At 71.2% G+C, this 94,290-nt stretch carries 100 protein-coding genes, 1 rRNA gene and 3 pseudogenes; 55 read left to right on the forward strand and 49 right to left on the reverse strand.

Translation table 11 applies throughout. The annotated features are described in order from the left end of the window. Positions 1 to 6 precede the first annotated feature (6 nt). Positions 7 to 123 (forward strand): 5S ribosomal RNA (gene rrf, locus G3I77_RS37070). Between the two features lie 49 nt (positions 124 to 172). On the opposite strand, the gene G3I77_RS37075 is transcribed toward rrf, so the two are convergent. From G3I77_RS37075 to G3I77_RS37090, 4 genes are read right to left on the reverse strand one after another with little or no spacing between them, the layout of a single operon-like run. After that, positions 173 to 844: a response regulator transcription factor gene (locus G3I77_RS37075; protein WP_248511095.1), complete on the reverse strand. Its 672-nt coding sequence runs from the start codon at positions 842 to 844 to the stop codon at positions 173 to 175. Then, positions 841 to 2,085, reverse strand: coding sequence for a sensor histidine kinase (locus tag G3I77_RS37080; RefSeq protein ID WP_248511096.1), 1,245 nt, complete (start codon positions 2,083 to 2,085; stop codon positions 841 to 843). The genes G3I77_RS37075 and G3I77_RS37080 overlap by 4 nt, the downstream gene beginning before the upstream one ends. A gap of 23 nt (positions 2,086 to 2,108) precedes the next feature. Then, on the reverse strand, positions 2,109 to 2,888 hold the full coding sequence (locus G3I77_RS37085; RefSeq protein ID WP_248511097.1) for an ABC transporter permease: 780 nt from the start codon (positions 2,886 to 2,888) through the stop codon (positions 2,109 to 2,111). Further along, entirely contained in the window at positions 2,885 to 3,805 is a 921-nt protein-coding gene (locus G3I77_RS37090; protein ID WP_248511098.1) for an ABC transporter ATP-binding protein, read from the reverse strand. The genes G3I77_RS37085 and G3I77_RS37090 overlap by 4 nt, the downstream gene beginning before the upstream one ends. A gap of 93 nt (positions 3,806 to 3,898) precedes the next feature. Between G3I77_RS37090 and G3I77_RS37095 the strand changes: the two genes are divergently transcribed. Continuing rightward, positions 3,899 to 4,441, forward strand: a complete 543-nt coding sequence (locus tag G3I77_RS37095) for a GNAT family N-acetyltransferase (RefSeq protein WP_248511099.1) — start codon at positions 3,899 to 3,901, stop codon at positions 4,439 to 4,441. Positions 4,442 to 4,465: 24 nt separating this feature from the next. On the opposite strand, the gene G3I77_RS37100 is transcribed toward G3I77_RS37095, so the two are convergent. The 10 genes and pseudogenes from G3I77_RS37100 to G3I77_RS40990 form a co-directional block, all read right to left on the reverse strand. Further along, a complete protein-coding gene (locus G3I77_RS37100) occupies positions 4,466 to 6,004 on the reverse strand; it encodes a TraM recognition domain-containing protein (RefSeq protein WP_248511100.1) in 1,539 nt (512 codons plus the stop codon). Between the two features lie 16 nt (positions 6,005 to 6,020). Next, positions 6,021 to 7,430 (reverse strand): ATP-binding protein, encoded by a 1,410-nt coding sequence (locus G3I77_RS37105; protein ID WP_248511101.1) that lies wholly within the window; start codon positions 7,428 to 7,430, stop codon positions 6,021 to 6,023. Between the two features lie 6 nt (positions 7,431 to 7,436). After that, positions 7,437 to 8,993: an SCO6880 family protein gene (locus tag G3I77_RS37110; protein WP_248511103.1), complete on the reverse strand. Its 1,557-nt coding sequence runs from the start codon at positions 8,991 to 8,993 to the stop codon at positions 7,437 to 7,439. Then, positions 8,990 to 10,318 carry a hypothetical protein gene (locus tag G3I77_RS37115; protein ID WP_248511104.1) on the reverse strand — a complete coding sequence of 443 codons (1,329 nt, stop codon included), beginning with the start codon at positions 10,316 to 10,318 and terminating at the stop codon, positions 8,990 to 8,992. Before G3I77_RS37115 ends, G3I77_RS37110 begins: the two co-directional genes overlap by 4 nt. Continuing rightward, positions 10,308 to 11,138, reverse strand: coding sequence for a hypothetical protein (locus tag G3I77_RS37120; RefSeq protein WP_248511106.1), 831 nt, complete (start codon positions 11,136 to 11,138; stop codon positions 10,308 to 10,310). The genes G3I77_RS37115 and G3I77_RS37120 overlap by 11 nt, the downstream gene beginning before the upstream one ends. Positions 11,139 to 11,353: 215 nt before the next feature. Continuing rightward, positions 11,354 to 11,662 carry a hypothetical protein gene (locus G3I77_RS37125; protein WP_248511108.1) on the reverse strand — a complete coding sequence of 103 codons (309 nt, stop codon included), beginning with the start codon at positions 11,660 to 11,662 and terminating at the stop codon, positions 11,354 to 11,356. A 479-nt stretch (positions 11,663 to 12,141) separates the two neighbouring features. After that, positions 12,142 to 12,387 (reverse strand): annotated as a pseudogene (locus G3I77_RS37130) (peptidase S8); the annotation flags it as partial. A 353-nt stretch (positions 12,388 to 12,740) separates the two neighbouring features. Beyond that, positions 12,741 to 12,977, reverse strand: coding sequence for a DUF397 domain-containing protein (locus G3I77_RS37135; RefSeq protein ID WP_248511110.1), 237 nt, complete (start codon positions 12,975 to 12,977; stop codon positions 12,741 to 12,743). Next, complete coding sequence (locus G3I77_RS37140; protein WP_248511112.1) at positions 12,970 to 13,158, reverse strand: DUF397 domain-containing protein; 189 nt, start codon at positions 13,156 to 13,158, stop codon at positions 12,970 to 12,972. Before G3I77_RS37140 ends, G3I77_RS37135 begins: the two co-directional genes overlap by 8 nt. Before the next feature lie 9 nt (positions 13,159 to 13,167). Next, positions 13,168 to 13,377: a hypothetical protein gene (locus G3I77_RS40990; protein ID WP_308311443.1), complete on the reverse strand. Its 210-nt coding sequence runs from the start codon at positions 13,375 to 13,377 to the stop codon at positions 13,168 to 13,170. A gap of 255 nt (positions 13,378 to 13,632) precedes the next feature. Between G3I77_RS40990 and G3I77_RS37150 the strand changes: the two genes are divergently transcribed. Beyond that, complete coding sequence (locus G3I77_RS37150) at positions 13,633 to 14,640, forward strand: bifunctional lytic transglycosylase/C40 family peptidase (RefSeq protein WP_248511270.1); 1,008 nt, start codon at positions 13,633 to 13,635, stop codon at positions 14,638 to 14,640. A gap of 246 nt (positions 14,641 to 14,886) precedes the next feature. Next, positions 14,887 to 15,585 carry a phosphatase PAP2 family protein gene (locus tag G3I77_RS37155; RefSeq protein WP_248511113.1) on the forward strand — a complete coding sequence of 233 codons (699 nt, stop codon included), beginning with the start codon at positions 14,887 to 14,889 and terminating at the stop codon, positions 15,583 to 15,585. A gap of 36 nt (positions 15,586 to 15,621) precedes the next feature. On the opposite strand, the gene G3I77_RS37160 is transcribed toward G3I77_RS37155, so the two are convergent. Together G3I77_RS37160 and G3I77_RS37165 are read right to left on the reverse strand one after the other, a co-directional pair. After that, positions 15,622 to 17,181: an FAD-binding oxidoreductase gene (locus G3I77_RS37160; protein WP_248511115.1), complete on the reverse strand. Its 1,560-nt coding sequence runs from the start codon at positions 17,179 to 17,181 to the stop codon at positions 15,622 to 15,624. A gap of 95 nt (positions 17,182 to 17,276) precedes the next feature. Beyond that, the gene (locus G3I77_RS37165; RefSeq protein WP_248511117.1) at positions 17,277 to 17,447 is read right to left on the reverse strand and encodes a hypothetical protein; all 171 of its coding nucleotides are present in this window, start codon (positions 17,445 to 17,447) and stop codon (positions 17,277 to 17,279) included. Positions 17,448 to 17,585: 138 nt separating this feature from the next. On the opposite strand from G3I77_RS37165, the gene G3I77_RS37170 reads away from it, so the two are divergent. Next, positions 17,586 to 18,437: a hypothetical protein gene (locus G3I77_RS37170; RefSeq protein ID WP_248511119.1), complete on the forward strand. Its 852-nt coding sequence runs from the start codon at positions 17,586 to 17,588 to the stop codon at positions 18,435 to 18,437. A gap of 91 nt (positions 18,438 to 18,528) precedes the next feature. Continuing rightward, positions 18,529 to 18,696: a hypothetical protein gene (locus G3I77_RS37175; protein WP_248511281.1), complete on the forward strand. Its 168-nt coding sequence runs from the start codon at positions 18,529 to 18,531 to the stop codon at positions 18,694 to 18,696. Between the two features lie 32 nt (positions 18,697 to 18,728). Here G3I77_RS37175 and G3I77_RS37180 read toward each other — a convergent pair whose 3' ends face one another. Then, a complete protein-coding gene (locus G3I77_RS37180; RefSeq protein WP_248511121.1) occupies positions 18,729 to 19,106 on the reverse strand; it encodes a metal-sensitive transcriptional regulator in 378 nt (125 codons plus the stop codon). Between the two features lie 204 nt (positions 19,107 to 19,310). On the opposite strand from G3I77_RS37180, the gene G3I77_RS37185 reads away from it, so the two are divergent. Both G3I77_RS37185 and G3I77_RS37190 read left to right on the forward strand, forming a co-directional pair. Continuing rightward, the gene (locus G3I77_RS37185; RefSeq protein ID WP_248511123.1) at positions 19,311 to 19,931 is read left to right on the forward strand and encodes a DUF47 family protein; all 621 of its coding nucleotides are present in this window, start codon (positions 19,311 to 19,313) and stop codon (positions 19,929 to 19,931) included. 7 nt (positions 19,932 to 19,938) lie between these two features. Next, on the forward strand, positions 19,939 to 20,937 hold the full coding sequence (locus tag G3I77_RS37190; protein WP_248511124.1) for an inorganic phosphate transporter: 999 nt from the start codon (positions 19,939 to 19,941) through the stop codon (positions 20,935 to 20,937). Positions 20,938 to 21,048: 111 nt separating this feature from the next. On the opposite strand, the gene pstB is transcribed toward G3I77_RS37190, so the two are convergent. The 7 genes from pstB to G3I77_RS37225 all read right to left on the reverse strand — a co-directional run bounded on the left by pstB (position 21,049) and on the right by G3I77_RS37225 (position 29,167). Beyond that, entirely contained in the window at positions 21,049 to 21,825 is a 777-nt protein-coding gene (gene pstB / locus G3I77_RS37195; RefSeq protein ID WP_248511126.1) for a phosphate ABC transporter ATP-binding protein PstB, read from the reverse strand. Positions 21,826 to 21,869: 44 nt separating this feature from the next. Then, a complete protein-coding gene (pstA, locus tag G3I77_RS37200) occupies positions 21,870 to 22,928 on the reverse strand; it encodes a phosphate ABC transporter permease PstA (protein WP_248511127.1) in 1,059 nt (352 codons plus the stop codon). After that, the gene (gene pstC / locus G3I77_RS37205) at positions 22,925 to 23,926 is read right to left on the reverse strand and encodes a phosphate ABC transporter permease subunit PstC (RefSeq protein WP_248511128.1); all 1,002 of its coding nucleotides are present in this window, start codon (positions 23,924 to 23,926) and stop codon (positions 22,925 to 22,927) included. Before pstC ends, pstA begins: the two co-directional genes overlap by 4 nt. Positions 23,927 to 24,029: 103 nt before the next feature. Further along, complete coding sequence (gene pstS / locus G3I77_RS37210) at positions 24,030 to 25,154, reverse strand: phosphate ABC transporter substrate-binding protein PstS (RefSeq protein ID WP_248511129.1); 1,125 nt, start codon at positions 25,152 to 25,154, stop codon at positions 24,030 to 24,032. 257 nt (positions 25,155 to 25,411) lie between these two features. Next, a complete protein-coding gene (locus tag G3I77_RS37215) occupies positions 25,412 to 25,891 on the reverse strand; it encodes an NUDIX hydrolase (protein WP_248511134.1) in 480 nt (159 codons plus the stop codon). Continuing rightward, positions 25,888 to 26,955 (reverse strand): CHAD domain-containing protein, encoded by a 1,068-nt coding sequence (locus G3I77_RS37220; RefSeq protein WP_248511136.1) that lies wholly within the window; start codon positions 26,953 to 26,955, stop codon positions 25,888 to 25,890. The genes G3I77_RS37215 and G3I77_RS37220 overlap by 4 nt, the downstream gene beginning before the upstream one ends. Then, entirely contained in the window at positions 26,936 to 29,167 is a 2,232-nt protein-coding gene (locus G3I77_RS37225) for an RNA degradosome polyphosphate kinase (RefSeq protein WP_248511138.1), read from the reverse strand. Before G3I77_RS37225 ends, G3I77_RS37220 begins: the two co-directional genes overlap by 20 nt. A 571-nt stretch (positions 29,168 to 29,738) precedes the next feature. On the opposite strand from G3I77_RS37225, the gene G3I77_RS37230 reads away from it, so the two are divergent. The 6 genes from G3I77_RS37230 to G3I77_RS37255 all read left to right on the forward strand — a co-directional run bounded on the left by G3I77_RS37230 (position 29,739) and on the right by G3I77_RS37255 (position 35,229). Then, positions 29,739 to 30,287, forward strand: a complete 549-nt coding sequence (locus G3I77_RS37230) for an RNA polymerase sigma factor (protein WP_248511139.1) — start codon at positions 29,739 to 29,741, stop codon at positions 30,285 to 30,287. After that, entirely contained in the window at positions 30,284 to 31,120 is an 837-nt protein-coding gene (locus G3I77_RS37235) for a zf-HC2 domain-containing protein (protein ID WP_248511140.1), read from the forward strand. Before G3I77_RS37230 ends, G3I77_RS37235 begins: the two co-directional genes overlap by 4 nt. After that, positions 31,117 to 31,977, forward strand: coding sequence for an ABC transporter ATP-binding protein (locus tag G3I77_RS37240; RefSeq protein WP_248511141.1), 861 nt, complete (start codon positions 31,117 to 31,119; stop codon positions 31,975 to 31,977). Before G3I77_RS37235 ends, G3I77_RS37240 begins: the two co-directional genes overlap by 4 nt. Continuing rightward, on the forward strand, positions 31,974 to 33,494 hold the full coding sequence (locus G3I77_RS37245; RefSeq protein WP_248511144.1) for an ABC transporter permease: 1,521 nt from the start codon (positions 31,974 to 31,976) through the stop codon (positions 33,492 to 33,494). The genes G3I77_RS37240 and G3I77_RS37245 overlap by 4 nt, the downstream gene beginning before the upstream one ends. Then, positions 33,485 to 34,111: an ABC transporter gene (locus G3I77_RS37250; protein ID WP_308311444.1), complete on the forward strand. Its 627-nt coding sequence runs from the start codon at positions 33,485 to 33,487 to the stop codon at positions 34,109 to 34,111. The genes G3I77_RS37245 and G3I77_RS37250 overlap by 10 nt, the downstream gene beginning before the upstream one ends. A gap of 110 nt (positions 34,112 to 34,221) precedes the next feature. Continuing rightward, positions 34,222 to 35,229: a LysR family transcriptional regulator gene (locus G3I77_RS37255; RefSeq protein ID WP_248511146.1), complete on the forward strand. Its 1,008-nt coding sequence runs from the start codon at positions 34,222 to 34,224 to the stop codon at positions 35,227 to 35,229. Here G3I77_RS37255 and G3I77_RS37260 read toward each other — a convergent pair. Next, a complete protein-coding gene (locus tag G3I77_RS37260; protein ID WP_248511148.1) occupies positions 35,201 to 35,719 on the reverse strand; it encodes a GNAT family N-acetyltransferase in 519 nt (172 codons plus the stop codon). The two genes, G3I77_RS37255 and G3I77_RS37260, sit on opposite strands and share 29 nt — an antisense overlap. Before the next feature lie 3 nt (positions 35,720 to 35,722). Then, entirely contained in the window at positions 35,723 to 36,649 is a 927-nt protein-coding gene (gene mshD, locus G3I77_RS37265) for a mycothiol synthase (protein WP_248511150.1), read from the reverse strand. A gap of 146 nt (positions 36,650 to 36,795) precedes the next feature. Between mshD and G3I77_RS37270 the strand changes: the two genes are divergently transcribed. The 3 genes from G3I77_RS37270 to G3I77_RS37280 all read left to right on the forward strand — a co-directional run bounded on the left by G3I77_RS37270 (position 36,796) and on the right by G3I77_RS37280 (position 41,239). Next, positions 36,796 to 38,613 carry a bifunctional UDP-sugar hydrolase/5'-nucleotidase gene (locus tag G3I77_RS37270; RefSeq protein WP_248511152.1) on the forward strand — a complete coding sequence of 606 codons (1,818 nt, stop codon included), beginning with the start codon at positions 36,796 to 36,798 and terminating at the stop codon, positions 38,611 to 38,613. A 58-nt stretch (positions 38,614 to 38,671) separates the two neighbouring features. After that, positions 38,672 to 39,883 carry a DUF2993 domain-containing protein gene (locus tag G3I77_RS37275; protein ID WP_248511160.1) on the forward strand — a complete coding sequence of 404 codons (1,212 nt, stop codon included), beginning with the start codon at positions 38,672 to 38,674 and terminating at the stop codon, positions 39,881 to 39,883. Between the two features lie 321 nt (positions 39,884 to 40,204). Continuing rightward, on the forward strand, positions 40,205 to 41,239 hold the full coding sequence (locus tag G3I77_RS37280) for a cellulase family glycosylhydrolase (RefSeq protein ID WP_248511162.1): 1,035 nt from the start codon (positions 40,205 to 40,207) through the stop codon (positions 41,237 to 41,239). Between the two features lie 75 nt (positions 41,240 to 41,314). Here G3I77_RS37280 and G3I77_RS37285 read toward each other — a convergent pair whose 3' ends face one another. The 4 genes from G3I77_RS37285 to G3I77_RS37300 all read right to left on the reverse strand — a co-directional run bounded on the left by G3I77_RS37285 (position 41,315) and on the right by G3I77_RS37300 (position 44,921). Further along, the gene (locus G3I77_RS37285) at positions 41,315 to 43,396 is read right to left on the reverse strand and encodes a pectinesterase family protein (protein ID WP_248511171.1); all 2,082 of its coding nucleotides are present in this window, start codon (positions 43,394 to 43,396) and stop codon (positions 41,315 to 41,317) included. A 78-nt stretch (positions 43,397 to 43,474) separates the two neighbouring features. Further along, entirely contained in the window at positions 43,475 to 44,323 is an 849-nt protein-coding gene (locus G3I77_RS37290) for a hypothetical protein (protein WP_248511173.1), read from the reverse strand. A 125-nt stretch (positions 44,324 to 44,448) separates the two neighbouring features. Beyond that, complete coding sequence (locus G3I77_RS37295) at positions 44,449 to 44,712, reverse strand: hypothetical protein (RefSeq protein ID WP_248511175.1); 264 nt, start codon at positions 44,710 to 44,712, stop codon at positions 44,449 to 44,451. Continuing rightward, entirely contained in the window at positions 44,709 to 44,921 is a 213-nt protein-coding gene (locus tag G3I77_RS37300; RefSeq protein WP_248511177.1) for a hypothetical protein, read from the reverse strand. Before G3I77_RS37300 ends, G3I77_RS37295 begins: the two co-directional genes overlap by 4 nt. Positions 44,922 to 45,076: 155 nt before the next feature. Here G3I77_RS37300 and G3I77_RS37305 point away from each other — a divergent pair, with 155 nt between their 5' ends. Both G3I77_RS37305 and G3I77_RS37310 read left to right on the forward strand, forming a co-directional pair. Continuing rightward, positions 45,077 to 45,889 carry a helix-turn-helix transcriptional regulator gene (locus tag G3I77_RS37305; protein WP_248511274.1) on the forward strand — a complete coding sequence of 271 codons (813 nt, stop codon included), beginning with the start codon at positions 45,077 to 45,079 and terminating at the stop codon, positions 45,887 to 45,889. Next, a complete protein-coding gene (locus tag G3I77_RS37310; RefSeq protein WP_248511179.1) occupies positions 45,886 to 46,083 on the forward strand; it encodes a DUF397 domain-containing protein in 198 nt (65 codons plus the stop codon). The genes G3I77_RS37305 and G3I77_RS37310 overlap by 4 nt, the downstream gene beginning before the upstream one ends. Here the strand turns inward: G3I77_RS37310 and G3I77_RS37315 are convergent. From G3I77_RS37315 to G3I77_RS37340, 6 genes are all read right to left on the reverse strand, one after another. Then, positions 46,073 to 47,542, reverse strand: a complete 1,470-nt coding sequence (locus G3I77_RS37315; protein WP_248511181.1) for a HAMP domain-containing sensor histidine kinase — start codon at positions 47,540 to 47,542, stop codon at positions 46,073 to 46,075. The genes G3I77_RS37310 and G3I77_RS37315 overlap by 11 nt on opposite strands. After that, complete coding sequence (locus tag G3I77_RS37320; protein ID WP_248511183.1) at positions 47,539 to 48,276, reverse strand: response regulator transcription factor; 738 nt, start codon at positions 48,274 to 48,276, stop codon at positions 47,539 to 47,541. The genes G3I77_RS37315 and G3I77_RS37320 overlap by 4 nt, the downstream gene beginning before the upstream one ends. A gap of 120 nt (positions 48,277 to 48,396) precedes the next feature. Further along, the gene (locus tag G3I77_RS37325; RefSeq protein WP_248511185.1) at positions 48,397 to 48,582 is read right to left on the reverse strand and encodes a hypothetical protein; all 186 of its coding nucleotides are present in this window, start codon (positions 48,580 to 48,582) and stop codon (positions 48,397 to 48,399) included. 19 nt (positions 48,583 to 48,601) lie between these two features. Further along, a complete protein-coding gene (locus G3I77_RS37330; RefSeq protein ID WP_248511188.1) occupies positions 48,602 to 49,600 on the reverse strand; it encodes a S1C family serine protease in 999 nt (332 codons plus the stop codon). 97 nt (positions 49,601 to 49,697) lie between these two features. Beyond that, positions 49,698 to 50,720: a LacI family DNA-binding transcriptional regulator gene (locus G3I77_RS37335; protein ID WP_248511190.1), complete on the reverse strand. Its 1,023-nt coding sequence runs from the start codon at positions 50,718 to 50,720 to the stop codon at positions 49,698 to 49,700. Positions 50,721 to 50,848: 128 nt separating this feature from the next. After that, positions 50,849 to 51,628 carry a response regulator transcription factor gene (locus G3I77_RS37340; RefSeq protein ID WP_248511192.1) on the reverse strand — a complete coding sequence of 260 codons (780 nt, stop codon included), beginning with the start codon at positions 51,626 to 51,628 and terminating at the stop codon, positions 50,849 to 50,851. A gap of 171 nt (positions 51,629 to 51,799) precedes the next feature. Here G3I77_RS37340 and G3I77_RS37345 point away from each other — a divergent pair, with 171 nt between their 5' ends. The 8 genes from G3I77_RS37345 (at position 51,800) to G3I77_RS37375 (ending at position 57,043) form a co-directional block, all read left to right on the forward strand. Continuing rightward, positions 51,800 to 52,651 carry an alpha/beta hydrolase gene (locus G3I77_RS37345; protein WP_248511194.1) on the forward strand — a complete coding sequence of 284 codons (852 nt, stop codon included), beginning with the start codon at positions 51,800 to 51,802 and terminating at the stop codon, positions 52,649 to 52,651. 38 nt (positions 52,652 to 52,689) lie between these two features. Continuing rightward, the gene (locus tag G3I77_RS37350) at positions 52,690 to 52,944 is read left to right on the forward strand and encodes a MoaD/ThiS family protein (RefSeq protein WP_248511195.1); all 255 of its coding nucleotides are present in this window, start codon (positions 52,690 to 52,692) and stop codon (positions 52,942 to 52,944) included. A 2-nt stretch (positions 52,945 to 52,946) separates the two neighbouring features. Then, positions 52,947 to 54,026 (forward strand): hypothetical protein, encoded by a 1,080-nt coding sequence (locus G3I77_RS37355; protein WP_248511196.1) that lies wholly within the window; start codon positions 52,947 to 52,949, stop codon positions 54,024 to 54,026. Positions 54,027 to 54,176: 150 nt separating this feature from the next. Next, positions 54,177 to 54,914 carry a DUF2993 domain-containing protein gene (locus G3I77_RS37360; RefSeq protein ID WP_248511197.1) on the forward strand — a complete coding sequence of 246 codons (738 nt, stop codon included), beginning with the start codon at positions 54,177 to 54,179 and terminating at the stop codon, positions 54,912 to 54,914. 226 nt (positions 54,915 to 55,140) lie between these two features. Continuing rightward, positions 55,141 to 55,221, forward strand: a complete 81-nt coding sequence (locus G3I77_RS41335) for a putative leader peptide (protein WP_350310325.1) — start codon at positions 55,141 to 55,143, stop codon at positions 55,219 to 55,221. Between the two features lie 137 nt (positions 55,222 to 55,358). After that, a complete protein-coding gene (locus tag G3I77_RS37365) occupies positions 55,359 to 56,204 on the forward strand; it encodes a sulfurtransferase (RefSeq protein ID WP_248511198.1) in 846 nt (281 codons plus the stop codon). Between the two features lie 39 nt (positions 56,205 to 56,243). After that, a complete protein-coding gene (locus G3I77_RS37370) occupies positions 56,244 to 56,531 on the forward strand; it encodes a DUF1416 domain-containing protein (RefSeq protein ID WP_003991226.1) in 288 nt (95 codons plus the stop codon). A 251-nt stretch (positions 56,532 to 56,782) separates the two neighbouring features. Continuing rightward, complete coding sequence (locus G3I77_RS37375) at positions 56,783 to 57,043, forward strand: DUF3099 domain-containing protein (protein WP_248511200.1); 261 nt, start codon at positions 56,783 to 56,785, stop codon at positions 57,041 to 57,043. Between the two features lie 40 nt (positions 57,044 to 57,083). On the opposite strand, the gene G3I77_RS37380 is transcribed toward G3I77_RS37375, so the two are convergent. Continuing rightward, positions 57,084 to 57,446: a DsrE family protein gene (locus G3I77_RS37380; protein WP_248511202.1), complete on the reverse strand. Its 363-nt coding sequence runs from the start codon at positions 57,444 to 57,446 to the stop codon at positions 57,084 to 57,086. Positions 57,447 to 57,548: 102 nt separating this feature from the next. Between G3I77_RS37380 and G3I77_RS37385 the strand changes: the two genes are divergently transcribed. From G3I77_RS37385 to G3I77_RS37410, 6 genes are all read left to right on the forward strand, one after another. Continuing rightward, positions 57,549 to 58,301: a hypothetical protein gene (locus G3I77_RS37385; protein WP_248511204.1), complete on the forward strand. Its 753-nt coding sequence runs from the start codon at positions 57,549 to 57,551 to the stop codon at positions 58,299 to 58,301. Beyond that, complete coding sequence (locus G3I77_RS37390; protein WP_248511206.1) at positions 58,298 to 59,152, forward strand: hypothetical protein; 855 nt, start codon at positions 58,298 to 58,300, stop codon at positions 59,150 to 59,152. The genes G3I77_RS37385 and G3I77_RS37390 overlap by 4 nt, the downstream gene beginning before the upstream one ends. After that, complete coding sequence (locus G3I77_RS37395) at positions 59,149 to 60,003, forward strand: hypothetical protein (protein WP_248511208.1); 855 nt, start codon at positions 59,149 to 59,151, stop codon at positions 60,001 to 60,003. Before G3I77_RS37390 ends, G3I77_RS37395 begins: the two co-directional genes overlap by 4 nt. A gap of 220 nt (positions 60,004 to 60,223) precedes the next feature. After that, positions 60,224 to 60,799 carry an FABP family protein gene (locus G3I77_RS37400; protein WP_142162408.1) on the forward strand — a complete coding sequence of 192 codons (576 nt, stop codon included), beginning with the start codon at positions 60,224 to 60,226 and terminating at the stop codon, positions 60,797 to 60,799. A 51-nt stretch (positions 60,800 to 60,850) separates the two neighbouring features. Then, positions 60,851 to 61,288, forward strand: a complete 438-nt coding sequence (locus G3I77_RS37405) for a Fur family transcriptional regulator (protein WP_190900358.1) — start codon at positions 60,851 to 60,853, stop codon at positions 61,286 to 61,288. Between the two features lie 10 nt (positions 61,289 to 61,298). Continuing rightward, a complete protein-coding gene (locus G3I77_RS37410) occupies positions 61,299 to 62,264 on the forward strand; it encodes a folate-binding protein YgfZ (RefSeq protein ID WP_248511210.1) in 966 nt (321 codons plus the stop codon). 19 nt (positions 62,265 to 62,283) lie between these two features. Here the strand turns inward: G3I77_RS37410 and dtd are convergent, their stop codons facing one another. After that, positions 62,284 to 62,709 carry a D-aminoacyl-tRNA deacylase gene (gene dtd, locus G3I77_RS37415; protein ID WP_102909323.1) on the reverse strand — a complete coding sequence of 142 codons (426 nt, stop codon included), beginning with the start codon at positions 62,707 to 62,709 and terminating at the stop codon, positions 62,284 to 62,286. A gap of 212 nt (positions 62,710 to 62,921) precedes the next feature. Here dtd and G3I77_RS37420 point away from each other — a divergent pair, with 212 nt between their 5' ends. The 3 genes from G3I77_RS37420 to G3I77_RS37430 all read left to right on the forward strand — a co-directional run bounded on the left by G3I77_RS37420 (position 62,922) and on the right by G3I77_RS37430 (position 66,062). Next, the gene (locus G3I77_RS37420; RefSeq protein ID WP_248511211.1) at positions 62,922 to 63,554 is read left to right on the forward strand and encodes an aerial mycelium formation protein; all 633 of its coding nucleotides are present in this window, start codon (positions 62,922 to 62,924) and stop codon (positions 63,552 to 63,554) included. Positions 63,555 to 63,633: 79 nt separating this feature from the next. Next, entirely contained in the window at positions 63,634 to 64,896 is a 1,263-nt protein-coding gene (locus G3I77_RS37425) for a GNAT family N-acetyltransferase (protein ID WP_248511212.1), read from the forward strand. A 248-nt stretch (positions 64,897 to 65,144) separates the two neighbouring features. Beyond that, positions 65,145 to 66,062, forward strand: coding sequence for a FadR/GntR family transcriptional regulator (locus G3I77_RS37430; protein WP_248511213.1), 918 nt, complete (start codon positions 65,145 to 65,147; stop codon positions 66,060 to 66,062). Between the two features lie 35 nt (positions 66,063 to 66,097). Here G3I77_RS37430 and G3I77_RS37435 read toward each other — a convergent pair whose 3' ends face one another. Continuing rightward, complete coding sequence (locus tag G3I77_RS37435; RefSeq protein WP_031143363.1) at positions 66,098 to 66,286, reverse strand: hypothetical protein; 189 nt, start codon at positions 66,284 to 66,286, stop codon at positions 66,098 to 66,100. 147 nt (positions 66,287 to 66,433) lie between these two features. On the opposite strand from G3I77_RS37435, the gene G3I77_RS37440 reads away from it, so the two are divergent. The 6 genes from G3I77_RS37440 (at position 66,434) to G3I77_RS37465 (ending at position 73,875) form a co-directional block, all read left to right on the forward strand. Then, the gene (locus G3I77_RS37440) at positions 66,434 to 67,324 is read left to right on the forward strand and encodes a winged helix-turn-helix domain-containing protein (protein ID WP_248511214.1); all 891 of its coding nucleotides are present in this window, start codon (positions 66,434 to 66,436) and stop codon (positions 67,322 to 67,324) included. A gap of 29 nt (positions 67,325 to 67,353) precedes the next feature. Beyond that, positions 67,354 to 68,085: an HAD family hydrolase gene (locus G3I77_RS37445; protein WP_248511215.1), complete on the forward strand. Its 732-nt coding sequence runs from the start codon at positions 67,354 to 67,356 to the stop codon at positions 68,083 to 68,085. Between the two features lie 241 nt (positions 68,086 to 68,326). Then, positions 68,327 to 70,516, forward strand: coding sequence for an aminoglycoside phosphotransferase family protein (locus G3I77_RS37450; RefSeq protein WP_248511216.1), 2,190 nt, complete (start codon positions 68,327 to 68,329; stop codon positions 70,514 to 70,516). Between the two features lie 20 nt (positions 70,517 to 70,536). Next, positions 70,537 to 71,148, forward strand: a complete 612-nt coding sequence (locus tag G3I77_RS37455) for a TetR family transcriptional regulator (protein ID WP_248511218.1) — start codon at positions 70,537 to 70,539, stop codon at positions 71,146 to 71,148. 52 nt (positions 71,149 to 71,200) lie between these two features. Then, complete coding sequence (locus G3I77_RS37460; RefSeq protein WP_248511220.1) at positions 71,201 to 73,216, forward strand: AAA family ATPase; 2,016 nt, start codon at positions 71,201 to 71,203, stop codon at positions 73,214 to 73,216. 35 nt (positions 73,217 to 73,251) lie between these two features. Next, on the forward strand, positions 73,252 to 73,875 hold the full coding sequence (locus G3I77_RS37465) for an RraA family protein (protein ID WP_248511222.1): 624 nt from the start codon (positions 73,252 to 73,254) through the stop codon (positions 73,873 to 73,875). A 47-nt stretch (positions 73,876 to 73,922) separates the two neighbouring features. On the opposite strand, the gene G3I77_RS37470 is transcribed toward G3I77_RS37465, so the two are convergent. The 3 genes and pseudogenes from G3I77_RS37470 to G3I77_RS37480 form a co-directional block, all read right to left on the reverse strand. After that, positions 73,923 to 75,104: a GDSL-type esterase/lipase family protein gene (locus tag G3I77_RS37470; RefSeq protein WP_248511224.1), complete on the reverse strand. Its 1,182-nt coding sequence runs from the start codon at positions 75,102 to 75,104 to the stop codon at positions 73,923 to 73,925. A 5-nt stretch (positions 75,105 to 75,109) separates the two neighbouring features. Next, a complete protein-coding gene (locus G3I77_RS37475; RefSeq protein ID WP_248511226.1) occupies positions 75,110 to 75,697 on the reverse strand; it encodes a TetR/AcrR family transcriptional regulator in 588 nt (195 codons plus the stop codon). 60 nt (positions 75,698 to 75,757) lie between these two features. Next, positions 75,758 to 76,144: pseudogene (locus tag G3I77_RS37480) on the reverse strand (DUF2269 domain-containing protein); the annotation flags it as partial. 110 nt (positions 76,145 to 76,254) lie between these two features. Between G3I77_RS37480 and G3I77_RS37485 the strand changes: the two are divergent. After that, a complete protein-coding gene (locus G3I77_RS37485) occupies positions 76,255 to 76,908 on the forward strand; it encodes a class I SAM-dependent methyltransferase (protein WP_248511228.1) in 654 nt (217 codons plus the stop codon). 12 nt (positions 76,909 to 76,920) lie between these two features. Here the strand turns inward: G3I77_RS37485 and G3I77_RS37490 are convergent, their stop codons facing one another. Continuing rightward, positions 76,921 to 77,631, reverse strand: a complete 711-nt coding sequence (locus G3I77_RS37490) for a hypothetical protein (RefSeq protein WP_248511230.1) — start codon at positions 77,629 to 77,631, stop codon at positions 76,921 to 76,923. A gap of 107 nt (positions 77,632 to 77,738) precedes the next feature. Here G3I77_RS37490 and G3I77_RS37495 point away from each other — a divergent pair, with 107 nt between their 5' ends. From G3I77_RS37495 to G3I77_RS37505, 3 genes are all read left to right on the forward strand, one after another. After that, entirely contained in the window at positions 77,739 to 78,122 is a 384-nt protein-coding gene (locus G3I77_RS37495) for a VOC family protein (RefSeq protein ID WP_248511276.1), read from the forward strand. Between the two features lie 127 nt (positions 78,123 to 78,249). Continuing rightward, the gene (locus G3I77_RS37500) at positions 78,250 to 78,810 is read left to right on the forward strand and encodes a GNAT family N-acetyltransferase (RefSeq protein ID WP_248511232.1); all 561 of its coding nucleotides are present in this window, start codon (positions 78,250 to 78,252) and stop codon (positions 78,808 to 78,810) included. A gap of 77 nt (positions 78,811 to 78,887) precedes the next feature. After that, positions 78,888 to 79,052, forward strand: coding sequence for a hypothetical protein (locus G3I77_RS37505; protein ID WP_248511234.1), 165 nt, complete (start codon positions 78,888 to 78,890; stop codon positions 79,050 to 79,052). Between the two features lie 370 nt (positions 79,053 to 79,422). Here the strand turns inward: G3I77_RS37505 and G3I77_RS37510 are convergent, their stop codons facing one another. After that, complete coding sequence (locus tag G3I77_RS37510) at positions 79,423 to 81,354, reverse strand: protein-arginine deiminase domain-containing protein (RefSeq protein WP_248511236.1); 1,932 nt, start codon at positions 81,352 to 81,354, stop codon at positions 79,423 to 79,425. Between the two features lie 375 nt (positions 81,355 to 81,729). Here G3I77_RS37510 and G3I77_RS37515 point away from each other — a divergent pair. The 4 genes and pseudogenes from G3I77_RS37515 to G3I77_RS37530 all read left to right on the forward strand — a co-directional run. Then, positions 81,730 to 82,529, forward strand: a pseudogene (locus G3I77_RS37515) (transposase); the annotation flags it as partial. Between the two features lie 280 nt (positions 82,530 to 82,809). Further along, positions 82,810 to 83,460 (forward strand): helix-turn-helix domain-containing protein, encoded by a 651-nt coding sequence (locus G3I77_RS37520; RefSeq protein ID WP_248511238.1) that lies wholly within the window; start codon positions 82,810 to 82,812, stop codon positions 83,458 to 83,460. A gap of 87 nt (positions 83,461 to 83,547) precedes the next feature. Next, positions 83,548 to 84,210, forward strand: coding sequence for a hypothetical protein (locus G3I77_RS37525; RefSeq protein ID WP_248511241.1), 663 nt, complete (start codon positions 83,548 to 83,550; stop codon positions 84,208 to 84,210). 111 nt (positions 84,211 to 84,321) lie between these two features. Further along, positions 84,322 to 84,654 carry a DUF2516 family protein gene (locus tag G3I77_RS37530; RefSeq protein ID WP_248511278.1) on the forward strand — a complete coding sequence of 111 codons (333 nt, stop codon included), beginning with the start codon at positions 84,322 to 84,324 and terminating at the stop codon, positions 84,652 to 84,654. Positions 84,655 to 84,697: 43 nt separating this feature from the next. Here G3I77_RS37530 and G3I77_RS37535 read toward each other — a convergent pair whose 3' ends face one another. The 3 genes from G3I77_RS37535 to G3I77_RS37545 all read right to left on the reverse strand — a co-directional run bounded on the left by G3I77_RS37535 (position 84,698) and on the right by G3I77_RS37545 (position 88,482). Beyond that, the gene (locus G3I77_RS37535; protein WP_248511243.1) at positions 84,698 to 86,044 is read right to left on the reverse strand and encodes a PP2C family protein-serine/threonine phosphatase; all 1,347 of its coding nucleotides are present in this window, start codon (positions 86,042 to 86,044) and stop codon (positions 84,698 to 84,700) included. 303 nt (positions 86,045 to 86,347) lie between these two features. Beyond that, positions 86,348 to 87,436 carry a C40 family peptidase gene (locus tag G3I77_RS37540; protein WP_248511252.1) on the reverse strand — a complete coding sequence of 363 codons (1,089 nt, stop codon included), beginning with the start codon at positions 87,434 to 87,436 and terminating at the stop codon, positions 86,348 to 86,350. Positions 87,437 to 87,663: 227 nt separating this feature from the next. Continuing rightward, positions 87,664 to 88,482, reverse strand: a complete 819-nt coding sequence (locus G3I77_RS37545) for a class I SAM-dependent methyltransferase (protein WP_248511254.1) — start codon at positions 88,480 to 88,482, stop codon at positions 87,664 to 87,666. A 359-nt stretch (positions 88,483 to 88,841) separates the two neighbouring features. On the opposite strand from G3I77_RS37545, the gene mshA reads away from it, so the two are divergent. Next, entirely contained in the window at positions 88,842 to 90,179 is a 1,338-nt protein-coding gene (mshA, locus tag G3I77_RS37550) for a D-inositol-3-phosphate glycosyltransferase (protein WP_248511256.1), read from the forward strand. After that, positions 90,172 to 90,681 (forward strand): YbjN domain-containing protein, encoded by a 510-nt coding sequence (locus G3I77_RS37555; RefSeq protein ID WP_248511258.1) that lies wholly within the window; start codon positions 90,172 to 90,174, stop codon positions 90,679 to 90,681. The genes mshA and G3I77_RS37555 overlap by 8 nt, the downstream gene beginning before the upstream one ends. Here G3I77_RS37555 and G3I77_RS37560 read toward each other — a convergent pair. Further along, the gene (locus tag G3I77_RS37560; protein WP_248511260.1) at positions 90,678 to 91,526 is read right to left on the reverse strand and encodes an AraC family transcriptional regulator; all 849 of its coding nucleotides are present in this window, start codon (positions 91,524 to 91,526) and stop codon (positions 90,678 to 90,680) included. The two genes, G3I77_RS37555 and G3I77_RS37560, sit on opposite strands and share 4 nt — an antisense overlap. Positions 91,527 to 91,575: 49 nt before the next feature. On the opposite strand from G3I77_RS37560, the gene G3I77_RS37565 reads away from it, so the two are divergent. Both G3I77_RS37565 and G3I77_RS37570 read left to right on the forward strand, forming a co-directional pair. Beyond that, complete coding sequence (locus G3I77_RS37565) at positions 91,576 to 92,001, forward strand: DUF2000 domain-containing protein (RefSeq protein WP_248511262.1); 426 nt, start codon at positions 91,576 to 91,578, stop codon at positions 91,999 to 92,001. A 114-nt stretch (positions 92,002 to 92,115) separates the two neighbouring features. Continuing rightward, positions 92,116 to 92,823, forward strand: coding sequence for a hypothetical protein (locus G3I77_RS37570; protein ID WP_248511264.1), 708 nt, complete (start codon positions 92,116 to 92,118; stop codon positions 92,821 to 92,823). Between the two features lie 46 nt (positions 92,824 to 92,869). Here the strand turns inward: G3I77_RS37570 and G3I77_RS37575 are convergent, their stop codons facing one another. Continuing rightward, positions 92,870 to 93,289: a nuclear transport factor 2 family protein gene (locus tag G3I77_RS37575; RefSeq protein WP_248511266.1), complete on the reverse strand. Its 420-nt coding sequence runs from the start codon at positions 93,287 to 93,289 to the stop codon at positions 92,870 to 92,872. 288 nt (positions 93,290 to 93,577) lie between these two features. On the opposite strand from G3I77_RS37575, the gene G3I77_RS37580 reads away from it, so the two are divergent. Next, entirely contained in the window at positions 93,578 to 93,913 is a 336-nt protein-coding gene (locus G3I77_RS37580; RefSeq protein ID WP_248511268.1) for a DUF6233 domain-containing protein, read from the forward strand. The last annotated feature ends 377 nt before the right edge of the window (positions 93,914 to 94,290 follow it).

The following is a 94,290-nucleotide window of genomic DNA, read 5'->3' on the forward strand; positions in this document are numbered from 1 at the left end:
TAGTGTTTCGGTGGTTATAGCGTAGGGGAAACGCCCGGTTACATTCCGAACCCGGAAGCTAAGCCTTACAGCGCCGATGGTACTGCAGGGGGGACCCTGTGGGAGAGTAGGACGCCGCCGAACAATCTTTGGGAAAACCCCCGTATCTTCGGATACGGGGGTTTTCTGCGTTTCAGGACGTCTCTACCAGCTTGGTGTCATACGCCAGGATGACCGCTTGAATGCGGTCGCGGGAGCCGGTCTTGGCGAGGATACGGCCCACGTGGGTCTTCACCGTCGACTCGGCCAGGTGGAGACGCGTGGCTATCTCCGTGTTGGTCCAGCCCTTGCCTATGACCGTGAGGATCTCGCGTTCCCGGTCCGTCAGGGAAGCGAGACGCGGGTCCTCCGGGGGTGCGGCCTCCGACGAGGGAGTGGTCGGCAGGTGGTGGACGTAGGCGTCCAGGAGGCGGCGGGTCAGACTGGGGGCGACCACCGCGTCGCCCGTGGCCACCGCGCGGATACCGGCGAGGAGTTCCTCGGGCTGGGCGTCCTTGACGAGGAAGCCGGAGGCCCCCGCGCGGAGGCCGGCGTAGGCGTACTCGTCCAGATCGAAGGTGGTGACGATCAGGATGCGGGTGCGGTCGCCGGCCGTGGTGATGCGGCGGGTCGCCTCGATACCGTCGAGGCCCGGCATGCGGATGTCCATGAGGACGACATCCGGGTGGAGCTCGGCCGCCCTGCGGACCGCTTCGCTGCCGTTCGCCGCCTCGCCCACGACCGTCATGTCGTCCTGGCTTTCCAGCAGCATGCGGGAGCCGAAGCGCTGAAGGGGCTGGTCGTCGGCGATGAGGACGGTGGTCACTGCGGGAATTCCTCCGGGAGATGAAGGCGGACGCGCCAGCCCTGCTCCGGGTCGGGGCGAGGGCCGGCCTCAAGTGTGCCGCCGTACAGGGCCGTTCGCTCGCGCATTCCGGGTAGTCCGCGGCCGCCCCGGGAAGTCCCGTCGGTGCGGCCGCCGTTGCCGGTGTCCGTGATCGTGACGGTGACGGCGGCCTGCTCCTCGTAGGAGAGCGCTATCTCCGCGGTGGCGTCGGGGCCGCCGTGTTTGAGGGTGTTGGTGAGGGCTTCCTGGATGACGCGGTAGACGGTGAGTTGGCGGCCCGGGGCGAGGGTGGCGCTGCCGTGGGTGGTGGTGCTGACGGGGAGGCCTGCGGAGCGTACGCCGTCGAGGAGCTGGTCGAGGTCGGTGAGGCCGGGCTGGGGGGTCAGGTCGGGCTGTTGTTTCTCCTCCTCGCGCAGGACGTCGAGGAGGCGGCGGAGTTCGGTGAGGGCCTGGCGGCTGGTGGTGGCGATGGCGTCGAGGGCCTGGGCGGCGCGTTCGGGGGACTTGGTGGCCGCGTATCGGCCGCCGTCGGCCAGGCCGGTGATGACGGAGAGGTTGTGGCCGATGATGTCGTGCATCTCGCGGGCGATGCGGGCGCGTTCGGCGGCGGTGGCGAGCTGGGCCTGCTGGTCCCGTTCGGTCTCCAGGCGGCGGGCGCGGTCCTCCAGGGCCTCGGTGTAGTCGCGGCGGGTGCGGACCGTGGCGCCGATGAGCGCGGCCACGGCGGTGGACATCAGCTGCGAGCCGATCTGCTGGTCCCAGGTGCCCTCGCCGTGCCGGAGGACCGACACGAGGACCGGGGCGATCACCAGGGCCGTCGCCCACCACAGGTTGCGCAGGGGGCGGCGCAGGGCGAGGTGGTAGACGAGGACCAGTTGGAGCAGGGCCGCCTGGAGGGCGGCGCCGGTCCAGGCGTTGACGAGGGCGAAGGGGGCCATGGCGGCCAGGACCGCTCCGGGGTGGGTGCGGCGCCGGAGCAGAGGAGCCGAGAGGCCGAGACTCAGAGTGAGGAGCAGCCAGCCGGGGACGTCGAGGTGGTGGGCGTTGTTGCGCCAGCCGCCGCCGGCGTAGTCGATCAGGGCGGCCGTGACCCAGAAGCCGGTGAAGTGCAGGTCCCACAGCAGTGGGTGGCGTCGGTCGAAGGCGCGCACCTTGTGGGTGAGGCGCTGGGCGTACTCGGTGAGGGGCTCCGGCGCCCGGTCTTCCGTCACGGGGTCCATCGTGCGGGATGCGATACCGGGCGTCATACGTCTTTACGGCGCAGGACCACCGCGGCCGTCGTGAGGAGGGCCGCCGTCCACAGGAACATGGCCAGCAGGGCGGCGCCCGGGGTCACCGCGCCGGGCAGGGGCTGGGCGGTGGTGAGGGCCTCAAGGGCCTTGCCGGGGAAGTAGCGGACGGCGTCGTCGACGAAGGCGTACGGGAGCATGGCCAGGATCTCCGGGAGGATCATGACGAGGCCGATGAAGACGCCGATGGCCATGGGGACCGAGCGGAGCAGGGCGCCGATGCCGAGGGCGAGGACGGCGAGGAGGGTGAGGCCGGCCGCGTTGCCCGCGAGGGCGCGCAGGACGCCGGGGTCGCCGAGGGAGGCGGACAGGTCCGTGCCGGCGAGGAACGACTGGGCGAGGGGGAAGGTGAGGAGGTTCGTCGCCAGGGTGAGGGGGAGGGCGACCGCGGCCAGGACGGCGGCCTTGGACCAGAGGACGGGCAGGCGGCGTGGGACGGCTGTCATCGTGGCGCGGATCTGGCCCGTGGAGTACTCGCCGGCGGTGGCCAGGATGCCCAGTACCCCGAGGTTGATCTGGGCGAACTGGGTGCCCAGGAGGACGAAGACGACCGTGTCCATGATGCCTTCGCCCGTGCCGTCGTAGGCGGCGCCGAGGCCCGCGCCCATGGCGGCGGTGAGGGCGCTGGTGACGGCGAGGGTGATCCAGGTGGAGCGCAGGGTCCAGAACTTGTGCCACTCGGAGCGCAGGACGCGGGCCGGGGTGACGCGGTAGGGCAGGGTCGCCGTGGTCATGCCGCTGCTCCTCGCAGGGTCGCCGGGTACTCCACCGCGTCGCGGGTGAGGTCCATGAAGGCCTCCTCCAGGGAGGCGGCGGAGGGGGTCAGTTCGTAGAGGGGGATGCCGTGGGCGGCTGCCGTGCGGCCGATGTGTTCGGCGTCCGTGCCGCAGACCTGGAGGGTGCCGGGGGTGTCGGTGGTGATGTCGACGCCGGGGGCGGTGAGGAGGCGTACGAGGTCGGAGGCCTGCGGGGTGACGACCTTGGTGGTGCCCGCGCCGGAGTGGTGGACGAAGTCGGTGACCGTGGTGTCGGCGAGGAGGCGGCCGCGGCCGATGATGACCAGGTGGTCGGCGGTGAGGGCCATCTCACTCATCAGGTGGGAGGAGACCAGGACCGTACGGCCTTCGGCGGCGAGGGACCTGAGCAGGTTGCGGATCCACAGGACGCCTTCCGGGTCGAGGCCGTTGACCGGCTCGTCGAGGACGAGCGCGGCCGGGTCGCCGAGGAGGGCGGCGGCGATGCCGAGGCGCTGTCCCATGCCGAGGGAGAAGCCCTTGACGCGGCGGTGGGCCACGTCGGTCAGACCGGTGAGGCCGAGGACCTGCTCGACCCGGGCGCGGGGGATGCCGTGGGTGTGGGCGAGGGCGCGCAGATGGTGGTGGGCGGTGCGGCCGGGGTGGACCGAACGGGCCTCCAGCAGGGCGCCGACCTCGGTGAGGGGCGCGGGGTGGGCGGCGTAGGAGCGGCCGGCCACGGTGGCGTGGCCGCGGGTGGGGGCGTCGAGGCCGAGGAGCATGCGCAGGGTCGTGGACTTGCCGGCGCCGTTCGGGCCGAGGAAGCCGGTGACGGTGCCGGGGCGGACGGTGAAGGACAGGTCCGTGACGACCGTCCGGTCGCCGTAGCGTTTGGTGAGTTCGTGTGCCGTCAGCATGCTTCGATGCTCGTGCGTGCCGGGGCGGCGGGCGTCGGACCGGCGGGGTAATCGGGGTGAGGGGTGTCGTACCCGGGTACTACCGTTGCCCGCATGAGCTATGTGATCCGGTCCGTCCGTGCCGGCGAGTGGGCCGCGGCGAAGGAGCTGCGGCTCGCGGCGCTGCGGGACCCGGTGGCGCACCTCGCCTTCCTGGAGACGTACGAGGAGGCCGCGGCCAGGCCGGACGCCTTCTGGCAGGAGCGGACCGCGGGGGCCGCCGAAGGGGCGGACAAGGCGCAGCAGATCATCGCCGAGGGGCCGGACGGGCGGTGGGTGGGGACGCTGACCGTGCTCGTGGAGGAACCCGGGACGACCGACTGGGCCGGGTTTCCGGTGGAGCGCAAGCAGGGGCATGTGGTCGCCGTGTTCGTACGGCCCGAGGAGCGCGGGAGCGGGCTGACCGAGGTGCTGTTCGACGCGGCCCTGGAGTGGTCGTGGGGGCAGGGCCTGGAGCGGGTGCGGCTCATCGTGCACGAGGAGAACGGGCGGGCGCAGCGGTTCTACCGGCGGGTGGGGTTCCTGCCGAGCGGGGTGACGGTGCCGCTGGGGGACGCCGGGGAGCGGGAGTTGGAGTTCGTCCTCGAGCGGGAGTGAGGGGCTTCGGCCGGGGGGGGCCGGTCAGACCGGCAGTTCGTCGTGCGGCCAGCGGGAGCGGCCCTGTTCGCGGGACCGGAGCAGGGCCAGGGTCGGCATGCCCCGGTCCGCTCCGGTGGCCAGCAGCTCCGGGAGGTGGGGAAGCGGGGCCACGGCCGCGACGTCGTCCAGGACGAGCGTCATTGGTGGGTCGAGGCGACCGGAGGATGACCGTTCGGCCATGTGCCGGCCGCGCTCGACCACGCTGGAGACGAGGGCCGTCAGGAAGGGCATCGCGCCCGGGTTCGTCCTGGGGTCCTCGATGGATTCCCCCACCACATAAAGCGTGCCCCCTTCGTGGATGAAGGAATCCAGGGCGAGGGCATCAGTTCGGTTGGGAGTGCAGGCCTCGCGGATGTTGACCGTGGAGAGGGCCGCGAGGGCGCGGGTGGTCAACTGCTGGGCCATGTCGCGACGTTCGGGGTGGGCTGTGAGGGCGCCTTCGAGCTCGCCCGCGGAGCCGGGGGCGGCCTTGGGACTCGTGCGGAGGATGCGTACGGCGTCCTGGATCTGGGTGCCCTGGGACCAGCGGTGGACGTGGCGGATGGTGCGGCCGTCGATCGCCGCGGCGTGCAGGTAGCTCCGTAGGAGGGTGGCGGCGGTGTCGCTGACCGCCTGGTCGAGTTTGGCGGTGGGGCGTACGGGGGTGAGGAGGGCGGTGGCTCTGCTCGTCGCTGTTTCTCTGTCCTCGCAGCCGGTGGTGGGGGACCAGTGGAGGCGGGACGGGGTGTCGCAGAGGTGGGTGGGGTCGTAGAGGTGGGTGGGGCCCAGTTTGGCTCTGGCGTCCTTGGTTTCCTGCCAGAGGGTGGGGTTCGAGGTGACGATGAGGGCTGGGCCTTCCGCGTCCCGTACGGCTTGGGCGGCGGTGGTCTGGCGGGTTTCCCTCGGGGCGACGAGGATCTTTTCCCACCCGCCGGCCCGTTCCTGGGCGAACAGGGAAGCCGGGGACACGGGGACGGTCGCCGAAGGGGCCGGGGCCGGGGTTGCCGTCGGGTATGCGGGGTCGGTGGAGCCTGGTCCGGGCTCCGGGGAGTGCGAGCGGGGCGTCGGCACCTCGTGCTGCACCGCCGTGGACACGGGCTCCTGTGCCGGTGTCGGCACCTCGTGCCGCGTCGGGGTCGGCCGTTGCTCCGCCGCGGCCATGCGCTCCGCCCGGCGCCTCGCCCGGACCGCCCGCCACCGGGCCAGCGTGCCCATCACGAACACCGTCAGGACGACCAGGGTCATCAGCTGGCCGATGAGCAGGCCCCAGAACAGGCCGTAGCCGGAGAGTTCGCCGGGGGGCGTGTCGGGCCAGGCGCCGGGGATGTCGTGCGGCTGGGCGACGAGGCCGCGCATGGCCGACGGCGTACGCGTGAAGGTGACGCCGGACGGCCAGGAGCCGTGGGCGAACCAGGCGGCGAGGCCGGTGGCCGTCCACACCAGCAGGGTCATGCCGAGGAGGAACGCGAGTATGCTGACCAGCAGGCCGTCGGGGATGCCTCCCTGGCCGTCCCGCTGGGTGTGACGGTCGTCCGGTCTCACGCGTCCTCCCCTGTGCCTACGCCACCGTCGATTCGGAGTCGCCCAGGTGGTGCTCCACGAAGGCCGCGGCCCGTTCCTCCGCCTCGAGTTCGGCGGCGTGCAGGGCGTCGTCCGCGAGGTCGGCGGAGGACTGGGTCATCGCGCGGTCGGTGAAGACCAAGGGGCGTTCGGTCTCCGTGACCAGGTGTTTGACGACCTGGACATTGCCGTTGACGTCCCAGACGGCGATGCCGGGGGTGAGGGTCGGGATGATCTCCACCGCCCAGCGGGGCAGGCCCAGGACGCGTCCGGTGGCCCGTGCTTCGTCCGCCTTCTGCGCGTAGATCGTTCTCGTCGACGCCATCTTCAGGATCGCGGCCGCTTCCTTCGCGGCCGCGCCGTCCACGACGTCCGACAGGTGGTGGACCACCGCCACGAACGACAGGCCCAGGCGTCGGCCGAACTTCAGCAGGCGCTGGAACAGCTGGGCGACGAAGGGGCTGTTGATGATGTGCCAGGCCTCCTCGACCAGGAAGATGCGCTTCACCCGGTCGGGGCGGATCCAGGTGTGCTCCAGCCACACGCCGACGATCGCCATGAGGATGGGCATGGCGATGGAGTTGCGGTCGATGTGGGACAGGTCGAAGACGATGAGCGGCGCGTCGAGGTCGATGCCGACCGTGGTGGGGCCGTCGAACATGCCGCGCAGGTCACCGTCGACCAGGCGGTCCAGGACCAGGGCGACGTCGAGGCCCCAGGCGCGTACGTCGTCTATGGCGACGTTCATCGCCTCGGCCGACTCGGGCTCGGGGTGGCGCAGTTGCTCGACGATGTCGGTCAGGACCGGCTGGCGGTCGACGATGGTCTCGTTGACGTAGGCGTGGGCGACCTTGAGGGCGAAGCCGGAGCGCTCGTCCAGGCCGTGGCCCAGCGCGACCTCGATGATCGTGCGGAGCAGCGCGAGCTGGCCCGTGGTCGTGATCGCGGGGTCGAGCGGGTTGAGGCGGATGCCCATGTCCAGGGCCGCCATCGGGTCCAGGCGGATGGGAGTTATGCCCAGCTCCTGGGCGACGAGGTTCCATTCGCCGACGCCGTCCTCGCCCTGGGCGTCCAGGACGACGACCTGGCGGTCCTTGAAGCGGAGCTGGCGCAGGACGTACGTCTTCTCCAGCGCCGACTTGCCGTTGCCGGACTCGCCGAGGACCAGCCAGTGGGGGGCGGGGAGCTGCTGGCCGTAGAGCTGGAAGGGGTCGTAGATGTAGCCCTTCCCGGAGTACACCTCGCGGCCGATGATGACGCCGGAGTCGCCGAGGCCGGGGGCGGCGGTCGGGAGATAGACCGCCTGGGCCTGGCCCGTGGACGTGCGCACCGGGAGCCTGGTCGTCTCGACCTTCCCGAAGAGGAAGGAGGTGAAGGCGTCGGTGAGGACGGACAGCGGGTCCCGCATCAGGTCCTACCTCCGAATGCCGGTGGCGAAGGGAAGGGTGTTCACGAAGGCGCGGTGGTGCTCGCGGTCGCACCATTCCAGCTTGAGGTACGACTTTCCGGCCGAGGCCCTTATCGTCCGCTTGTCGCGGGCGAGGGCGTCGGGGGAGCGGGAGGAGACGGTGATGTAGCCGACGAGGTTGACGCCGGCGGCGCCGCTGGCGAGGTCCTCGCCGCGCTGGTCGAGCCGGGAGTTGGCGGCGACGTCGCGCGGGTCGACGGTCCGGTTCATCTTGGCGGCGCGGGACGCCTCGGCCTCGTCGTTGGTCTTCTCCGTCAGCATGCGCTCGATGGCGACCTCGGTGGGTTCGAGGTCCATCGTGACGGCGACCGTGCGGATGACGTCCGGGGTGTGGACGAGCAGCGGGGCGAGGAAGTTGACGCCGACCGGGGTCATCGGCCACTCCTTCACCCAGGCCGTGGCGTGGCACCAGGGGGCGCGGGTGGAGGACTCGCGGGTCTTGGCCTGGAGGTAGGTGGGCTCCATGGCGTCCAGTTCGGCCGGCCAGGCGTTGCGCTTGGTCATCGCCTGGATGTGGTCGATGGGGTGGTCCGGGTCGTACATGGAGTGGATCAGCGAGGCCAGCCGTCCCTGACCGAGCGGCTGCCGGACGCGGATGTCGGCCTCCTGCAGGCGCGAGCAGATGTCCGTGAGCTCGCGGGCCATGACGACGGCGAGTCCGGCGTCCCGGTCGACCTTGCCGCCGTGGGCGCGGGCGGCGCGGGCCATGGCGTTGGCCTCGGCGGCGAGGTCGCGCGTGTAGTGCATGCAGGCGACGAGGTAGGCGCGGTGCTGCTCGCTGCTGGTGGACACCATCGACTGGAGCTGGTCGTAGGACTCCTGGAGCCACGGCAGGGCCTTCTCGTCGCCGCGGACGGCGACGTCCTTGTTGTGGGCGTCCGGGTCGGCCGGGAGGGTGCGGGCCAGCATCTGGAGGCGGGTGACGAAACCGTCGCCGTTGGCCACGTGCTTGAGCAGCGTGCCGAAGCGGTCGACGAGGGCCTCCTGGTCCTCGCTGTCGCGCAGGCCGACGCCGGGGCCCTCGATCTCGATGGCGGCGGTGACGGTCTTGCGGTCGGCGTGCAGGAGCACGGCGATCTCGTCGGGGCCGAAGGGGGCGGCCAGCCAGGTGATGCGGCCGATGCCGGGGGGCGGGCCGATCTCCACCTCGCGGCCGTCCAGCCGGGTGCCCGCCTCGATGACGGCGGAGCGGTAGGCGGTGCCCTGCTTCAGGGTCCGCTTGTAGCTGCGGTTGATCTCGAACCACTTGTAGAACGTGCGGTGCTTGTACGGCACGTACACCGCGGCCAGCGCCAGCATCGGGAACCCGGCGAGCAGCACGATGCGCAGCGACAGCGTCGGGACGAGGAGCCCGCACATCATGCCGAGGAACGCGCCCACGACGATCAGGGCGATCTCGCCGGTCTCGCGGTTGCGGCCGATGATCGCGTTCGGCCGGGCGCGGCCGATCAGATACGTCCGGCGGGGCGTGACCGGATGGGACACGTGGGACTCGGTCGTCAACGCCCTTCACCTCCCGTGCGGTTGGTACTGCTGTTGCGGGTGTTGCTGGCGTGGGGAGTGTTGACGGGGCTGCTCGAACGGGGGGCGGGTGCGGCGGAGGGGACAGATCCGCCGCCGCCGTTCGAGGTGCGCGCGCTGTGCGCGGCGACTCCGCCGGAGGCGGGGTTGCTGGGGCGGGGGGCGGAGGACTGGCTGCCTCCGCCGTTGTTGTCGGCGCGGGTGCTGTGGGTCTTGATGCCCTGCGCGACGAGGGAGGCGGGGGAGCTGATGACGGCCGCGGCCTTGCCTTCGGCGCCCTGCATGAGGCGGTTGTTGCGGGAGCCGGCGATCTCGTCGCCGAAGCCGGGGACGAAGCGGTAGATCATCGCGCTGGCGAAGATGGCGAGCAGGATGATGGCGAGGCCGGAGACGACGGCAGAGAAGGCGTTCGGGCCGTCGTCGGCGGAGAGTGCGCCGGCGAGGCCGAGGACGATGACGATGACCGGCTTGATGAGGATGACCGCGATCATGATGCCGGCCCAGCGGCGGACGTGACCCCACAGGTTCTTGTCGACGAGGCCGGCGTAGACGACGGTGCCGAGGAGGGCGCCGACGTAGAGCAGGGCCGCCCTGATGACGAGCTCCAGCCAGAGGACGCCGGCGGCGAGGATGCTGACCAGGGAGACGACGATCAGCATGATCGGGCCGCCGCCGATGTCCTCGCCCTTCTTGAGGGCCTCGGAGAACGTGCCGAAGAACGCGTCGGTCTGGTCGCCGGTGGCTTTGGCGAGGACCTCGGTGACGCCGTCGGTCGCGGAGACGACGGTGTAGAGGATCAGGGGGGTGAAGGCGGAGGCCAGGACGGTCAGCCAGAGGAAGCCGATGGCTTCCGAGAGGGCGGTGGTCAGGGGGACGCCGCGGACGGCTCGTTTGGCCACGGCCAGGAGCCAGAGCAGGAGCGTGAGGATCGTCGACGCGGCGAAGACGACGGCGTACTGCTGGAGGAACTTGGGGTTCGTGAAGTCGACGTTCGCGGTCTCCTTCACGGCCTCGCTGAGCTTGTCGACGGTCCAGGAGGCGGCGTCGGCACAGCCCTTGGCGAGGGAGGAGAGGGGGTCGAGGGTGGAGGTGGGGTCGAGCCGGGAGGTGCCGCTGCCGCTACCGCTGTCGGTGTCGCCTTCGCAGATTTCGAGCGCCCTGCCGGAGAGCAGGGAGCAGTTGTCGTTGCTGGGGCTGGGCGACGGTGTGGGCGCGGCCGTGGCCCGGGCGGCGAACAGGACCACCGCGGTCTGTACGGCGGTGAGGGTTGCGGCGACCTTGACTGCGCGGCGCGGGCTACCGGGCATACGTGAACCCTCCGAACTCCTCGACGGCCTTGGAGATGTCTTCCGAGGTCGACACCTTGTTGTCGCCGTTGACCGGCGCGGGGCCTTCCTTCTGGGAGAAGCTGTCGACCTTCCAGTCGCCGTCGGTCCAGCGCAGGTGGAGGGTCATGGTGAACCAGTCGTTGGTGACGGGGTTCTGCGAGCTCTCCCCGGTCATCCCGAACACGCCGGTGCACCAGACCTCGACGGTGGCGGTGCTGCCCGAGAAGTCGGTGACTTTGGTGCCGACCGGCATCGTGCGGGAGACGTAGGTGCTGCCCTTGGGCGCTTCGCCGTTCTCGTCCAGGCCGACCTTCTCCAGGAACGCCGTGCTGTAGACCTGGTCGAGGTTTCTCTCCAGCTCGGAGACCTTGCCGGCGTCGAACACCTGACGGACGATCTCGGGCCGCCGCGCCGGCTTGAGGATGTCGGCGGAGACCAGTGCGACGGCGTAGTTCGCCGCGGCGCTCTCCGCCCCCTCCTGGTCCTGGGCGAAGCCCGACGGGATACCGGCGGCGGACTTGGACTTGACGGGGCGTTGGCCGGAGGGGGCCGTTGCCGCCGCATCGGGCTTGCCGGAGGAGCCGTCCGTCGAAGAGGACTGGTCGCCGTCCCCCCGGTTCGCGAAGGCGATGGCTGCGATCAGGAGGACCACCACGCCGACGACCGTGACCAGGCTGCGGGGCGAGGAGCGGGTGCGGCGGGGGTCGCCGAAGGCGTCGCCGGAGTCGGGCAGCCGGGTGCGGGTCTGGCCCGTTCCGGCGTAGCCTCCGGAGGACTCGTGGTCGTCACCGAGACTCATGCCGCGTACGCCCCCTCGACGTCGTGCGGAAACACTTCGTACCGGTCGTACTTCTCATACTCCTCGTACGACGGTAGCCGTGCTGGTTGCCGCGCGGGCGCGGTGTGGTGACTCGACATCAGGGAAACGCAACCTCAGCCGGTGGGCACGACGGGCGGGTGGGACGGAGAGGGAGGAGGAGCCGGGCGTGTCCGGCCGGGCGGATGGTGCCCGGGCTACACGGCCATGCCGTAGATGATGGTGAACAGCGTCCCGAGTGAGCCGATGATGAACACTCCCGTCAGGCCCGCGATGATGAGGCCCTTGCCCTGCTCCGCGCTGAAGGTGTCCCGCAGGGCGGTGGCTCCGATGCGCTGCTTGGCGGCGCCCCAGATCGCGATGCCGAGGCAGAGCAGGATGGCCACCGCCATCACGACCTCGATCATCACCTTCGCCTCGTTGCCCAGGCTGCCGAAGGGGCCCCAGTCCGGAGCGATCCCGCCGATGATGGTGTTGATGTCTCCCTTGTCGGCCGCAAAGAGCATGTAAGTCACCGCCCCTGTTGGGTAGTTCCGCACCCTCTGCGGTCGTGCAGAGGTCAGGCCTCATTCTCGCCGACAATGATGCTGTCGGATGTCGACTTGGCGTCATTGATTGGCGGGTTTCGTACAAATACCTTGCCACCGTTCCGCGCCGGCCCCTAGGGGTGGCGACGGACGGTGTGCGAAGGATCGTATGGTCACTCTGTGTATCACGGCAGGTCACGCCGGGCAATGAGGCCTGAGCGGAACCTGGTGTGTGGTTCCGTCGTTGTGCCCTCTTGCGGTCTTTCTCACCTTTACAGGCTGTTTCTGACGGCTGGTCGGGTGAGTCGTCGCGCCGGTGTTCCCGGGGTGAAGGCTACCTGGCAAGGCGCAGAGGCCGTGGCTGGGTTGCCGCGGCCCCCTGCGTTTCCTGCCGTCCCCGGGCCCTTACGGCGCCGGGCGGCGCTCCTCGGTGACGGTCTGTCACCAGCTGGGAGGTGTCAGCCGGGGAAGGCGCCGAGTCCCTCCGGGGTGCCCGGACCGGTCGGACCGTCGTAGCCCGTCCGGGCGGTGCGGAAGGAGCTGGTGGTGCGGTTGCCGTTGCCGCCGCTGGTGACGTCGTTCAGGGCGGATGTGTTCGCGTAGGGGAATTCGGACGGGTCGGAGCCGGCGGACGGGGTGCCCGCGAGGGCGTGGACGCTCGCGATGATCGGGGCGGAGGCGCTGGTGCCGCCGTAGGTGGCCCAGTCCTCCATGCCCTCCTCTTCGCGGTCATGGCGTTTGTCTTCGCCACTGGCCCTCAGCTCCTGGACAAAGCCGTCAACTGAGTGGCTTGACAGCCCCGTGCTCAGCCCTCGCGCCGCTGATGGACCGCTCGACCTGCACCGGACGGCAGTCCCGTCGGCTCCGAGGCCCGCCGGAGAAACGGGGTAGGTGACCGCGTCCTCCGTGCCCGGGGGGATCTTCAGTGAGACCGGCTCGGCAGTGGTCGTCGAGCTGAGACCGAGCAGGGGAACGGAGGCCGTGACCGACAGCGGCTTGAACTCCACCGCTGTCCCTCCGCCGCCCGCGCGGTCGCAGAGCTGGGGCAGGGCTTCGGCTACCGAGCCCTCTCCACGAAGTGGTCGAACTCGCCCGCCCGCACGCCGCGTGCGAAGGTGTCCCACTTGCGGCGGGTGGTGGTCACCACGGTGGCCGGGGCGCTGGTCTCGCGGAGGTAGACGGGGGTGTCACCGTCGTCTCCCTCGCCGAAGGCGATCTCGATCCAGGGGCCTGGGCCCGTTGCGTCCGGTGGGGCGGCGCGGGTCCAGGTGAGGTTCGGGGGGAGCTCAGTCATGGCGGGGCTCGTTCTTGAGGGCGGCGAGGAGGGCGCCGAGGGAGGCCGGTGTGGCGGTGAGTATCGCGCCCGTGGGGTCGCTGCTTTCGGTCAGGCGGATCGTTTCGCCTGCGGCGCCCACGTGGATGCAGGACTCGCCTTCACCGCAGTATGAGGACTTCTGCCAGTGGCTGGTGGACATGTCGGTCTTTCAGAGCGACTGGACGATGTGGTGGATGAGGGCGCGGGACTCCAACTCGAGGAGGCTGAGGGCCATGAGTCGGTCGAGCACCTTGCGGTACTTGTCGAGTTGAGCCTCGGCGTCCAGGCGTCCGTGGTGGACGCCCCGCACCGGAATCTGATCGTCACCGCGGCGCACTGCCTGGGCGGCGACGGACGGCTGGTCCTCATGCCGGGCCACCGCGACGGACGCGAGCCCTACGGCGCGTGGAAGGTGCGGGGGCGGTTCCTGTCCCGGAGCTGCTGTACCGGAAGCGGCGGCGGGGCCCGTGACGGGCCGTGAACCCGTGCGCCGGCCGGAGCCGTCGTGCTCTCGCCGTGCTGCCCGTGCTGTGCCCCGTTCCCCCGTCCGCCCCGACTCTCCTCCCCGTGATCATTCCCGGGCGTGCGGGCCGCCTCTACACTGACCAACGGACTCCTGGGCGGCGAGGGGCGGTTGACGGTGCGTAAGGCATGGATCGTGGCGAGTGTCGCCATCAGCTCCGCCCTGGCCTTCGTGATGCTGCTCGTCGTCGGGGTCTACCTCGTCGCCGGGAACCTGGTCAACGGCGTGGGCGGTGGGGCGAAGTCGCTGGCCAAGGGGTCGGTGCCGGCCGCGTACGCGGCCCTCGTGCAGAAGTGGGGCAACCTCTGCCCCGCCATCAGCCCGGCCCTGCTCGCCGCGCAGCTTTACCAGGAGAGCGGCTTCAACCCGAAGGCCCAGAGCCACGCCGCCGCGCAGGGGATAGCTCAGTTCATCCCCGGCACCTGGGCCAGCCACGGCATCGACGGCGACGGCGACGGCGACCGTGACGTGTGGGACCCGAAGGACGCGATTCCCTCGGCCGCCTCGTACGACTGCGAACTCGCGTCGTACGTGAAGAAGGTTGGCGGGAATGCGACCGAAAACATGCTGGCCGCCTACAACGCGGGGGCGTACGCGGTGATCAAGTACGGCGGCGTGCCGCCGTACAGCGAGACCCGGAACTACGTGAAGCGGATCACGACGCTCTCCGAGAGTTTCGCGGCTCCGGTCGGACGGGTCGACCCCTCCGAGCAGGCCGCCGCCGCGATCGAGTACGCGCAGAGGAAGCTCGGCACGCCCTACCTCTGGGGCGGCACCGGCACCGCTGAGCAGGGCGGACGCTTCGACTGCTCGGGACTGACCCAGGCCGCCTACGAGACCGTCGGCATCAAGCTCCCGCGCGTCGCCAACGACCAGTACAACGCCGGTCCGCACCCCTCGCGGGACGAACTGCTCCCCGGCGACCTCGTGTTCTTCTCGGACGACCTCACCAATTCCCGCGCCATCCGGCATGTCGGCATTTATGTCGGAGGCGGGTACATGATCGACGCGCCCCGGACCGGTGCCGTCATCCGATTCGACCCGATCGACACCCCCGACTACTTCGGAGCCACCCGAGTCACCGAAGATGGCGCGAAAGCACTGCCCACGACGGTGTGAACCGTGTGTTAACCCACCCCCTGAGCTGCGAAGACGTATCTCTCTTCGATAACGTCTGCGTGATCATTCGGTGGAGTGTGGAACGTATCGACGGGGGCCATGCGTTCCTGATGACGTAGCCGAGCAGACGTTCATTCGGCACGTGTCACGCACGCGTGCGGCGGAAGCGGATCTACAACCACGGGGGTGGCAGGAGCGGCGCACGCACAGGTGCGCCGGGAGAGACGACGAAGGGGCCGCAGCACCATGGCTGGACTCGCCGATTCCGGGTCGAACCCCGACGTCGACCTGCTGTACGACATCAATGGCCTGGCCAAGGACGCGCCGGCGTGGTTCGACCGCGTCATGGAGTACGTCGGTGAGTACGGGCTGCTGCTCGCCATCGTCCTGCTCGTGGTCTGGTGCTGGTGGTCCGTACGGCGGCGTGGCGACGAGGACGCGGCGTCCACCGTCGCGGCGTTGGTCTGGGCGCCGTTGGCCGCCGGTATCGCCGTGCTGGTGAACGTGCCCATACGGGGGTTCGTGGAGCGGCCCCGGCCGTTCCTGGACCACCAGGGGCTCGATGTGCTCGTCCAGGGCAAGACCGACTACTCGTTCGTCAGCGACCACGCGACGATCGTCATGGCGCTGGCGGTCGGCCTGTTCGTCGCCGACCGGAAGTTCGGGCTCTTCGGGCTCGTGCTCGCGTTGTTCGGCGGGTTCATCCGCGTCTACATGGGCGTGCACTACCCGACGGACGTCGTGGGCGGGTTCGCGCTGGGCACGGCTGTGGCGCTGCTGTTGTCGCCGCTCGCCATGGCCCTGCTGACGCCCGTGATGAAGGCCGTCGAGCGGTCGCCCCGGGTGGGGTGGCTGGTGCGGAGCAGAGGGCGGGCCGAAGGAGACGACGCGATGATCCCCGAGGCCCGCAGTGAGCGAACCTCGGAGAGGGACCTCGCCGCGTAGCGCGAAGGCCGCCCGGCGCGAAGGCGCAACCCGCCACTACAGCGCCTGGGGATGGGTGAAGAAGCGGTTGGGGTCGTACTGCTTCTTCAGCTTGGCCAGGCGGGTCGCCGCGTCTCCGTAGTACGCCTTGCGCCAGTCGGTCAGCGTCGGGTCCGTGTAGTTCTGGTAGGCCGCGCCCGAGGCGTGCGGGCGCATGGCCTTGTGGGCCGAGGCCAGCCAGTCGCGGGCCGTCGCACCGCTCGTGCCGGCCCGCCAGGCCCCGATGTACTGGGCCAGCATCCGGGAACGGCGGTGGACGAACGCCGTGGACGTGGGGGAGACGCGGTTGACCGCTCCGCCGAGGGCGGTCAGCGCGATGCTGCCCGTGCCGCCGCGCACCGAACCGATCTGGGACAGCAGCGTGCGGATGCCGGCCGTGGAGAGGGAGCGGTCGAAGAAGTCCGACGCGGCGGCGTAGGTCTCGCGGCCCAGCGCCCCCTTCGGGGAACGGCCCGGGGTCGAGCCGGGCAGATGGCACTGCGCGTCCGTCGGGAACGAGGAGCAGCCCGCGTACACCTCCATCGACTCCTCGTACGAGCGGCGCTTCAGGGAGACGCTGCGCGCCGGGGCGCCGACGCGGTCGGCCAGACGGTCGACGGCGTTCTTGAGTTCGCCGTGGGTGCCGAGGGAGAACGCCGCGACCGAGACGGTCGGAGTGCCGCCCGCGGCACTCGCCAGATGCAGGGACGACCAGATCTCGTCGGGCTGTGACGGGCCCCATTCCTGCCACGCCTTCACCACCGCGGCCGCCTTCGACCAGGGCCAGGACAGATACGCCGAGACGCCCTGCGGGGCCGGGTGGGTCTTGAAGTGCAGCTCCGTGACGACGCCGAAGTTGCCGTTGCCGGCGCCGCGCAGGGCCCAGAAGAGGTCCTTGTTCTCGCGGGAGTCGGCGGTGAGCTGCTTGCCGTCGGCGGTGATCAGGGTGGCCTGGGTGAGGCTGTCGCAGGTCAGGCCGTAGGCGCGGGAGACCACGCCGTGGCCGCCGCCGAGGGTGAGGCCCGAGACGCCGACGGTCGGGCAGGAGCCGGCGGGGATCGTGACGCCCTTCGCGGTGAGGGCGCGGTAGACGTCGATGAGTTTGGCACCGGCGCCGACCACCGCGGTGGTGCCGGAGGCCCGGACGCGGTTGAGCTTCGAGACGTCGACGATCAGACGGCCGTCGCCGGAGGACCAGCCGGCGTAGGAGTGGCCGCCGTTGCGGATCGCCACGCGCAGGGCGTGGGTGCGGGCGTAGGCCAGGGTCGTGCGGATGTCGTCCGGGTGGGACACGTACGCGACCGCGGCGGGCTTCAGGCTGTCGAAGCGGGTGTTGTAGAGCTGCCGGGCCGCGGGCCAGTCGGCGTCGCCGGGGCGGATCAGGGGGCCGTCGAGGTCGCGGGCCAGGGCGGACCAGTTGGCGGCGGTGGATCTCGAGGTGGTGGTGGTGGTGGTGCGCGAGGCGTGGGTCGCCGTGGTCCCGGAGCGGGTGTCCGACCGCGTGCAGGCGGCGGTGAAGGGGGTCGCGGCCGCGGCGATCGCCGCCGTGCCCGCTGTGAGGATCGTGCGCCGTTCCATGGGGCCTCCCGGTGGTTCCGTCCTGGGAGACGGGGACGATGGGGGTGGGGGTTCCATGGGTCCGGCCGCGGCTGCGGCGGCGTCCGCCACGGGTCTCAGCCCGTCGTGTGCTTCTCCGCGTCCGTGCGCGCCTGGCTCCTCGCCCTTCTCGCCGGGCCGCGCCAGCCGCAGACGCAGTGGGCCATGCAGAAGCGGCCCTTCTCTCTTGTCGTCGTGCGGTGTTCCGGGAGGTTGGGGGGAGGTTCCAGCCCGTCCTGCTGCGCCACGGCTCCCACGTTACCGACCCCGGGCAAAGCGTTCGTACGGCGGACGGCGCGGGCTCGCGTGACGGGGGCACATACCCGTCGTTAACCGGAACAACGAGGGGGCCCGTGACGGACGTACCGGCTGGGGGTAGGCAGGCGATGACTGGGCGGCAGCGGGAACGGCGGCACGGACGGACGGGTGCGGCGCTCGCCGCGGCCGGGGTCCTGGCCGGGGCAGGGCTGGGAACCGCCGGGTGTTCCCAGGGTGACGCGGTCGCCGGGGACTCCCGTGGCGGGGACCCGGTCGTCGCGTTGCGGCAGTCGGCCGGCCGGCTCGTCGACGCGGGGAGTTCCAAGGCCCGTACGTCGATGGAGATGGCCGCCGGCGGGACCCGGGTGACCATCCGGGGTGCCGGGGTGTACGACTACCGCAAGCGGATGGGGCAGTTGAAGGTGCTGCTGCCGCAGGATCCCGCGGGGGCCGCCGAGCGCCGGCCGATCACCGAACTGCTCGCGCCGGGTGCGCTGTATATGAAGAACAGGGGCGCCGGTGTGCCCCCGGACAAGTGGGTGCGGGTGGACACGCGGACCCTGTCCGACGGGAACCTCGTCACCGGCGGGGCCACCGACCCGTTCGCGGCGGCCGAGGTGCTGCTCGGGACACGGACGGCGACGTATGTGGGCAGGACGGAGGTCGCGGGAACCGGAGTGCGGCACTACCGGGGGACGGCGGACCTCGGTGACGCGGCCCGGCGTGCCTCGGACGGGAACGCGGGGCCCCTGAAGGCGGCGGCCAAGGGCTTCGCCACCGCCGAGGTGCCGTTCGACGCCTACCTCGACGACGAGGGACGGATCCGCAAGGTCAGGCACCGCTTCAGCTTCCTGAACGGGCGGCAGAAGAGCCCCGTGGCCGTCGCGTCGACCACGCTGCTCTTCGATTTCGGGGCCTCGGTGCGCGTACGGTTGCCCAGAACCGACGACATCTACGCGGGCAAGATCGCCGAGGAGTGACCGGCGTGAACTAGCCCGTCCGTGCCATGCGCGGTGTGTATGCCGCTCCCTACTCTAGGAAGTCGGTAACGGCAGAGACGAGGTGATGCACGTGGCTCCGGTCGGCGGTACGGCAGTTCAGGACCACGTGGCCCTCGCCGAGATCGAGCTGTGCGGAGAGCTGATCATCGCGGCCTCGGCCGCCCCGGAGCGGCTCAGCCTGGAGAGCATCGACGAGGTACTGAAGGTGGCGGAGGAGCGGGACTCCTCCGGGCGCTGACCCCGGGCTTCCTCCGGGAGCTCACGTCGGGCTCACGTCCGCAGCATGCGGGCGATCGCCTGGGTCGCCTCCTTCACCTTCGCGTCGATCTCGTCACCACCCTTGAGGGCCGCGTCGGCGACGCAGTGCCGCAGGTGCTCCTCCAGCAGTTGCAGGGCGAAGGACTGCAGGGCCTTGGTGGAGGCGGAGACCTGCGTGAGTATGTCGATGCAGTAGACGTCCTCGTCGACCATGCGCTGCAGGCCGCGGATCTGGCCCTCGATGCGGCGCAGGCGTTTGAGGTGTTCGTCCTTCTGCTTGTGGTACCCGTGCACACCGTGGTCGTGATCGGTCACCACGTCCGCTCCCGCGGTGTCGGAGGTCCCGGTGGTGACATGTGCGACATCTGTTGTGTCGGTCACGTCCGTCATCGCTTCCTCCTGGTGGGCAGTGGGCGGACATATACCCCTGGTGGGTATATGGTACCGAACTTTGCCGGGTATACGGCCCCTGGAACCGCCCCCGTGCTCATCACTGTGCCCGATGGGCGACACTGGTGGGCGGCCCGATAGCCGTGGCCGGATGTTGCGCCTAGCATCAGCCTGACCGAAACCGAAGCACCCCGAGGACCCCACGTGCGCTTTCGTCTGACCCCCAGGGAGACGAGCTTCTACGACATGTTCGCCGCCTCCGCGGACAACATCGTCACGGGCTCGAAGCTCCTGATGGAACTGCTCGGGGCGGACGCACCCGCCCGGGCCGAGATCGCAGAGCGTATGCGGGCAGCGGAACACGCAGGTGACGACGCCACGCACGCGATCTTCCACCAGCTGAACTCCTCCTTCATCACGCCGTTCGACCGCGAGGACATCTACTCCCTCGCCTCGTCCCTCGACGACATCATGGACTTCATGGAGGAGGCCGTCGACCTGGTCGTCCTCTACAACATCGAGGAACTGCCCAAGGGCGTCGACCAGCAGATCGAGGTGCTGGCGCGCGCGGCCGAGCTGACGGCCGAGGCGATGCCGCACCTGCGGACGATGGAGAACCTCACCGAGTACTGGATCGAGGTCAACCGGCTGGAGAACCAGGCCGACCAGATCCACCGCAAGCTGCTGGCGCACCTCTTCAACGGCAAGTACGACGCCATGGACGTGCTCAAGCTCAAGCAGATCGTGGACGTGCTGGAGGAAGCGGCGGACGCGTTCGAGCACGTGGCGAACACGGTGGAGACCATCGCCGTCAAGGAGTCCTGAGCCCTTCATGGACACCTTCGCTCTGGTCGTGACCATCGCGGTCGCGCTCTTCTTCACGTACACCAACGGATTTCACGATTCGGCGAACGCGATCGCCACGTCCGTCTCGACGCGGGCGCTGACGCCGAAGGCCGCGCTGGCCATGGCCGCGGTGATGAACCTCGCCGGTGCGTTCATGGGCTCCGGGGTCGCCAAGACCGTCAGCGAGGGGCTGATCCAGACACCGACCGGGTCGAAGGGGATGGGCATCCTCTTCGCCGCGCTGGTGGGCGCGATCGTCTGGAACCTCATCACCTGGTACTTCGGGCTGCCGTCCTCCTCGTCCCACGCGCTGTTCGGCGGCATGGTCGGGGCGGCGCTGGCCGGAGGGACGACGGTCTACTGGCACGGAGTGCTTCAGAAGGTCGTCATCCCCATGTTCATCTCCCCGGTGGTCGGTCTGCTGGCCGGCTACCTGGTGATGACCGCGATCATGTGGATCTTCCGGAAGTCCAACCCGCACAAGGCCAAGAGGGGTTTCCGGATAGCGCAGACCGTCTCGGCGGCCGGCATGGCGCTGGGCCACGGTCTGCAGGACGCGCAGAAGACCATGGGCATCGTGGTGATGGCACTCGTCATCGCCGATGTCGAGGACTACGGCGACCCGATCCCGGTGTGGGTCAAGATCGCCTGTGCGGTGATGCTGTCGCTGGGGACGTACGCCGGTGGCTGGCGGATCATGCGAACCCTGGGACGGAAGATCATCGAGCTGGACCCGCCGCAGGGCTTCGCGGCGGAGACGACGGGCGCGTCGATCATGTTCACGACGGCGTTCCTGTTCAAGGCGCCGATCTCCACGACCCACGTCATCACGTCCGCGATCATGGGTGTCGGGGCGACGAAGCGCGTGAACGCCGTGCGGTGGGGTGTCGCCAAGAACATCATCCTGGGGTGGTTCATCACGATGCCGGCCGCCGCGCTGGTGGCCGCGACGTCGTACGGGATCGTCGCGCTGGCGTTCCTGTAGCGCACCGGACGCCTACGAAACGGGCCCGCCCCTGGGAGCCAGGGGCGGGCCCTTTTTCGGCCTCGCGGTGGCACCGCCATGCAGCACCGCGAGGAGACTCGGCGGGCCGGATCAGCCGAAGCGGCCGGAGATGTAGTCCTCCGTGGCCTGGACCGACGGGTTGGAGAAGATGCGCTCCGTGTCGTCGATCTCGATGAGCTTGCCGGGCTGGCCGACCGCCGCGAGGTTGAAGAACGCGGTGCGGTCGGAGACGCGGGCCGCCTGCTGCATGTTGTGCGTCACGATGACGATCGTGAAGCGCTCCTTGAGCTCGCCGATGAGGTCCTCGATCGCGAGCGTGGAGATCGGGTCCAGGGCCGAGCAGGGCTCGTCCATGAGCAGGACGTTCGGCTCTACGGCGATCGCCCGCGCGATGCACAGACGCTGCTGCTGGCCACCCGACAGGCCCGAGCCGGGCTTGTTCAGGCGGTCCTTGACCTCGTTCCAGAGGTTCGCGCCCTTGAGCGACTTCTCGACGATGTCGCTCAGCTCGCTCTTCTTGTAGTTGCCGTTCAGGCGCAGGCCCGCCGCCACGTTGTCGAAGATCGACATCGTGGGGAACGGGTTCGGGCGCTGGAACACCATGCCGACCTCGCGGCGCACGGACACCGGGTCGATGCCTGACCCGTAGAGGTCCTCGTCGTCGAGGAGCACCTTGCCCTCGACCCGGCCGCCGGACGTCACCTCGTGCATGCGGTTCAGCGTGCGCAGGAACGTCGACTTGCCGCAGCCGGAGGGGCCGATGAACGCCGTCACCGAGCGCGGCTCGACGGTCATCGAGATGTCCTCGATCGCCTTGTGGGAGCCGTAGTAGGCGGTCAGTCCGCTTACGTCGATTCGCTTGGCCATGATTACTTCACTTCCAGACAGTCAGATCAGTCGCTGTGGCCGCGTCAGCGACCGGTCTTCGGGGACTTCCAGCGGGCGATCCCGCGGGCCACCAGGTTCAGGATCATCACGAAGGCGATCAGGGTGAGCGACGCCGCCCAGGCGCGGTCGTACGCCGTGACCTCGCCCGATCCGTACTGCTGGTAGATGTACAGCGGGAGCGACGCCTGCGCGCCCTCGAAGGGGTTGGCGTTGATGAACTTGCTGCCGAACACCAGCAGCAGCACGGGCGCGGTCTCACCGGCGATGCGGGCGATGGAGAGCATGATGCCGGTGGTGATGCCGCCGAGCGAGGTCGGCAGGACCACCTTCAGGATCGTGCGCCACTTGGGCACGCCGAGCGCGAGAGAGGCTTCGCGCAGCTCGTTCGGGACGAGCTTGAGCATCTCCTCCGTGGAGCGGACGACGACCGGCATCATCAGGATCGCGAGGGCGAGTGACCCGGCGAAGCCGAAGGGCTGCATGTCGAACATCAGCATGAGGCTGAGGATGAACAGACCGGCGACGATCGACGGGATGCCGGTCATGACGTCGACGAAGAAGGTGACGGCCCGGGCGAGGTTGCCGCGCCCGTACTCCACCAGGTAGATCGCGGTGAGCACGCCGACCGGCGCGGCGATCAGCGTGGCGAGGCCGACCTGCTCCAGCGTGCCGAGGATGGCGTGGTAGATGCCGCCGCCCGTCTCCGAGTCGGCGACGACGCCCATCGAGTGGGTCAGGAAGTAGAGGTCGAAGACCTTCACGCCGCGTTGGACGGTCGACCACACCAGCGAGGCCAGCGGCACCACGGCGAGCAGGAACGCGACCCACACCAGCGAGGTGACCACGCGGTCCTTGGCCTGGCGGCGGTTCTCGACCCGGGCGGCGATGACGTACGTACCGAGGATGTGCAGGATCGCGGCGATCAGTGCCCACTGGACGCTGCTGTGCAGGCCCGCGGCGGCGCTGATGCCGACCCCGAGGGCGACGGACCCGGCGGCGATGGCCCACGGGGCCCACTTGGGCAGATGGCCGCCGCGCAGGCTGCTGGGGCGCTTGGCGGCGAGGGAGGGTGCGGTGCTCATGCGTTGGCCCCCGAGTACTCCTTGCGGCGGGCGATGATCGCGCGGGCCGCGCCGTTGACCAGCAGGGTGATGACGAACAGGACCAGACCGGAGGCGATCAGCGCGTCACGGCCGAACTCGGTGGCCTCGCTGAACTTGCTGGCGATGTTCTGGGCGAAGGTGCCGCCGCCCGGGTTGAGCAGGCTGGTGTGGATCAGGAAGTCGGGCGACAGCACGGTGGCGACGGCCATCGTCTCGCCGAGCGCGCGGCCGAGGCCGAGCATCGAGGCCGAGATGACGCCGGAGCGGCCGAAGGGGATGACCGCCATGCGGATCACTTCCCAGCGGGTGGCGCCGAGCGCCAGGGCGGCCTCCTCGTGCATCTGCGGGACCTGGCGGAAGACCTCGCGGCTCACGTTGGTGATGATCGGCAGGATCATGATCGCGAGCAGGATGCCCACGGTGAGCATGGAGCGTGCGGCGCCGCCGTTCCAGGAGAAGACGCCCGTCCAGCCGAGGTAGTCGTTCAGCCAGCCGAAGAGGCCGCTCATGTGCGGGACGAGGATGAGCGCGCCCCACAGGCCGTAGACGATGGACGGCACGGCGGCCAGCAGGTCGATCACATAGGCGATGGGGCCGCGCAGCCGGCGCGGGGCGTAGTGCGTGAGGAACAGCGCGATGGCGACCGAGACCGGGACCGCGATGACCATGGCGATGATCGAGGAGATGATCGTGCCGTAGGCCAGGACCGCGATGCCGAAGACCGGCGGGTTGACCCCGGTGTTCCACTCGAAGGTGGTCAGGAAGTTGCCGTCGTCCTTGCTGATGGCGAGGACGGCGCGGTAGGTGAGGAAGCCCGCGATCGCGGCCATGATCACCAGCAGCAGAATGCCCGAACCACGGGAGAGACCGAGGAAGATCCGGTCTCCGGGCCGGGTGGCGCCACGGGCCGCGCGCTTCTGCTCGGCCGGGGACGGCTGCGTGGGTGGAGGTGCGTCAGCTATCTGTGTTGTGTCCATCGGGTTCTCCGGTCTGCGGAACCGCACGTGCTGTGCGGCCCTTGGCGGCGGTGCACCGGACGGTGCGGTCCGGTCCCGCGGGGGAGACCGGACCGCACTCGGGTCAGCTCAGGCTCTCGACGGTCGTGCGCACCTTGGCGATGATCTCGTCGGGCATGGGCGCGTAGTCGTTCTCGGCGAGGATCTTCTGGCCGTCCTCCGAGGCCGCGTAGCGCAGGAACGCCTTGACGGCGGGCAGGGTCTCGGCCTTGTTGCCCTTGTCGCAGACGATCTCGTACGTCACCAGGACCATCGGGTAGGCGCCGTCGGCCTTGGTCGCGTAGTTCAGCTCCAGCGCGAGGTCCTTGCCGGTGCCGACGATCTTGGCGTCGGCGATCGCCTTGGTGGCGTTGTCGACGGTCGCCTCGACGGGCTCGGCCGCGCCGGTGTCGATGGCGACGGTCTTGATTCCGTCCTTGGCGTACGACAGCTCGAAGTAGCCGATGGCGCCGGCGGTCTGCTTGACCTGCGCGGCGACGCCGGAGGACTGCGGAGCGGACTGGCCGCCCTTGGCCTGCCAGGCCTTGCCGCCCTCGTAGGGGAAGTCCTTCTCGGCGGTGGCGATCAGGTACTTGGTGAAGTTGTCCGTGGTGCCGGACTCGTCCGAGCGGTGGAACGCCTGGATCTTGAGGTTGGGCAGCTTCGCGTCGGGGTTCAGCTTCGCGATCGCCGGGTCGTTCCAGTTGGTGATCTTGCTGTCGAAGATCTTGGCGATCGTCGCGGAGTCCAGGACGAGCTTGTCGACGCCCGGGACGTTGTAACCGACGGCGACCGGGCCGCCGACCATCGGCAGGTCGATGCCCTGGCCGCCGGAGCAGACCTTCTTGGAGGCCTCGACCTCATCGGGCTTCAGGGCCGAGTCCGAACCGGCCCAGGGGACCTGGCCCTGCGTGAAGGCGGTCACGCCGGCACCGGAACCGCCGGCCTTGTAGTTGATCTCCACCTGGCAGGCCGCCGAGAACTGCTTGACCCATGCGTCGACCGCGTTCTTCTGCGCGGAGGAGCCGTCGGCGAGCACCTGGCCCGAGGCGTCGTCGCACTTGATGTCGCCCGCGGCGGCGGCGTTGGAGGAGTCGCCGCCCGTGTTGCCACCAGTCTCGTCGGAGCCGCACGCCGTGAGGGCCAGGGCGCCGGAGACGGCGAGAGCACCGAGAGCGAGGGCCCGCCGGTTCATGCGCTGAAGCTTCACTTGAGTTCCTTCCAGGAGCCGCCGTCCTGATCGGCGGCGTGCGAAGTCTTGAGGACACGGACACGGACGCGCCCAGAAGGCGCGGCTCGCATCTGGTACGGCCGAAAGTAGGCAGATCAGATGAAGCCGCCGATGGCCACACATGAACGACGGGTGAACCCCTGTCGAAGGTGTGGTTAGGTCACGGAATGCTCACGGAGAGAGTACGTGGTGATTCCGCTTTTCGCGCGTGTCGCCGTGGACGGCGGCGGACGGTGTCAGTCCGGTCTGCCGGCCGGCCGCGGCCGGTGCAGCACCGCCAGCAGCGCGTCGACCAGGGGGCGGTCGTGGGGCTGCGTCAGGCGGGCGCGGGCCGCGGCCGGTGCCAGCCACAGCACCCGGTCCACCTCGTCCGTCGGCACGAAAGTGCAGGCCAGCGCCTCGGCGGCCCAGTAGCGGACCTGCTTGGGGCGGCCGTTCGCCCGATAGCGCAGGGTGGGCAGCTCGGTGCCCGGCTCGGCCCGGCAGCCCGTCTCCTCCGCCACCTCGCGCAGGGCACCGGCGAGCGCTTCCTCGTCGCGCTTCAGTTTGCCCTTCGGCCAGGACCAGTCGTCGTATTTCGGCCGGTGGACGAGACAGAGCTCCGGCTCGCCGGTGGCGGGGGAGCGGCGCCACAGGACGCAGCCCGCGGCCTGAACGGTGGTGTCCTCGGGGGAGCTCACCTGGTGTTCACCGCCTTCTGGGTGCCGTGCGGTCATGACGCGCTGACGGTCTCCTTCTGCCAGGCCTGCTGGAACGCGAAACGTGCCGCCTCCACCTCGTGCCGCTGATCGGCGTGGAGCACCCCGAGGGCGTAGGCCGTGGCCGGGGCGATCCGGGGGGTACGGGCCGCCTGGGCCGCCGCGGCCGCCGCCTCCGAGGCGTCGCGGTGCCGGTTCAGGGCCTGGCCGGCGGAGAGCAGCCGCAGGTCGACGACAGCGTTGCCCTTGGGGCCGCTGACGGCTTCACGGGCGTAGCGGTGCAGGCGCAGCAGCAGACGGACCTGGTGCCACGGGGCGTCCTGCGGGTGCGGGACCGTGTCCGGGGACAGTCCGTGGACGAGTGCCGCGGCGTTGTACGGGTTTCCGGCGGTGACGAGAGGGAGGGCGGTCACGGCGTCGGCGAGGCGGTCCTGGGCGGCGGTGGCGAGGGGGCGCAGGTCGGTGGCGGCGGCGGTCCTGGTGAGGGGGACCTCGCTGGCCAGGACGGCGACCTTGTCCGCGATGGCGTGAAAGCGGCTGCTGCCCAGGGCCTGCAAGGCGGTGGAGTGGGCGCGGGTGCGGGCCAGGGTCAGCCGGCGGTCGAGCAGGGCGCCTGCTTTGGCCGCTCCCACGGTCAGGTTGCCGCGTTCCTGGGTGGGGGCGCCGGCCTTGGCGGGTTCCGCCGCGCCCACCCGTGCACTGTTCTGGGCCGGGAACGCCGTCGAGCCCGACAGGCGGTGCAGGGCCGTCAGCAGCCGTTCCAGACGTGCGGTGTACGCATGCTCCATCGCCAGCGTTCCCGACACCCAGGCCAGTTCGGGGCGCATCGCCTCGCACCAGTCCGTGTCGAGCAGGGACTGGAACGTGTGCAGGCTCGCGCTGATGCGGCGGGCCGAGCGGCGCAGGGCGCGGGCCGCCTCGGCGGACCCTTCCGAGCCGTTCGCCCCCGCCCCGGTCTCCCGGTGCAGGCGCAGCGCTCGGAGGAACTCCGTGGCCTGGGCCCGCAGATAGCCCGCGAGGGCGTCACCGGTGGGGGCGGGCCCGGCCAGGGAGTTCGTCGGGTCAAGGTGTCGTTGTGCCACGCCGGCGCCTCCGGGCGTCTATGAGCATCTCCTGGACGTTGCGCAGGGGCTGTCCGTCCGCGTCGGTCGCATGCCGGGTCCAGTCGCCGTCCGGGCCGAGGTGCCAGGAGGCGGTGGAGTCGGACATGCCGGTCTCCAGCAGCCGGTTCAGGGCTGCCCGGTGGGCCGGGTCGGTGACCCGGACCAGGGCCTCTATCCGGCGGTCGAGGTTGCGGTGCATCATGTCGGCGCTGCCGATCCACACCTCGGGCTCGCCGCCGTTGCCGAAGCCGAACACCCGGGAGTGCTCCAGGAAGCGGCCGAGGATCGAGCGGACCCGGATGTTCTCCGACAGGCCCGCCACGCCCGGGCGCACCGCGCAGATGCCGCGCACCCAGATGTCCACCGGCACGCCCGCCTGGGACGCGCGGTAGCAGGCGTCGATGACGGCCTCGTCGACCATCGAGTTGACCTTGATGCGGACGTGCGCGGGCCGCCCCGCACGGTGGTGCTGGACCTCCTTGGCGATCCGCGAGACCAGTCCGTCGCGCAGCGACTTGGGGGCGACCAGGAGACGGCGGTAGGTCTCCCGGCGCGAGTAGCCGGACAGGCGGTTGAAGAGGTCCGAGAGGTCGGCGCCGACCTGCGGGTCGGCCGTGAGCAGGCCGAGGTCCTCGTAGAGGCGGGCCGTCTTCGGGTGGTAGTTGCCGGTGCCGACGTGGCTGTAGCGGCGGAGGGTCTCGCCCTCCTGGCGGACCACCAGCGACAGCTTGCAGTGGGTCTTCAGGCCGACCAGCCCGTAGACCACGTGGCAGCCGGCCTCCTCCAGCTTGCGCGCCCACTTGATGTTGGCGTGCTCGTCGAAGCGGGCCTTGATCTCGACCAGGACCAGGACCTGCTTGCCGGACTCGGCGGCCTCGATGAGCGCGTCGACTATCGGGGAGTCGCCGGAGGTCCGGTACAGGGTCTGCTTGATCGCGAGGACGTCCGGGTCGCCGGCCGCCTGCTCCAGGAAGGCCTGGACGGAGGTGGAGAACGAGTCGTACGGGTGGTGCAGCAGGACGTCCCGCTCGCGCAGGGCGGCGAAGATGTCCGGCGCGGACGCCGACTCGACCTCGGCGAGGTCGCGGTGGGTGCCGGCGACGAACTTGCGGTACTTCAGCTCGGGCCGGTCCAGGGAGGCGATCCGGAACAGGCCCGTGAGGTCCAGCGGCCCCGGCAGCGGGTACACCTCGGCCTCGCTGATCTTCAGCTCGCGCACCAGCAGGTCCAGGACCTCGCGGTCGATGGACTCCTCGACCTCCAGGCGCACCGGCGGCCCGAAGCGGCGCCGCATGAGCTCCTTCTCCAGGGCCTGAAGGAGGTTCTCGGCGTCGTCCTCCTCGACCTCCAGGTCCTCGTTGCGGGTGAGGCGGAAGGCGTGGTGCTCCAGGACCTCCATGCCCGGGAACAGCTCCTCCAGGTGGGCGGCGATGACGTCCTCGATGGGGACGTAGCGGCCCGGGGAGCTCTCCAGGAAGCGGGACAGCAGCGGCGGCACCTTCACGCGGGCGAAGTGCTTGTGGCCCGTGACCGGGTTCCGTACGACGACGGCCAGGTTCAGGGAGAGGCCGGAGATGTACGGGAAGGGGTGCGCCGGGTCGACCGCCAGCGGGGTCAGCACGGGGAAGATCTGGTGCCGGAACAGGGTGAACAGGCGGGCCTGCTCCTTCTCCTGGAGTTCGTTCCAGCGGACCAGGTGGATGCCCTCCTCCGCGAGTGCGGGGGCGACGTCCTCGTGGTAGCAGGCGGCGTGCCGGGCCATGAGCTCGCGCGAGCGGGCCCAGATCATCTCCAGCACCTCGCGCGGCTGGAGGCCGGACGCGGAGCGCGTGGCCACGCCGGTGGCGATACGGCGCTTCAGTCCGGCCACCCGGACCATGAAGAACTCGTCCAGGTTGCTGGCGAAGATCGCGAGGAAGTTGGCCCGCTCCAGCAGGGGCGTGTTCGGGTCCTCGGCGAGTTCGAGAACGCGCTCGTTGAACGCGAGCCAGCTGCGCTCCCGGTCGAGGAAGCGGCCCTGGGGCAGCTGGGGTCCGTCGTACGGCGACTCCTCGTAGGCGTCGAGGTCGGCGTCGATGTCCGGTTCGAGGTCGGAGACGGCTGCCGCCACCGTGTGCGGGCGGTGCGCGGCGATGGAGCCCACGGAGGGCTGCGCGTGCTGGACCTGTGCCTGGGTGTTCGGCTGGCTCATGGACCCATTCTTCCGCGCCGCGAGCATCACGGGCGCGTCGGACAGCGCGAGCGGGAGCGGGGGTGTCACATGAGTGCTCCCGTTTCCCTCGGGACCCTCGCGGGGCGGGGAAGGCTCTGGCACAGCGGGATTCATTGGCCGAGCTTCGCAAGCTCGTCTGAATCACTGGTTACGGAGACATGACGTGCGGGATAGCGGGGGGCGGCTCGCGGGCGTCCACAGGGCCGGGGTGCGGGGGGTGGGCGGCTGCCCACAGGCTGTGGACGGTTCCCGGTGACGCCGTGCGCCGCCCGAGTGCCCCCGGAGGGCGGGCCCCGCGTCCCAGCCCCCGTGGAAGGGCACCCGGGCGCGGGTGTCCGGCCGGGAAGCGAGCCCGCCCGTGCCTGTGAAGACCGTGATGCCGTAACTACTCTCCGTGAGGATCGGCCGGATGTCGGGCATCACCCTCCCCGGCTTCCTTCACCCCCGGCACGCTGTCACCCCCGCCCGCTCATCCTGCCGGTATGAGAACCGGGGCAACCTCCCGAGCGATCTGGTGAACCGTTCGGGCCGGGCCGTCCGATGAGGAGACGTGAGCGATACGAGAAGCGACGGGGAGTTGCTGCGGGCCATAGCCGCGGACGCCGACCGGCGCGCCTTCGAGGAGCTGTACCGGCGCTACGCGCCGTGGCTCCGGGCCCGGTTGCGGGGGCGGTGCGCCGACCTCGGGGTCGTGGACGACGTCGTGCAGGAGACGTTCCTCGCGGTGTGGCGGGGCGCGGCCCGCTACCGGGAGGGCCACTCCGCGGACGCGGCCGGGTGGCTGTGGCGCATCGGGTCGCGGCGGCTGGTCGACGCGCTGCGGGGCGACGGGGCGCGGGGGCGGCTGCGGCAGGCCCTGGCGCGGTTGCGGCACCGGGACGAGGTGTCGGCGGAGGAACGCGTGCTCGCGGGGGTGGAGCACGGGGACCTCGCCGGAGCCCTGGTCCGGCTGTCGCCGGAGCTGCGGGCGGTGCTCCAGGCGACCGTCATCGACGGGCTGACCACCCGTGAGGCGGCCGTGCTGCTCGGGATACCGCCCGGGACGGTCAAGACGCGGGCGATGCGGGCCCGGAAGCAGCTGCGGGAGGCACTGGCATGAGCTGGCACGTGTCCGAAGAGGATCTGCGCGCCTACGCGCGAGGGGAGTTGGAAGCTCCCCTGCTCTGGTCCGCCGACGCGCATCTGACCTCCTGTGCCCGGTGCCGCGCGGTGCTGGCCGAGGCCAGTGATCCGGTCGCTCTCGACGCCGGGTGGGACCGGCTCGACGCCGAGCTGGACGCGCCCCGCCCGGGGCTCCTGGAGGGGCTGCTCGTGCGGATCGGGGTGGCCGGGCACACCGCGCGGCTGCTGGCGGCGACACCGGTGCTGCGGCGGTCCTGGCTGGGGGCCGTCGTCGTCGTGCTGTTGCTGAGCGTGGGGGCCGGGCACTCCGTGCGCGGCGGGGAGTTCCCCACGCTCTTCCTGGCCCTCGCGCCGCTGCTGCCGCTGGCGGGGGTGGCGTTGTCGTACGGGCCCGCGCTGGATCCGACGTATGAGATGGCCGTCGTCGCGCCGATGCACGGGTTCCGGCTGCTGATGATCCGGACGGTGGCCGTGCTGGCCGTCGTCCTCGGGCTGAACGGGCTGGCGACCCTCGCGCTGCCCGCCTACGGGCTGCGGGCGCTGGCCTGGCTGCTGCCCGGGCTGGCGCTGACGGCGACCGGGCTCGCGCTGATGCCCCGGCTGGGACCGGTGCTCGCGCCCTCCCTGGTGGGCGGGGCGTGGGTCGGGCTGCTGCTGACGGCCGATGCGCTGCGGGCGGGAGCGGATGTGCCGCTCGCGCCGTTCACCGCCGCCGGGCAGGGCGTCGCGGCGCTGGTCGCCGCGCTCGCCGCCGGGCTGCTCTTCCTGCTTCGTGACCGATTCGACCTCTTCCAAGGACGTGCCGTATGACCCCGACCGTGTCCGCCTCCGGGCTGAGCCTCCGCTACGGCGGCACCCGGGCCCTCGACGACGTGTCGCTGCGCCTGACCGCCGGCGTCACCGGGCTGCTCGGCCCCAACGGCGCCGGCAAGACCACACTGCTGCGGGTGCTCGCCACGGCCCTGCCCGCCGACCGGGGGGCCTTCACCGTGCTCGGGCACGACCCGGGCACCGCCCGCGGCCGGCAGGAGGTGCGGCGCCGGCTGGGCTATCTGCCGCAGACGCCGGGCTTCCACCCGGACTTCACCGCCTTCGAGTTCGTCGACTACGTGGCGATCCTGAAGGAGATGACCGACCGGGGCGCCCGGCACCGGGAGGTACGGCGGGTGCTCGACGAGGTCGGCCTGGCGGAGGTGCGGGGCAAGCGGATCCGCAAGCTGTCCGGGGGGATGCGGCAGCGGGTCGCCCTCGGGGCCGCCCTGGTCGGTGCTCCCGGGTTCCTGGTCCTCGACGAGCCGACCGTCGGGCTGGACCCCGAACAGCGCATGCGGTTCCGCGAGTTGATCGCCGAAGCCGGGGAGGGGCGGACGGTGCTGCTGTCCACCCATCAGACGGAGGACGTGGCGATGCTCTGCCACCGCGTGGTGGTCATGGCCGGCGGGCAGGTGCGGTTCGAGGGCACTCCGGCCGAGCTGACCGCGCGGGCCGCGGGGCGCGTGTGGAGCAGCACCGAGCGGGACCCGGGCGCCAAGGCGGGGTGGCGCACCGGGACCGGGACCTTCCGGAACGTGGGGGACCCCCCGCCCGGCGCCGAACTGCTCGACCCCACCCTGGAGGACGGCTACCTGCTCACGCTCGACGGCACCGGAGCGGAGGTGGCCGCATGACCGCCGTGGTGGAGAAGCCGCTCGTGTCCGGGACGCGGGACGAGCCGGGCGGGCCCTGGAAGGCCGTGTTCGCCCTGGCCCTGTTCGAGTCACGCCGGCTGCTGACCCGGATTCCGGTGCTCCTCGCCTTCGCCGTGTACCTCGGCTGGACCGTGTGGCGCGCCGGCCGGGACTGGGACGGCTACCCGGCACTCCAGGACGTCGACCGCGCCACCCAGAGCGCCCCGATGCTGGTCGGCCTCGCGGTCCTGCTGTCCGTCAACCACGCCGCGCTGCGCTCCCGACGGCACGGGACGGAGCAGCACTTCGCGGTACTGGTGCTCCCGCAGTGGTGCCGTACGGTCGCCCACGCCCTGTCGGTCGTGGCCGCGGCCCTGCTCACCGCCGTGTGCGTGGCCGGGCAGTTCGGCCGGGAGGCGCTGCGGCCCGGGGCGATCGGGCACGGCTCGGTGGGCGAACTGCTCGTGGGTCCCCTGACGGTGCTGTTGTGCGGGCTGCTCGGGCTGCTGGCGGCCGCCCTGGTGAGGTCGGCTCTCGTCGCCCCGCTGATGATCGTGTTCTGCCTGTTCGCGTTCATGTTCCTCTCCGGTGCGGGAACGGGGGACGGCTGGCAGCAGTGGCTCATGCCGGCCGTCGGCGAGGCGAGCAACAACACGCTGCCCTCCGACCTGATGGGCCGGCCCGCCGCCTGGCACGCCCTGTACCTGGCCGGGCTCGGGCTGAGCCTCGGGCTGCTGGCGGTGCTCGTGGGCGGTGGCCGCAAGCCGGTCGTCCTCGCCGGTGCCGCCGGGGCGCTGGCGATGACCCTGGTGGGCGGGGTGGCCCAGTCGGCGGGCGAGTCCCCCGAGTTGGTCAAGGCGCGCGAACGCGCCACGGTGCACCCCGAGCAGGTGCATTCCTGCGTCCGGCGGGACGGGTCCACGTACTGCGTGTTTCCCGAATGGGAGCCTCGCGTGGGTGACTGGGCCGCGGTGGTGGACCGGGTCCGGTCCCTGGCCGGGGGCGGCGTCCACGAGCAGGACGTCGTCGTACGGCAGCGGGTCGAGGCGCGCTACGGCCTCTCCGGCGACGGTGCGCTGATGCCGCTGGAGCGGCCGCACGAGGTGACGGTGGGCACCCGGTGGGGCGGCAACCGCGTCCCCGAGTTCTCGGCCGCCGTGGCCGGGGTGCTGATCGCGGGCGACGAGAAGGCCGCGACCTCGATCTGCGACGGCCGCATGGTCCCCCTCATGTGGCTGGCCGTGGGCTGGGAGTCCGACCCTCTCGACGCGCTGCGCCGCGTCCGTCTCGACGACACCGTCACCGGCTCCTCCTACGTGCTCCAGCCCACCCACGGGCTGTACATGACCGAGGCCCAGACGGAGGTGCTGCGCACGCTGCTCGACCTGCCCCGTGGTGAGGCCGGCGCCCGGGTCAAGGACCGGTGGGGCGAACTGACCGCGCCGAAGGTCACGGCGGCCCGGGCCGCCGAGCTGCTCGACCTGCCCGCGCCCGAGGGGGAGGACAAGTGCAACTGACCCGGCAACTGGTGTTCCCCGTCCACCGGACGATGCCGTGGGGAGCGGTCGGCGCGGCCGGGGCGGCGGGGCTGCTGCTCGCCGCGCTGACCCGGACCGGCGAGACGGCGGAACAGCTCTCCCTGTACCTGCTGCGGGCCGCGATCCTCTCCTTCGCGGTGGGCCTGGCCTTCCTCCTGGACGACCCGGCCCGGCACACCACGGCCGCCGTGCCGACTCCGCGCCCGGCCCGTATCGCCCTGCGCGTCGCCCTGGCCGTCCCGGCCGCGGCGGCCTGGTGGACGGCAGCCCTGCTGCTGGTGCCGCCGGGCGTGCGGCCCCCGGTCGGCGACATCACGCTGGAGGCCGGGGCTGCCTTCGTCCTGGCGGTGACCGGCGCGGTGGCCGTGGTGCGCTTCAGCGAGGTCGCGCGGCCCGGACTGCCGGTCGCGGGCGGGCTGTTGACCACTGCCGTCCTGGCCATGCTGTTCTGGCCCGGCCGCTGGGCCCTGTTCGTGCCGGTGCGGGACGAGCGGTGGGCGGCGGCACACGACCGGTGGGCTGTGGTGCTGGCCGGGGCCGTGATCCTGGGAGTGGTGAGCGCGGTGGAGCCGATGCGGCGGCGGGCTCGGCTCTAGCGGGCGCCCGGTACATCGATTGGTTGTGCCGGTCGGACGGGTCCGGCCTTGAGATCCGGCATTACCGGGCCGTCCGGCAACCAGGTGTTGTGCGGCTAGGCTGCCCGCTCGTGGACCTCAAAGCCGTACGCGCCTTCGTCGCGATCGCCGACTCCGGGCAGTTCCAGAAGGCCGCCGTGGACCTGGCCCTCACCCAGCAGGCCGTCTCCAAGCGGATCGCCGCGCTGGAGAAGGACCTCGGGGTGCGGCTGCTGGTCCGTACGCCGCGCGGGGCGGAGCTCACCATCGACGGGCAGGCCCTGCTGCCGCACGCCCGGGTGCTGCTCCGGGCCGAGGAGCGGGCGACGGCCGCCGTACGGCCCGGGGACCGGGCGCTGCGGGTGGACGTCGTGGGACGACGGGCCGCCCCCGGCGGGCTGGTGCAGCACTTCCACCGGGCGCACCCGCAGATCGCGTTGGACGTCGTCACGCTGTTCGACGTGGAGACGGCCGTGACGGCCCTGCGGGACGGGGCCGTCGACGCCACCTTCCGAGCCGTCACCATGCCCGGGCAGCGGCTCCCCGACGGCATCACGGCGACCCCGGTCCTCGACGAGCCGCTTCAGCTGTGCGTCGGGCCCGGCCACCCGTTCGCCCGGGCCGGCTCGGTGACGACGGCGCAGCTGGCCGGGCACCGGATCTGGATGCCGGGCAACGTGCCCGGGACCGAGTGGCACGCCTACTACGAGGAACTCGCCGCCGCCTTCGGGCCGGCCATCGACACCATCGGGCCCAACTTCGGCCTCGAGGCGCTCCTCGACACGATCGCCGGCTCCCCGAACGTGGCGACCTTCCTCAGCGAACGGACCCCGCACGTCTGGCCGGTCGCCCACGACCTGCGGCTCGTCCCGCTCGTGGACCCGGTCCCGGTCTACCCGCACTCGCTGCTCTGGCGTACGGACAACCCGCACCCCGGCCTGACCGCCCTGCGCGACTACCTGGTCGCGACCCGGCCCCGGCCGCCGCAGGGCGAGACCTGGCGGCCCTCGTGGGCGGCCCCCGCGGATCCTGTGGTCCCCGCGACACCCGCGGACCCCGCGGCCCCCGCGCCTACCCGAGCGGCTTCTCCATCAGCGTGAAGGACTTGGGCGGCCCGCCCGGCTGCGGCTTGCCCTCCTTGCGGCCCACGACGCGGTAACCGGCCTGCTGGTAGTAGGCGTTGAGCTGGGTGTTCGCGGCCAGGCAGTCCAGGCGCACGGAGGTCCGCCCCGCCTCGGCCACGCGGTGTTCCGCAGCCGTCAGCAGCAGCCGCCCCGTGCCGGGCGCGGCGGCGGTCCGGTCCACCATCAGCCGGTGCACGTACCCGGCCACGGGCGGCTGCGCACCCCAGGCGTCCTCGTCCTCCCACCACAGCTCCCAGGCACCCGTGAGACGCCCGCCGGCCTCCGCCAGCCAGACCTCGCCGTGTGCCATGACCCGGCGGAAGTGCGCCTCGTCCAGCTCCCCGGGCCGCCACTGCCCGGTGATCCCACGGGCCAGCATCCAGCGGGCGGCGTCGTCGCGCAGGCGCACGAGGGCGGCCAGATCGGCCTCGGCGGCAGGGCGGACGCGGAGGTCGTGCGACGGCAAGGCTCAGGTCTCCGTGCGGTACATCAGGTCCACCTCGTGCGTGGCGAACCCCAGCCGCTCGTACACCGACACCGCCGCCTTGTTGTCGGCGTCGACGTAGAGCATCGCCGTCGGCAGCCCTTGCCCCGCCAGATGCCGCAGCCCGATCGTGGTCAGGGACTTGCCGAGGCCGCCGCCCTGCGCGCCGGGGCCGACGCCGAGGACGTAGACCTCGCCCAGGCCCTCCTCGGCGTGGACCTTGGTCCAGTGGAAGCCCACGAGCTCGTCGCCGCGGAAGGCGAGGAAGAACCCCTCGGGGTCGAACCACGGCTCGGCCTTGCGGTCGTCGAGGTCGCGCTGGGTGAGGGAGCCCTGCTCGGGGTGGTGGGCGAAGGCGGCGGCGTTCACCGCGAGCCAGGCCGCGTCGTCCTTGCCGGGGACGAAGGGGCGGACCGTGACGCCCTCGGGGAGCACCGGCTCGGGTGCGTCGAAGTCGGTCAACGGCCTTCGCATCTGACGCAGTTCACGGAACAGTGTCAGGCCCAGGACCTGGGCGAGATGCCGGGCGGCGGAGTGCCCGCCGTGCGCCCACACCCGCAGCCGCTTTCCCGACGCGGCCAGCAGCGCGGACCCGAGGGCCCGCCCGTGCCCGTGCCCCCGGTGCCCGGGGTGCACGACCAGCTCGGCGGCCGGCGGCTCCACCGGGTCCGTGTCCTCCAACTGGGCATAACCGACAAGTTCCCCGCCGGCGGTGAGCAGCAGATGGGACACGCCCTCCCGCTCCCGGCCACGCAACTGCAACCGGCCCTGTTCGGACACCGCCTGCTGCCCGTCGGTCCGGGCCGCCTCGTCGAGCAGTCCGAGCACGGCCTCGGTCTGCTCCGCGGAGAGCGCGGCAAGGGTCTCGATCGAGCGGGGGCGTCCTGGCCGTACGGTGTCGTCGCTGGTCATGCGTACGAGGGTACGGGGCACCACCGGCAAATCGGCGGCAAAGAAGCAACCAGGATGTAACCATGAAACACCTGTCGCGCTACGCGCGTTGACTCTAGGCTGCGCCGGACGACATCACTGTCCCAGCAGACCCAACAGGGGGGCGTATGCCAGCCAGTTCACCGGCGCATCCGGAGCGTCGGAGACGTCGTACCAACCGTGTCCTCGCTCTCGCCGCCGGTGTCGTCACCGTCGGCGCGCTGGCCGCCGCGGGGCTGCCGGGGTCGGCGACCGCCGGGGAGGACCACCGCAAGGGCGGGCACGGGCCCGGCCGCTACCAGGACGTGCAGCTGCTGTCCTTCAACGACCTGCACGGCAACCTGGAGCCGCCGACGGGCTCGTCCGGCCGGGTCACCGAGCATCAGCACGACGGCACCACGAAGACCATCGACGCCGGTGGCGTCGAGTACCTCGCCACGCATCTGCGCCAGGCCCGCAAGGGCGAGAAGTACTCCATCACGGCCGCCGGCGGCGACATGGTCGGCGCCTCCCCGCTGATCTCCGGGCTGTTCCACGACGAGCCCACCATCGAGGCGCTGAACAAGCTCGACCTCGACGTCACCTCCGTCGGCAACCACGAGTTCGACGAGGGCGCCAAGGAGCTGGCCCGGCTGCAGTACGGCGGCTGCCACCCGAAGGACGGCTGCTACGCGGACGAGAAGTTCAAGGGCGCCGACTTCCCCTACCTGGCGGCCAACGTCCTCGACCAGAAGACGAAGAGGCCGATCCTCAAGCCCTACTGGGTGTGGAAGAAGAACGGCGTCAAGGTCGGCTTCATCGGCGTGACCCTGGAGGGCACCCCGGACATCGTCTCCGCCGAGGGCGTCAAGGGCCTGTCCTTCAAGGACGAGGTCGAGACGATCAACAAGTACGCCAAGGTGCTCCAGAAGCAGGGCGTGAAGTCGATCGTCGCGCTCCTCCACGAGGGCGGCTTCCCGGCGTCGACGTCGTACAACTACGACTGTGACTCCCCGGGCGCGGGCGACGGCATCTCCGGCCCGATCGTCGACATCGCCAAGAACGTCACGCCGCAGGTGGACGCGCTGGTCACCGGCCACACCCACAACGCGTACGTGTGCAGCATCGACGACCCGGCGGGCAAGCCCCGCATGGTCACCTCGGCCGCGTCCTTCGGCCGCCTCTACACGGACACCACGCTGACGTACGACCGCAGGACCGGCGACATCGCCCGCACGGCGGTGAAGTCGGCGAACCGCGTGGTCACCCGGGACGTCCCCAAGGCGCCCGACATGACCCGGCTGATCAGCAAGTGGAACACGCTGGCCGCGCCCATCGGCAACCGCGCGATCGGCCACATCTCCGGCGACATCGGCAACACCGGCACCGAGTCCCCGCTCGGCGACCTCGTCGCCGACGCCCAGCTCGCGCACGGCAAGCAGCTCGACCCGGAGACCGACCTGGCGCTGATGAACCCGGGCGGTATCCGCGCACCGCTGACCTACGCGGCCAAGGCCGGTGAGGGCGACGGTGTCGTCACCTACGCCGAGGGCTTCACGGTCCAGCCGTTCGCGAACACCGTGAACCTCCAGGACTTCACGGGCGCGCAGCTCATCCAGGTGCTCAAGGAGCAGGTGACCGGCCCGAACGAGGCCGCGCCGAAGGTGCTCCAGGTCTCGTCCGGCCTGACCTACACGCTGGACCTCACCAAGTCCGGCGCCGACCGGGTCGTCACCGACTCGATTCTGCTGGACGGCAAGGCCATCGACCCGGCGGCCACCTACCGCGTCGCGACGAACAGCTTCCTCGCGGGCGGCGGCGACGGCTTCCCGACCCTCGGCCAGGGCGCGAACGACGTCGTCGGCGCCGACGACCTGACCGCACTGGAGCAGTACCTGACGGCCAACTCCTCGGCCGCCGAACCGATCGCCCCGCCGAAGGCGGACCGCATCACGATCGTGAAGTAAGTCGCATACCTGGGGTTCAGGTTGCGGGTAGGGGCGGTACGCATGGTCGGATGGCTCGATGCGTACCCCCCACCACCTAGATGCGCATCCACGTCCGAACCCGTACGAGGAGCTTGCCGCCCTCGATGACGGGCCTCTGGAGGAGACCCCTGTGGAGGAGTTCCTCACGGAGGAACGCGATGCGGGCGCCGAGGACGCCTGGGCTCCGCCGGATCACCGCCGCGGCGGCAGGCGGCGCCGGAAGAATCGTTTCGCTGGGTTGCCGCTCGCGGTGAAGGCGGTGGTCGGCCTGGTCGTCCTCGCCTCGTTCGCCGCCCTCGGCGACCGCTGGGCCGTGCTGTACGCCGAGCACCAGGCCGCGGACACCCTCAAGAACCGCCTCGACCTGGCCGCGGCCCCGGAAGTCGAGATCGGAGGCTTCCCCTTCCTCACCCAACTCGCCGACAAGCATCTGGACTCGGTGAAGGTGACCGTCCCGGACGTCGCCGCCGACCGGGTCTCCCTGGCGAAGGTGTCGGCCACGGCCCACGACGTGACGCTGGACGCCGACGGCCTCACCTCCGTACGCGGCGCCCACGTCCCCCGCTTCGACGGGGACGTCCAGCTGAGCTTCGCCGACCTCAACCGCGAACTCGGCGCCTCCCAGGTGACGTTCACCGGCGAGGGCCGCGACCGGGTCCGGGCGAACGGCACCCTGCCGGTGGCCGGGCACAACCTGCGGCTGCGCGCCGAGGCCCGGATCCAGCGGCAGGGCGAGCGGGGCATCGCCACCGAGATCGGCAACATGCGCCTGGACATCGGCGACCTGGCCACCTACCGGCCCGGCACCCGCGCCTCGGAGGGCCTGCATCTGACCCCCAAGGGGACCTCCGACCTCGCCCGGGAGACCCGCAAGGCCAAGGCGCTGCTGTCGGTCCCGGCCATCGTGCAGCGGATGGGCGTGCCCGAGGCGACCGTGCGCGAGGCCCTGACCGACGACGGCAAGCTCACCGAGCTGACCGGCTCCCCGCGCTTCGCCCGTCAGGCCGCCCGCCTCAACCTCATCGACCTGGCCCTGGAGAACCCCGACGTCATGCGCCGTCTGGGACTCGACCCCAACCTGCTCGACTCCCTGTCGGGCCTGACCCGCCCGGTGCTGGCCGACCGGCTGTCGCTGGCGTTCGAACTGCCCGAGCCGGAGCAGGGGGACGTGCGGTTGCAGGACGTACGGGTGGAGGAGGACGGCATCCGGGTGCGGGTGTCGGGATCGGGGATCTCGGTCGGCGGCTGACGGCACCCGGGGCGGCCGGGCGCGCCGAGGCCGGCCGCGCGGGACGGGCGCGCCCACCGGCTGCCGCTCCGGCCGCACGAGGCCGACCCGCAGGCGGCCCGGCCGGCGGCCGGAGGGCGGATGACACCGGACGCGGCCCTGCCCCTCCAGGGCACCGCCGGAAACGCCGCCGAAGTCCTCCTGAGCGGCCCTGCCCCGCCGTGAGTGAATCTTTGTGTGCAGATGTGTTGACCTATGTTCGAGTCCCCTTCTAGTTTCGTGCTCCACTGAGCGGTCCGCCTGCGGGCCGCTCACCCTTGCACGCGCTCAGAAGGGGATGTCGTGTCACGAAAGAAGAAGAGCGGGACAGCTTGCGCGGGGGCGCTGCTGGCCTGCGTCACGGCATTCGGTGGAGCGCTCGCCTCCCCCGCGGCCGCCTCTCCCGCCCACCGTCCCGCCACTCCGCCGCCCGTCAGCGACTTCAAGGGCGTCAACTGGGCCGACCCGCGCGACAACTTCGCCCACGACGCGGTCGTGCCCTCGGGCCTGTCCGCCTCCGACGGCTACGCCACCACCTACGCCAAGTCCAGGGCGGTCATCGGCGGGTTCTCCGAGCTCGGCGCCAACACCGTCCGCCTCCCGGTCAACCCGGCCTCGGTGAACGGCCCGTTCTGGACGTCCTACCGGGGCGCGATCGACGCCGCGACCGCCAAGGGCTTCAAGGTCATCCTGGGCTACTGGGAGGCCGACAACGCCAAGGACGGCAAGATCGACGACCGGGCGTCCTGGGACCGGATGTGGGCGCGCATCACCTCCGCCTACGCCCGCGACTCCAAGGTGTACTTCGAGCCGATGAACGAGCCGTTCGGCTACACCGCCCAGGAGTGGACCGACATCGCCGCGAAGTGGGTGAGCACCCACGGCAACGTGCCCCGCGACCGGATCCTGATCGGCGGGTACAAGTACAGCGAGGACGTCAAGCCGGTGTGCGCCGACCCGCGCCTGAAGGGCACGCGTCTGGCCCTGCACAACTACGGCTTCTGGCACACCGACTGGACCAGCGTCGACCAGTGGAAGCAGGACTTCAAGAGCCGCATCGGCGACTGCGCCTCGCGCACGATCCTCGACGAGTTCGGCGCCACCATGACCTCCGGCCTGGACTACAACGGCCCGGTCAACGGCTCCAACGAGGTCGCGTACATCCAGGCCGCGACCGACATCATCCGCGAACTGGGCCTGGGCTCGGTCTACTGGCCCGGCCTGCGCAGCGGTGACACCTACTCCCTCACCACCCTCCAGGGCACGGGCACGAACCTCAGCCTGACGGTGAACAACCAGAGCGGCCTGGACCGGCTGCACTGGGCCTGGAAGCGGTAAGCCTCCCCACGGGATCACCATGGTGGCCCTTCCGGGCCCGGCGCCGCTCGTCAGCCGGACCCGGAAGGGAGCCGTTCAGGACGCCGAAGGCGTCCAGCCCGCGAGCCAGTCCGCGACCTCCTGGTTCGCGGCCTGCGCGTCGGTCAGGTGGGGCCGGTTGGAGTTCGCCGACCCCGCACCCGCGCCGGAGTTCTTGTACTCGGCGAACCGGTCGTCCTTCCAGGAGAACCCGCTCATGTCGGTCCACGGGGTCGACTTGATCGCGTTGCTCAGGCTGGTGTTGCGGACCGTGGTCTGCGGATCCAGGGACGCGTCCCCGCCCGCGTGCCAGGGCCGGCCGAGGTAGAAGCTCCCGGCCGACACATCGCCGTTCACGGTGGAGTTGGCGATCAGGATGCCCTTGCGGTTCGCGGCGGTGCTCGGCGCGGTGATGTACCCGGCCGAAGTGCCGTTCCAGCGCTTCTTCAGCGTGATGACGGACTTGTCGACGACGGCCGTGGCCCGGCCGAAGATGAAGTCGACGTTGCCGATGACGTAGGAGTTGCTGACGTAGACACGGCCCAGCCGGTCCTTCGCCGCGGTGTCGAGCAGCAGCGTGTCCTGGTCGCCGCTGACGATGATCCCGTCCAGGAACACCTTGTCGGCGGCGGTCCGCAGCGCGACGGCCTGGTGGCCGTTCAGGCTCTGGTTCCTCGCCTCGTCGAAGTCGTTGGAGATGGTCAGGTTCCGGGCCTGGAAGTCGTCGGCCTGGACGGCGACGGTGGCGCTGCCGGAGGTGCCGTACGTGCCGCCGCCGGGCTTCGGCGTACCGGAGGCGTTGTTGTAGACGATCGTCGTGTCCTTGCGGCTGCCGCCGGTGCCCTGGATGGTGACGTGCGGCTTGTTGGACGGCACCGTCACCAGCTCCCGGTACGTGCCCGGCTTGACCGCGATCACGACCCGCGAGGGGTTGTTCGCCGGTACGGCGTTCACGGCGGCCTGCACGGTGCGGTACTGGCCGCTGCCGTCCTGGGCGACGGTGAGGGTGGTAGCGGCCGCGGCCTTGGTGGAGGCCGTGGTGCCCTTGGCGGAGGCGGTCGTCCCGATGGAGGCGCGGGGCCCGGCACCGGCCTTGAGGACCGACGGGAGGTCGGCGGCCTTGTCGAGCGTGTACGGGTAGTAGGCCTTCGGGTCGAAGGCGGTCCCGCCGCTCTCGTTGCGCCCGCTGGTGCCGGAGAAGGAGTTCCCGCGCTGGACGACGGCGGCGCCACTGTCCTTGATGACCGGGTTCCTGATGCCCTTGAAGAGGGAGTTCTCCAGGACCATCTTGGTCCTGCCGCGCGAGTAGTTCCCGTACGACGACGTGATGTCCGTGCCCGGGACATCCTCCAGGAAGTTGTTGTAGAGGTGCGCGTGGGCGGCGTTGTCCGTGGAGGGGTTGCGCTGCTCGGTCTCGCGGATCCAGTTGTGGTGGATCGTGATGTCGGTCTTGACGTTCTCGGTCCAGCCGATGCCGAAGGTCTTGTTGTTGTCGCTCAGCTTGTTCCAGGAGACGGTGACGTTCGTGCTGTCCTTGCGGACGTCGATGAGCCCGTCGGCCATGTGGCGCAGGTCGTTGTGGTCGATCCACACGTGGTGGGCGCCGTCCATCTGGATCGCGTCGAAGTCGTGGTCCTTGTCGTTCCAGATGCCCTGGTACGCGTCCCGGATGGTCAGGTTCCGGATGATCACGTTGTGCACGCCCTGGCCGAGGAAGAACCCGCCGCCGACGATGTGCCCGGAAGTCCCCTGACCCACGATGGTCTTGTCGGACCGGACCTTGATCTCTTTGCCGACCGGGTTCATGGTGATGGTCCCGGCGACGACGATGACGTACGGCTCGGCGGCGGTGGCGTACTTCTCCAGGTCGGCGAGCGTCTTCACCGTGACGGTCTTCCCGCCGCGCCCGCCGTACGTCCCGTTCTGCCCGAGCGAGTTGACGGAGGCGAACCCGTCGGCGGAGGCGGAGGCCCAGGCCGGGACCGCGGCGGAGGCCTCCTGGGCGGTGGAGCCCAGGACGCCGAGGTCGGTGCCGTAGGCGAAGGTACCGGCGGCGGTCAGGGCCAGGGGGACCCCGATCGCCAGGGCGGTGCGGCTTCTGCGGTGACGGGGACGGGCCTTGCTACGCGGCTCACTCATACGGCGATCCGTTCCGTGTGGGGGAATGACCGCTGATCAGTCGCCGCCCCACACGGAAAGGTTGCCGGGGTATCCGGCTTACTTAGTGCAGGAGTTGGGATCGAGTTTCTCTTCGACCTTGTCCTCACGTCCGTCCGGCTGGCCGCTCGGGAGGAGCTTGTCGGAGATGCCGTCGATGTAGTAGCCGTGGCTGTAGATGGTCTGATAGCCCCGGTCACGCCAGCTGTGCACGGTCCGGTCCCCGTCGCCCTTGTTCCACTCGTAGTCCTCGACGTGGAAGACGGGGTTGACGCGCACGACGCGCTGATACGGCGTCCAGGTCACGGCGACCTGCCGGCAGGGCGGGATGGTCTTCTCGCTGCGGGTCTCGAACCGGGACTCCTTCTCCCAGCCCCACTCGTACCCGGCGCTGCCGCCCACGGTGCCGCTGAAGATGCTCTTGGCGAGGGAGAGGCTGATGGTGCCGCCGACGCTCTTCTTCGCGAACGTCTTGGTGCTGTAGCTGCTGACGAAGGTCTCCTTGTCGTCGGCGGAGCCCTTGTTGCCGATCCAGCGTGACGTGCGGACGGTGTCGCCCTTGATGGACCAGGTCGAGGCCTCGGCGTACCCGCACCAGCCGCGGAACAGCTCCCACGGCCCGGCGGGCTTCCACAGTCCGAAGACGTCCCGCAGGTACTCGTCCTGGGTCTTGAACTCACCGGTGTCGACGTTGAGGGCGCCGTAGACGCCGGTCAGGCTCGTCTCCTGACTGCAGAGCCGCTCGATCATCAGATCGGTGTCCCCGGGATCCACACCCCGGATGTTGGTCGCCCCGGCGGGCCCGGCGGCAGCGGTCCCGGCACCGGTCAGCAGACCGGTTGTAGCGAGGGCGGTGGAGGCGGCAACCAGGCCGCATTTCCTGAGAGTTGTCTTGCGAATGAGACGCATGGGGGTTGGCTCACTCCTGCTTGCGGTTCTGTGACGGCAGCGAAGATGCCAGAGCAGGGGCAGGAGTTTGCGCTACTGATGGGTATGACAGGACATCGACAGCTGGGCGAGTGGCATGTCCCTCTTTATCGGGTCTCACCCCTGCGGCTTACGGCGATCCGCAGCACGTCACCCAGGGACTCCACGGCCCTTGTCAGCGCGAAACGCACGGCGCGTTCACCGGCTTTGGGGTCCCCGAGTACGGCTCTGGCTCCCGCGAGCACCTGCTCGGCGGAGGCGAGTTGAGCGGCCTCGAGGTCATCGGCGAGCCGCGAGATCAGGCTGTCGGGGTTGTCGGAGCTGAGGTAGCAGGGCTTGCCGTCGGCGCCGGTCCAGGGGAGCAGCCTCATGCGTAGACCTCCAGGGCGTGCAGGTAGGGCCGGACGAGGGGGGTGTCCATTTCGAAGGGCTCTGCGTGGGCGGGGCGGCGGACGTACCCGGGCGGGGGCAGGGTCCGCAGGGCCGGTGCGGTGGCCCGATGGCGCCCTCGGGCGGGCAGCAGAAGCCGTACGAGGGCGAGCAGGAGGGACTCGCAGAGTTCGGTGATACGCAGGCGCACGGAAGCGTCCCTTCTCAGGGGGCAGGGGGGAAGACAGGGGGTGACGAGCGGTGATCACCGTTCGTGCCCACATCGTCACTGCTTGGTCGTACTCTGCGGAAGAGGCCAGGCGTTGCCTGGGGGCTCAGGCAACGGGGAGGGGTGACGTGGGGGAAATGGTTGACGGGGGCCGGGCGGTCCTGGGTCGGACGCTGAGGTTTCTGCGAGAGCAGGCGGGCAAGTCGCTCGGGCAGTTGGCAGAGGACACCGGGTACGACAAGAGCTACTTGAGCCGCCTGGAGTCCGGCGAGCGGCTGTCCAAGCTGGCGGTCATGGAGGACCTGGACAGTTATTACGGGTGCGGTGACCTGCTGGTACGTGAGTGGCGGGACGCCCGCGGGGAGGTCATCAAGGACAAGTGCAAGGCCTTCATGGGCCTTGAGGCGACGGCGCAGATCATGTGGATGTTCCAACTGCGCGTGCCGGGTCTCCTGCAGACCGAGGACTACGCCCGAGCGGTGTTGTCAGGGTTGTCTGGCGCCCAGACAACGGCAGGCAACAGTGAGGAAGTCGAGGAGCAGGTGGCCGCGCGGATGGGGCGGCAGGAGTTGCTCTACCGCGAGTCGGCGCCCGACGTACGCGTAATCCTGGACGAGGTGGCGCTTCGGCGGCCCGTTCCTGAAGCGAAGGTGTGGGCGGAGCAGTTGTCGCACCTCCTGGACGCGGCCGAGTCGCCGAACGTCGCAATCCAGGTACTGCCCTTCGCGGCCGGGGTGCACGACCTCATGGACAGCCACCTCTGGCTGTTCTGGCAGCGCACTGGTGATCCAGTCGCATGGACAGAGGGCAACGGCTTCGGCGAGTTGATCAGGGAAGCGGACAAGGTCCTGCGCTTCCGTTTGTCCTACGATCGCGTCAGGGACGCGGCGCTGACTCCCTCGGAGTCGACGGCGTTCATCAAGCGCCTTCTAGAGGAGTGCAGAGAATGAACCGAGCCCCCGACCTCACTGTCGCCGCGTGGCGCAAGTCGTCCTACAGCGACGGGGGCGGCACAAACTGCCTCGAGCTCGCCGACAACTGCCCCGGCACAGTTCCGGTCCGCGACAGCAAGCGGCCCGACGGCCCGATACTCGTGTTCGGCGCGAGCCCCTGGGCGTCGTTCCTCACGTACGTCACGAAGTAGCGGGCAGATCCTCCGGCGGAGGCACAGCCGCCCCCGGCAGGCGTGTCGTCGCCACCGTGCCGCCGCCCTCGGCGTGGGACAACGACACCTCGCCGCCGGCCTGCTGCACCGTGCGGGCCACGATCGACAGGCCCAGGCCGGAGCCCGGCAACGCCCGTGCGCTCGGGGAGCGCCAGAAGCGGTCGAAGACGTAGGGGAGTTCGTCGGCGGGGATGCCCGGCCCGTGGTCGCGGACGGTGAGGACGCCCTCGGCGAGGCGGACCTCGACCGTGCCGCCCTCCGGGCTGAACTTCACCGCGTTGTCCAGGATGTTGACCACCGCCCGTTCCAGGGCGGAGGGTTCCGCCCGGACGAACCACGGCTGTACGTCCGCCGTGATCGTGAGCTCCGGGCCCCGCAGCCGGGCCCGCCGCAGCGCCGACTCGACCGTGTCCTGCCAGGCGACGATCTGCGTCCGGCCCGCGTGCTGGCCGGTGTCCGGGCGGGACAGTTCCTGAAGGTCGCCGATGAGTGCCGCCAGCTCCGTCATCTGCGCCTTCACCGACGCGAGCAGCGCCTTGCGGTCCGCCTCGGGGATGGGACGGCCCGTCTCCTCGCTGCGTGTGAGGAGTTCGATGTTGGTGCGGAGGGACGTCAGCGGCGTACGCAACTCGTGGCCCGCGTCCGCGATGAGCTGCTGCTGGAGTTCCCGGGAGCTGGCCAGGGCCGACGTCATCGAGTTGAAGGAGCGGGACAGGCGAGCCACCTCGTCCTCGCTCGCGTCGTCCACGGGGATGCGGACGTCCAGGTCTTCCGTGCGGGCCACGTGCTCGACGGCTTCCGTCAGTTTGTCCACCGGGCGCAGGCCCGCCCTGGCGACCGTGAGGCCGGCCGCTCCGGCGCCCACCACTCCGACACCCGAGACCAGCAGGAGAATCAGCGCCAGTTCGTTGAGCGTGGACTCCGTTCCCTTGAGAGGGACGGCGATGACCAGCGCGTAGTCGGCGGCCACGCCCTGCTGGAACGGGCCGTCCTTCACGACGACCGCCGTGGTCAGCACGCGCACCGAGTTGCCGTCGCTGTCCGTGCCGTTGCGCAGTACGGCCGTCCTGGGGTCGGGATTCCTGGCCACTTCCCTGTCGCCGCTCGTGACCTTGACCTGCGGCATCAGGTTGCTGAAGAGACAGACCCTGCCGTCGGACCCGACCACCTGCGCGTAGGTCTGCGGTCGCGGTGCCCCGCCGAGGGTGTTCGACGGCTTCTGGGGGCACGTCTTCGTCAACGCGTCGAAATCGTCCGCCTGAATGGTCCGGAACGACGACTTCAGGTCCCCGTCCACCTGGTCGTACAACTTCCCCTGCACGATGAACCAGCAGGTCACCGACACCGCCGCCACCGCGAACGCCACCGCCGCCGCCACCAGCAGCGCCAGGCGCGACCGGATCGGCAGCGAGCGGAACCGCCGCAGAACCTTGTTCACTCCGCGCCGCCCTGCCGCAGCACGTAACCGACACCCCGCACCGTGTGCACCAGCCGCGGCTCGCCGCCCGCCTCGGTCTTGCGGCGCAGGTACATCACGTACACGTCGAGGGAGTTCGACGACGGCTCGAAGTCGAAGCCCCAGACGGCCTTGAGGATCTGCTCCCGGGTGAGGACCTGGCGCGGGTGCGCCAGGAACATCTCCAGGAGCGTGAACTCCGTGCGGGTCAGCTCCACCTGGCGGCCACCCCGCGTGACCTCCCGCGTCGCGAGATCCATGCGCAGGTCGGCGAAGGTGAGCGCGTCCTCGTCGGCCGGACTGCCCGCGCCCACGGCCGCCGCGTAGGAGCTGCGGCGCAGCAGCGCGCGGATGCGGGCGAAGAGTTCGTCGAGTTCGAAGGGCTTGACCAGGTAGTCGTCGGCGCCCGCGTCGAGGCCCGTGACGCGGTCGCCGACCGTGTCACGGGCCGTGAGCATCAGGATCGGCGTGGTGTCGCCCGTGGCGCGGATCCGGCGCGCCGCCGTGAGGCCGTCCATGCGCGGCATCTGGACGTCGAGGACGACCAGGTCGGGCCGGTAGGCCGCCGCCTTGTCCAGCGCGTCCGCGCCGTCGACGGCGACCTCGGTCCCGTACCCCTCGAACGCGAGGCTGCGCTGGAGCGCTTCGCGTACGGCCGGCTCGTCGTCGACGATCAGGATGCGCTGCGGGTCACGGTCGCCGTCTGCGGGGCTCATGGGTCGGGGGTCCTCGGGGGTGAAGGGGGACGGGGGTGCTCTGACGCTCTCAGCGTCGCACGCCGGGGGACCGTGACGGGAAGAGCGCCGGCTCGGTGGCGTGCGGTGACGGCAGGCGCGTCAGCTCCGCGCCGTCCGGCGCCGGGCCGCCGCGGTCCGGCTCGTCCGACGGGTCGCCGTGGCCGCCGCCGGCGCCACTTCCGGTGCCCGGCCCGTCGGCGCGTGCAGTGCGGACGCCACCGCCAGAGCCGGCCCGACCGCCGCCGGGTCCCCGCCCGGCTCCGCGTGCACAACCTGCTGGATCATCGCCCTGCTCCTCGGGAACTCAGTCCGTGGAACCGGCCCGCAGCTTCGCGAGGTCGGCCTTGACGGTGTTGATCGGGATGGAGAAGCCCAGGCCCACGCTGCCCGCCGCGGCGGACGAGGAGGCGCCTGCCGCCGAGTACATCGCGGAGTTGATCCCGATGATGTTGCCGTTCATGTCGATCAGCGCGCCGCCGGAGTTGCCCGGGTTGAGGGACGCGTCGGTCTGGAGCGCCTTGTACGTCGTGGTGTTCGAGCCGGTGTCGCCGTTGAACTCCCGGCCTCCGAACTCGAACGGCCACTCGCCGCCCTGCTGCCCCTGCCGCTGCCCCTGGCTCTCGTCCGTGGAGACCGTGACGTCCCGGTCGAGGGCCGAGATGATGCCGCTGGTCACGGTGCCGGACAGCCCCTCGGGCGAGCCGATCGCGACGACCTCGTCACCGACCTGTACCCCGGCGGAGTCGCCGAGCGTGGCCGCCTTCAGGCCGGCGGCGTTCTCCAGCTTGATCAGCGCGAGGTCCTTCTTGCTGTCGGTGCCGACGACCTTCGCGGAGTAGGACTTGCCGTCGTTGGTCGTCACCTTGATCTGCGAGGCGCCGGAGATGACGTGGTTGTTGGTGATGATCTCGCCGTCGCCCGTGATGATCACGCCGGAGCCGGTGGAGGACCCGGCGCCCGAGTCGGCGCTGATCTCGACGATGCTCGGGCTGACCGCCTTGGCGACCCCGGAGACCGTGCCCTTCTGGCTGGACGGCACCACGTTGGTGCTGGTGGAGCTGGAGGCGACGGTGTCGTTGCCGGTCAGTTCCTGGATGCCGTAGGCGGTGCCGCCGCCTATCGCCGCCGCGACGATCGCCACGGCGGCGAGCAGGGCGAGGGGGCCACGGCCGCGCTTCTTCGGATGCGGAGCATGCGCCGGGGCGTACGCCGGCGGGGGCGGCCACTCGGGGTTCACCGGGGCCTGCTGCTGACCCTCGTAAGGGTTCTCGTACTCGCCACTGCGGTGGAAGCTCTCGGTCATGGAACCGAGCTTGTCGCCCGACCATGAGAGCTTCCTGAGTGCTCCCTGAGAAGCCCGACAGAACCTCGTATGCCCGATATAAAGACGCGTCCGGGCCCTACGAGCAGCCGCAGGACTGCCGCGTCACCAGCCGCGACGGGAACACCTTCAGCCGCTCCCGCCGGGCCCCGGCGACCCGCAGTCCGTCGTCGAGGACGAGGTCGACCGCCGCCCGGGCCATCGCCGGACGGTCGGACGCGACCGTCGTCAGGGGCGGGTCCGCGAGCGCCGCCTCCTTGATGTCGTCGAAGCCGGCCACCGCCAGCTCGCCGGGGACGTCGATGCGCAGCTCGCGCGCCGCGCGCAGCAGGCCGATCGCCTGGTCGTCGGTGGAGCAGAAGATCGCCGGCGGGCGCTCGGGGCCGGAGAGGATCTTCAGGGCGGCCTGGTAGGCGTCGTAGCGGTTGTAGAGGGCCTCGAAGAGGCGGCCCTCCGTGGAGATCCCGGCGTCGTCCATCGCGCGGCGCCAGCCCTCGACGTGGTCGGAGACCGGGTCGCCGACCGCGGGCGTCTCGGCTATGCCGCCCATACAGGCGACGTACTCGTAGCCGTGCTCCAGCAGGTGCCGGACGGCGAGTTCGGCGCCGCCCAGGTCGTCCGTGGTGACGGCGACGTCGTCGATGGCCTCGGGCCGTTCGTGCAGCAGCACGACCCGGGCGTCCCAGGCCTCGATCTCGGCGGCGGCCAGGTCGTTGAGCGCGTGGCTGACGAGGATGAGCCCGGAGACCCGCATCCCCAGGAAGGCGCGCAGATAGTGGACCTCGCGCTCGCCCACGTAGTCCGTGTTGCCGACGAGGACCATCTTTCCGCGCTCGGACGCGGCCTGCTCGACCGCGTGCGCCATCTCCCCGAAGAAGGGCTGGCGGGCGTCCGGGATGATCAGGCCTATGAGGTCCGTGCGCCGGGACGCCATCGCCTGGGCCACCCGGTCGGGCCGGTACCCCAGTTCCTTGATCGCGGCGAGGACACGCTCGCGCGTGGCCGGGGCGACCGGCCGGGGTCCGTTGTTGATGACATAGCTGACCACGGCAGTGGAAGTCCCTGCCAGCCGCGCCACATCATCCCGAGTCACCTTGGCCACGCGCGGAGTCTACGCGGATATACCCGCTCCGGGCAGGGCGTAAAGGAGGTTCCGTACGATATCCCGACCGCCGTCCGGGGCACCCTGTGCGGGAAGGGATGCCCAGGTCGGCGCCGCATTACGCCTCTTCACGCCTCCGCGCGGACCTCGGCGACCTCAGGGGTAACCGGATTGTCCGCGGTGCCCTGCTTTGCCTTGGCCGCCTTGGCCTTCGCCTCCTCGGCGGCGCGCTCCACCTTCTCCGGCGTAACGAATCGATAACCGACGTTCCGGACGGTGCCGATGAGTGACTCGTGCTCGGGGCCGAGCTTCGCGCGCAGCCGCCGTACGTGCACGTCGACCGTGCGCGTACCGCCGAAGTAGTCGTAGCCCCAGACCTCCTGGAGCAGCTGGGCGCGGGTGAAGACGCGGCCGGGGTGCTGCGCGAGGTACTTCAGGAGCTCGAACTCCTTGAAGGTGAGGTCGAGGACGCGGCCCTTGAGCTTGGCCGAGTACGTCGCCTCGTCGACCGACAGGTCGCCGTTGCGGATCTCCATGGGGGAGTCGTCGCTGACGATCTGCTGCCGCCCCATGGCCAGCCGAAGCCGCGCCTCGACCTCCGCGGGGCCGGCGGTGTCGAGCAGGACGTCGTCGATGCCCCAGTCCGCGGTGACGGCCGCGAGGCCGCCCTCGGTGACGACGAGGACGAGCGGGCAGCCCGGCCCGGTGGAGCGCAGCAGCTGACAGAGGCTGCGGACCTGCGGCAGATCACGCCGGCCGTCGACGAGGATGACGTCGGCGCCGGGGGTGTCGACGAGTGCGGGGCCCTCCGCGGGGGCCACACGCACGTTGTGCAGGAGCAGGCCGAGGGCGGGGAGCACCTCCGTCGACGGCTGGAGGGCGTTGGTCAGGAGCAGCAGAGAACTCATATGTCTGGTTCCTCCTCGGTCCCTGCGAGGACGTTTGTTGGCACAGCACCGCTCTGCGATCCCGAAGGCCCGTACACCTGCGGTTTCCCGCTTCGTATACAACGCTTCCGAAAGCACAAAAGGACCCGGGGGCTACGCTGCCCGAGTCCTCTGCCCAGCAGAATAGCCCACATGAGCTCTGGTCCGGCAGGTCATGTGGCGCGTTCCACCGATCGTCCACACTCCGAGACGGCTGCGGGAACGCCCGTTCGGCGACCGTCGAGGACGTTTCTGCGCACTTCCGACGGTGTGACGATCGACGCCGTATACGACCCGGGCACCGCCGTATACGACGCCTCCGGGACGCCTTCCGACCACCCCGTGTTCGTCGTCGCCCACGGCTTCACCGGGGCCGTGGACCGGCCGCATGTGCGACGGGTGGCGCAGGCCTTCGCCCGTTACGGGGCGGTCGTCACGTTCTCCTTCCGGGGCCACGGGGCGTCCGGCGGGCGGTCCACGGTCGGGGACCGGGAGGTGCTCGACCTGGCGGCGGCGGTGCGCTGGGGGCGGGAGCTGGGGCACGCGCGCGTGGGGACGGTCGGGTTCTCGATGGGCGGCTCGGTGGTGCTGCGGCACGCGGCGCTGCACCCCCGCGAGACCGGCGCGGTGGTGTCGGTCAGCGCCCCGGCCCGTTGGTACTACCGGGGGACCGCCCCCATGCGGCGGGTGCACTGGCTGGTGACGCGGCCCGAGGGCCGGATCGTCGGCCGGTACGGCTTCGGCACCCGCATCCACCACCGGGACTGGGACCCGGTCCCGCTCTCTCCGGTGGAGGCGGTGCCGAGAATCGCGCCCACCCCGCTGCTGATCGTGCACGGCGAGGCCGACGGCTACTTCCCCGTCGATCACCCGCGGATGCTGGCCGCTGCCGCCGGTGACCAGGGCGAACTGTGGCTGGAGCCGGAGATGGGGCACGCCGAGAACGCGGCCGGCGACGAGCTGCTGGCCCGGATCGGGGAATGGGTCGCCGGCCGGGCGGGCTAGCCTGACGGGGTTCGCCGTCGAATTCATTGAGGAAGCAGATGCCAAAGGTCACGGTGCGCTACTGGGCCGCCGCCAAGGCCGCGGCCGGGTTGGCCGAGGAGCCGTACGAGGCGGCTACCCTCGCCGAGGCGCTCGACGGGGTGCGCGAGCGGCACCCCGGCGAACTCGAGCGCGTCCTGCGCCGGTGCTCGTTCCTGGTGGACGGCGACCCCGTGGGCACCCGCGGACATGAGACGGTACGGCTGGCCGACGGCGGCACGGTCGAGGTGCTCCCGCCGTTCGCAGGAGGATGACGATGACCGACCAGCCGAATCAGCCGTACGACCCCTACGGGCAGCAGCCGCAGGCGTGGCCCGGGCAGGGGGACCAGGGGTACCAGGGGTACGAGGACCCGCACGCCGCTCAGCAGTACACGCAGCAGTGGCAGGGGCAGACCTGGGAGACACAGAACCACCAGCCGGTGTCCGCGCAGGCGCCGGATCCGGAGACGGCGATCCTGACACCGCAGTCGCCCCCGCCGCCCCGGAGCCCCCGGACGCCGCAGGCACCCGCGGCCCCGGCCGGAGCCGACGCCGGCACCTCCGCTCCCGGCTACGGCCCCGCCACCGTCGGCGGGAACACACGCGTCACGGACGCGCAGCGGGCCCGGGCGGAGGGACGGTCCCCGATCATCGAGCCCGGGATGCAGCCGGCCGCGCTGACGGCGCTGCTCGGGCTGCTGCTGGCCGGTGCGGCGGCGGTCGGGACGTACGCGTTGCTCGTGCCGCTGGTCGTCCTCCAGGCCGTCACCGCGGCCGGCTGGTTCCGGCTGAACGGGATGTGGCCGGCCCGGCAGGGCATCGCGCTGGGCTTCGCGGGCGCGCTGGCCGCGGACGCGGCGCTGCTGGTCTCGGGCCGCTCACCGTCGGCCATCCTGGGCACGCTCGGCGTGTGGGTGCTCCTCGCACTGGTCCTGCAGCTGCGGTCGCACGCCGACCCGGACGAGCGGATGTACGGCCTGATGGCGACGGTCGCGGCATCGGCGCTGGCGATCGTGGCCGGCGGGTACCTCGCGGCCGCCGCGGGCGCGGTGACGGTGGGCGCGGTGGCCGTGGCGGCGGCCGTCCTGGCGCGCGCCCTGCCGCTGCCGACCCCGGCCTCGGTGGTGGTGGCCCTCCTCGCCGCGGCGGGCGCGGGCATCGCGACCGGCTCGGTCACGGACCTCGGCACCTCGGGCGCCCTCCTCGGCGCGGGCGCCGCCGCCTGCGCCCTGATCGGCCACCGGGTCGCGAGCTACGACTACCCGTCCCGCTTCGTCCACTTCACGGCGGGCGTGGCCCTGCCGCTGGCCGCGGCGGCCCCGGCGGTGTACGTCCTGGGCAGGGCGCTGGCGTAGCCCCGGCACGGACGCCGGGCACCCGCCGCCCTGTCACAGATGATCAACAATCCTCCGGCCCCCCTTCCCCACAGGGTTACCCTCACGCAAGGGACGGCCACCCGGTCGTCAGGGACCGCCGTCTAACCGACTGGGTGGGGGACACACCGCATGCGCGCACTGCGAATACTGCTGATCTTCGTCGTGATCCTGGGCGGGCTCTTCGTGATCGCCGACCGCGTCGCGGTCAATTTCGCCGAGGACGAGGCCGCCGACCGGCTGAAGACGACGGAGAACCTGTCGGCGACCCCCGACGTGTCGATCAAGGGCTTCCCGTTCCTCACCCAGGTCGCCGGCGGTTCCCTGGACGACATCGAGGTCGGCATCAAGGACTACGAGGCCGCCGCGGGCGACGGCGACCGGACGATCCGTATCGACGACCTCCAGGCCGACATGAAGGGCGTCGAGTTCTCCGGCGACTACAGCTCCGCCACCGCCTCCAGCGCCACCGGCACCGCGACCATCGCCTACGACGAGCTGCTGAAGACGGCGAAGTCCGAGCCCACCCAGGTCGCCCCGGGCGTCACCGCCAACGTCATCGGCCTCTCCGACGGCGGCAACGGCAAGATCAAGGTCACCGTCGAGGCCACGGTCCTCGGCACCAAGCTCCCGGAGCCGGTCTCCGTGCTCAGCTCGGTGAAGGTCGACAACGGCACCGTCCGCGTGCAGGCCGACGGCCTGCCCAAGTTCGGCGGTGTCGACATCGCCGAGAACCGCGTCCGGGCCATCACCGACTTCCAGCAGAAGATCGACGACCTGCCCGGCGGCATCGAGCTGGACACGGTCCAGGCCGCCCCGAACGGCGTCGAGATCACGGTGAAGGGTTCCGACGTCCGGCTGGCCGGGTAGGAAGGCGCACGGCGGGATCCGTGCGGAGACCCCGGCGGATCCCACCAGCACTGTCCGGTGGGCGAGACGGCGGAGTCCGTAGCGTAGGTATGACGGTCGATACGTCCGACAACGGGCCGTGCGGGAGCCGCGTCGACGGCACTCCGGTCCCACATGGCGGATCTTTGCGTCTCAGTATGCGACACACCGGTGACACGCCCGCCCTGCCGTCCCTACGATCGACGGCATGAAGCGACAGGCGGACCTCACGAAGCGGCGGGCAGTAGACCTGTGCCGCGTCGCCGCCATGCTCTGTCGCACCTTCTGAGCGATCGCGTCGGCAGTCGAGCCGGCGCGCGCATCCCCGCAGCCCCGCATCAAGGGCACCCGTGCGCCGCCCTGCCTCAAGGGCGCGCCCTGCAGACCTCGCACGCCCCGCCGTAACTGCCCCGGAGGAGAAGAAGCATGAGCCGCAACGACGTCCTGGTTGACGCCGACTGGCTCCAGGAGCACCTGGACGACCCGACCATCGCCATCGTCGAGGTGGACGAGGACACGTCCGCCTACGAGAAGAACCACATCAAGAACGCCATCCGGATCGACTGGACCCAGGACCTGCAGGACCCGGTCCGCCGTGACTTCGTCGACCAGGAGGGCTTCGAGAAGCTCCTGTCCGACAAGGGCATCGGCAACGACCACACCGTGGTCCTCTACGGCGGCAACAACAACTGGTTCGCCTCGTACGCGTACTGGTACTTCAAGCTGTACGGCCACGAGAGCGTCAAGCTCCTCGACGGCGGCCGCAAGAAGTGGGAGCTCGACGCCCGCGAGCTGGTCGCCGGCGACGAGGTGCCGGAGCGTCCGAAGACGGACTACAAGGCCAAGGCCCAGGACACGTCCATCCGTGCCTTCCGCGACGACGTCGTGGCCGCCATCGGTTCGCAGAACCTCGTCGACGTGCGCTCGCCCGACGAGTTCTCCGGCAAGCTGCTCGCCCCGGCCCACCTGCCGCAGGAGCAGTCCCAGCGCCCCGGCCACGTGCCGAGCGCCCGCAACATCCCGTGGTCCAAGAACGCCAACGACGACGGCACCTTCAAGTCGGACGACGAGCTCAAGGAGCTCTACGCCGAGGAGAGCGTCGACCTGGCCAAGGACACCATCGCCTACTGCCGCATCGGTGAGCGCTCCGCGCTGACCTGGTTCGTGCTGCACGAGCTCCTCGGTGTGGAGAACGTCAAGAACTACGACGGCTCCTGGACCGAGTACGGCTCCCTCGTCGGCGTGCCGATCGAGCTCGGCGCCAACAAGTAAGCAACCCCGACCGACCTTTCCAGACTTCAGGAGTACGACATGTGCGGTGCGAAGGCCGGCGGCCCCGACGCCTCGACGATCAAGCCCGGTGAGACCACCATCCAGGGTCAGGTGACCAAGGACGGCGAGCCCGTGGTGGGCTACGTCCGTCTGCTGGACTCGACCGGCGAGTTCACGGCCGAGGTGCCGACCTCGGCGACCGGACAGTTCCGCTTCTACGCGGCCGAGGGCACCTGGACCGTCCGTGCCCTCGTGCCCGGCGCCACCGCCGACCGCACGGTCGTCGCCCAGCAGGGCGGCCTGGCGGAGGTCGCGATCGCCGTCTGACGGCGACAGGTCCTCGAAGGGCCGCACCCCTCGGGTTGGACGCCTGGGGTGCGGCCCTTCGGCCTGCCCGGACCCAGGGGGTTCCTGACGGATCTCCGCGGCGTCGCGACGCCCGGCACGCACTCTCGCCGCACCGGACAAAAGGCCTAGTAGCTCCGCTACGAGACCTTCCGCCCGGCACGCCGAGAGCACGCACCGAACGCCGCTCCTTCCTCCGCGGAGATCCGTCAGAAACCCCCTACGCTGGACGTATGTACGCACGGCGGCGTCACACGTACTTCGTGATGATGGGCCTCTGCATCGGCCTCTTCGTCATGGCCTGGGGTGTCGTACGCCTGTGGTCCGTCCCCGTCGCCGTCGGGATGTGCGTCGTCGCGATGGTCATCCCGCCCGTGGCCGCCATGGTCGCGAACCGGCGCGGGCCGGAGGACCGGTGGTGGGACGACCCGTCCGGGGATCCCGAGTCCGACGAGTGGTGGGACGAACTGGACGGCAAGAAGCGCCGGCAGTGAGCCGGTCAGGCCATCCGTTCCGCCTCCGCGCGGAAGCGTCTCAGTAGACGAGCGCCTGCGTCTCGTCCGCCATCGCCTCCTGGACGAAGACCTGCGCCCCCGCGATCCGGACGCCCTTGATGACGTCCTGCTCGGTGATCTCACGGCGGGCCGCGCACTGCGTGCACAGGGTGACGCGGCCGGCCGTGAGGAGCGAGTCCAGCAGGTCGGGCAGCGGCGCGGCGTGCGGCAGCTCGAACTCGGCGGCGCGGCCGGGGAGGGCGAACCAGGCGGATTCGCCGGTCAGCCACAGGGAGACGTCGACGCCGCTGGCCACGGCCACCGCCGCCACCGTGAACGCCTGCGAGCACCGCTCGGGGGCATCGGCCCCCGCCGTCACCTTGATCACGAGCTTCTTCGCCATGGCCGAATCGTAATCAACGCCCGTGCAACCGCGGGCGTCGACCGAGGGTCTCCTGTGCGCGCGCATACGGAATGCGCGACTCACGTTCTGTGGGGGGACGTCTTGGAAGCAGACGAAGAAGTGGCCGCCGAGCCCGAGCCCGGGCCGCGTCGCCGTCGGCGGCGTACGGCCGTGCTGATCGGTGCCGCCGCCGTGCTGGGGCTGGTCGCCGGCGGCTGCGCCGGCTACCTCGTACAGGTGCACCGCGCACCCACGAAGCTGCCCTCGCTCTCGCAGCCTGCGCTCGCACAGGCGAGGGGGGAAGGGCCCGAGCCGCTGTCGGCCGCGCGTGACCGGCGGGTGAAGACCGACGGCGACCTGCGCAAGCTGCTGCTGGAGAAGCCGCGCGGGGCCCGGGACGCCGCGTACCTGATGGGTGAGGACGGCTGGCTGGACCTGGCGGACTACGCGGAGTTCCACGACAAGCCGGGCGAGATGTTCGGCGAGATCGTCGGCGACGAGTTCCGGCGCGCGGCCGCCACCGGCTGGCTGGTCGGCCGCACCTACGAGGTCGAGATCCGCCTGGTGCAGTTCCGGCAGGAGGAGACGCTCGCCGCCGCGGAGAACGTGGACAACACCCAGTACTGGGTCGGGGACGCGGAAGGCACCGACAGCTGGGCGATCCCCGGCACCGGAAACGGGCGGGTCTACGTCCACACGCGGCCGGACACCAAGCCCGGATACGTGCCCCTGTACACCGCCGAGGCACACGCCTGGCGCGGCGACATCGCCGTGGAGATGTGGATCACGGACACCAAGCCGATTCCCAAGGCGAAGATCATGGACCTTGCCGAGCGGCAGATGGAGCGGCTGTGAGCGACAACCAGGTGGAGCCGGTGGGGCCGGTCGAGCCGGTGGGTGGGCCGGGGGCCGTGTCCGAGCCCGCTCCCGAGCCGCGGAAGCAGCCCGTACGCCGTGGTCGTGTCGCCGCCGTCACCGCGTCCGTGCTGCTGGCGGTCGCCGTCGTGGGCGGCGCGGGCTACACCGTCGTGGCGGTGAACGGCGCCGACCGGGATGCGGGCGCACCCGTCTGGACGTTTCCCGAGAGCAGGACCGCGGCCGGGGCGGACAAGAAGGCCGCTCCTTCCGGGCTCGCCGGCATGCTCGTGCCGTACGGGACCTACAGGGCCAGCGGGTGGGGGCGCGGCCCGGACCTCGGTGAGTACGGCTCGGAGGCTGCACTGAGCGGGAAGCAGGCCACGTCCCTGCGCAAGGAGTCCCTGAGCGGCCTGCCGCGCACCCAGCGCAAGCGGCTGGAGAAGGCGGTCGACCAGCAGCGCATCACCGGCATCGCCATGCGCAGCTACCTCAGCACCACCGAGCCCTCCGTCGCCTACACCGGCGACGCCTTCACAGTGCGCGTCGAACTCGCCCAGATGGACAACAGGGCCGCCGTGCGGGACGCCTCGCGTTTCCGGAGCGCGGTCCTCGACGCCCTGGACGTCTTCCGCAAGGGCCCGAAGATCAAGGGCCACGACAACGCCCGCTGCTTCCTGCCGCCGAAGGACGCCGACGGGGACCTGGAGACGATGTACTGCTCCGCCCACGTCGGGAACGTCCTGGTCACCGCCGTAGCGGACGGCGCGGAGCCACTCGACACCAAGGGGGTCGCGATGCTGCTGCGCGAGCAGCTCGACCGCATCACCGAGCCGGGGGAGGCGGTATGACCGAGCAGCAGCAGCAGCAGCAGCAGCAGACAGCCGTGCCGGCCGTGCCCGGGGTGCCGCCGGACGCGCCGGCGGACCCGGTGCGCAAGGATCGCCGGGTCCTGCGGGCCGTCCTGCGCTGGACCGCCGCCGTGGCCGTCTTCGCGGCGGTCGGCGCGGCCACGGCCTACGGCATCACACGGATGGAGCGGACCGACGTGCCCGGGCTCGCGACGGAGCCGGACGGGCGCTGGGAGTACCCGGTGCTCACCCGGCCGCCGCTGCCCTCCGGCAGCCCGGGCCCCTTCGCCGAGGCGAACACGGCCGGCACGCACCACGCCGACCCGCGTGCCCTCCTCCTGCCCGCTCCGGAGGGCGCCAGGGACGACAAGGCGCTGCGGGGCTCGGACGGCTGGCCGGCGAAGGAGGACTTCCTGGCGGAGTACGCCGCGAAGGAAGACCGCGAGGAACTCGGGCAGCACCTCACCGACCACGGTCTGCGGCACATCGCCGCCCGCGGCTGGACCATGCCGGACGGCACCCGCACGCGGATCTACCTGCTCCGGTTCGACACCGCGGCGGTCGTCGACGAACTGCTCGCGCCCTACCTCGCCCCGTTCGGCGCGCCGAAGTTCCCCCTGCGTGGCGCAGGGACGTCCGCGAACGACAAGACGTTCCCCGACGAGGCCCTGGTGGAGGACGTCCAGCGCGTGGTCTACGACGAGGCCAGGCCGTACGGCGGCGAACAGGTCCGCCATGCCTACCTCGCCGCCGGTGACACCCTCGCGCTGGTCGTGCAGTCCCGGAAGGGCGGTGCGCGGGCCGTGCCGTTCCAGCAGACGGTGACGCTGCAGAGCCAGCTGCTCGGCTGAATCCGGCCCGGGCCCACCTCCCACAGAGGCCCGGGCCCCGGCCGCGTAAGCTGGGGCCCGGCCCTGTGCACCCATTCGCACCCCCGCTCAAGGAGCACCTCGTGGAGATCTTCTTCGAAATCCTGTTGGTCCTGGTCGCCGTCGGCGTCCTCGCCTTCGCCGGACTGACCGTGAAGAAGCTGTACCAGGGCCAGCGCTGACCCACGTCTAGGAAGTTCCCATGATCGAGATCCCGTCCGACCTCCACAAGGACCTCGTCCCGCTCGCCTTCCTGCTGGGCAACTGGGCGGGCGCCGGCGTGCACGACTTCCCCGGCTCCGAGAAGTGCAACTTCGGGCAGGAGGTCACCTTCACCCACGACGGCCGGGACTTCCTGGCGTACCACTCCCACTCCTGGGTGCTGGACCAGGACGGCAACAAGGTCCGCCCCCTGGAGTCCGAGCACGGCTTCTGGCGGATCGACGCCGGCCGCAAGGTCGAGGTGACGATGACCCGCGACGACGGCGTCATCGAGATCTGGTACGGCGAGCTGGCCGACAAGAAGCCGCAGATCGACCTCGTGACGGACGCGGTGGCCCGCACGGCCGCCTCCCAGCCCTACACCGGCGGCAAGCGGCTGTACGGCTACGTCAAGAGCGATCTGATGTGGGTCGGCGAGAAGCAGACCCCCGAGGTCGAGCTGCGCCCCTACATGTCCGCCCACCTGAAGAAGGTCGTCACCCCGGAGGAGGTCGAGCGCTGGGCCAAGGCCCTGCCCGACGACATGCCGGACGACGGCATCGCCTTCTTCAAGTAGGGGCACGTCTTCCTCACCTAGTCGGATGCGAGTGGTCCTAGACTCGTGGGTGTGGTGAGCACCGACTGGAAGAGCGATCTGCGGCAGCGCGGCTACCGGCTGACCCCGCAGCGGCAACTCGTGCTCGAAGCCGTGGACACCCTTGAGCACGCGACCCCCGACGACATCCTCGTGGAAGTGAGGAAGACGGCGTCGGGGGTCAACATTTCGACGGTGTACCGGACGCTGGAGCTCTTGGAGGAGCTCGGCCTGGTCAGTCACGCGCATCTGGGGCACGGGGCGCCGACGTACCACCTCGCGGACCGGCACCACCACATCCACCTGGTCTGCCGCGACTGCCAGAACGTGATCGAGGCGGACGTCTCGGTGGCGGCCGAGTTCACCGCCAAGCTGCGGCAGACGTTCGGGTTCGACACCGACATGAAGCACTTCGCGATCTTCGGCCGCTGCGAGGACTGCACACTCAAGGCTTCAACTACCGAGTCGTAGGCTTACGGATATGAAGAGCCCCCTGCTGACCCTGCCCGGCGCCGTCCCCGCCGAGGGCGTGGACGAAGGCGTCGCCGCCCACTACGGAGATCTGTTCCGTGAGCAGCGTGCCCTCGCCGACGGCACCGGATTCGTGGACCTCTCGCACCGGGGGGTCGTCGCCGTCACCGGCGAGGACCGGCTCGCCTGGCTGCACCTGCTGCTCACCCAGCACGTCAGCGACCTCCCGGCGGGCCGGGCCACCGAGGCCCTGATCCTCTCCGCGAACGGCCACATCGAGCACGCGCTGTACCTCGTCGACGACGGCGCCACGGTCTGGGTCCATGTGGAGCCGGGCACCCAGGAGGCGCTGATCGCGTACCTGGAGTCGATGAAGTTCTTCTACAGGGTCGAGGTCGCCGACCGCACGGCCGACATCGCCGTCGTGCACCTCCCGGCAGGCTCCATCGCCGAGATCCCCGAGGGCGTCGTCGTACGGGAGACTCCGCACGGCCGGGACCTGTTCCTGCCCCGCGCCGACCTGGAGGCGTACGCCGCGCAGGCCGGGCCGCCCGCCGGGATCCTCGCCTACGAGGCGCTGCGTGTGGAGCAGCACCGGCCCCGGCTCGGTTTCGAGACCGACCACCGCACCATCCCGCACGAGCTGGGCTGGATCGGCTCGGCGGTGCATCTGCAGAAGGGCTGCTACCGGGGGCAGGAGACGGTCGCCCGGGTGCAGAACCTGGGCAAGCCGCCGCGCCGGCTGGTCTTCCTGCACCTCGACGGCAGTGAGGTTTATCTGCCCGTGGCCGGGACGGAGCTCCGGCTCGCGGACGACGGTGCCGAGGGCCGTAAGGTCGGCTTCATCACGACGTCCGCCCGCCACCACGAGCTCGGCCCGGTCGCGCTCGCCCTGGTGAAGCGGAACGTGGCGGTGGACGCCCCGCTGGTGGCCGGGGACACCGCCGCGGCCCAGGAAGTCGTCGTCGAGCCGTAAGGCTTGTAGATCTTTCGGGTCAGATTTCGATCTGCACGGTGAACGGGCCGTCGTTCGTCAGTGATACGCGCATCGCCGCCCCGAAGCGGCCCGTCGCCACCGTCGCGCCCAGGGAGCGCAACCGGGCGACGACCTCGTCGACGAGGGGTTCGGCCACGTCGCCGGGGGCGGCGGCGTTCCAGGTGGGGCGGCGGCCCTTGCGGGCGTCGCCATAGAGGGTGAACTGGCTGATCACCAGGAGCGGGGCGTCGATGTCGCTGCACGACTTCTCGTCGTGCAGCATGCGGATCGACCAGAGCTTGCGGGCCAGCTGGGCCGCCTTCTCCTTGGTGTCCTCGTGGGTGACGCCGACGAGGACGCACAGCCCCTCGCCCTCGATCGCCCCCACGGTCTCGCCGTCCACGACGACGCTCGCGCCGTCCACCCTCTGCACCACTGCTCGCATACGTCCATCATGCAGGGCGGTGACATCGGCGCCGCGGGTGGTCGGCGGATGGCCCGAAAGGGTGGTTTGCGCGGGGCGCCAACAGCCCCTGCACGGCCGTATTTTGCTGCTTACCCGCCCATCTGGGGTCTATCGGGGGCACTCGTTCCCAGAGCGGGCACTTGGGGTGGCACGATGCTTGCACACACCGGTCGAGGGGACGGTTGAGGCACATGAGCACATCAAGCACCGGGCAGCAGCAGGCGGCTGTCTGGTCGACGTACACGGGGATCGGCGCGTCGGAGTACCACCGGCCGCCCACACAGCGCACGGACAGCCCGCGGCTGCCCTCGGACGCTTCCGAGCCCGAGCTGCCCGCGCTGAGCCTGCCCGAGCTGCGCACGCTGCGCCGCCAGGCCCAGCGCGACGAGACCGACCTCAGCTATCTGCGGCGGCTGCTCCAGGGGCGGATCGACATCCTGCGCGCGGAGGTGGCCCGGCGTAAGCCGGCGGGCGTGGCCTGCGTCGCGGTGTCCGAGGAGGCGTCGGTGGTGGAGCGGCTGGCGGAGATCCTGCGGGACGCCCCGGCCCGGCACCGCTCCTCGGCCCGCCATGTCACCTTGGGCACCCCGCAGGGCGAGGAGTACCGGCGGCTGGTCGCGGAGATGCTCGCCGAGGTCGAGCTGTCCGACCTGGACGCGCGCACGGACCAGGAGCTGAACACGGCGATGGGACGGCTCGAACGCCACGAGCAGCAGGTCTCCCGGCGCCGTCGGCGGCTCCAGCGGACGGCCGACGAGTGCGGCGCGGAGATCGCGCGCCGGTACCGCGAGGGGGAGGCGCAGGTCGACGACCTGCTGGTGTGACCCGTCCCGGGGCTCCGGGGGAGGGCCGGCGGTCGGTAATCCACGCGACACCGACCGGCCCTCCGCCTAGCGTGAGTTCATGACCCCCGTGTCCCGTGCCGACGACATCGACGTACGCCCGATCGCCGAATCCGAGTTCGCCGACTGGCTGCGTGCCGTGAACACCGGCTTTCTGCGGGTGCCCGTCCTCACCGAGGAGGAGATCGAGGCCCGGCGCACGAAGTTCGTCGAGGGCCGCTACCTCGGGGCCTTCGACCACGGCAGATGTGTGGCGACCTTCCGGTCCTTCGACCAGGAGCTCACGGCCGTGGGCGGGGCGAGCGTCCCGGCCGACGCGATCACGGGCGTCACCGTCACCGCCACCCACCGCCGCCGCGGGCTGCTCAGCCGCATGATGGCGCGGGACCTGGCGGCCGCGAAGGACCGCGGGGACGTCGTCGCGACGCTGATCGCCGCCGAGTACCCGATCTACGGCCGCTACGGCTTCGGGCCGGCGACCTGGACGGCGGAGTGGACGGTCGACGTGCCGCGCGCGGGCCTCGACGCCCGCTGGGCGGGCCCGGCGGACGGCGGGCGGGTCGACCTGGTGGAGGGCGAGGACGTCCGCAAGCACGGCCCCGAGCTGCACGAGCGGCTGCGCCGCGGCCGGCCCGGCGTCATCGACCGCGACGAGACCTGGTGGAGGGTGAACACCGGCGCCCTGCGGTTCGACCCGTCGTGGAAGCCGCCCTTCTTCGCCGTGTACCGCTCGGCGTTCGGCGAGGTCGAGGGCATGGTCGCCTACGAGGTGGACGACAACTGGGGTGACGCCAAGCAGCCGTTGAACACGGCGAGCGTGCGCTGGCTGATCGGCGCGACACCGGCCGCGGAACGCGCGCTGTGGGAGTACCTCTGCTCCATCGACTGGGTCGTGAAGGTGAAGAGCGGCTGGCGGGCGCCCGACGACCTGCTCCCGCACTTCCTGCCCGACCCGCGGGCGGCGCGGATCACCTCGCTGGCGGACTGGCTGTGGGTGCGGATCCTGGACGTCGAACGGGCCCTGGAGGCGCGGACGTACGAGGGGCGGGGGACGCTGGTGCTGGACGTCGCCGGGGTGGACGGGCTGACCGGCGGGCGCTACCGGCTGGAGGCCTCGCCCGAGGGGGCGTCCTGCACACCGACCACCGAGAGCGCGGAACTCGAGCTGGGTCCGGCCGAGCTGGGCGCGCTGTGGCTCGGAGACGAGTCGGCGGTGCGGCTGGCGGCGCTGGGACGGGTGCGCGAAGAACGAGCGGGCGCCGCCCGGAAGGCCGACGCCCTGCTGCGTACGTCCAGGCGGCCTTGGTGCCCGGACATGTTCTGAGCCGCTCCCTTCTGCCGGCGTGCTGGGACCCGCATCCGTAGCGAGCTGTTCGGTTGTGGTTGTCGTGCGGCCGTGCCGGCCGGGCGGGACTCCCGGCTCCCCTCCGGAAGGGAGTCCCTGAGCGGGTGGCCAACCCCCTGAAGGTCTGACCATGTTCCCCAAGTTGGTGACCAACTTCACTGTACTTATCTCCGCTTGGAAGCGGCTCATAACCACCTTTCCCTGAACTGCCTAAAGATGGCGGGAAGTTGTACTGTTCGGTTGTGGACCCGGAACACGACTCCGTCAATGGGCGGAAGAGGTCAGGGCGGCCACAGAGGACACATCACGAGGTGGCCGACGAGCTGCGCGCCCGGATCAGGTCAGGGGCGCTGCGGCCGGGTGAGCGCATGCCCACCCAGGCTCAGCTGGCCCACGAGTTCGGTGTCGAGCGCGGTGCCGTGCGGCAGGCGCTGCGCATCCTGCAGTCCGAGCGGTTGCTCACCAACGTGTCCAAGGGCAGTCCGGCGACCGTCGCCCCCGACCCCGTCGGTGCGCTGACCGGCCCGCAGGCCCCGCCGCTGCCCACGACGGTGGCTCTGGCTCCCCGGATAGCCGCGGCGTTCGCGGCGGAGCACGTCGAGATCGACGCCGTGTGCCTGACGTCCATCTCCCTCACGCTGGCCATCGGTGAGCCGCTGCGGCAGATCCACGCCGGACGGCTGAAACCGGCCAAGGTCGACGTCCGGGTGCTGCTGCCGAGCCGGGACATCGACCTGGCCTTCCCGGTGCCGGTCGAAGGGGGCGGCGACGACTGGGTGCACGAGCGGTGGCTGGCGATGCGCAACGCCCAGGGGCAGGTCCTCCAGCACAACCTGCTGGCCCTGCGCGCCACCCATGGCATCGATGTCCATGTGACGTTCCGGGCGCTGCCCTTCACCCCGCCGGTGAAGCTGTACCTGCTCAACGGCGCGGAGGCGCTGTTCGCGTACTACACGCTGACACGCCGGGAGGCCGAGGCCGATCACGAGCAGCCGGCGATGTACGACGCCCAGGGCACCCAGTCCATGCTGTTCGCCTTCCGGCAGGGCGCCGGGCTGCGTGACACGACGCTCGTGGAGCAGTCCCACCTGTGGTTCAACGCACTGTGGGAGACGATCAGTTCGGAGCTGGTGCTCACGAGCTGACGTCTCCCACGGGTCGTTCCGGGCGATGCGGTGACTCATCGGGCGGGCCCCGTCATCAGCAGCGCGAGCACCACGGCTCCCGCGGAGCTGACGGCCGGGCTCTTGGCCTTGACGCCTACGGTGAGAAGGATCAGGCCGACGATGCCGGCCGGACCGTACTTCCACTGGACGAGCTGTTCGAAGGCGACGACGAAGGCGGCGGAGAGGAGTGCGAGGGCGGGCATCGGTGTTCCCCCTTCGGAAGTCCGGAAGCAAAACTTCCGCCAACTCCGAGAAGTTGGCAACCAACTCTGATTAAGTTGTCCCCACTTGGCCCCTAGTCATAAACAACTTTCAAACAACTCCCGCCAGATGGATCAGAGTTGTAGCGTTTGGTCGTGACCCAGGAGAGCGTGGCGGAGAACGTGGCAGCGAACGGCAGCAGAAGGTCCTCGCCCCAGGAGATCGCCGACATCCTGCGGGAACGCATCCGGGCCGGTGAGCTCAAGCCGGGGGACCGCCTGCCCACCCAGGCCGAACTCGCCGAGGAGTTCGGCGTGGAGCGCGGCGCCGTCCGCCAGGCCCTGCGCGTCCTCCAGGAGGACGGTCTGCTCACCAACGTGAGCAAGGGCAGCCCGCCGCGGATCGCCGTCCCGGCCCCCGCCCGCGGCGAACCCCAGCCGACCATGGTGGGCCTGGCCCCGCGCCTGACGGAGGCGTTCTCGGTCAAGCGCGTCCGCGTCGACGTGGTCTGCCACACCGCGGAGACGCTGATGGTCGCCATCGGCGAGCCGCTGCGCCTGATCCACGAGGGCCGCATCCACCCCGAGTCGATCGACGTCCGCATCCTGGTCCCCTCCCGGGACATCGAACTGGCCTTCCCGGTCCCGGTCGAGGCCCACGGCGATGACAACCCGGTCCACCAGCGCTGGCTGGCCATGCGCAACGCCCAGGGGCAGGTCCTGCAGCACAACCTGCGGGCGCTGCGCTCGACGCACGGCATCGACGTGCACGTCACGTTCCGCGCGCTGCCCTTCACCCCGCCGGTGAAGCTGTACCTCCTCAACGAGGAGGAGGCCCTGATGGGCTACTACATGCTGACCAGGCGCGCGGAGGAGTGGGGCAGCCAGACCCTGGACATGTACGACGTCCTCGGCTCCCAGTCCCTCCTCTTCTCCTTCGTGAAGCGGGCGGGCCGTCGGGACGCGGCGTTCGTGAAGGAATCCCAGAAGTGGTTCAACGCCCTCTGGGAAACCATCACGACGGACCTGACACTCTCCTAGTGACTTCTGATACGAAGCAGACTGGTGCGGTGCCCATCGCGACCGAGAACGATCCGAACCAACTCCGCAATCTGATCAGACGTGCCCGAGTCGTGCTGTGGGACTTCGACGGGCCCATCTGCCGCCTGTTCGCCGGACACTCGGCGGAGCGGGTGGCGAGCGACCTGGTGTCCTGGCTGGAGGGCCGCGGTCTGCACAGCCTGCTCACGGACACCGAGCGCGAGTCCCTCGACCCGCAGGTGGTGCTGCGCGCCGTGGACCGGCGGCACCCCGGCAGCGACCTCGTCGCCGAGCTGGAGGAACGACTCACCCAGGAGGAACTGCGGGCCGCGTCCTCGGCGATGCCGACCCCGTACGTCGATCCGGTGATCCGCACGTGGACGGCGGTGGGATCCCGGCTGGCGATCACCACGAACAACTCGCCACGGGCGGCCCGCACGTACCTCGCGGGGCGCGGCCTCGCCGAGTGCTTCGCCCCGCACCTCTACGGCCGCACCCAGGAACTCCACCATCTGAAGCCGGACCCGCACTGTCTGAACCGGGCGCTGCGGGCGATGGGCGCTGCCCCGGCTGACGCCCTGATGATCGGCGACACCCCCTCCGACCACGAGGCGGCGGGCCGGGCGGGGGTGCCGTTCCTGGGCTACGCGCGTAACGAACGCAAGGCCAAGATCCTGCGGGACGCCGGGGCCGGCACGGTCCTCGTGTCCCTGGCGCCGCTCCTGGAACTGCTGCGCTCGCAGGGGGCCGCTGACCGCTGAGGAGGCGGGATGAGGCGCCTGGTGGCCGGGTGTAGCATTCCGGCACCGCGCTAGGTTTGAGTCAATTGCTCGCCCCCGCTCGTATGTGACGAGGCCGATCGGCCGTCGTCGAACGAGTTCACGCAGTCTCATGCTGACGGGTGGCCCTCACCCGTAATGGCTCTCTCCGCCATGCGCGGCGTCGGCCGCGAACCTACCGTTTGCCATACCGTCCTCCCTTCTCGTACTTCCGGAGCGGCCAGTGGGCGCACCTCCTCGTCCCGGCCCTCTCCTCGGGGAGCGCGCCGCACACGACGCCGCCTGCCGGGCCTTCGTGAAGCTCGCTGCCGAGCTGGGGCAGGAGACCAGCGGCCACCACAACCGGAACTACGTCCTTCCGCTGACGGAGGACATGGCCCGGATGGTCGGCGGAGTGGCGGGCACGTACGTGACCGTCCGGATCCGCCGGCCGGACGCGCTGCCCGTGGTCATCCGGACCTGGCAGAACGAGGCCGGCATCCTCGCCGCCGTCCGGGGCGTCCTGCCGCACGCGCCGCACTGCCTGCTCGAACGGGACGGAGTCGCGATCCACAGCTTCGTTCAGGGCGTGCCGCTCTCCAGCGTCTGCGACTACGGCAAGCCCGTCGACACCCTGCTCATCAAGGCACTGACCGGCCTGCTCGCCCGGACGGCCCAGGTGCGGCGCGGCGCGCTGCCCGCCCTGCCGGCCGTCTGGCCCCGCAACGACACGGACAGCCAGGGCTTCCTGCGGACCATGGTCCACCTGGCCGACCAGCAGATCAGACGGCCCAACCGGGAGGGATTCGGCGGGTTGTTCGCGGCGCTGGGCATCCCTGAGGACGCGCTCGCCGGGCTGGCCGGGCGGATCCCCGCCATGGCCCGGCGGCCCTACAGCCTGCTCCACGCCGATCTGCACCGCGACAACGTGATCGTGTCGTACGCGGGCGACCCGCCCCTCACGTGCGTCGACTGGGAGCTGGCGACCTACGGCGACCCGCTGCACGACCTCGCGACCCACCTCGTCCGCATGCGGTACCCGGCCCACCAGTGGGCGGACGTGGTCGACGCCTGGGCCGAGGCCATGCGGGAGGTCCGTCCGGCCGCGGTCAACGGCCTGGCCAAGGATCTGCGGCACTACCTGGCGTTCGAGCGGGCGCAGTCCGTCTTCCCGGACGTGATCCGGGCTGCCCGGTCCCTCGAGGAATCGTTCACGCAGGCCGGCCTGGACGAGGCGACGGCCGAGGTGCGGCGGGCCCTCGAAGCGGCGGCGGAACCGCTGCGACTGGTCGGTGTGCCGGGGGAGGGCGAGATCCGGCGGGCCCTGTTCCGGTGGCTGGTGTCGCGGACGAACGGGGACATCAGCGGCCGGGCGTGGATCGCGGAGGCGTTCGCATGGCGCCCCGACCGGCGGGTGCCGGAGCGCCCCGGCTTCCCGCCCGCAGCGGTCCGGCAGGCCCTGCTGGCGGAGGGAGCCGCGCCCGCGGGCAGGGTGTTCAAGGGCACCGCGCACCTGAACACCGTGGTGACGGTGCCGGGCTTCGGCTCTCCCGTGGTCGTGCGGCGCAAGCTGCCCGAGGTGTGCCGGCGGGAGCGTGGCTTCCTCAGCGAGCACGCCGTGCTGCGCGCGATCGAGGAGTCGTCCGTCGGGGTGGCGGCGCCGCAGGTGCTCGCCCTGGGCGAGACCTACCAGAGCGACACCATCGCCCTGCACACGTACGTCGGGCCGCGGGACGTCGACCGGCCCCCCGACCACCCCGTCCACGGTCTGCTGCCGCACGAGGCGGACGGCCTGGTGGAGCAGCTGTGCGCGCTGACACGCGTCAGGTACAAGCAGGTCGACCCGACCGCCGGCGAGGGCGGGTTCCACCACTGGCTGCGGGACCAGCTGATCTCCCTGGTACGGGACCTGCCGAAGGAGTCGCAGCAGCTGGCCCGGCACCTCGGGCTGCCCGACGCGGACCGGTTGCAGCTGATCCTCTCCCGGCACGAGGTGAGCCACCGGGAGCCCGCGCTCCTGCACGGTGACCTGAACCCCTGGAACCTCGTACGCCGCGACGACCGTCTGGCGCTGACCATCATCGACTGGGAGATGGCCGTCGTCGGGGACCCTCTCTACGACCTCGTACGGCACATGCACCTCACCCCGACCAGGCCGGAGATCAGGGACCGCATGTTCCGCCGCTGGGAGCGCCGGCTGCCCGCCGAGTACACCCGCGACTGGCGCAAGGACTGGCGGGTGTACCGCCGGCTGGAGATCGTGCGGTCCGCCTACGTCGACCTGGACCGCATCGTGACCGGCGCGAGCCTGGACGCCCCGAACGTCCGGCGGGCGGTGGACACCTACGCGGTGACGCTCGCGGTCGCCACCGGCTCGCTCGGCCTTCCCGTCCGCTCCACGGTGAACCCGTATCTCGGCCGCGCCCTGGCGTGACCCCTGCGTAGGCTCCCCCCATGAGCGAGCCCGGCCTGCGTGAGCGCAAGAAGCAGCGGATGTACGAGACCGTGTCGGACATCGCCGTGCGGCTCTTCATGGAGAAGGGGTTCGACGCGGTGTCCGTCGCGGAGGTGGCGGCGGCGGCCGAGATCTCGAAGCCGACGTTGTTCCGGTACTTCCCGGCCAAGGAGGATCTGGTGCTGCACCGGATCGCCGATCACGAGGGGGAGGCCGCCCGGGTGGTGGCGGGGGCCGAGGGGGCGCCCGTGGAGGCGTTGCGGCGGCACTTCCTGGAGGGGCTGGAGCGGGGGGACCCCGTGACCGGGCTCAACGACCATCCCGACGTGCTCGCCTTTCACGCGCTGCTCTACGGGACGCCCTCCCTCGTCGCCCGGGCGCACACGCATCAGGAGCGGTCGGAGGCCGCGCTCGCCGAGGTGCTCGGGGGCGATCTGGACGCGCGGCTGGCGGCCGGGCAGATCATGGCCGTGCTGCGGGTGCTCGCGCTGGAGAACTGGCGGCGGATCGCGGCGGGGGAGCGGGTGGCTCACGTGCGGCCGGACGCGGTGGCGGCGGCGGAGCGGGCGTTCGGGTGGCTCGCGGCCGGGCTGCCGCCACACCTGCAATGAGAGACTCGGTAAATTATTTAACTCAGTCATGTTTTCGCGTACGCTCGGTGGAATGACCTCGACCGAGCCTGCCCTCCAGTACGCCCTCGACCAGGAACGCGCCCACCACGAGCGCTGCCGGACCGCCCTCGCCGCGATGGTCGAGGGCGCCGGTGAACAGGTCGTCATCGGCGAGGACGTGGCCGCCTCCGGAGCCGATGCCGAAGTCCTCGGGTACCGGCTGCGCAGCCGGGCGAAGGCGCTGCGGGAACTGCCCGAGGGGCCGCTGTTCTTCGGAGCCCTCGAGAGCGGGGGCGGGCAGCTGCACATCGGGCGGCTGCGGATCTCCGAGCACCCGGCCGAACCGCCCCTCGTCGTCGACTGGCGCGCACCCGTCTCGCGCGCCTTCTACCAGGCCTCGGCGCGGGACCCGCAGGGCGTCGCCGTGCGGCGGCGGTTCGGATGGGCGCCCGGCAGCCGGGGCGACTCCGGGGACCTCACCGGCCTGGAGGACGAGCACCTGGAGCAGGGGGAGACGCGCGACAGCGAGATCGTCGCCCGGGAGATCGAGCGGCCCCGGGTCGGGCCCATGCGGGACATCGCCGCGACGATCCAGCCCGAGCAGGACGACCTCGTACGGGGGGAGCCGGCGGCGTCGGTGTGCGTGCAGGGCGCACCGGGCACCGGCAAGACCGCCGTCGGGCTGCACCGGGCCGCGTACCTGCTCTACACGCACCCGCAGCGCATCCGGCGCGGCGGCCTGCTGATCCTCGGGCCCAACCGCACCTTCCTGTCGTACATCGCCGAGGTGCTCCCCGCCCTCGGCGAGACCGGGGTGCGGCAGTCGACCCTGGGGGAGGAGATCGCGCGCTGCCCGGTCCGGGGCGTCGACGAGGAACCGGCCGCCGTCGTGAAGCACGATGCCCGGATGGCCGAGGTGCTGCGGCGGGCGCTGTACGCGAGGGTGCGCGCCGACGGGGCCGGTGCGCTCGCCGTGCCGGACGGGTCGTACCGGTGGCGGGTGCCGGCGGGGGAGCTGACGCGGATCGTGGCCCGGGTGCGGGAGGAGGAACCGCCCTACGAGGTCGGGCGGGAGCGGGTGCGGGCGCGGATCGTGCGGTGTCTGCGGGAGCAGGTCGAGCGGCGGGCCGGGCCGCCCCCGAACGCCTGGGTGCGGCGGGTCGAGCGGGCCCGGCCGGTGTCGGCCTACCTCGATGCCGTGTGGCCTCGGGTACGGCCCGAGGAGGTCGTGGCCGGACTCCTCGCCGACAAGGGGGCGTTGGCGTCGGCCGCCGGGGGACTGCTCGATGCCGGTGAGCAGCGGGCGCTGCTGTGGGAGCGGCCGCCCCGGTCGTGGAGGTCGGCGCGCTGGTCGGCCGCCGATCTGGTGCTGCTCGACGAGGTGGCCGGGCTGATCGGACATCCGGAGGGGTACGGGCATGTCGTCGTCGACGAGGCGCATGATCTGTCCCCGATGGAGTGCCGGGCCATCGCCCGCCGGGCCCGCTTCGGTTCGCTGACGGTGCTGGGGGATCTGGCGCAGGGGACGACGCCGTGGGCGGCGCGGTCGTGGCGTACGGTCCTCGCGCACCTGGGGAAACCGGACGCGACCGTGGTCGCCCTGACCACCGGGTTCCGGGTGCCGCAGGCCGTCGTCGGGCTCGCCAACCGGCTGCTGGAGCGCCTCGACGTGGACGTGCCGGCGGCCCGTTCGCTGCGCGGGGGCGGGGAGTCGCGGATGCGGGAGACGTCCGTCGACGGCGTGCCCACGGCGGTCGTGGCGGCCGTACGGGACGCTCTGGCGCGGGAGGGCTCGGTCGGGATCGTGGCGGCGGACGCGGACGTTCCCCGGGTGCGGGCGGCCCTGGACGCGGCCGGCATCGAGGCGGCGGGCCCGGACGAACTCGGCGCGCGGGTCGCCCTGGTGCCGGCGAGCCTGGTCAAGGGCCTGGAGTACGACCATGTCGTGGTCGTCGAACCGGCGGCGATCGCCGAGGCGGAACAACGGGGACTGCACCGGCTGTACGTCGTGCTGACCCGGGCGGTGTCGCGGCTGGAGGTGGTACGGGGGAGGCCCCTGCCCTTCTAGTAAACGTCGCCCGTCGGGGCACTAGGGTCCAAGTCATGGCTGACGTCGACGCGTTCACGGACATACCCACGACCACCCTGGCCGATCTGCTGGGCCGCGAGCAGGTCATGGACATCGGGATCCGGCCGCTGTGGGAGCCGGTGTCCCGGGTGGCCGGGCCGGCCTTCACCGTACGGTGCCCTCCCGGCGACAACCTGATGCTGCACGCCGCGATCCACCGGGCCGGCCCCGGCTCGGTCGTCGTCGTGGAGTCGGGCGACCTGGACTACGCCCTGGCCGGCGGCAACGTCTGCGCCGTCGCCCGCCGCAGGGGCGTCACCGCGTTCGTCGCCGACGGCGTGATCCGCGACCTCGCCGAGGTCCGGGACATGCGCTTCCCGGTGTTCGCACGCGGCGTCATCCCCATCCCGGGCACCAAGTCGGCCGCACGCCCGCTGAACGAGCGGGTGCGCTGCGGCGGGGTCACGGTCGACCCGGGCGACACGGTCGTCGCCGACGAGGAGGGCGTCGTGGTGGTCCCCGGGGCCCGCCGAGAGGAGGTACTGGCCGCGGCCCGGGCCAAGCTGGCCGAGGAGGCCGCGGAGTCCCTGGACGCGTGGGAGTCGGCCCACCGCGCGCGCATCGACAAGATCCTGGCGGACCAGGGCTTCGAGGACTGACCGGCCGGTCTCGGCCGGTCGGTCGGCACGCCGCGGCGGGGTACCGCTCATCCCTCCTCGGCGAAGGGCCCTCCCTTCGTGAAGGCCAGTTCGTGGAAGCGGTCGCCGATGTGGCGGTGGGTGGCGGCGTCCGGGTGGACGTGGTCGGGCAGCGGCAGGGCGGCGGCGTCCTTCGCGCCGTAGAGGTCGAGGCCGTCGAGGTAGTGGAGGTTCGGGTCGTCGGCGGCGCGCTGCCGGACGATGCGGGACAGCTCCTCGCGGATGACGGTGAGGGTGAGTTTCCCGGTGGGCGTCTCCGCCGGGTCGCCCATGGCGGCGAAGGCCAGTCGGCCCTTGCCGATCTCTTCGCCGTCCGGGGCGGTGGGGCCGGGCGTGTCCTCGTGGATGGCGCAGTGGATGGGGGAGACGAGCAGCAGCGGGGTGTCCGGGTGCCCGTCGCGGATCGTGTCGAGGAAGCCGTGCACGGCGGGGCCGAACGCGCGCAGCCGCATCGCGTCCGCGTTGACGATGTTGATGCCCATCTTGACGCTGATCAGGTCGGCCGGGGTGTCCCGCATGGCGCGCGCGGTGAACGGGTCGAGCATCGCGCTGCCGCCGAAGCCGAGGTTGGTCAGCTCCACACCGCCCCGCAACGCGGCGATCGCGGGCCAGATGGCCGTGGGGCTCGCGGCGTCGGAGCCGTGGCTGATCGAACTGCCGTGATGCAGCCACACCCGGCGGCCCCGGTCCGGCGCGGGCACGACGGGCGCGTCCGTGCGCAGGGCGACCAGCTCGGTGGTCTCGTTGTGCGGCAGCCAGATCTCGACGTCCTTGTCCCGCGCGGGCAGACCCGTGAAGCGGACGGTGCCGACCGGGCCGTGCGTGACCCCGCCCTCCCAGGTGGCCAGGTCGACGGTGAGCACGTTGCCGCCGGTCCCGGCGGCCTGGCCGGCCGGGACGCCGTCGACGAGCAGGTCGTACAGCCCGTCCGGGCGCGACGGGAAGCCGGTGTAGTCGCGCTTGGTGCGCAGCGTGTCCAGCTCGACGGCGGTCGCGGCGGTGCGGAACACCAGGCGTACGCCGGAGGGCTGCGCCTCGGCCATCGCCAGCTGCGGATTGGTGTTCTGCGCGCGGGCCCGGCCGGGGAGCCGGTGGGGGAGCAGACCGTGCTCGGTGCGCTCCACGTCCAGGGCGCCGCGCAGCAGGTCCGCCGTGAGCGGGGTGGTGATCCAGTCGTGCTCGGTGTGCATGGGTGTCAGCCTCGGGGATCGGTAGGGGCCGCGGGCCAGTTCCGCAGCAGGGCGTCGAGGGCGTCGAGGATCCGGGCCCAGGTCTCCTCGGTGTCCGGGGCGCTGTGGCTGAAACCGCCGCCGAGCTCCAGGCTGACGTAGCCGTGGAAGACGCTGCCGAGCAGCCGGACCGCGTGGGTCTGGTCCGGCTCCGTCAGGTCGTAGCCGCGCAGCAGTGCCCGGGTCATCTGCGCGTGCCGGACACCGGCGCTCGCGGCCGCCGTCTGCGGGTCGAGCCGCAGCTGGGCCGCGGCGTAGCGGCCGGGGTGTTCCCGGGCGTAGTCGCGGTACACGTTCGCGAGGGCGGCCAGGGCGTCCTTGCCGGCCCGTCCGGCCAGGGCGTCGGCGGCCCGGTCGGCGAGTTCCGTGAGGGCGAGCAGGGCGATCCTGGTCTTCAGGTCCTGGGAGTTCCGCACATGCGAGTACAGGCTCGCGACCTTGACGTCGAACCGACGGGCGAGCGCCGAGACGGTGACCTGCTCGAAGCCGACCTCGTCGGCGAGCTCGGCGCCGGCCTCGGTCAGCCGCTCCGCTGTCAGCCCTACGCGTGCCATAAGGGTCCTCTCTTCTGCCTGAAGGGAGTGTGCATCTGCCTAATAGATTTAGGCAAATGGATTGGGCGGGGACCCGCCGTCTCCGGCCCCGGCTACCGCGGAGTTCACCCCGGGGCGCAGCGCGAACACCGTGGCGGTGGTCGTGGCGAGGGGCAGCCAGAACTTCGTGTACACCCACCGGTACCGGGCCAGCCCCCACACCGTGCCCAGCGACAGCAGCAGGCCGCTGAGGAGCGTGAGGAACGCGACGGGGGGCGGGAGCCAGTCGGCGAAGAGCTTCATGGCCCGGACGGAGGCCTCCACGGTCACGGCGGATCCGGTGGCGGCCGCGGTGATCCCGAGCCCGAGCAGCCCGAGCGTGAGCCCGAGCCAGCCGGCGGAGGCGTTGACGTGCACGACGAGGACGGCCCGGCGGGCCGGGCGGCCGAGTTTCGGGTTCGTACCCACGCCGACCACCGTGCCGACCGACGTCCTCGAGGGCGCCCGACGGCGGGAGCAGGCCGATGTACCGGCGTCGGAGTACGAGCCGTGTCACCGCTGTCGCCTAGGTTCGCGGCATGACCGAACCCTCCCACCTCACCGCGGTCCGCGAGTCCTACGACACCGTCGCCGCCGACTACGCCCGACGCGTCAAGGAACCGGCCGAGCTGGACCCGGTGTCCCGCGCGATGCTGGCCGCGTTCGCCGACCTCGTACGGCCCCCGCACCCCGGGCCGGTCGCCGACCTGGGCTGCGGCCCCGGCAAGGTGACGGCACACCTGGCCGCCCTCGGGGTGCCGGTCTTCGGCGTCGACGTGTCGCCGAGGATGGTCGAGCTGGCCCGGGCGGCGTATCCGGAACTCCGCTTCACCGTCGGCTCGATGACCGCGCTGGACATCGCCGACGGTGAACTCGGCGGCATCCTCGCGTACTACGCCACCCACCACACCCCGCCGCAGTGGCTGCCGACCGTCTTCTCCGAGTTCCACCGCGCCCTGGCGCCCGGCGGCAGGCTGATGCTGGCCGGCCATGTCGGCAACGACGAGCACCTCCGCCCGACCCGCGCCTACGGCGACCACCCGGTGTCCTACGAGTCGTACCTGCTCCCGCCGGACCGCATCGCCGAACTCCTCCACCGTGCCGGGCTGGTGCTCACGGCGCGGGTGGTGCAGGAACCGGAGGGTGGGTCGAAGAGGCAGGTGGGCACGTTTCTGGCGTACAAGCCGGGGTGACCTGGGCGGGGGTCAGGCGGACCGCTCGTGCACCCACACCCGCAGCGGTCCGACGGCCTCGAAGCCGTACCGGAGGGCGGCCGCCAGGCCGGTGCCCTGTTCGTAGCCCACGACGGGCAGGGCGGGGAAGAGATGGCCGACCGCGTGCAGGACGAGGGGCCAGGCCGCGTCGGGCGGCCCGAAGACGTTGGACACCCCGACCACGCGACTGCTCCGGCCGGCCACCGCCCCGCAGACCACCCGTCCGTCGGCGGATCGCCCGGCGAGCACGAACGTCTCCGGATCGTCGAGCAGCCCCGGACCGAAGAGGTCCGCGTTCCCGCCCCCGTCGTCCCAGGCCAGGGCCCAGTCACGCAGCGCGTCCGGATCACTCACGACCTCCCACGCGAGATCCGGCGCGGCGACGGACCCACCTGCCGCACGATGAATCCACTCCGCCTCGAACAGCACCCGGAACCCCGCCCCCGTCAGGTCGAGGTCGGCGAAGCTGTCCTTGACCGAGGCCCCGGGCGAGACCGTGTCGATCCGTGCCACGAGCGCGATCGGGTCGGCGCCCGGCCTCAGCGTCACCGCGTCGGGGTAGTAGACGGGCGTACGTCGCGCAGCGGCCCAGGTCTCCTCCTCGAACGCGCTCTCCACCCCATGCACCCGGCACATCACCGCACACCACGCGGCGTTGTCACGGGCGGCGTCCCGGACCAGGAGCTGCTGAGGAGTCGTCACGAGTGCCGATCATGGCGGAGCACGGCTCGGCTCGTCGAACGGATTGGCGGTCGGCCGCTTCTAGGGTGTGCAGGGTGAGAGTTCCCACCGGCCGGCCCGGAGGCGGCATGCCCGTGCACATGCGGTTGAGCGCGATCACCCTCGACTGCGCCGATCCGCTCGCCCTGGCGGCGTTCTACCAGCAGGCCACCGGACTCGGGATCCACCCGAACTCGGACACCGACTTCGCCGCTCTGGAGAGCGAGGGCGGTCTCTCCATCGGCTTTCAGCGGGTCGACGGCCACCGGGCTCCCAGCTGGCCCGACCCGGCCGTTCCCCAGCAGCTGCACTGCTGCTTCCGGGTCGTGGACCTGGACGAGACGGAGGCCCGACTGCTGGAACTGGGGGCCGGAAAGCCGGATCCACAGCCGAACGAGGACAAATGGCGGGTCCTCACCGATCCGGCCGGGCACCCCTTCTGCATCGTCGCGGGCCTCGCTGCGCCCGAATGAGGAGTGCGACCCGAACAGGACCTCGCGCTCGGCCAGGATGGCCCTCATGAACGCACCGAATTCACCGAGCTCACCGTACTCACCGAGCTCACCGTACTCACCGAGCTCACCGAACTCGCCGAACTCAGTGGGAAAGTCCCCCACCCTTGCCGCCACGGAGATCACCTCGGCCCGACTCCGGCTGCGCACGGCGCGAGACGCCGACCGCGACGGACTCATCGAGCTCCAGACCGATCCCCGGGTCCGGTTACACCTCGGCGGCCCGAGGCCGCGGAGCGCGGTCGAGCAGTATCTCGACGCGCTGGGCGTCCCGCATGTCACCGACCAGCCCGGCACGTTCGTCATCGCCGACAGGACGACCGACCGCCTCCTCGGAACACTCCTGCTCCACCGGCGCCCCGCCGACCTCCCCGGCCATGTCACCGAGGAGGGCGGGGAACTGGAACTGACCTATGTCCTGCGCCGCGACGCCTGGGGCGCGGGACTGGCCTTCGAAGCGGCCACGGCCGCGTTGCGCACCGCCGCGTCCGAACTGCCCGACCAGCCCGTCCTGATCGTGACCCAGACGGCCAACACGCGCTCCCTCGATCTGGCCGCCCGCCTCGGCTTCCGACGGGTGAGCACCTTCGAGGCCTACGCAGCGGAACAGACCCTCGCGGTGGCCGACCTGCACGCGTTCCTGGCCTGAGTGAAACGGCGGAGGGAAGACCACGGGTAGGTGGCGTGGCGCACTGATCGCGCTCGGCAGGGAAGGTGAGCAGCGCGATGAAAGATGCTGACGTCTTGGCCTCCTTCGACGGGCGGGGGCGCACCGAGTTCCTTCTCGGAGGCTTCGAGGGCAGGCACTCCGACAAGATCACGGCGATGGGCTACGAGCTCGGCTACGACCTCCAGCCACCGAGATGCCGAGCAAGAGCACGATCCGCCTGATCTTCGTGCGGAACGACTCCCCATTGGCGCGCCAACGGGCTCAGCAGACTCACGACCGGTTGCGCGCAGGAGGCCCACTTCTGCAGACCTGGTCGGCCCCTGCGGCACATCCAGCTCGCCACCGGCGCGGACGTGCTCGGCCTCGCCCGCAAGGTGCTGGACGACCCGGCCTCGCCGTACAGGGAGGTGCGTTTCGCCGGCCTTCGTCTCGCCGAGTGCCTGAGCGACGCCCTGCGGGTCGCCGAGTCCCGGGGGATGCGCGTGCCCGTACCGGACACCGTGGGCACCGAAGCGGGCGAAGACGCTCACGGATGGAACCACCCCCAGGTCGGCGACCTGGGGGTGGTTTCGCTGTCGGGGGAGCGTGTGGCTACGGCTTCCACCAGGCGGCGGAGGCGTCGCGCAGGGTGTTGGTGCCGCAGTGGATCTCGCCCATGCCGAGGTGGTACGTGTACCAGTCGTCGACGTACGACACCTTCATGCCGGCGCCCGTGTACGCGGCGGTGACGGCCTCGGTGAAGACGTCCTTGCCGCCGATGACGGGACCCCACTGGCGCGGGGCGAGGTAGCGGTCGCGGGAGAGCAGGATGCCGTTGACGGCGCCCGGCACGTAGGCGCTGGTCATGACGGTCTCGGGAGCGGGCGCGGCGGAGGCGCCCGCGTTTGCGTTCCCGTCCCGGCCGAGGAGCTGCTGCTGGCCGTGCCGCTCAACGACCTCCGGGTCGGCGCTGCCGCCGAGACGGCGGAGCAGCGGCACGCGGGTGCCCTCGTCGCCGGTCTCCATCCCGCGGGTGTACAGGGCGGGAACCTTGACGATCTCCGCGTCGCTGACGCCCGTCTCCCGCTTGAGGATCTCCAGGTTGGCGGCGATCTTCCCGGCCGCCATGGTGTTGTCCTTCACCAGGTACCGGGAGGCGAGGGCCTGGTCGATGGTCTCCTTGGGAGCAGAGGCGCCGTCGAAGCCCGGCACGGAGAACATCTTGGTCGCGCCGTGGCCGTCGCGCTGGGCGGCACGGAGCAGTTCGATGCCGGCCCCGGGGTCGGCGACACCGATCCGCCAGCCGCGCGGGGTGTCGGCGGGCAGGAACTGGATGAACTCGTCGACGTGCCCGACGTGCAGCCACGAGGTGTCCAGGAGCAGCGGGTCCTGCAGGCCCTGTGACGTCAGCAGCGTGCGTATCTCCTTGGAGGGGCGCACGCCGCTGCCGTCCTTGCGCTCGCCCATGATGATCCGTCCGGCCGGGAACGAGCGGCCGTTGTGCGCGTACGGCGGGATGGTCTCCAGGTTCCCGTAGGAGTTCAGGGTCTCCCAGCCCTGCATGTCGCGGCCCTTGGCCTGCACGACGCCGATGTTCGGGCCGCGCAGCTTCTCGTAGAGCTCACGGCCCGCCTCGCGGTCCTGGGCGGAGCGCAGCATCACGCGCATCGTCCGCTGACGGCCGTCCGGGCCGGTCATGTTGAGGTAGGCCGGCTCGACGAAGTCCTGGGCCCAGATGTCGCCGTACTTCTCGAAGGTCACCAGCGGCTTGGTGATGCCGGCCTGCTGGGCCTCCTTCTCCAGGTTCTTGACGAACTTCCGCTGGTGCTTGGCCCAGGGGTCGTTGCCCTTGATCTTGGTGACCAGCAGCTGCTGTGTGTTCTGCAGCGCGTGGTGGGTGAGCAGCGGGGCGGCGCGCAGGGTGACGGTGTCGGAGGCGGTGCCGGCGGAGGAGGTCACCTTCAGCCGGACCGACACGTGGCCGTCCCACTTCGCGCTGTCGCGGATGACGTCCTTGCCCTCTACGCCGAACTCGACACCCGCGGCCAGTTCGGCCTTCGTCAGCCGGGTCTGCGAAGTGACGAGTTTCCAGGCGCCGTTGCGCTTGACGAAGACCCTGCTCCGGTCAGCGCCCTTGGTGACCTTGACGCTGCCCTTGGCGCCGGACGGCAGGTTCTTCAGCGGGACCGAGCGCACCCGGGCCAGGTCGGCGGCGTCGGCGCGGCCGTTGACCTTGTTGTCGGAGGCGTCGTTGCAGGCGGCCAGTTTGGCGTCGGAGAGCCTGCGGCCGCCCGGGCCGGTGGTCGGGCACCTCTTGCTGTCGTCGTCGATGTTGGGCAGGAAGACCGCGCCCCGGCCGACGGACCAGGTGTCCTCACCGGCCGTGTCGGTGCCCCCGGCGAGGTCGACCCGCCCGTCGCGGTCGACGTCCGCCCTCAGGTCGACGCGGAGCGGTTCCTCCGCGTACGCCAGTGCCGGGGGTGCCAGCACCGCTCCCGTCGCGGTGAGGGCCAGTACGATCCGGCCGGCGTTTCTCGTACGCACATCGCGTCCTTTCGTCACGTGCGGTTGCCCCGTTGGGGAGGAAGAGGCGGATCGGACGCTGTGCGTTGGCCGTGCGAGCGGAAGTCGTCCCAGGTGATGAGAAGGCCTCCTTCTCCTGGTGGAGAAGGAGGCCTTCCGGAAGCGGCCGGGAGCTGAAATCGGGTGCGGGCGGGGGGAGTTGCGGGGCGGGGCCGTCAGCCCGGCCGGCAGCCGTCGCGGACGAGAGCCGCCTGCTCATGGAGGCGTTGCGCGACCTGCTCACCTCGGATGCCGCTCGCCCGGACATGACGGGAAAGTGCTAGGGCGCGTATCGAGTCGTGATCAATCTGCGGGATTCGCCCTCGGAGCGGGGCCTGGACCGGTAGACGTTCTTGCGTGTCGCGAGTGCAACTGACGGACGAGGAATGGGAGTTCATCGAGCCGTACCTGCCGATCGGCGAGTACGGCCCGTATCCCGAGCGACTGCGGCAGCAGTTCGAGGGGGTGATCTGGCGGTTCAAGACCGGCGGACAGTGGCGGGAGATGCCACAGGAGTTCGGCGCCTGGTCAGCCGTCCACAACCGCTTCCGGCAGTGGCGCGACGGCGGCAGCTTCGAGCCACTGCTGGAGGGCCCGATCGCGGAAGCCGCGAAGCGGGGTGCGGTGGATCCGTCCCTGGTCAGCATCGACTCCACGACCGCGCGGGCTCACCACGACTCAGCCGGGATGCACCTGGACCAAGACGTCCTCACCGTCCTGGAGAAGGCCGCCGCCGAGGCGGAAAAGGCCAAGTCAAAGGGGGCAGCCTCGAAGAACAAGACGGACAGGACACCGACACCGATCCTGAGCGCGAAGAGCGGCGACGCATCCGGCGGCGACGGAAACTCCGGCTGAGGGCCGCTCTCCTGGGCCGTTCCAGGGGCGGGCAGACCAGCAAGGTCCACCTCGCCGCCGACCGCAAGTGCCGCCCGCTGGCGTTCGTGTTGACCGCGGGCCAGGCCGCGGACAGCCCGCAGTTCATCCCCGTCCTCAAGAAGTTACGGGTCCACGGCCCCGTCGGGCGCCCCCGCACCCGGCCGGACGCGGTCGCCGCCGGCCAGGCCTACTCCTCCCGCGGCAACCGGACCCACCTGCGCAGACGCGGCATCAAGGCAGTGATCCCGGAGAAGAAGGACCAGGCCGCCAAGGGAGCTCGCGTACTCCTCTTCGACAGTGGGCACGGTTGGATGACCTGCACCTTCATCGGGCGCGTCGAGGATCCACAGATCGTCGTCGAGGAAGTTTTTCTGGCAGCGACCTGAGGCACGGACACTGCTTGGCCACCGCTGCCCTCGGGCGGGCTTCGGCTGCCGGAGCTGTGCGAGACGGCCCGGACGTCACGAGACAGGGCAGGCGCCACGCGGGCGGTCGCGTGGCGTGGCGCACTTTTGCAAGCGGGTGCTTGCAATAGTTAGCGGAGTGCTGCACTGTGGAGGCATGGCTTCGCTCAACGTCGGCAATCTCGGTGACTATCTGCGCGAGCAGCGGCGCACCGCGCAGCTGTCGCTGCGGCAGCTCGCCGAGGCCGCCGGGGTGTCCAATCCGTATCTGAGCCAGATCGAGCGCGGGCTGCGCAAGCCGAGCGCCGAGGTGCTGCAGCAGGTCGCCAAGGCGCTGCGGATCTCCGCCGAGACGCTGTACGTACGGGCCGGCATCCTCGACGCCGAGCGGGACCGGGACGAGGTGGAGACGCGGGCCGTCATCCTCGCCGACCCGACGCTGAACGAGCGGCAGAAGCAGGTGCTGCTGCAGATCTACGAGTCCTTCCGCAAGGAGAACGGGTTCGGGACCGGCGACGACTCGGATGTCTCGGGTGTCCCGGACGGCTCGGGCGGCGCGGGCATCGTCGGTGTCGTCGCCGACGACGGTGCGGTGAGTGTCGACGGGGACGCTTCCGACGCCGGCACCGAGATACCGCGGCCCGGCCAGGCCGACGGCGGTCAGCCCGCCCGGCGCCGTAGCCGCAAGAGCGTCAGCAAGAGTGACAGCACGAGCGACATCACGAACGACGGCGGTACCACCGCCACCCGCCGGACCCGCAAGGGCACCGGCGCCAGTGACACCGACCCGCAGCAGACGGCCGGCTAGCCGGACCAGGGCATGGGCCGCCCGCCGCGGATCACACAACCCTCAGCCGAACCCTCAAGCGAGACAGAATCCGGGAGGACCATCACCATGGCCATCACCGACGACCTGCGCAAGACCTTCAGCGACCCGACCCCGCTCTACTTCGCCGCAGGCACCGCCGACCTCGCCCTTCAGCAGGCCAAGAAGGTGCCGGCCCTGGTGGAGCAGCTGCGCTCCGAGGCCCCCGCGCGGATCGACGCCGTACGCAACACCGACACCAAGGCCGTGCAGGAGAAGGCGTCCGCCCGGGCCAAGGAGGCCTCTGCCCGCGTCAAGGAGACGCAGGAGACCCTCCAGACCAAGGTCACGGAGTTCATCGGCTCTCTCGACGCCGACTTCAAGAAGCTCAGCAGCAACTTCGACGCGGACCTGAAGAAGTTCGGCGAGGGCGCCCAGGACTTCGCGCTGCGCGGCGTCGGCGTGGCCGCCGAGTACGCCGTCAAGGCCCGCGAGACCTACGAGAAGGTCGCCGAGCACGGCGAGCAGGCCGTGCGGACCTGGCGCGGCGAGGCCGCCGACAGCATCGAGGACGTCGCCGAGGGCGTCGAGGAGCTGGCCGTCGCCGTCGAGCCGAAGCCGCAGCCGGTCGAGGTCAAGGAGGAGCCGGCGAAGCCGGCCGCCGCCGCCCAGGCGAAGAAGGCCCCCGCCGCCAAGAAGGCCCCGGCGCGCAAGACCACCGCCGCGAAGAAGACCACCCCGCCCGCCAAGTAGGACGGCGGAGCGGCCACACGGGCCGGGCACCCTGAGGGTGTCCGGCCCGTTGTACGGGTACGGTGACCGCGTAGGACGGACGATCCGAGTCAGGTGGTGGACGTTGTGCTGATGCAGGGCTTCGCAGGGTTGATGTGGCTTCTGAGCATGGCCCTGATCGTTTTCAGCGGCTTCGCGTTGTTCGACGCGGCTGTGCGCCGGGAGGACGCCTACCGTGCGGCCGACAAGAAGACCAAGCCCTTCTGGCTGATCGTCCTCGGGATCGCCTTCGTGGTGAACCTGCTCTTCCCGATCCTGTCGTTCCTGCCGATCATCGGCCTCATCGCGACGATCGTGTACATGGTCGACGTACGGCCCGCGATCCGGGCGCTCCCGGGCGGCGGCCGCAGCCGGCGCGGCTCCAGCAGCGACGGCCCCTACGGCCCGTACAACGGCGGCCGGTAAGGGCCCTCAGCGGCATCGATGCCCCGCGGCATCGCGCCCGGGGCTACGGCACCCGGTCCAGGAGCAGTACCGCCACGTCGTCCGTCAGCTCGCCACCGTTGAGGTCGCGCACCTCGTTCACCGCGGCCCGCAGCAGCTGCTCGCCCCGCAGACCCTCGGCGAACTGGCGGCGGACCATCTCCGTCATGCCGTCCTGGCCGAGCCGCTCCCGGCCCTGGCCGATGTGGCCCTCGATCAGGCCGTCGGTGTAGAGCATCAGGCTCCACTCGGCCCCCAGCTCCACCTGCATCCGCGGCCAGCGGGCGCCGGGCAGCAGCCCGAGGGCCGGCCCGTTGTTGTCGTACGGCAGCAGGCGGGCCGGTTTGCCCGGGCTGGCCAGCAGCGGCGACGGGTGACCCGCCAGGCACAGCCCGGCGCGGCGCCCGTCCGGTGCGATGTCCACCGTGCACAGGGTCGCGAAGATCTCGTCGTCGGCCCGCTCGTGCTCCAGCACCTGCTGGAGGGTGCCCAGCAGCTGGTCGCCGCACAGGCCCGCCAGCGTCAGCGCGCGCCACGCGATCCGCAGCTCCACACCGAGGGCGGCCTCGTCCGGGCCGTGCCCGCAGACGTCACCGATCATGGCGTGCACGGTGCCGTCCGGCGTGCGCACGACGTCGTAGAAGTCGCCGCCGAGCAGCGCGCGCGAGCGGCCCGGGCGGTAGCGGGCGGCGAACCGCAGCGGGGAGCCCTCCAGCAGCGGCGTCGGCAGCAGACCGCGCTCCAGGCGGCGGTTCTCCTGCGCCCGCAGCCGCCCCTCGGCGAGCCGGCGCTCGGCCGACTCGGAGCGCTTGCGCTCCACGGCGTAGCGGATCGCCCTGCTCAGCAGCCTGCTGTCCAGCTCGTCACGGAAGAGGTAGTCCTGGGCGCCCACGCGCACCGCCTCGGCGCCGCGCTCGGCGTCGCCGGACGCGGTCAGTGCCAGCACGGCGTGCCGGGGCGCGAGCTCCAGCACATGCCTGAGCACGGCGAGCTCGTCCTCGGAGTCGCCGTGGCCCGGCGCGGGCAGCGCCAGGTCCAGCAGGATGCAGTGGACGTCGTCGGTCAGCAGCCGCCCGGCCTCCGTCAGGTTGCGGGCCGTGCGGACGCGGATCGGCTTGCCTGCCTGGTCGAGCATGTCCGGCACGATCGGCGAACCGGCCGGGTCGTCCTCGATCAGCAGCAGCGTCAGGTTGGTGTGGGCGGTGTGGTTCTCCACCTTGTCCGTGGTGTTCCCGGCGGTGTCCGGCGTGCGGCCTGTGGGCGAGGCGTCCTTCACGGGCTCCTCGGCCGAGCCGCAGCGCGGGGACGCGGCCTGCGCCTGACCACTCTCCACGGCCGGGATCGCTCTCTGCCGCGGTATGGGTACGGGCATCGTCTTGGGTTCCTTCCCTCCCCCCGAGGGCACGGCGGGGACGAGGGACCTCGACCCACCGACGGGGACCATAGCGGGTGTCGGCGCCGCATTGGAATGGTGTGAGCCACGCCGCTGCGCCACCGGCCAGTGTCATATGCCGCGATATGCCCCGCAGTTGGACAGCTCGGAGATGCCGGGGGGATGACGAACGTCACGTCAGCGTATGTTCGGGCCCGCGGTGGGGCGTGGACTGGGTCACGTGGGGCAGGTCACCGCGGGTGTCCGATATTCGGTGTGCCGTCGTCGGGCCGCCGCCCGCGTTCAGTTGGCGGCGGCGCCGGCGTCCGGCCGTACCACCCCGAGGATGGGCATGGATCCGGCGCCCGCGATCGTCACGGTCCGCCCGGGGCGCGGCGCGTGCACGATCGCCCCGTCGCCCATGTACATCGCGACATGGCTGGCGTCTTCGAAGTAGATGATGAGGTCACCGGGCCGCATGTCCTGGACGTCGATGTGCCGCAGCTGCTTCCACTGCTCCTGTGAGGTGCGCGGGATGCCGCGCCCGGCGGAGATCCAGGCCTGTGACGTCAGCCCCGAGCAGTCGTAGGTCTTCGGGCCCTCGGCGCCCCACTGGTACGGCTTGCCGATCTGGGCCGTGGCGTACTTCACGGCCTTTTTGCCCTGCTCCGAGGCCTTTCCGTTGATCTCGTCGAGGATGCCGGAGTCGAGCCAGGCGGTCTGAGCCTTGTTCGCGGCCTCCTTCTCCAGCTCGACGAGGCGCTCCTGCTCCTCCTTCTGCAGCTCGGACTCGAGCTTCTCCGCCTGCGCGATCTGCTTCTCGATCTTCTTCTGCGCGGCGGCCTTGGCCTTGCGGCCCGCCTCCAGCTTCTTCCACTGCGCGGAGGCGTCCTTGGCGTACTGCTCCAAGTCCGCCTGAGTGCGGGTCAGTTCGCCGAGCAGGCCCTTGGTCGCATGGTGGCCCTCGCGGACCCGGCCCGCGCCGTCGAGGAAATCCTGCGGATCGTCGCTCAGCACCAGGTGAGCCTCGGGCGGCAGCCCGCCCCCGCGGTACTGGGCGGCGGCCGCGGCGCCCGCACGGTCCTTCAGCTTCCTGAGCTTCTCCTGGCCCTTGACGATCTTCTTGGCCAGTGCGACGACCTCGGCGGACTGCTTGTCCGCCTTCTCCTCGGCGGCGTTGTACTCGTCGGTGGCGCGGGCCGCGGCGCGGTAGAGCTTGTCGAGCTTCTTGCGGACGGCCTCGAGGTCCTTGGCGGCCGCGGGCGTCGGGCCCGCGCTCGGGGTGGGTGAGGGGGTGGGGTTCGCGAACGCCGTGCCCGGTGCCGCCAGCACCGTGACCGCGCAGACCACGGCCACCGCCGTCGCGATCAGGCCACGCTTGCCCGTTCCCATACCTCAGCCCCCAAACTGATTAACCGTCAGTAACGTGCGGTTCGCCTGGGGATGCTGCCATGCCGACCCGGAAAGCGACAGAGGGTGGTACTTCCCGCTGCGGTAGTAGTACTTCCCGCCACCCCCTCGCAGGCATGCCCCGGCAGCGCGATCTCCCCGCCTGTGTGACGAACGACTCAAAGAGATCGTTCCCAACGGGCCCTTCGGGCCCTTTCCGGCGGGAGGAGTCAGGCGCCCGGGGCCAATGCCTCCCACCGCACCGTCACTTCGCCCTGCCGCCACCGCGCCGGACCATCCGTCACCGGCCAGTCGGCCGTCAGGTCCCGTACCGCCCGGATCCAGCGCTGCCGGGCGCCGTAGGAGGCGTAGGGCGCGGCGGCCGCCCAGGCGCGGTCGAAGTCGCGCAGGAACGCGTGCACCGGCTCGCCCGGGACGTTGCGGTGGATGAGCGCCTTCGGCAGACGTTCCGCCAGGTCCGAGGGGCGTTCCAGGGAGCCCAGCCGGGTCGCGAAGGTGACGGTGCGGGGTCCCTCCGGGCCGAGCGCGACCCACACGTGCCGGCGCCCGATCTCGTCGCAGGTCCCCTCGACCAGCAGCCCGCCGCGCGACCCGGTCGCCGGATCGGCCGGGGCGAGCCGTGCGCACAGCCGCTGCCACACGGCCGCGACCTCGCCCTCCTCGTACTGCCGCAGCACGTTCGCCGCGCGGACGAGCAGGGGCCGCTGCGGGATCGGGATCTCGAAGCCGCCGTGCCGGAAGGCGAGCCCCGCCCGCTCGTAGGGCAGCGCCGCCGCGACCCGGGCCGGTTCGATCTCGACGCCCACCACACGCGCGCGTGGCGCGACCGTACGCAGGCGCCGCAGCAGCTCGACGGCCGTCCAGGGGGCGGCGCCGTAGCCGAGGTCGACCGCCACCGGATCGGCGGCGCGGCGCAGGTCGGCGCCGTGCGTGGCCGCGATCCAGCGGTCCATACGGCGCAGCCGATTGGGGTTGGTCGTCCCGCGCGTCACCGTGCCCAGGGGTCGGGTCGCTGCGCGGGATGCCATGCGTACGAGGGTATGCGGCCCTGGGCGTGACCTCCTTCGGCCCAGGGCGTGACCTCCTTCGGTCCTGGGCGCGACTTCCACCGGCCCGGGGCGCGACGCCCTTCGGCCCGGGGCGCGACCCCCTTCGGCCCGGGGCGCGACCTCCCCCGGCCCGGGGCGCGAACCCCTCCGGCCCCGGACGCGTACCCCCCTCAAGCCCTGGCCCCGACCCCTCCACCCTCGAACGGTTGAGCGACACGCGGTAATGATTCGGTAAAACTCCTGAATCGGGAAATGGAGCGCCTCCTTCCGGTGTTGCACCCCGTCGGAGGGCACCGTGCGCCCTGCGAAGGCATGCCCGGAGCGAGGAGGAACGCCACGTGAGCCAGTACATCGGCAGGCTCGGTCGGCGCTCCGCGTCGTCGCCCACGCGCCTTCGGTTGCACCGCAGGCCCCGCCGCGTAGCGATGCTCTCCGTGCACACCTCCCCGCTCCACCAGCCGGGCACCGGCGACGCCGGCGGCATGAACGTCTACATCGTGGAGCTCGCCCAGCGCCTCGCCGCGCACGGCATCGAGGTCGAGATCTTCACGCGTGCGACCGCCGCCGCCCTCCCCCCGGCCGTCGAGCTGGCCCCCGGCGTCCTCGTCCGCCACGTCGACGCCGGACCTTACGAGGGCCTCAACAAGGAGGACCTCCCCGCCCAGCTGTGCGCCTTCACCCACGGTGTGATGCAGGCCTGGGCCGGGCACCGCCCCGGCTACTACGACCTGGTCCACTCCCACTACTGGCTCTCCGGCCACGTCGGCTGGCTCGCCGCCCAGCGCTGGGGTGTCCCCCTGGTGCACGCCATGCACACCATGGCCAAGGTCAAGAACGCCAACCTGGCCGACGGCGACACCCCCGAACCGGCCGCCCGCGTCATCGGCGAGACCCAGATAGTCTCCGCCGCCGACCGCCTCATCGCCAACACCACCGAAGAGGCCGACGAACTCGTACGGCACTACGCCGCCGAGACCGACAAGGTCGCCGTGGTCCACCCCGGCGTGAACCTGAGCCGCTTCTCGCCCGCCGACGGCCGCGCCGCCGCCCGGGCCCGCCTCGGCCTGCCCCAGGACGCGCTGATCCCGCTCTTCGCCGGCCGCATCCAGCCCCTGAAGGCCCCGGACGTGCTGCTGCGCGCCGTCGCCGTCCTCCTCGACGAGCGGCCCGAACTGCGCTCGCGCATCCTCGTGCCCGTCGTCGGCGGGCCCTCGGGCAGCGGCCTCGCCAAGCCCGAGGGCCTGCAGAAGCTGGCCGCGCGCCTGGGCATCGCGGACGTCGTACGGTTCCGCCCGCCGGTCGGGCAGGAGCAGCTGGCGGACTGGTTCCGCGCCGCCTCCGTGCTGGTCATGCCCTCCTACAGTGAGTCCTTCGGCCTGGTCGCCATAGAGGCGCAGGCGGCCGGCACCCCGGTCCTGGCCGCGTCGGTCGGCGGCCTGCCGGTCGCCGTGCGCGACGGGCACACCGGCTTCCTCGTCCGCGGGCACGATCCGGCCGACTACGCGCGCGTGCTGGGCGCTTTTGCCGACGACCCGCAGTTGGTGCCCCGGCTCGGCGACCAGGCCGCCCGGCACGCCCAGTCCTTCGGCTGGGACACGGCGGCCGCCGCCACGGCGGACGTCTACACGGCCGCGATGCAGGCACACCGCCGTCGCGTACGCTCGCTGCATGGGTGAAACCGATCAGCAACAGCGGGCGGCACAGGTCGTCGAGGAAGCGCTGAAGGACGCCGACCTGGAGTGGGAGAGCCCCCAGCCCGGCACCTACGTCGCGCAGCTCCCCGGCACCCGCAAGCTGAAGACGACGGTCTCCTTGATCGTCGGCCGCCACTCCCTGTCACTGAACGCCTTCGTCATCCGCCACCCCGACGAGAACGAACAAGGCGTCCACCGCTGGCTCCTGGAGCGCAACCTCAAGCTCTACGGCGTGAGTTACGCCGTCGACCAGCACGGCGACGTCTACGTCACCGGCCGCCTCTCCCTGTCCGCCGTCACCGCCGACGAGCTCGACCGCCTGCTCGGCCAGGTCCTGGAGGCCTCCGACGGCGCCTTCAACACCCTGCTGGAGCTGGGCTTCGCCTCGGCGATCCGCAAGGAGTACGAGTGGCGGGTGTCGCGTGGGGAGCCGACACGCAACCTGGACGCGTTCGCCCACCTCACCCAGCGCCCCGAGCGCTAACCGGCCCGGTAACGCCCCGGGGGCACACCCACCAGCTTCCGGAAGTGCCGGGTGAGGTGCGACTGGTCGTAGAACCCGGCCGCCACCGCCACGTCGCCCGGTGAGCGCCCCTCCAGGAGCAGCCGCCGGGCGCGCCCCACGCGCAGGGACGTCAGGTACTGGTGCGGGGCGATGCCGTAGGCCGTGCTGAACGCCCGGACGAGATGGGCGGGATGGGCGCCGAGCAGCCCGGCGGCCTCCCGCAGTCCGACGCCCTCGACGACCCGCTCGTCCAGCAACTCGCGCAGCCGCCGCGCGAGAACGGGATCGGCCGGCCGAGGGGCAGCGGGGTCGCCCCGCAGATGCCCGCGCAACCGCTCCCCGACGAACAACAGCCTGCTCTCGGCCTCCAGTTCCTCACCGGGCCGGCCCAGCGCGCCGTGCACCTGCCCCACGCGCTGCCGCAGCAGCGGATCGCGCAGATCGGGCCGGTCGACCGCGGCCCCGATGAACTCGTCCCCGAGATACGTCCCGTCGAGGTACAGCACCCGCTTGCGGAAGCCCTCCGCGGTGACGGGGGAGCCGTTGTGCGGCACGTGCGGCGGCAGCAGCGACACGGTGTCGTGCGGGGTGCCGTGCTCGTGCCGGTCGAGGTCGTACCGCACGGCGCCGGTGTCGACGATCAGCAGCGTCCAGGCGTCGTGGACGTGCATCGGATACGCGTACTCGGTGAACCGCGCGTGGAAGACCTCGACGACACCCGGGACGGCGGGCCGCCAGGCGGAGACGATCCGCTGCCGGTCCGGCCCGTTCGTGCGCGGGGGCTTCGTGCGCGGGGGCTTCGTGCGCGTCGGCGGGGAGGCCATGCAAAAAACGTACAAGACCCCGCCGGGGGCAGCCGGGCACGCTCGGACCATGAACACCGAACCGATCCGCTTCGACACGAAGATCGCCGTACTGCTGCGCGCGGACCTGGAGCCCTGGCAGCGCCTCAATGTGACATCGTTCCTGGTCAGCGGCCTGGGTGCACAGCTTCCCGAGGTGATCGGCGAAGCGTACGAGGACGCGGACGGCGTGCCCTACCTCCCTATGTTCCGCCAGCCGGTCATGGTCTTCGAGGCCACCAAGGAAACCCTGAAAACCGCCCACGCCCGTGCCCTCTCCCGCGCCCTGCCCCGCGCGGTCTTCACCTCTGACCTCTTCTCCACGGGCAACGACCGCGACAACCGCGCCGCCGTACGGGCCGTGCCGACCGCGGATCTGGATCTCGCGGGGCTCGCGGTCTACGGCCCGAAGAGCGCGGTGGACAAGGTGGTGAAGGGGGCGCGCATGCACCCGTGAGTGCGGCGCGGGCGGGAGGGCGACCAAAGTCGCGGGCGCGTAGACCAACGGCTGACGACAGGGCCGGCGGCTCCTGAAGAGACTGGAGCCATGGAGGAAGCCAGAAACGTTCCCATGCGGAAGAGCCCCCGGCCGCAGGCGGGCAAGGCCACCGAACTCGCCGAATCGGCCTGGGCCATCGTGCTCTTCTGCGTCGCCTGCGGTGCCGTGGCCGGCGCCCTGCTCCCGCTCCTCGCCCGCCTGCTGCTGGCCCTCCCGTGGGCACCGCTCGAAGGCCCGGCCGAACTGCTGACCTCGGTCCCGGAACCCGCCCTCACCCTCGGCACGACCGCGGTCGGCGTGCTCGGCGGTCTGCTGCTCGGCTTCACGGCGGCACACGAGTCGCTGTCCGTCCGCGTCTGCGACACCCACGTGACCCTGACCGTCCGGGACAGCGCCCACGAGTTCACCCGCGAGGAGATCGCCGTGTTCTTCCGGGACGGCAAGCAGCTCGTCCTGCTCGGCCCGGACCGCCTCGAGCTGGCGCGGGAGCACTGCGGCCTGAACTGGCAGCGCCTCGCGGACGCCCTGACCGGGCACGGCTACCCGTGGGCACGGGAGGACCCGCACCGCGCCGAGTTCCGCCGCTGGGTCCCCGGCACCCCCGGCCTGCCCGCGGGCGCGGACGCCCTGCTGCGGGCCCGCGCCCAGGCCCGCAAGGACGAGGACGACGCCGGGGATGCCCGGGAGTTGCGCGGGGAACTGCTGCGGCTGGGAGTGGTCGTACGGGACGAGGACAGGCGGCAGTACGTCCGGGTCGTGACCGGTGAGGCCAGCGGGTGACGTTCGACGGGTGACCTCGCAGGTCCACGCGCTGGGCGTCAGGGCATCAGGGCGTACAAGCCGCGGCGATCGACACGCTGTTCTCGTAGAGGTGATGCCGGGTGATCCGTCCGTCCTCGACGGTGAGCCGCAACGCGAAGGGCCCCGAGAAGGACTTGCCGGTCGCCCGGACGGTCCCGGCGACATGCCCCATCAGCACGGCGTCGGTCCCGTCGACGAGGACGGTGTCGACGGACGCGCGGGCCTCCTCCGGGACGGTGTACCGGGCCAGCTCATCGGCCTGCGCCGCACATTCGGCGGCGGTGGACCGAGGCCGGATCCAGGGCACGCCGGCGTTCTCCGCGAGCATCCAGTCGACGGTGTCGGCGAAGAGAGCCGTGAGCCCCTCGGTATCGCCCGCGAGGCGGAGTTCGAGGAACTTCCGGACGGTGGAGCGGGTGGCTTCAGCGGTGTCGGCATGCGTCATGGAACCCAGCCTGCCGGGGCACCGGAGGACCGTCGATTACCTCGGAGGTAGCCGCTGCACACCGGCGGCGACCAGGGGGACAGTGAAGGCACAGCTTCCCTGATGATCGCGTTCAGCTGTGTGAGCCAGTGTGAGCCGGTATGAGATGGTGTGCGCCGATTTCATGGCGCGCGGCTCGTTGGCGATGGTCGCGCATGCCTGGCTGAACCGCCGCCTGATTGCCTGAGGGTGCAGCCCGGAGGGTTCCCGGGGTGGGAGTGCGGCGGTCCTGATCCTAGAATCGAACGCATGAACGACCCAGAGTCGCGGCTCGCGCTGCTCCGCTTCCTGGAGCGCGTGCAGGAGCGCGACCTGGCACGCACCCGTCGGTGGATCGCGGACGAGGAACGCCGCCAGGCCGAACACCGCCGCGGCCTCCTGGCCCGGCCGCCCTCCCCGGACTGGCTGATCGAACGCGGTCTGTCCGGCCAGGAGGCGGTCTACGTCCATGTCGGCGGCTGCTGGAACGCGGGCCGGCGCAGCAAGGGCGTCGACCGCGACCATGCCCGGCGCGCCCTCGCCGAGGGAATCAAGGCCTGCCCGCAGTGCCGGCCGGATACGGAACTCGGCTTCGTGGACGGGTAGGGCGGCCACCCCGGGGTGGCGGTGTCGGACGGGGGCCGCGGCGCTCGGAGCCCCGTTGTCAGTGCCCCGGGCCAGGTTCTTCGACGCGCGGCCGGCTTCCGGGGAATCCAGCTCCGCAGGGAATGGCTGCATCCCCGATCTGTCCGGGGGCGGCCCGGAGAAGTCGTCCGGGACCCAACCGACGTTCGGGCTTCGTCGATGGCCACCGGGAGACCTGCCTGCGCCGGCCGCGCAGCCCACTCCGTGCGTCCGGGGGGGTGCCTCTATGTCTTTCGTCAAGCCTGAGCTGGTCATGCGGCGGTTGCTTCGGGGAGGCGTGGTTCGTAGAAGGTGCCGTCGCGGAGCATGGCGAACAGGACGCTGATGCGGTGGCGGGC

The organism is Streptomyces sp. D2-8 (genome assembly GCF_023184515.1).
In the GTDB taxonomy this organism is placed as follows: Bacteria; Actinomycetota; Actinomycetes; order Streptomycetales; family Streptomycetaceae; genus Streptomyces.

Excerpts from the sequence above, each read along its gene's own strand:
- G3I77_RS37080 (WP_248511096.1), bottom strand. The coding sequence starts at position 2,085 with ATGGACCCCGTGACGGAAGACCGGGCGCCGGAGCCCCTCACCGAGTAC.
- G3I77_RS37085 (WP_248511097.1), bottom strand. The coding sequence starts at position 2,888 with ATGACCACGGCGACCCTGCCCTACCGCGTCACCCCGGCCCGCGTCCTG.
- G3I77_RS37090 (WP_248511098.1), bottom strand. The coding sequence starts at position 3,805 with ATGCTGACGGCACACGAACTCACCAAACGCTACGGCGACCGGACGGTC.
- G3I77_RS37095 (WP_248511099.1), top strand. The coding sequence starts at position 3,899 with ATGAGCTATGTGATCCGGTCCGTCCGTGCCGGCGAGTGGGCCGCGGCG.
- G3I77_RS37105 (WP_248511101.1), bottom strand. The coding sequence starts at position 7,430 with ATGCGGGACCCGCTGTCCGTCCTCACCGACGCCTTCACCTCCTTCCTC.
- G3I77_RS37115 (WP_248511104.1), bottom strand. The coding sequence starts at position 10,318 with ATGCCCGGTAGCCCGCGCCGCGCAGTCAAGGTCGCCGCAACCCTCACC.
- G3I77_RS37120 (WP_248511106.1), bottom strand. The coding sequence starts at position 11,138 with ATGAGTCTCGGTGACGACCACGAGTCCTCCGGAGGCTACGCCGGAACG.
- G3I77_RS37125 (WP_248511108.1), bottom strand. The coding sequence starts at position 11,662 with ATGCTCTTTGCGGCCGACAAGGGAGACATCAACACCATCATCGGCGGG.
- G3I77_RS37135 (WP_248511110.1), bottom strand. The coding sequence starts at position 12,977 with ATGACTGAGCTCCCCCCGAACCTCACCTGGACCCGCGCCGCCCCACCG.
- G3I77_RS37140 (WP_248511112.1), bottom strand. The coding sequence starts at position 13,158 with ATGTCCACCAGCCACTGGCAGAAGTCCTCATACTGCGGTGAAGGCGAG.
- G3I77_RS37155 (WP_248511113.1), top strand. The coding sequence starts at position 14,887 with ATGGCTGGACTCGCCGATTCCGGGTCGAACCCCGACGTCGACCTGCTG.
- G3I77_RS37160 (WP_248511115.1), bottom strand. The coding sequence starts at position 17,181 with ATGGAACGGCGCACGATCCTCACAGCGGGCACGGCGGCGATCGCCGCG.
- G3I77_RS37170 (WP_248511119.1), top strand. The coding sequence starts at position 17,586 with ATGACTGGGCGGCAGCGGGAACGGCGGCACGGACGGACGGGTGCGGCG.
- G3I77_RS37180 (WP_248511121.1), bottom strand. The coding sequence starts at position 19,106 with ATGACGGACGTGACCGACACAACAGATGTCGCACATGTCACCACCGGG.
- G3I77_RS37190 (WP_248511124.1), top strand. The coding sequence starts at position 19,939 with ATGGACACCTTCGCTCTGGTCGTGACCATCGCGGTCGCGCTCTTCTTC.
- pstB (WP_248511126.1), bottom strand. The coding sequence starts at position 21,825 with ATGGCCAAGCGAATCGACGTAAGCGGACTGACCGCCTACTACGGCTCC.
- pstA (WP_248511127.1), bottom strand. The coding sequence starts at position 22,928 with ATGAGCACCGCACCCTCCCTCGCCGCCAAGCGCCCCAGCAGCCTGCGC.
- pstC (WP_248511128.1), bottom strand. The coding sequence starts at position 23,926 with ATGGACACAACACAGATAGCTGACGCACCTCCACCCACGCAGCCGTCC.
- G3I77_RS37215 (WP_248511134.1), bottom strand. The coding sequence starts at position 25,891 with ATGACCGCACGGCACCCAGAAGGCGGTGAACACCAGGTGAGCTCCCCC.
- G3I77_RS37225 (WP_248511138.1), bottom strand. The coding sequence starts at position 29,167 with ATGAGCCAGCCGAACACCCAGGCACAGGTCCAGCACGCGCAGCCCTCC.
- G3I77_RS37235 (WP_248511140.1), top strand. The coding sequence starts at position 30,284 with ATGAGCTGGCACGTGTCCGAAGAGGATCTGCGCGCCTACGCGCGAGGG.
- G3I77_RS37240 (WP_248511141.1), top strand. The coding sequence starts at position 31,117 with ATGACCCCGACCGTGTCCGCCTCCGGGCTGAGCCTCCGCTACGGCGGC.
- G3I77_RS37245 (WP_248511144.1), top strand. The coding sequence starts at position 31,974 with ATGACCGCCGTGGTGGAGAAGCCGCTCGTGTCCGGGACGCGGGACGAG.
- mshD (WP_248511150.1), bottom strand. The coding sequence starts at position 36,649 with ATGACCAGCGACGACACCGTACGGCCAGGACGCCCCCGCTCGATCGAG.
- G3I77_RS37270 (WP_248511152.1), top strand. The coding sequence starts at position 36,796 with ATGCCAGCCAGTTCACCGGCGCATCCGGAGCGTCGGAGACGTCGTACC.
- G3I77_RS37275 (WP_248511160.1), top strand. The coding sequence starts at position 38,672 with ATGCGTACCCCCCACCACCTAGATGCGCATCCACGTCCGAACCCGTAC.
- G3I77_RS37285 (WP_248511171.1), bottom strand. The coding sequence starts at position 43,396 with ATGAGTGAGCCGCGTAGCAAGGCCCGTCCCCGTCACCGCAGAAGCCGC.
- G3I77_RS37290 (WP_248511173.1), bottom strand. The coding sequence starts at position 44,323 with ATGCGTCTCATTCGCAAGACAACTCTCAGGAAATGCGGCCTGGTTGCC.
- G3I77_RS37295 (WP_248511175.1), bottom strand. The coding sequence starts at position 44,712 with ATGAGGCTGCTCCCCTGGACCGGCGCCGACGGCAAGCCCTGCTACCTC.
- G3I77_RS37305 (WP_248511274.1), top strand. The coding sequence starts at position 45,077 with ATGGTTGACGGGGGCCGGGCGGTCCTGGGTCGGACGCTGAGGTTTCTG.
- G3I77_RS37310 (WP_248511179.1), top strand. The coding sequence starts at position 45,886 with ATGAACCGAGCCCCCGACCTCACTGTCGCCGCGTGGCGCAAGTCGTCC.
- G3I77_RS37320 (WP_248511183.1), bottom strand. The coding sequence starts at position 48,276 with ATGAGCCCCGCAGACGGCGACCGTGACCCGCAGCGCATCCTGATCGTC.
- G3I77_RS37325 (WP_248511185.1), bottom strand. The coding sequence starts at position 48,582 with ATGATCCAGCAGGTTGTGCACGCGGAGCCGGGCGGGGACCCGGCGGCG.
- G3I77_RS37330 (WP_248511188.1), bottom strand. The coding sequence starts at position 49,600 with ATGACCGAGAGCTTCCACCGCAGTGGCGAGTACGAGAACCCTTACGAG.
- G3I77_RS37340 (WP_248511192.1), bottom strand. The coding sequence starts at position 51,628 with ATGAGTTCTCTGCTGCTCCTGACCAACGCCCTCCAGCCGTCGACGGAG.
- G3I77_RS37345 (WP_248511194.1), top strand. The coding sequence starts at position 51,800 with ATGAGCTCTGGTCCGGCAGGTCATGTGGCGCGTTCCACCGATCGTCCA.
- G3I77_RS37350 (WP_248511195.1), top strand. The coding sequence starts at position 52,690 with ATGCCAAAGGTCACGGTGCGCTACTGGGCCGCCGCCAAGGCCGCGGCC.
- G3I77_RS37355 (WP_248511196.1), top strand. The coding sequence starts at position 52,947 with ATGACCGACCAGCCGAATCAGCCGTACGACCCCTACGGGCAGCAGCCG.
- G3I77_RS37360 (WP_248511197.1), top strand. The coding sequence starts at position 54,177 with ATGCGCGCACTGCGAATACTGCTGATCTTCGTCGTGATCCTGGGCGGG.
- G3I77_RS41335 (WP_350310325.1), top strand. The coding sequence starts at position 55,141 with ATGAAGCGACAGGCGGACCTCACGAAGCGGCGGGCAGTAGACCTGTGC.
- G3I77_RS37365 (WP_248511198.1), top strand. The coding sequence starts at position 55,359 with ATGAGCCGCAACGACGTCCTGGTTGACGCCGACTGGCTCCAGGAGCAC.
- G3I77_RS37370 (WP_003991226.1), top strand. The coding sequence starts at position 56,244 with ATGTGCGGTGCGAAGGCCGGCGGCCCCGACGCCTCGACGATCAAGCCC.
- G3I77_RS37375 (WP_248511200.1), top strand. The coding sequence starts at position 56,783 with ATGTACGCACGGCGGCGTCACACGTACTTCGTGATGATGGGCCTCTGC.
- G3I77_RS37380 (WP_248511202.1), bottom strand. The coding sequence starts at position 57,446 with ATGGCGAAGAAGCTCGTGATCAAGGTGACGGCGGGGGCCGATGCCCCC.
- G3I77_RS37395 (WP_248511208.1), top strand. The coding sequence starts at position 59,149 with ATGACCGAGCAGCAGCAGCAGCAGCAGCAGCAGACAGCCGTGCCGGCC.
- G3I77_RS37400 (WP_142162408.1), top strand. The coding sequence starts at position 60,224 with ATGATCGAGATCCCGTCCGACCTCCACAAGGACCTCGTCCCGCTCGCC.
- G3I77_RS37410 (WP_248511210.1), top strand. The coding sequence starts at position 61,299 with ATGAAGAGCCCCCTGCTGACCCTGCCCGGCGCCGTCCCCGCCGAGGGC.
- dtd (WP_102909323.1), bottom strand. The coding sequence starts at position 62,709 with ATGCGAGCAGTGGTGCAGAGGGTGGACGGCGCGAGCGTCGTCGTGGAC.
- G3I77_RS37420 (WP_248511211.1), top strand. The coding sequence starts at position 62,922 with ATGAGCACATCAAGCACCGGGCAGCAGCAGGCGGCTGTCTGGTCGACG.
- G3I77_RS37425 (WP_248511212.1), top strand. The coding sequence starts at position 63,634 with ATGACCCCCGTGTCCCGTGCCGACGACATCGACGTACGCCCGATCGCC.
- G3I77_RS37435 (WP_031143363.1), bottom strand. The coding sequence starts at position 66,286 with ATGCCCGCCCTCGCACTCCTCTCCGCCGCCTTCGTCGTCGCCTTCGAA.
- G3I77_RS37455 (WP_248511218.1), top strand. The coding sequence starts at position 70,537 with ATGAGCGAGCCCGGCCTGCGTGAGCGCAAGAAGCAGCGGATGTACGAG.
- G3I77_RS37460 (WP_248511220.1), top strand. The coding sequence starts at position 71,201 with ATGACCTCGACCGAGCCTGCCCTCCAGTACGCCCTCGACCAGGAACGC.
- G3I77_RS37465 (WP_248511222.1), top strand. The coding sequence starts at position 73,252 with ATGGCTGACGTCGACGCGTTCACGGACATACCCACGACCACCCTGGCC.
- G3I77_RS37470 (WP_248511224.1), bottom strand. The coding sequence starts at position 75,104 with ATGCACACCGAGCACGACTGGATCACCACCCCGCTCACGGCGGACCTG.
- G3I77_RS37475 (WP_248511226.1), bottom strand. The coding sequence starts at position 75,697 with ATGGCACGCGTAGGGCTGACAGCGGAGCGGCTGACCGAGGCCGGCGCC.
- G3I77_RS37485 (WP_248511228.1), top strand. The coding sequence starts at position 76,255 with ATGACCGAACCCTCCCACCTCACCGCGGTCCGCGAGTCCTACGACACC.
- G3I77_RS37495 (WP_248511276.1), top strand. The coding sequence starts at position 77,739 with ATGCCCGTGCACATGCGGTTGAGCGCGATCACCCTCGACTGCGCCGAT.
- G3I77_RS37505 (WP_248511234.1), top strand. The coding sequence starts at position 78,888 with ATGAAAGATGCTGACGTCTTGGCCTCCTTCGACGGGCGGGGGCGCACC.
- G3I77_RS37520 (WP_248511238.1), top strand. The coding sequence starts at position 82,810 with ATGGCTTCGCTCAACGTCGGCAATCTCGGTGACTATCTGCGCGAGCAG.
- G3I77_RS37525 (WP_248511241.1), top strand. The coding sequence starts at position 83,548 with ATGGCCATCACCGACGACCTGCGCAAGACCTTCAGCGACCCGACCCCG.
- G3I77_RS37530 (WP_248511278.1), top strand. The coding sequence starts at position 84,322 with ATGCAGGGCTTCGCAGGGTTGATGTGGCTTCTGAGCATGGCCCTGATC.
- G3I77_RS37535 (WP_248511243.1), bottom strand. The coding sequence starts at position 86,044 with ATGCCCGTACCCATACCGCGGCAGAGAGCGATCCCGGCCGTGGAGAGT.
- G3I77_RS37540 (WP_248511252.1), bottom strand. The coding sequence starts at position 87,436 with ATGGGAACGGGCAAGCGTGGCCTGATCGCGACGGCGGTGGCCGTGGTC.
- G3I77_RS37545 (WP_248511254.1), bottom strand. The coding sequence starts at position 88,482 with ATGGCATCCCGCGCAGCGACCCGACCCCTGGGCACGGTGACGCGCGGG.
- G3I77_RS37555 (WP_248511258.1), top strand. The coding sequence starts at position 90,172 with ATGGGTGAAACCGATCAGCAACAGCGGGCGGCACAGGTCGTCGAGGAA.
- G3I77_RS37560 (WP_248511260.1), bottom strand. The coding sequence starts at position 91,526 with ATGGCCTCCCCGCCGACGCGCACGAAGCCCCCGCGCACGAAGCCCCCG.
- G3I77_RS37565 (WP_248511262.1), top strand. The coding sequence starts at position 91,576 with ATGAACACCGAACCGATCCGCTTCGACACGAAGATCGCCGTACTGCTG.
- G3I77_RS37570 (WP_248511264.1), top strand. The coding sequence starts at position 92,116 with ATGCGGAAGAGCCCCCGGCCGCAGGCGGGCAAGGCCACCGAACTCGCC.
- G3I77_RS37575 (WP_248511266.1), bottom strand. The coding sequence starts at position 93,289 with ATGACGCATGCCGACACCGCTGAAGCCACCCGCTCCACCGTCCGGAAG.
- G3I77_RS37580 (WP_248511268.1), top strand. The coding sequence starts at position 93,578 with ATGAACGACCCAGAGTCGCGGCTCGCGCTGCTCCGCTTCCTGGAGCGC.